We start from the raw sequence: 110,275 nt of genomic DNA on the forward strand, positions 1-110,275 counted from the left end.
GATGCACCGATAGCCCTTCACGGCGGCGGCCATCGCCAGCCCCACGCCGGTATTGCCGCTGGTCGGCTCAACGATGACGCCGCCGGGCTTCAGCAGGCCTGCCCGCTCGGCTCCCTCGATCATTGGCAGGGCGATGCGATCCTTGACCGATCCGCCGGGGTTCATGTGCTCGAGCTTCGCCACCAGCCTCGGCGCGAGTCCGGCCGCCAGCCGATCCAGAGCAACCAGGGGCGTGCCGCCGATGGCGGCGGTCACATCGGGCAGGATGCCCGGCCGCTCAGCCAGGCTGGACCTCCGGCGACGGCTCGCCCTTCTGCGCCTCGCGCTTCTGGGCCTCGGCCTGGGAAATCCAGGCGCCCGGGGACCCCCAGCCACGCACGTGGCGCAGGTACAGGAAGCCTCCCGCCAGGATCAGGCTTCCGAGCCCCAGCCAGGTGGCGGTTGGGAGGCCGGCGATCAGCCAGTTCTGCACGCGGAAGGTCTCGAGATAGGAGCGCACCGCTCCGTAGAACATGATGTAGATGAGCAGCATGTCGCCGTCGTACAGCCGAGCTGCGAAGCGACGGCTGATCCAGATCATGGCACCCAGCGTCAGGAGGCTGGCGATCGCCTCGTACGCGAAGAGCGGGTGGAAGCGGGTCGTCGCCTCCGGGTAGAGATTGAGGTTTGCCCAATCGGTCACCCGATGGGCGGCCGAGATCGGGATCCCCCACGGCAGGTCGGTGGGTGGGCCGTACAGCTCCTGGTTGACGAAGTTGCCGAGGCGCCCGATCGCCTGTCCGAGTGGCAGCGCCATGACGAAGATATCGAACCAGCGGCCGGTCGGCAGGCCACGCAGACGGGTGTAGGTCCAGACCGCGGCCACGCCCCCGGCAACCGCACCCGGGATCCCCAGGCCGCCGTTCCAGACCGCCGGGATGAGCGAGAGATTCGCGGAATAGAAGTCCCACTGGTGGATGACGTGATAGATGCGGGCGCCGATCACGCCACCGGCGATCGCCCACAGCAGCATCGACCAGCCGATCTCCGGATTCTCGCCACGGCGCCGCGCCTCGGCGGTCCCCAGCCACGCGGCGGCCAGGATGGCGGTGGCCATGATGATCCCGTACCAGTGGACGGAGAGAGGCCCCAGCTGCAGGGCGATCGGGTCAATCACGCGGCGGATGATACCCCGGGGGACTCGACATGACCGCTGGAGCCCGCGTCGGAACGTGTGGTCAACGCCGCGCCCACAGCGTATGGTGCAGCGACTCAACCGAGGGATCCGATGAGCCACGCCGCCCCCAGCCCCGGCCCCGCCTCAGAGCGACCGCTCCTGCCCTTCTCGCACCTGCTGAAGCTGTCGATCTACTGGTTCGGCATCCTCACCATTTGGGGCGGGCTGGGCAACATCATCCTGCCGTCTCGCATCGAGGAAATCGACAAGGCGAACGCCGGCTTCCTGCTGGCGGTCATCAGCGGCGTGGCGGTGCTGATGGCGATCGCGGTCCAGCCGACGATTGGGATAATCAGCGACTACACCGTCACGCGCTGGGGACGGCGGAAGCCATACATCGTGATCGGTGCGACGCTCGACGTCGTGTTCCTGATCGGGCTCGCGCTGTCGCAGACCTTCCTGATGATCCTCGTCTTCCTGGTGCTCCTGCAGTTCAGTTCGAACTTCGCGCAGGGCCCCTTCCAGGGCTACGTGCCGGACCTGGTTCCCGCCAAGCAGGTGGCGACGGCCAGTGGCCTGATGGGCGTGATGATCGTGATGGGCCAGATCGCAGGCGTCGGTGTGGCGACCCTCGGACTTGGCGGCAGCCTTGTCCTGGCGACGATCGGGCTGGGGCTGATCGAGCTTGCGACCGCCATCGTGCTCGTGGTGTCGGTACGGGAGGGTTCAGGCGCACCGCCAAGGCCCGGATCGTGGCTGAAGGTCGCCGGGTCGGCCTGGGGCACGGACATCCTGAAAGAGTCGAACGTGCTGTGGCTGCTGCTGGTGCGCCTCTTATTCCTCGGGGCCGTGAACGCCACCACCCTGGCTCTCTTTTACTTTCAGCGCACCCATGGCCTTCCTGAGACCGAAGCCGGATCCCTTGTCTTTCTCGGCACGCTGGTGGTTGGCATCACCACGGCTGCCGCCGCCTTTCCCGGCGCGCGACTCTCCGACCGGTTTGGGCGTCGGCCGATGATCTGGGCCGCCTGCGCCATCGGATCGGCTGGCATGCTGTTGGTCGCCCTCTCGCCGTCGCCGTGGCTGGCCATCGCCGCCTTCGTGCCCTTCGGCATCGGGGTGGGGATCTTCCTCTCGGTCGACTGGGCTCTCATGACCGATGTCATCCCCAAGGACACGACCGGGCGCTATATGGGGATCCTGAACGCCGGGACCGCCGCCGCCGGGCCGGTCTTCCTGGTGGTCGCGGGGACGGTGCTTGACCGCGTCGGTGAGCTGAACTTCGCGAACGGACCACGCGCGGCGATGGTCGTCGCCGCGCTCTTCCTGGTGGGATCAGGGATCGCATTGCTGCGCGTCGATCCGACACGACGCGAGGCCCTCACCTCCTATGCCGAACCGGAACCGATCCCCGCGGCTTGATGGATGCGGCCGAGCGAGCGCGGCGCACCGGTCCGCGGGAGCTGAGCGTCGAGGTCTCCACACGCTATCGGGTCATGCGCTGGCTCGACGTGCTGGTCGTCCGCCTCCTCTTCGACATCCGCGTGGAGGGGCTGGAACGCTGGCCGGCGGCTCCCTTCTGCCTGGTGCTCAACCACCACAACGGCTGGGACCCGATGCTGGCGCTGGCCGCCACCCCGGAGACTCCGCGCGTCACCTGGTTCGGTCCCAAGGAGGCCGATTTCTCGCATGGCTTCCGCAACCGGGTGATGGCGTTCGTCGGCGGCGTGATCCCGTATAACCCGGAGAAGACGACCCTCACCTCGGCGGTCCGGGCCGTGCGGCGCGTCTTTGTTGCGGGAGGCGTGCTCGGCATCTTTGCCGAGGGGACCATCGGCTTCCGCGAGACCGAGCTGCTCCCATTCGAGGAGGGGGCAGTGGCGTTTGCCGCGGCCAGCGGCGTCCCGATCGTCCCGTGCGCCATCGTCGGCAGCACGTTCCTGTGGTTTCGGAAGCGGGTCGTGTTCCGCTATGGCGAGCCGATCCCCACCGCGGAGACGCGAGGCCGAGAGGCGCGCGACGAGCTGGACCGCCAGGTGCGAGCGGCGATGCAGGCGCTTCTGCCCCGGACCGAGCCGCGCTTGCCGCGACGGAGATCGCTTCGATTCCTCGGCGACCTGCTGACGGGACCCGCGGACCTCGCACGGCGGAGGGCCGAGCTGGGGGAGTAGCCGCGGGGGCCACCATGGGCCACTCTAGCGTCGTGGTCGATCGTGCACTCGTGCTGCACGACTGCACGAGCGGCCCTGACACGGCCCTGACATCGCGACGCCCGCCCCTGAGCGCCCCGCTACCATCCCGTCGTGCTCCCCGTCATCTGGGCCGTCTTCACCGTCTGCATGGTGGGAGGCTTCATCACCATGGCGGCGTACTGGCTCGATGTGCAGGACCGCCCCGACCTCACCGTTCGGCAGCGGGTCGCCTGGTCGCTGGGGATCCTGCTCTTCCCGCTGGTGATCCCGGCCTACGCCCTCTTCGGCGGGCCGGGCTGGCCCCGCCCGCTGCTGATCGGCGCCTTCCTGCCGGCGGTAGCGCTCGCCATGGCCGGTGGCTTCGCCTCGGGGCTGTTCAGCTAGAACGCCCTATGATCCCTCGGCATGTCCAACCTCGAGACCGCCCTTGCATACCTGCGAGACCACGCTGACGAGCACCTCAAGGGTCTCGACGAGTTCCTGCGGATCCCATCCATCAGCGCCGACCCGCAGCGTCGCGGGGATGTCCGCCGCGCTGCGGACTGGATCGCTGATGAGCTGACCAGGATCGGCGCCGAGCACGCGACCCTCACCGACACCAGCAGCCACCCGGTCGTGACCGCCGACTGGCTGCATGCAGGCGCCGATGCTCCCACGGCGATCGTGTATTGCCACTACGACGTGCAGCCGACCGATCCGCTCGACGAGTGGGTGCGGCCGCCGTTCGAGCCGCGCTACGAGGACGACATCGTCTACGCCCGTGGCTCCGGCGACGACAAGGGTCAGCTCTTCATGCACCTCAAGGCCGCCGAGGCGTGGCTGAAGGGGGTTGGGACCCTGCCACTCAACCTGCGGTTCTTCTTCGAGGGCGACGAGGAGCACGAGGCCGAGCCCTCGGAGACCTTCGTCAAGGCGCATCCCGAGCTGCTCGCCGGGGACGTCTGCATCGTCTCGGACTCGGACATGCAGGACGACGAGGGGACACCCGCCATCACCTACGGCCTGCGGGGCCTCGCCTACTGGGAGGTGAAGGTCCTTGGCCCGTTCCAGGACCTCCATTCCGGCATCTTCGGCGGCGGGGTCGACAATCCGGCCACGGTCCTGCTCCGCATGCTGGCCTCGCTGACCGATGGCCACGGCCACGTCACCGTCCCCGGCTTCTACGACCGAGTGCGGGAGATGACCGGCGAGGAGCACGCGGCCTATGCGGCGGTGCCCTTCGACGAGGCCGATTGGGCCGAGCGGATCAAGGTCAGCGGACCGATGGACGGCGAGCAGGACTACACCCTCCTCGAGCGCCTCTCGGCTCGCCCGACGTTCGATGTCAACGGCCTGTGGGGCGGCTACTCCGGCGAGGGATCGAAGACGATCATCCCTGCCTATGCCGGGGCCAAGATCAGCACCCGCCTGGTGCCGGACCAGGATCACCGCGAGATCGAGCAGCTGATGGTCGACCACCTCAAGCGCATCGCGCCGCCCACGGTTCGCGTCGAGGTCAAGGTCATCCAGGGCGGTCAACCAGCCAGCACCCCGCTCGATCACCCGGCGGTCGTGATTGCGGCCCGCGCGCTGGAGCAGACATTCGGGAAGCCCCCGGTCTTCCATCGCATGGGCGGCTCGATCCCGGTCGTGGCGGCGATGGAGCGCGAGCTCGGCCTGCCCAGCGTGCTGATCGGCTTCGCCTCCCCGAACGGAAACTTTCATGCACCGAACGAGTGGATGCCGCTTGCCAACTATCGCGGTGGCATGGACGCGCTGGTGCGCCTCTGGCAGGAGATGGGAGCCGTCTCGCCAGCCGAGCTGCGCGGAGAATGACCGGGAAGACCAACCCGGACGATCCCTGGCTGGCGCTCGGGGCCGCCAGCCGCCTGGTCGGCGTCGCTCCTGACACGCTGCGGCGCTGGGCGGATTCGGGACGCGTCGAGAGCTTCGTGACGCCGGGCGGGCATCGCCGCTTCCTCCGATCGGCCCTCGAGGCGATGATGAATGCGCCGCGCAGGCACCGCTACGGCGTGGACCGGCTCACCGGCTCAGCCGGCACCATCTCGGGCGACGTGCACCGCCGCATGGCGCGGAGCGGAGGTGCGCCGCCCTGGCAGGCTCGGCTGAGCGCCGAGCAGCGCGCCGACTTCCGGCGCTGGGGGCAGCGAACCTTCAACCTCGTGCTCGAGTACGTGGCCGCCGGCAAGCGGGCGGAACGAACCCTGCTGCTGGGCGAGGCGGAGAAGATGGGCGCCCTGTACGGGGCCGAGGCATCGCGCGCGGGCCTCTCGCTGGCCGAGGCGGTCGAAGCGTTCCTCTTCTATCGGTCGCCGGTGCTGGAGGCGATCGCAGCGCACCTTCGCCGTCGGGCCGCCGAGCTGACGGACCTGACCACCGCGTATCGGGAGGCGACCGCGGCGATCGACGGCGTGCTCACCGCGCTCGTGGCCTCATACCGGGAAGGATCGGCTCCCTAGCTGACGATGATCAGCTCGGTGCTGTTGGTGTTGAGGCGCTCGCCCCCGGCATCGGTGCAGACCACGATGTCCTCGATCCGCGCACCCCATTGGTCGGCGATGTAGATCCCCGGCTCGATGCTGAACGCGTGGCCGGCCACCAGTCGCTCGTCATTGCTCTCGACGATGTATGGCTCTTCGTGCGTCTCCATGCCGATGCCGTGGCCGGTCCGATGCATGAAGGCGTCGCCGTAGCCCGCCTCCTCGATGATCCGTCGCGCGGCACGGTCGATATCAAGCGCCGCAACGCCGGGCGCGACCGCTGCACATGCCGCTGTCTGGGCCATCCGCAGCACCTCGTACATTGCCACGAAGTCTGGAGGCGGATCACCGACGAAGGCGGTGCGCGTCGTATCCGAGCAATAGGCCTCCCGCACGCCGCCGATGTCGAGCACGATGGCGTCGCCGGCCTCGATCACCCGCTCCCCGGGCTCATGGTGCGGGCTGGCCGAGTTGGGCCCCGATGCGACGATCGCGAATTCAGTGGTGTCGTGTCCCGCAGCCAGCAACAGCTCGTTGATGCGGCGGCTGACCTCGGCTTCGGTGCGCCCCGCCAGGCGCTCCGCCGTGATGGCCAGCATCGCCTCGTCGGCCGCGGAGGCCGCCGCACGAAGGCGATCGACCTCCTCCGGCTGCTTGATGCGACGGACGGCGCCGATCGCGGGACTGGCATCCACCAGCTCGGCGGGGTCGAGCAGGGCGCGCAACCGCAGCACGAAGCGAGACCACATCTGGTCCTGCAGGCCGACGCGGAGCGCCCCGCCCAGGCAGGCCTTGACCAGGCGGAAGGGATCGTCCGTCTCATCCCACGGCACGATCTCGATGCCATCCGCCAGGGGGCCGATGGCGTGGCGCGCCAGCGGCTCCTCGAGTCGGGGAAGAATGAGGGCCGGCACCCCCTCCACGGGGAGGATGAGGCAGGTCAGCCGCTCCAGCGCCGGGGGGCGATAGCCGAGCAGGTACTCGTAGTCGGCCGATGGCGTGACGAGCAGCGCCGCGATGCTGCGGGCTGCCGCCTCGGCGGTGGCACGCAGCAGCCGATCGGCATAGACCGGGTCGGCGAAGCGCGTGCCGGCGGTGGAGATGAGGGGCATCGGGCAGAAGGTTACCCGATCGTCAGCGGCACCTCGAATGCCTGCCCGCGGTAGATCCGCCACGCGCGAAGGGCGCGGGCGGGTGGCGCATCGGCCTCTGACAGGCTTGCCAGCAGGTAGAACGGGTCTGGGTACATCGCCGTGCGACGGTCGGTCGCCGATGGCACCGCCGCGGAGTGGGTGTGCGAGTGGAAGATGGCGACCAGCTCCTCACCGGCGTCCTCGATGGCGAAGGTGATGCGAACCAGGTCCTCGGGATGCACGTTGTAGCGGAGTGGCGAGGCCTCCACGTTCCGGGCAGGGTGGAACCGGGTGGCGAGCCCGGTGCCGAGCGATCCGGAGAGGATGCCACACGACTCGTTCGGCAGCTCGGCGCGAGCGTGGCGCATCAGCTCATCGGCGACCGATGGGGGCAGGCCAAGACCCTTCACCACAGCAGCGAGCGCTCCAGCTCCTCGTCCAGGTCGTCCAGGTCGCGGTCGTAGATGCCGGTCGACAGGTACTTCCAGCCTCCGTCGGCCAGCAGCACGACGATGTTCCCCTCTTCCATCTCGTCCGCGGCTCGCAGGGCCACGTTCAACGCCGCGCCGGACGAGAGGCCGGCGAAGATCCGCTCCTCGCGCATCAGGCGCCGCACGCCGATCACCGCGTCGCGGTTGCTGACCAGGTACCGGTCGTCCAGGACCGATGCGTCCAGCACCGGCGGCACGAATCCCTCGTCGAGATTTCGCAGGCCCTGCACCTGCTCCCCGGGGAGTGGCTCCGCGGCGATGACCCGCGTGCCGGGCCGCTCTTGCTTCAGGAAATGGCCGACACCGGTCAACGTCCCGCCGGTTCCCAGCCCCGCCACGAACAGGTCGACCTCCGGCACGGCCGCGAGGATCTCGGGGCCGGTCCCCTCCTCGTGCGCTCGCGGGTTGGCCGCATTGCCGTACTGGTACGGCATGAACAGCGACGAATCCGCGGCGCTCAGCTCCTGCGCCAGCCGGATGGCCCCGTTCGAGCCCTCTGCCCCGGGGGACGGGACGATCTCGGCGCCGTACAGGCGCAGCAGCTGCTCGCGCTCGACGGTGGTGTTGTCCGGCATCACGATCCGCACCGGGTGTCCCATCAGCCGACCGATCATGGCCAGGCTGATTCCCGTGTTCCCCGAGGATGGCTCCAGGATGGTCTGGCCCGGCCGCAGCGCCCCGGACGCCCGTGCCTCCGCGAGCATCGCCAGCGCGATTCGGTCCTTGACGGATCCGGTCGGATTGGCGCCCTCGAGCTTGGCGTAGAGGCGGATGCGCGGAGATGGCGCCAGGTGCGACAGCTCTACCGTCGGCGTGCTGCCGATGGTGGAGACCAGGTCGCGCATCGGGGCTAGCGGGCGCCTCCGGCCATGGCCGGCAGCAGGATGACCGTGTCGTCCGGCCCGACCGGCGTCTCGAGCCCGTCGCGGTACCGGACGTCCCGGTCGTTGACATACACGTTGACGAACGGCGACAGCTCACCATCCGCCGTGACGCGGTCGCGGAGGGCCGGATAGTTGGCGAAGAGATCCGCGAGGACTTCATCCACCGTTGCCCCGCTCGCGGCGAGGCTGCGACTGCCACCAACCGTTTCACGCAGGACCGGCGGGATGCGTACGGTGCTCACTGGATCGTCCCCTCCCCGCAGGCTGGGCAGGCCGGGTCGCGCCAGATCCTGACCTCGCTGAACTCGGTCGACATCGCGTCGAACATGAGCAGCCGCCCTGCCAGTGTCTCGCCCACGCCAAGGAGGAGCTTGAAGACCTCGTTGGCCTGCAGCAGGCCGGCGATCCCCGGCAGGACCCCCAGCACGCCGGCGATGTCGCAGGCCGGCGCCAGCTCGGGAGGCGGCTGGGTCGGGTACATGCAGCGGTAGCACGGCCCCTCGAACGGGACGAAGGTGGTGACCTGCCCATCCCAGCGGTAGATCGAGCCATGCACCACTGGCTTGCGCAGCCTGACCGCCGCGTCGTTGAGCAGATAGCGTGTGTCGAAGTTATCGGTCCCGTCGACGATCACGTCGTAATCGGAGATCAGCCGCTCGACGTTGCCGGCGTCGAGCCGCTCGCGGTGCTCGACCACGTTGGTCTCCGGATTGAGCGCGCCAAGGGTCATGCGGGCGCTCTCGGTCTTGGGCATCCCCACCCGGTCGGAGGTGTGCAGCACCTGGCGCTGGAGGTTGCTCTCGTCGACCACGTCGTCATCGACCAGGCCGATGGTGCCGATCCCCGATGCAGCCAGGTAGAGCGCCGCCGGCGAGCCCAGGCCACCGGCTCCGATCAGCAGCACCTTTGAATCCAGCAGCTTCCGCTGCCCCGCCTGCCCGATCTCGGGGATCAGCACCTGGCGGCTGTAGCGCCGCTGCTGGCCCGGAGTCAGCAGCTGCTCGGGGGCTTCCCACGCGCCGCCGAGCCGGCGCCAGTCGAGCAGGGCGGCACCACGCATGTTTGCCACGTTGCGGTAGCCGTTCTGGACAAGCCAGGCCGATGCCCGCAGCGAGCGGGCGCCGACCGCGCAGTGGACCAGCAGTGGCGCGTCGCGGTCAGGGGCGACCTCGCCGATCCGCGACGGCAGGTCGGCGAGCGGAAGGAGAGTGGCATTCGGGATGTGGCCCTCGTTCCACTCGACCTGCTCGCGGACGTCGAGGATCCGCCAGCCAGATGCGGCCAGCTCGAGCGCCTCGGCGGCGTCAACCTCGCGAAACGGAGTCGCGGTTGCCACGGTCAGCCGGCCGCCTCCGCCTCGGCGGGCCAGGCCACCTCGCCGCCGCGCACCGCGCCCTGCAGCACCTTGTATGCGAGCAGCGCGCACTTGAGGCGGGCGGGGCCGATCGGAACGCCCAGCTCGTCGAGCAGCGCCTTCGGATTCATGTCGCGCACCTCGTCCAGGCTCTGCCCGCGCAGGCCATCGGTCAGGATCGAGGCCGATGCCTGGCTGATGGCGCAGCCGCGTCCGTCGAATGCCACGTCCGCGATCGCCGTGCGGTCGGCGTCGAGGACCAGGCTCATGCTCATCTCGTCGCCGCAGGTCGGATTCGAATCGGCGAAGTGCAGGTCGTGCGGATCCAGGGTCCCCTTGTTATGGGGATTGCGGTAGTGCTCCAGGATGAAGTCGCGGTACAGGTTGTCCATCGGTCAGCCCGCGAAGAGGATCTGCGTGGCACGCACCGCTGCGACGAGGGCGTCGACGTCGTCCAGGTCGTTGTAGACGTAGAAGCTGGCGCGGGTTGTGGCCGGAATGTCGTAGCGCAGCATCACCGGCTGGGCGCAGTGGTGGCCGGCCCTGACCGCCACACCCTCGCTGTCGAAGACGGTCGCAACGTCATGCGGGTGGATCCCGTCCAGCACGAAGCTGATCACTCCGGCGTGGGTGGCGGCGTCATCGGGGCCGAAGCGGCGGACGCCCGGGATCTCACCGAGGGCGGGCCAGGCGCGCTCGAAGAGGTAGCGCTCGTGCTCGCGCACGGCATCCATGCCCAGGTTCGTCAGGTAGTCGATCGCTGCCCCCAGGCCGATCGCCTCGACGATCGCCGGCGTCCCCGCCTCGAACTTGTAGGGAACCTCGTTCCACTCGGCCCCTTCCATGGTGACCTTGATGATCATGCTGCCGCCGGTCATGAAGGGCGGCATCGCGTCGAGCAGCTCGCGCCGGCCCCACAGCGCCCCGATCCCGGATGGGCCGAGCATTTTGTGGCCGGAGAGGGCCAGGAAGTCGCAATCGAGAGCGGCCACGTCGATCGGCATGTGCGGAACCGCCTGGGCAGCGTCCACCAGCACCAGGGCGCCCGCCTCGTGGGCCATGCGGATGATCTCGGACAGCGGGTTGATGGTGCCCAGTGCGTTGCTGACCGCCGCGACCGCCAGCAGCTTGGGCCCCTTGGCCAGCTTCTCGCGCAGGTCGTCGAGGTCGAGAAGGCCGTCGTCGGTGATCGCCACGTAGTCGAGCGTTGCCCCCACCTCGGCCGTCAGCTGCTGCCAGGGCACGATGTTGGCGTGGTGTTCGAGCTGGGTGGTCACCACCCGGTCGCCGGAATGCACGTTGCTGCGACCCCAACTGTAGGCGACCAGGTTGATCGCTTCCGTCGCGTTCCGCACGAACACGATCTCGCGCTTGCTGGGTGCGCCGATGAAGGCCGCCACCTTGCCGCGTGCCGCCTCGAACAGACCCGTCGCGTCTTCGGAAAGCTCGTAAATGCCGCGGTGCACGTTGGCGTAGTGATGCGAATAGGCATCGGCCATCGTCTCCACCACGCTTCGTGGCTTGGGCGCGCTGGCGGCCGCGTCAAGGAAGACGAGTCGCTTGCCGCTGCGGGTCGGCCGGTCGAAGACCGCGAAATCTGAGCGCAGCACCGTCCCGGAGAACGCTCCGGGGGTGATCGCCTTCAGTGCCGGCTCGACAGCCATCGGCCTATCTTAGACGTGCTCCGCCACCGGCTCGGCGACCTCGTCACCGACCCCCGATGGCAGGCCGACCTGCTCGCGCACCCAGTCGTATCCGTTCGCCTCGAGCTTGTGGCTCAGCTCCTCGCCACCGGACATCACCACCCTGCCGTCGAGCAGGACGTGCACGAACTGCGGCTTCACGTAGTTCAGCATGCGCTGGTAGTGGGTGATCATCAGCACCCCCATCTCCGGTGAGAGGGTGGCGTTGATGCCATCCGCCACGGTCCGCAGCGCGTCGATGTCGAGTCCGGAGTCGGTCTCGTCCAGGATGGCGATGGTTGGGTTCATGATCGCCATCTGGAGCATCTCCAGGCGCTTCTTCTCGCCGCCGGAGAAGCCGTCGTTGACGTAGCGAGCCGCCACCGCCGGATCCATGTGGAGGAGCTCCATCTTCTCCTCCATCATCTTGCGGAACTTGGCCAGCGGGATGCCGGTGTACTTCGGCATGGCCCCATCCGAGGCGTCCGCGGCCGGCTGCTTGGGATGATGGACGGCGTTGTAGATGTTGCGCAGGAAGCTTGCCACCGTCACCCCTGGGATGGCGCTCGGGTACTGGAAGGCAAGGAAGATGCCCGCCTGGGCGCGCTTGTCGGGGGTCATCTTCTTGCTCAGCAGGTCCTCGCCGCGCCAGGTGACCGATCCGGAGTCGACGTGGTAATCGGGGTGGCCCATCAGCGTGTAGGCCAGGCTCGTCTTGCCCGAGCCATTGGGCCCCATCAGCGCGTGGACCTCACCGACCTTCACCGTCAGCGACAGGCCCTTGAGGATCTTCTTCTGCCCGATGCTGACCTCGAGGTCGCGGATCTCCAGTTCGTCGGTCATACGTGTCTGCTTCAGCTCCTGTTCAGCTCGGGGGCGGGGTCGCGGCCGATTGGGCGGCCGTGGACTTCGTGTGAGCGGCCGCCACGCGGCGCCGCACGGCGGGTGGATACGGCGGGCCGCCGGTTCCGGAGGCAACCTCGGCGAGGGTGGTGCCGCCCAGCATCCCGCTGAGCGAGTTGTTCAGTCGCTCGAAGACCTCGTGGACGCTGCAGTCCTGCGGCCGATCGCACGACTCCAGGTCGTCCGGCCCGGCGCACGGCATCTCCAGGATCGGTCCATCAAGGGCGCGCACCGCGTCGACCAGGCTGATCTGCTCCGCCGGGCGGGCAAGGCGGTAGCCACCGGAATGGCCGCGAGTGGCGGTCACCAGGCCAGCCCGGCGCAGCGCGCCGACCAGCTGCTCGATGTACGCGTGCGGCAGCTTGTCGGCCTTGGCGATGTCCGACAGCGAGGTGGGCCGATCACCGTCGGCGTGGGCCAGAACGACCAGCACCCGGATCCCGTACTCCGCTCGCGTCGAGAGTTTCATGACAGCTCCACCACGATCTCGTCACCCTCGAGGTGGACAGGGTAGGCCTTGACCGGGACGACCGGTGGCAGGGCCAGGACGCGCCCGCTGAAGAGGTCGAATCGGCCACCGTGGCGGGGGCACTCCACGGCGTTGCCATCGAGCTCGCCGTCACCGAGGTCGCCGCCGTCATGCGTGCACACGTCCTCGATGGCGCCCCAGCGCCCGTCGAGCGTGTGCCCCAGGCACACTGACCGGCCGCCGACCATCACCGTCACCACGGTGCCGGGCGCGACATCGCTGGCCCGCAGGCCGGCAGCGAACCCGGTCGTCATGCCGCGGCCTCATCGGTGGTTCCGATGCGTGCGGCGAGCGCGTCGAGGACGCGCGCCTTGATCGGCTCCGAATCGAACTGGGCCACGACCCGTTCGAAGAAGCCGCGCACGATCATGCGCTCGGCGGCCTCGGACGACATGCCGCGGCTCTGGGCGTAGAAGCGCTGGATCGGGTCGATGGCGCCGGCGGTGGCACCGTGCCCGCAGCGCAGGATGTCGTTGGTCTCGATCTCCAGCACGGGGATCGGCTCTGCTCCCGCCTTGGGTGACAGGAGCAGGTTGCGGCACTCCTGGTAGGAGCTCGTCTGCTTCGCCTCCGGGCGAACCCTGGTGACCCCGTAGAAGGACGCATGCGATGCGTCGTACAGCGCCGACAGGTAGAGCAGGTCCGAGGTGGTGTGGCTGCCTAGCAGGTCCTGGCAGCTGTTGAAATCGATGCTCTGCGCACCACCCGCCGCGAGCAGTCCCAGCAACCGGCTGGTGCCGCCCTTGCCGGTCATGCGCACGTCCATCCCGACCTTGCTGATGGCGGAGCCGATCTCCGCGTTGAGCGTCGTGACGTTGGCGTCCTGGCCCACCTCGACCCGCTGCGCCCCGATCCGCCACACCTCGTCGCCGAGGCGCTGCAGGTTGGCGTACCGCAGGCGCGCGCCATAGCCGACCTGCACGTCGGCGGTGCCGCCGAACCAGACCGCGCGGCCGTCGGGCGAAGAGATCTCCTCGAGCAGGGTGGCCGAGGCGTCTTCCTCCACGACCACGAGCGTGTGCGGCAGGTAGGTGTACGCGCCGGTCGGGAGCGTGGTGCGCGCGGTGAGCGGACCGTCGACCATCACGCCCTTCGGCACGTAGAGAAACGTGCCACCGGTCCAGGCGGCGAGGGAGCGGCCCCAGAAGGGCATCTGCGCCGACAGCGTGTCGTGGCGCCCAAGCCACGCCCTGACGAGGTCGCCGTGCTCGCGCACCGCGCTGGCCAGGTCGCTGAAGATCACGCCGCGCTTGGCCAGCTGCGGGTCGAGCTCGTAGGTCGCGATGGGCGGGTCGAGCAGCAGGCCGCCGTCACGCGGCAGGCCGTCGAGCGAGGTGCGGCGCCACTCCTCCTCGGCACCGGTCGGCCACGGATTGGCCTCGACGCGGCTCCACCACTCGCCACGGAGCGCTCGAAGCCATGCCGGCTCGGCACCCGAGATCTGCTCAATCGTCCCAGCGTCGAGCGCACCCACCGGGATCGTTTGAATGGTCATCGGACGGCGTCGGCAGTGTTTGTGCGGCACAGCCTCCGTGCAGCACAGCCGCTGTGCAGCACGAGGAGCCCTGACAGCGCGGTAGCCGCATGACCGCGGTCAGGCCGGGACAGCCTCTCCATCGGCCTAGCCGACCGCGCCTTCCATCTGGAGCTGGATCAGGCGGTTCATCTCGACCGCGTACTCCATCGGCAGCTCCTTGACGATCGGCTCGATGAAGCCGTTGACGATCATGGCGCTCGCCTCGGCCTCGTTCATGCCGCGGCTCATCAGGTAGAAGAGCTGCTCCGAGCCGACCTTGGAGACCGTCGCCTCGTGCCCGATCGTGACGTCGTCCTCGTCGATCTCCATGTAGGGGTACGTGTCGGATCGGGCATCGTCGGAGAGGATCAGCGCGTCGCAGCGCACCGTCGACTTCGACCCGTGGCAGCCGGGGTACACCTTGATCAGGCCCCGGTACGAGGTGCGGCCCGTCCCTTGCGAGATCGACTTCGAGGTGATCAGGCTGGTCGTGTTGGGAGCCGCGTGGATCACCTTTCCCCCGGCATCCTGGTGCTGGTCGCTGCCGGCGAAGGCGATGCTCAGCACCTCGCCGTGGGCGCGCTCGCCGAGCAGGTAGATGGAGGGGTACTTCATGGTCAGGTGCGAGCCCAGGTTGCCGTCGACCCACTCCATGACGGAATCCTCGTACGCCACCGCGCGCTTGGTGACGAGGTTGTAGACGTTGTGGCTCCAGTTCTGGATCGTCGTGTAGCGCACGCGGGCGCCCTTCTTGACGATGATCTCGACGACGGCGCTGTGCAGGCTGGCGGTGGTGTAGGCCGGGGCGGTGCAGCCCTCGACGTAATGAACGCTGCTCCCCTCGTCCGCGATGATCAGGGTCCGCTCGAACTGGCCCATGTTCTCGGTGTTGATCCGGAAGTAGGCCTGCAGCGGCAGCTCGACATGAACCCCCTTGGGCACGTAGATGAAGCTGCCACCGCTCCACACCGCCGTGTTCAGGGCGGCGAGCTTGTTGTCGTTCGCCGGGATGACGGTGCCGAAGTACTCCTTGAACATCTCGGGGTACTTGACCAGCGCCTCATCGGTCCCCAGGAAGATCACGCCGAGCTTCTCCAGGTCGGCGCGGATGTTGTGGTAGACGACCTCGGAGTCGTACTGCCCGCCGACCCCGGCGAGGTACTTCTTCTCCGCCTCCGGGATCCCCAGCCGGTCGTAGGTGCGCCGGATGTAGTCCGGCACGTCGTCCCAGGACTGGACCGCCTTATCGGTCGCGGTCACGTAATAGTAGATGTCCTGAAAGTCGATCTGGCTCATGTCGCCGCCCCAGGTCGGCATCGGCCGCGCCTCGAAGTGGCGGTACGCCTTCAGGCGCAGGTCGGTCATCCATTGCGGCTCGCCCTTGATCCGGCTGATCTCCTCCACGACCTCGCGAGAGAGCCCCTTCTTCATGACGTGCAGGGGCTTCATCTCCGGGTCGTGCCAGCCGTACTTGTAGCCGGTGGGGACCTTGTCGACAGCAGGATTGGGAACGGCCATGAATCTCCCGGTCTGAATCCCGACTCAGGCAGTCGGTGTTAGCCCGATGATGACCCTTTTCCCCCGCACGGTCAACAGCCGCTAGAGCTCCGATCGCAACGCGTGCGGGGTCTGTTGCTCGGCCAGGAGCCGTCCGAAGCCCTGGGTCTGGCCGTGCACCTCCAGCCACTCCGATGCGAGGCGCGGACCCTCGATGTCGGTGAACGGTTGCGTGCGCATGACAGGATCGTTCAATTGGGAGATCGTCTCTTCCAGCCGATCATCGCTGATCAGCGCCACTTCGGCGAGGTAGGAGCGCACGTCGCCCACCGGCTCGCCATCGCGATGAAGCGCCACGGCGGCGTTGGCCACGGCGGGACTCAACAGGCGGCGGGCGCGCTGCACGAGGAGCTGTGCCTCGACATCGAGGCCTTGATCCACCGAGCGTGCGAGCCTTCGCAGCTCCAATCCGAGCTCCTGGTCGCTCATCACGACCTCGCGGCCGATGCCCGCAATGCCCTCGCTGACGAGAGCCTGCGGAGAGAGCTTCGCGATCAGGGTGAGCTCGGCATGTCCGGCTGAGACCAGCAGCTCTTCCTTGACCGATGCCTCGGCATGGTGGCCCGGATAGCCGTCGTGAGCCGCAATCTCCACCAGCGTCGCGAAGGTCAACGGCCGATCGACGTTGACGCGAACGACGGAGCTTCCTCCGCCGAGATACCGCGCTTCGCGCGTCCAGGCGACCGAATGCGCCGCCTCGATGCGGAGCGATTCGCGCTCGGGCAACCAGAGCTGAGCGCGCGTGCGCGTGCGCAGGCGAGCTGTGAGCTCCGAGGCCATGGCGATGGCTCGCTCAGGCGGGATGCGGCTGCCGGCGTCGTGAGCGGCGAGCCGCTCTCGCAGCGAGGCGCTTCCGGGAAGCGCCGACTCCAGCATGCGGCGAGCCGTGTCGAAGGTCGCATCGGGCTCGAGCTGGACCTCGATGTCGTACAGATCCTCGACCAGGTCGACGTAGCCGATCTCCTCTCCGCCGGCCCAACGTGCCAGCGCCCCCATCGCACCGACCTGGGCGACCAGCCACATGGCCCGCCGACGGAGCGCGGCCGTATCCGCTGGGAGCTCCGCGGCCATGCCCGCGAGCTGCATTGATTCGTCGTGCAGCTCCGCGGCGGGAGTCAGGGGCTCGCCGTCAACCGCCTCCGAAAGCTCGGCGGGGCCATGGTACGAATCGACGAAGCCGGGCAGCTGCCGCCCCAGGCGCAGCCCCAGCAGCAGGTATCGGAGCGCGATCTCGTCCATGGTCGAGATGCTAGCTGTCGTTGACAGGGTGGGTCGGGATCGGTACCTTCGCGACCACACGCCACCAAGCACGCAGGCGAAAGGAGACGCCCGATGACCACCGCTGTTGTTGCGCGCCCTCGTCTGCACAGGACCGCCTCGCGGCCCTGATCACGCGCAGGGCGCGCTCCACCGCCCATCTGCGACCCGATCGAGTGGAGAACGACCCGTGCCTCTGACGTCCCTGCCCATCCCTGTCCGCCCTGCCCCGGGAGCACCGCTGCCCGGAATCGTGCTGCGCGCCCGGAGCGGCTTCTACACGGTCCGCCTCGATGACGGCGCCCTCGTGGAATGCCGCCTGCGTGGGCGCGTCAAGCAGGAGCAGGGAAACTCCGATCTGGTCGTCATCGGCGACCGGGTGGCCGTGGCGGCCCTCGCGGATGGCGACGCGATGATCGAGTCGGTCGAGCCACGCCGAACGCGCTTCTCGCGCCGCCAGCCAGGCCCTCGCGGCAGCTGGAAGGAGGACATGATTGTCGCGAATCTCGACCAGGTGCTGGTCGTCTTCGCCTGCGCCGATCCGATGCCCCACCTGCGCATGGTCGATCGCTTCCTGGTGGTGGCCGAGCACAACGAGGTCGAGGCCATGGTCGTGGCCAACAAGGTCGACCTGGTGGGGCTGGCCGCGGCTCGGGGCCTGTTCGCCGGCTATGAGGCAATCGGGTACCCCGTCCATTACGTCTCTGCGCGCGAGGGGATCGGGCTCGAGGAGCTCGCCGATCGACTGGTCGGTCGGGTCAGCGTCGTCACCGGGCCGTCCGGGGTCGGGAAGTCGACCCTGCTCAATGCTATTCAGCCCGGGCTTCGGATCGAGACCGGCGCCGTGAGCGAGGCGGTGCACAAGGGCCGCCACACCACGACCTCGGCGGAGCTGCACCCGCTGAGCGCGCCCGGCGGGGGGTACGTGGCCGACACGCCCGGGCTCCGCGAGCTCGGCCTGTGGCAGGTTCCGGCCGAGGAGCTGGCGTGGTGCTTCCCCGAGATGCGCGACTACCTGGGCCGGTGCGCCTTCAACGACTGCCGCCACATCAGCGAGCCGCGTTGCGCGGTCCTCGCGGCCGTCGGCGCCGGGCGGATCAGCGCGGCGCGGCACGACTCGTACCGCCGCCTTCTCCTGAACGAGGATTAGACAGGGGCGGTCCTATGATGGCCGCTCATGGAGATCGCTCCGGGCGTCCACGCCGTCAGGCTGCTGAACGTCTATGCCTTCCTCATCGACGAGCCGCAGTTGACCCTGATCGATGCCGGCCTGATCGGGTCGGCGGGCAGGGTGCAGCGGCATATCGAACGCATCGGACGCACGCTGGACGACCTGAGTCGCATCATCTGCACGCACGCGCATCCGGACCATATCGGCGGCGTCCGCGAGCTCGCCGGCGAGCGAGAGGTCGAGGTGCTCATGCATCCGGCCGACCTGGACGGGTTGACGGTCACGCTGCGCGACGCGGTCGCGAACCGCAACCGCGGACAGCTGATCGCCTACTTCACCCGACACCCCGGCGAGGCGACGCCGGTCGAGGACGGCGAGGTGCTGCCGATCCTCGGCGGGCTGCGGGTGGTCCACACCCCCGGCCACACGCCGGGCAGCATCTGCCTGTATGCGGAGCGCCTCAAGCTCCTGTTCGTGGGTGACACCCTGCAGGTGATCCGCGGGAAGGTCACCTTTGCCAGCCGCGTCTTCAGCGAGGACCTTCCGCTGGCCCGCGCCAGCGTCGCTCGCATGGCCGGACTGGACGTCGAGACGATCGCCTTCAGCCACTATCCGCCGTGGCGGGACGGGACCAATCGCGTCCTTCGCGGCCTCGCCTCGCGAGCCGGGGCCGGCGCCTGAGTCACGAAACCCTCTAGCCATCGACCGGCTGCAGTCGTACCGTAGCGGGCAGAGGAGAGGAACCTTGGCGACTGCCGCCCCGCCCGCACCCGCCGAGCCAGCCGCCGCGGAGCCTGGCCGGTCAAGCGCCGCTGCCTCCGGAGCCGGATCAACGCTGGTCGACCTGCTGCGCGAGGCCGCGGCCCGCTACGGAGATGCACCGGCGCTCCTCATCAAGCCCGGATTTCGCACCCGCATCTGGACGTATCGCGACCTGGCCGACCTGGCCCCACGGGTTGCTCGCGTCCTGGCCCAGCAGGGGCTGGAGCGCGGCGATCGGGTGCTGATCTGGGGCGTCAACCGGCCCGAGTGGCCGATCGGCTTCTTCGGTGCGCTGTTCGCAGGCCTGGTGCTGGTCCCGCTCGACGTTCGCAGCCAGCCTGAATTCGTGGCAAAGGTCGCGCAGCGCACGCGCGCCAAGCTCGTACTGGCCTCGACCCAGACCGCGCCGATGGCCGAGGGCCTGAACCTGCCTGTCGTGCTGCTCGAGTCGCTCCCCGACCGCGCCCGGCAGGCCGCGCCACTTCCCACGCCCAGCCTGGGCGCGAGCGACATTGCCGAGGTGGTCTTCACGTCGGGAACCACCGGCGAGCCGAAGGGCGCCATGCTGACGCACGGCAACCTGGTGGCCAACGCCACCGCCCTGCGTGACGTCTTCCCATTCCAGCCCGGCGAGCGACTCCTCTCGATCCTGCCCCTGTCGCACATGTTCGAGCAGACCTGCGGGCTGATCGCGCCGTTCCTGGTCGGCGCCTCGATCGTCTACCCCGTCAGCCGCCAGCCCGCCGTGCTGATACGGACCTTCCGCGACTTCCGGGTGACCATGCTGCTGATCGTGCCGGCCGGTCTGAAGCTGCTCGACTCGTCCATCTCGCGCAAGGTCGATGCCTCCGGCAAGCGTGCCGCCTTCGAGCGGCTGCACCGCATCGCGCAGCACCTGCCACGCTTCGCAAAACGGCTCCTCTTCCGCCCGGTCATCTCGCAGTTCGGGGGGCGCTTCCGAACTCTTGGGATCGGGGCGGCGGCGCTCGAGGAGGAGCTGGCCAAGCGCTGGACCAACATGGGCTTCGACGTGCTCCAGGGCTACGGCGCGACGGAGCTGTCGCCCGCGGTCAGCTTCACACGGCCGTCGCGCAATCGGATCGGGACGGTTGGCGAGGCGGTGCCCGGGGTCGAGCTCCGCATCGCCGAGGACGGCGAGATCCTGGTCGCAGGGCCGAGCGTCTTCGCCGGATACTGGGAGGATCCCGAGGCCACCCGAGCGGCCATCGACGGGGACCGCTTCTATCACACCGGGGACATCGGCGTGCTCGACGGCGACGGCTTCCTGACCCTGCGCGGCCGCAAGAAGGACATGCTGGCCATGCCCGACGGGACGAAGGTCTACCCCGAGGACATCGAGGCCGTCCTGGGACGTGACGAGCGGCTGCGTGACGCGACGGTGGTGGGCTGGCAGCCGCCGCGCGGCGAGCTGCGGGTCCAGGCGGTGCTCCTGATCGACGATCCGGGGATGGCGGACACCGTGGTCCGCGACGCCAATGCGCAGCTTGGCGCACACCAGCAGATCCGCGGAGTCACGATCTGGCCCGATGACGACCTTCCCAGGACCCACACCCTCAAGGTCAAGAAGCGGATCGTCCTCGATCGGCTGGCGGAGCTGGAGAGCGGCTCCGCCGCCGCGCAGGCCGCGACAGGGGCGGGGGCACCATCGCCGCTTGCTGCAGCGAGCCTTGAGGCGCTGGTGGCTTCGGTGGCCAACCTGCCGATCGCATCGGTCCAGCGCGACTCCCGCCTGTCGACCGATCTGAACATGGACTCCCTGGCGAGGATCGAGTTGCTGGGCGTCATCGAGGAGGAGATGGGCGCCTTCGTCGACGATGGTGACGTGGATCCCGATACCACCGTGGCACAGCTCTCTGCCCTGGTCGATGCCGCGAAGGAGCAGAAGCACGAGACCGGCATCTTCGGCTGGCCGTTGAGCCCGATTGCGCGGGCCGCCGGGATCCTGATCCAGACCCTGATCCTGCTGCCGGTCTTCTCCAGCATGTATCGGGTCCGGGTCACCGGACTCGAGCGGCTCCGCGGCCTAAAGGGGCCGGCCCTCTTCACGCCGAACCACTGCCTGCACAACGACGTGGGGATCATGCTGACGCGCATCCCGCTCGCCTGGCGCTGGCACCTGTCGGTCGCCGCGGCGGCCGACGACATCTTCGGCAACCCGGTGCGTGGCTTCGGATCGGCGCTCATCGGCAACGCATTTCCGCTGGCACGCGAGGGCGCCGTCCGACGGTCCCTCGAGCTGTTGGGCGCCCGGCTCGACCGCGGCTTCTCGATCCTGATCTTCCCCGAGGGGAAGCTGACCGTGGGCGGGCCGACCCAGCCCTTCAAGTCAGGGACCGGCCTGGTCGCCGTCGAGGGAGCCACGCCGGTGGTGCCGATGAAGCTGAAGGTCACCCGGATGTCGCGGATGGACGCCCGACGCGATCCGGCGTTCGCCGGTCAGCGGCTCCCATGGCGCGGGGAGGTGGAGCTGGTCTTCGGGGATCCCATCCACTTCGGGTGGGACACGGACCACCTGGTTGCCACCCAGCGGCTGGAGGCCGCCGTTGCCGCGCTCTGACGCGCGTGCTGCGCGCCTCTGAACCTCGATGCTTCCGGAGCTGGGCCGGCTGGGGCCGATCACGGTTGGCACGCACGACTTCTTCACGATCCTGGGCATGCTGGCCGGGTTCGCCATCTACTACCGCGCCCTGCGGCGCGACCGGATCCTGGGTCCGCAGATCACGCTGATCAGCGTCGCTGCGATCCTGGGCGGGGCGCTGGGGGCGCGCCTGCTGACCTCGTGGGAAGTGCTCGACGACGTCACGGCCGCCAATCTGCCGATCACCTACGTCCTGACCCACGGCCCGAAGAGCATCCTGGGCGGCCTGGCCGGTGGCTACCTGGCTATCGTCCTGACCAAGCGGGCGCTTGGCTATCGGCTCTCGACCGGCGATTACTACGCCGCGGCCATTCCACTGGCACTGGCGATCGGGCGGGTCGGCTGCTTCCTCTCCGAGCTGCCGCTCGGGACGCCGACCAGCCTCCCATGGGGGATGTCGGTCTCGACCGAGGTCGCGGCCGCCTTCCCCCGATGCCCCGGCTGTGGTGGACCGATGCACCCCAGCATGCTGTACGAGATCGGCTTCCACGCGGGGGCCTTCGCCCTGATCGCGACCCGCGGACCCCTCCTGCCGGTTCGCGGCGACACGCTCAAGGCCTACCTGCTGGCGTATGGAATCTTTCGCTTTGGGATCGAGTTCATCCGTGGCAACGAGGTGCAGTGGGCAGGGCTGACCGGCCCGCAGCTCGTCCTGATTCCGCTGGTCGGGCTCCTCATGCTTCACTTTGCGCGCCAGCTGCGGAGTGGCGTCTATCGCATGCCGAGGCCCGTGCCGGCCACCGCATGAGGAGGGACCAATGAACGAGCAGATTCGCGACTACATCCAGGAAAACCGTCAGAAGTACACGCGCGAGGCGATCCGTGACCAGCTCATCGCGGCCGGCCACGACGCGGCGCAGATCGACGGGGCGTGGGCGTTGGAGATGGCAAGTCCGGCTTCACAATCGGGCGACGGCCTCTCCATGCTTGCGCGTGCCCTCTTTGTGCTCGGGATGTTGGTGGGGGCCTTCGGCGCCCTGGCGCTGACGACGTCGTCGTACGTTGGGTCCGTGTCGGCACTGATCTTCCTGCCTGGCTACGCGGTCAGCTACGTCGCCGTCGGCTACGGCATCGTGCGCCTGCTGCGCTGGGCCGAGGCCGCCTTCCGGATTCCGGCGATACTCGGCGTCCTGATCGGTCTCGCCCTGCTCCCGATCTACGGGGGCGGTGATGTTCGGGACATGCGCCGGCGCCTACGCGCTTGGCCGTTTGGGCTGAGCGATGCCTGCCCTCCCACGTTCGCGATCAGGAGGGACCTGACCTGAATCCCGAGATCAAGCGCTACCTGGACGAGCACGGGGCAACCTACACGCCCGATGCCCTGCACAAGGGCCACGTCGGCGGCGTGGGAGCGGCGCTCGTCGGCGTGCTCCTCGTCCCGGTCTACGGGATCCTGATGTTCGGTGGCTGCCTCGCCGCGGTCGGCATCGCGAATCGGGGAGGCTGACGCATGCGCCCCGAGATCGAGGAATACCTCCGCGAACACGGTGCGACATACACCACCGCGACGCTGCGCAGGCAGCTACTGCGCGCCGGCTACCAGGCAGGCGAGATCGATGCCGCACTCGAGGAGACCGGGGCGGCACGCGCCCCCCAGCTCGCCGAGACCAAGGCGCTCCGGTCGCAATTCTGGGGTCTTGCGTTCCTCATCAACCTCGTCGTGCTGGTGGCTGTGACCGGCATGGTTTCGGGCACGAGTCCATACGCCGGGGCCGTATTCATCGTTCTCGGGATCGCGATGCTGATCGGGCTCGGCGTCAGCGGGAGTATCGGAGGTTCACTCCTGCCGGGGAGGGGATTGCTGGTCGCGCTGGCCGTTCCCGCCGTCGCGGCACTGATCCTGGGGGGAGCTTGCTACGCCATGATGCAGCCGAGCTCGGGCAGCGGAGAACAGTCCACACGAGGGCCTGGGACGATAGAGGTTCGGATCGACGCACCGCTGGCCTTCTCCGGAACCGGCGCGGCAACGTGCGAGCTGTTTCCCGACAACTTCGGGGTCAGCTCCAGCGCACTGGGGTCGATCGGCGACATGCCGGTGAGCGCCAGTGTCAGCTCCACCGGCAGCCCGTTGGTCCAGCCTTCTGACGGAGAGCGGAATGCGGTCGTCAGCATCAGCCTCCAGGACACAACCGCCGGGTTCGCGTACGCATTCGGCGTTGAGTCAATGGAGGAAGGCTTGCCGATGCAGCCCGCGGACGGGGCGTTCGGGACGATCAGTTTCCGCGGTCTCAAGCAGCTGCCGACCGGTGCCGGCTCGCTCGACGGCCAGGAATCGATCTCGGGGACCATTACGTGGACCTGTGATCTGAGCCAGACCGTCAGCTCCAGCGGTCCATAACGGGGAGAATCTGACCCATGCGACCCGAGATCGAGACATACCTCCGCGAACACGGTGCGACGTACACCACCGAGTCGCTTCGCAAGCAGCTGATCGGTGCCGGGCACGACCCGGACGAGGTCGATGCCGCGCTGCGCGAAAGCGAGGCTTGGCGCGCGCCACAGCTGGCTGAGGCTCGTGGCTCACGATCGAGGTTCTGGTGGTCGGTGTTCGGCCTGCACCTGGCCGTCCTGGTCGGCGTCAGCGTCTGGGTCTTCACCAGGAACTACACCTACGCGCCGTTCGCGGCGGTCATCCTGGGCCTGATGCTCCTCGCTGGGCTGGGCATCTCAGGACTGATCGGCCGGATGCTGCAGCCACGGACCGGGCTGATGGCCGCCTTGATCGTGCCGCTGATCTCGGCGCTCGGCCTGGGTGGGCTCTGTCTCGCGACGATCAGTGGCACGCAGATCCATGTCCCGCCGCGACCCGGGGTCATGGAGCTGACGATCGACCAGCCGCTGAGCTTCGAGGGGTCGGGGTCAGCGGAATGCGTCATCCCGCAGGGCGGGTTCAGCGTGTACGGCCCGGACCTCGGAACGCTCGATGGCAGGTTGGTGTCAGCCTCGCTCAGCTCGGCCGGTGATCCCGCCTCGCAGCCATCGGCGTCGGCTTCGTATCGGACCGTCTACCTGTACGTCAATCTCCTTCCTCGGGTGGGTGTCGGGGGGGAGACCGCCTACGGTGTTCCTGGAGACGGAACCGTCGAGCTTGATGCCGCCTCGGACGGGCTTTCCGGCACCCTCAGCTTCGAGGGGCTTGTGGCACAGGAGTTCGAGGGCCATGTCGCAGGTCCGCCGATATCCGGGACCCTCAGCTGGACCTGCGAGTGAAAGAGAGGCACCGATGAAACCCGAGATCGACGCGTACCTTCGCGAGCACGGAAGCAGATACACGAGCGAGGCGCTGCGTCAGCAGCTGATCGCGGCCGGGCACAACGCGGCCGAGGTGGACGCCGCGCTCCGTGAGGCGGGCGCGGCGCGCGCGGCGCGTGTGTCGGAGACGGGCAGCCTCCGTGGGCGATTCTGGCTCTGGGCGATCGGCGTGCACGTCGCTGCGCTGGCAGTGGCCACCGTCTGGATCCTAAACGGGGCAACCAGCCAAGTCTACGTCGGGATTGCCATCGTGGTGCTGGGCATCGCGTTGTTGATCGGGCTCGGAATCTCAGGGTTTATCGGTCGCGCCCTGCTTGGTCGGGGCATGGGCGTGGCCGTGCTGGCACCGCTCATCTCGGCGCTGCTGCTCGGCGGGACCTGCATGGCGATGGCCGGCCCGGTGACCCTATGACCGCCGCGCTGCCACTCCGCCCCTACACGCCGCTGCGGATGGTGCTGACCGTCTGCGGCCATTGCTTCAGCGACGACCCCGACCGCGAGGTCGACTACGGCACCGACATCCTGCAGGGCAACCTGGTGCTGCAGGACGGATCGGTCTACCTGCGTCGCCACTGCCAGCGCGGGCACGGCGAGGTGGTGAGCCTGTACGACGAAGACTACCCGCTGTGGGAGTACCTCCAGCAATGGCGCGTGCCGACGCGCGAGATCATCCCCGACACCCCCGACAACGTGCTGCCCATCCCGATGGGCTACGCCAACGGCCTGGGGCGGCTCCAGACGCAGCACTCCTGCATCCTGCTGCTCGACGTCACCGAGCACTGCAACCTGAACTGTCCGACCTGCTTCGCAGCCTCCGGCACGAACGTGGGCCGCTACGCCCGCCTGCCGCACATCCTGCGCACCCTGGACGCCTCGATCGAGCGCGAGGGCGGCAAGATCGACGTCCTGATGCTCTCCGGCGGCGAGCCGACCGTGCATCCCGAGATCGTCGAGATCATCCAGGCCGCGGTGGAGCGCAAGGTCACCCGGGTCCTGCTCAACACCAACGGCATCCGCATCACGAAGGACGATCGCTTCCTCGACGCGCTGCACAAGCTGCGGGATCGGGTCGAGGTCTATCTCCAGTTCGACGGCTTCAACCTCGAGACGCACCTCTTCCACCGTGGCGAGGACCTGCGTGCCATGAAGGCGGAGGCGATCAAGCGCCTGACCGATGCCCGGATCTTCACGACCCTCACCATGGTCGTGGCCCAGGGCGTCAACGATCACGAGATCGGGGCGGTCGCCGACTTCGCCTTTGACACTGATTACGTCGCCGGCGTCGCCTACCAGCCGGTCTTCGGCTCCGGCCGGGCCAACCCGATCGACCCGATGCAGCGCATGACCACCACCGGCGTCCTCAAGCGCCTCGGTCCGCAGACCGGTGGTCGGGCCGATGCCTCCGACTTCATCGCCCTGCCGTGCAGCCACCCGGACTGCTGCGCGATCACCTACTTCGTCAAGGAGGACAACGGGGTCCATCGGTCCATCCCGAAGCTGGTGGGGATCGAGCGCCTCAAGGACAACCTCTCGATCGTCGGCAACCGGATCGCAGCCGACGATCAGCTGTGGGATTCGCTGATCGGGATGATGAGTGAGACGACCACCATCAGCCGCCCCGAGCTGATCGATTACATCATCAACATCTGTGAGGCCTGCGATATCGGGATCGGCGGCTTCATGAAGGACATCGGTCGCTACCTGGTCAAGGGCGAGCGGGCCGCCGAGCTGGTCGCGCTGCGCACCAAGCGGCTCTCCGTGAAGTCGTTCATGGACGCCTGGACCATGAACATCGAGCGTCTGCAGCAGTGCTGCGTCCACGTCGGCTCGACTGACGGGGAGGAGGACCCGGTGCGCATCCCCTTCTGCGCCCGTCAGCTCTTCGGCAACCTCCGGCGGCGGACCTCCGCCGGCCAGGTGGCGGCCCGCCAGCTGGTCGAGCTGGACGGCCTTATGGCCCGATCATGAGCGCCGAATCGCCGACCCTCGATCCCATCAAGGCCTGGCTCGCCGCCCGCCCGCCGCTGACCCGCGCCCAGAAATACGACCGCCTGGCCTTCACCTTCTGCAAGATGGGGACGGTGGGGCTCATCGCCTGGCTGGTCAGCCCGGCGATCTTCGTCCTGGGGGTGGCGCTGGTGGCGATCTACCTGTACGGCAGGGCCGTCGCGCTGGGTATCACACGAAGCCAGTGCATCCTGCGGCGCCCGCTGCTGATTATGGGCTTCTGGGCCGCCGTAGCCGCGGCCGACGCTACCTGGTTGCTCTTCCTGCGCTGACCTCCGCACAAGAGGCCTTCCGCAATGAGGGCGCGAGGCCGTATGCTCCGACCCTAGCGACGGAGGACGCGCCGGTGGCCCGCGACGAGAAGCTCGACCTGCTGCACACCATCCCGCTCTTTGCCCGGCTCGACCGGAAGCACCTCGAACGACTCGGGATGCTGACCGAGGAGGTGGACGTCCCCGCCGGCAAGGTCCTGATCCGCCAGGGAGAGCGCGGCGACGACCTCATGGTCATCGTCTCTGGCAAAGTGGGCGTCGAGCGCGACGGCACGAGGGTCAACGAGCTCGGACCGGGTGACTTCTTCGGAGAGATCGCGCTGATCGACCACGGATCACGGACCGCGACCGTCACGACCGACTCACCGTGCCGAATCCTGGTGGTCAACCACCGCGATTTCCACGCGCTGATGGAAGAATTTCCCGCGGTGGCGGCCACGGTCCTGCTGTGTCTCGCCGACCGCCTGCGCAGCCTGGACCGCGCCGCCGTCAATTAGGCCGCTCATTCACCGACGGGCAGCTGCCCCGAGGCGAGGGCCATGGTGACCGCCAGCGCGGCCGTCGCGAACACGGCGACTATGTCGATGTCGACGTTCACCAGCGTGTCGCAGGCGAGGTGGTAGCAGGCGTCCATCGGTTGGTCAGCGGTCCCGCCAAAGGCCGCCGCCTGCGCCGCGCTCTTGATCTCAGTGGCCCCGCTGAAGATGCCGCCGGTGGGAATCTCCACCGCGTCGAATGGGGCATGGTCGCTGCCGCTCCCCACGTCCGTCTGCTCGGCCCCGATCCCTGCCTCCTCGAGTTCGGTGACGAGGAAGTCGGCGATCTCCCTTGAACCGGGGGCCGCAGTCGGGGAGTCGTAGACGAGTGGGACGTAGTTGGGCGAGCCGATCATGTCGAGGTTCAGGTAGGCGGTGATCTCAGCGCGCTCAGCCGGGCTGAGTGATTCGACGTAGGCCCGCGAGCCGAGACTTCCGAACTCCTCGCCTGCCCAGAAGGCGAAGCGGACCCGGCTCGACGGGTGCTGCTCGGCGAGGACACGCGCCACCTCCAGCAGCGCGGCCGTGCCGGAGCCGTTGTCATTGATCCCGGGGCCGTCATGGACCGAGTCGAGGTGGCCGCGCAGCATCACGACGCGCTCGGAATCGGCCCGCGACTCGGCGATCACGTTATGGACCATTGCACTGCCGATCTCGGTGTCTACGCTGATGGTCACGTGCGTGCCGCCATCGGCGGCCGCTCGCAGCGCGTCACCCACCTCGCCCGAAGCGGAGATCGCCGGGATCTCAATCCCGTCCGGAAAGAGGAGGGTCGGGCGCAGGACGTTTCCGGTCGACCGGTTGGGGTAGGTGACCACCATGGCTGACGCACCGGCTTCGCCCGCATTCACCACCGCGTCACGGCGCAGACAGCGACCAGGCGGGGCCAGGGCGATCGCGCCGTCTGGGAAGTCCGCGAAGTCGGAGGCGAGACAGCCACCGCTCCCATTGGCGAATCCGACGAGCGCGATGGGGGCGGTGATCTCGCCGTCGGCGGAATAGATCATGGCGTGGAAATCCGGGCCACCCTCGAAGACAGGCCCTCCGGCGCCGACCCGGATGCTGGCACCCGGCGCCTCGCTGAAGGTCGCCATCTCAAACCCGGGCCGTCTCGACGGCATAGCCGAGGTCGCGCAGCTCGCCGGCCGCGTAGGCAACCGATGCCTCGTATCCGGCGGTGCCCGCGGTCCGCACGCCGCCGTTCGCCGCGGCGACAGCGGCCAGCGCCTCCAGGTGGGCTCGGACGTCCTCCGGCTCGATCCCGTTCAGCGGCCCGATGGGCGCGGCGTCTGATGCCTCCGAGCCGCGCGATGGCGTGGGCGTGGGCGACCCGCAGGCTGCAAGCACGAGCACGCAAGCCAGGATCAGCAGCGCTGCACGGCTGTGATGGCGATGCGAGATCCGCGTTTGATCGCGCCGGTTCAGCCGCAACACGGTCGCGGCCATAGTCCTGGTGTCCACAACTTCGCGCACGATAAAGGAGAGTCCGATGGACGACGTGAAGCGAGCCGGCCGCGAGATCGAGACCGACACCAAGAAGGGGATGCGTGAGCTCGACGGCCACGATCTCGGCGACGACATCGCCAACGCCGGCGACGAGGTCAAGAAGGACCTTGGCAACCTTGGCGACGGTCTGCGGCGCGAGGGTCGCGACGGTGGCGAGGACCTCCACGAGGAGCTCCACGACACCGAGACAAAGACCCGCTGACGGCGTAATACAAGGGCCTCCGAGTCGTCGACTCGGGGGCCCTTCGCGTTATCGGGCGTCGCCCGTTCGGATGCAAGGCGGTTGATAGCCCGGGCTCGCCCGCCGCAGGCATTTCGAGAGAGTCCGATTCGTAGGGTTTGGCCAGATTGGGGCACCGGCATCGGGCCGAAGCTCAAAACGAAGAGGTACCAACCATGCTCTGGACGATTTTTGTCATCGTGCTCGTGCTCTGGCTTCTCGGAATCATCGGGTCGATCGGCGGAGCCTTCATCCACCTGCTCCTGCTGGTGGCTGGCGCGGTTCTCGTCTTCGAACTCCTATCCGGCCGCCGGGCGGTCTGACAGCAGCCGGCCACGCCAGGGGGGCCGGCCGGCTTCCAAATCGCGCAACGAACCTATCCCAGAGAGGAGTTCACGCGAATGTGCCTGACCTGCGGCTGCGGCGACGCCCACCGGCGGATGGGTCGCAACATGACGACCCATGCAAGACCGTTCAAGTTCAACCCCGTTAGAGCGTCCATTCGCATGCCTCGCTACGTGGCCGTTCTGGCTGTCTTAGTCCTGCTCCTCGTCGCATGCGACACCAGCGACGCCGATCCATCCGACACCACGCCCGAGTCCGCAAGCGATCCACAGGCGACCGCAAGCCAGGCGGCCGCTGATGGCCCCCAGATGACGGACGAGTCGCTTGGAGTGGAGGTCGCGGTTGGTGGCCTTACGGAGCCGACTGGAATGGCCTTCATTGGAGAGGACGATTTCCTCCTGACGGAGAAGCGCACCGGCGAGGTCCACCGTGTCACCGGAGGCGAGCTTGGGGAGCCGGTGCTGGATCTGGCTGTGAACTTCTTCGACGAGCGCGGACTGCTCGGCATCGCCGTCCATCCAGACTTCAGCGCGAGCGGGTACGTGTACCTCTACTGGACGTCCAGCGGAAAGGGCGAAGGCGACGGGGGCCTGCTTGGTCCCGACACCGACGAGGAGTTCGCGTTGCCCGAGCTCGGGAACCGCGTCGACCGGTTCGTGTGGGACGGTGAGGCCCTGACGTGGGACCGAAACATCGTTGAGATGCGGAGCAACACCCTCGAGACCGATACCTCAGACCGCATTCGCGGCAATCACGACGCCGGACCGCTGGTGTTCGGGCCTGACGGCACGCTCTTCATCGTGAACGGCGATCAGAACCTGCGAGGCGAGCTGCAGAACATCGAGGGTCAAGGCGGCCTGGATCCCGCGAACTGGACTGGCGTCGTCCTGAGGGTCAACGATGACGGTTCCATCCCGCAGGACAACCCCTTCGCGGATGCCGCTGCCGATCTCGACGGTCCCGCGGCGGAGAATCTCGCCAGGATTTGGGCGTACGGCATTCGCAACAGCTTCGGACTTGCCGTGCATCCCACGACAGGCGAGCTTTGGCAGACCGAGAACGGCGACGACAGCTGGGACGAGGTGAACATCCTGCCCGCTGGCGCGAACTCGGGCTGGTGGCAAATCATGGGGCCGACCGCCCGCTTCGACGAGTACCGCGAGATGGAGGTCGCGTCCGAGGACGGCACCGACGTGGCGGAGTACCCGCCCGACCAGCTCGCCGAGTCGGCGGACGCCGCGCTTGAGCGACTCGTCGAGTACCCGGGCAGCACGTTCGTCGAGCCGGTCTTCGCATGGCGACATCCGCCGGCAGTCACCTCCATCGGCTTCGTGACCGACGGTGCGCTCGGGGAGACCTCCCAGAACACAGCGTGGCTCGGCACCGTTCTCACCGACTCGCTCCTCCGCTATCCACTAAACGACGACGGCTCGGGCTTCGCCTTCGGCGACGACGACGGATTGGCAGACGGCGTCGATGACAACGCCACCAAGGGGGACCTGGGGGAGAGCGCCGACTACGTTGCCGGCACTGGATTTGGGATCGTCACGCACATCGTCACGGGGCCCGACGGCCTGCTGTACGTGGTGAACCTCGGGGGCGGCGAGGTGTACCGGATCGGACCCGCGGGAGACGTCGGCGGGGCGGGCGCCTCCGCTGCCGCTTCGGCGAGCCCTGCGACCGGCGACGACGTGGTCGAGATCACGGTCGGGACCGATACGGGCACGGCGAACGAGTTCGACCCGGTCGAGGTCAGCGTGCCGGCCGGCGCAAACGTCCGGCTCGTCTTCGAGAACCGATCGGACGCCGTTCCTCACAACCTCACGTTCGCAGGCCCGATCGAAGCGGCGACCGCGACGACCGTACCGCCCGGGGAGAGTGAGACGGTCGAGTTCACGGCGCCGAGGGACCCCGGCGAGTATACGTTCGTGTGCACGCTCCATCCCGGCATGGAGGGCGTACTCATCGTCGAGGGCTGAGACTGGGCTGATCCCCCTGGCCGTGCCATGCTCCCGCTGCGTGCTGTCAGGGTGCCGTGTGGGCAAGCGGCCCACGCTCACAAGACCGCGTCGCAGACGCCGATACGTTGGCTTGGTATGTCGCGTAATTGAGCATGACGGCCAATGTCGTAACCATGATCGGCCTCCCGAATCAACGAAGATTCACCCCACGCGCATGAGCGGGCGGACCTGACGGTGACCGAGCTGAACACGTGAGAACACGATCCCATGCGCGTGCGGGGGTGTCGTGTAGGCGTAGCGCGGGCCCGAGGGGCCGGCGGCCCACGCTCGCGACACGACGAACTGGATGATCCATTGAGTTGGTACGCGGAGGGTGCCGCTCCTTGGACCGGCATAGTCAGCCCGTAAATAACGAACCGGCCAGCTCGCCGCTGTGGCCCCCTTCCTGCTCCAGCCTAGAGGCGTGCAACCGTCCAAGGAGGCCGACGTCCCTGTAGCGCCCCAAGCGCTCGACTATTCTGCCGGAACGTGCTGATGCCTCTTCGGAAGATCGCGGATGCCATCCGCCAGAGCCTGTGGTTCGTCCCGGGGACCTGGGTAATTGCTTGTGGGGCGGCGGCGTTCGCGATGGTGGCCCTGGACCGCGCCGCGGGTGACGTCGCCCCAAGTGTGCCGCTCGTCTTCAGTGGTGGGCCGGAGGGTGCGCGCGGGATGCTCTCGGCCATCGCGTCGTCCATGATCACCGTGGTCGGCGTGGTCTTCTCGATCACCATCGTCGGCCTGCAGCTGGCGTCCTCGCAGTACTCCCCACGCGTGCTCCGCAACTTCATGCGCGACCGCCCCAGCCAGATCACGCTCGGCAGCTTCATCGGCGTCTTCGTGTACTCGCTCCTCGTCCTGCGCACGGTTCGCGCCGAATCCGACGAACGCGAAGAGTTCGTGCCGGTCCTCGCTGTTACCGGCGCGATAGTCCTCACGGTCGTCGCAGTCGCGATGCTCGTGTACTTCATCCACCACATCGCGACGCGGATGCAGGTCTCCAGTATCGCCGCGGCGGTGGCGCGGGAGACGCTCGACGAGGTCGCCCGACAGGCTGCGGCGAGCAGAGAACGCGACGTTCCCCGCCGCGGAGGAGACATTCCGGACGGACCGGGAGCGAACGTGCCGGCCAGCAAGAGCGGGTACCTCCAATACGTGGAGCACGACGATCTGTTGGAGCTCGCTGAGCGAGAGGACGTGGTCGTCCGCGTCGCGGCCGCGCCCGGCGAGTGGGTCCAGCGACACGCGCCGCTGTTCGAGGTGTGGGGAGGCAACCGGCAGGACGGGCTTGACGACGAGCTCCGAGGGCTCGTAAGCCTCGGGGACCAGCGTGTCGTGTTCCAGGACATCGAGTTCGGGGTGCAGCAGCTCGTCGATATCGCGGTGAAGGCGTTGTCGCCTGGAGTCAATGATCCGACGACAGCCCGCAATGCGCTCCATCGCATCGGGGAGGTTGTGGTCGCGGCGGGGCGCGCCAACCTGACCCCGGTGGATCACCATGACGGGAGCGGTCGCCTGCGGCTCCGCGCACCGCGAGCGGAATTCGAGCAGCTGATGCGTACCGCATTCGAAGAGATTCACCACTTCGGCGGTGACATCCCCACCATCGCGCGCAGCCTTAGCGAGGCCCTCGACACGATCGAGTCCGTGGTCGACCCACAGCACCTTCCGGCCGTCTCGGCGTGGCGCCACCGCCCTCGCCCGAGATCCTCGCCCACCACCGAATCAGCGTCGTGAGCAGCCCTCCCCGGGCGGTGATCACCCGATATCGATTCGTTGCGCGAATCGAGCAGATGCTCGAGGGCCCGGGCACTTTCCTGGCGGTTGTCTTCGCGGTAGCCTTGGCGGCCGAGCTCGTGCTGAACGCGCAGGGAGCCACGGTGCCGGCCGCGCTCGGGTGGCTCCTTCTGGCGATCTGGGGCTTCTTCATCGTCCAGTTCGTCTTGGGGATCGTCGTCAGCCCCGACCGACTCCGATATCTCCGCCGCAACTGGCTCACGGCGCTGTCACTGCTCGTACCATTCCTCCGCGCCTTTCGCGTCCTTCGGGTCGTCGGCGCGCTGCGCGCGACGAATGCGGTGCGTGCCATCGGAGGCTTCAACCGCGCCGCGCGCACCCTGGACTCGGCACTCGCGTGGACGAGGGCCGGATATGCAGCGGCCCTGACCGCAACGGCGGTGCTCCTCGGCTCGGCGGCGCTGCTCATGTTCGAGGTCGATGCCCCGGGGTCCCAGATCACCGACTATGGCGAGGCGCTGTGGTGGGCCGGAGCAACGATCACCACTGTGGGGGCGGCCAGCGAACCCGTCACGCTCGGAGGACGGCTCGTCGCCCTGGCGCTCATGCTCGCCGGGCTCGTGCTCCTCGGCTACGTTGCCGGCGTGCTGGCCGCCGTCCTCTTCGGACGACGCGATAACCAGGCGAGACGAGGGGTGCGGCGCTAGGCGGCGGGTCAATCGGTCTCATTCCTGCACTGCCTCGGGGTATGCCAGATTGGATCTTCGCCGGTTGGGAGCCCGCCGTCCGCACGGTTGTGGTCGGAGTCGCCAGTTATGCGGCGCTGATCACGGTCGTTCGCCTTTCCGGCAAGCGAACGCTCTCGAAGCTCAATGCCTTTGACCTCGTCGTGACCGTGGCGCTCGGGTCGACAGTCGCGACCATTCTCCTCTCAAAAGAAGTTGCGCTCCTCGAAGGGCTGGTTGCCCTAGGTCTGCTGGTCGGGCTCCAGTTCGGTATGGCGTACCTGAGCGTCCGTCTGCCGTTCGTGTCGCAACGGGTCAAGTCTGAGCCGACGCTCATCGTCCGGAACGGCGAGATGCTTCGTGGCGCCATGCGTCGCGAGCGGGTGGGATATGCCGAGGTCGAGCAGGCTGCGCGGATCAATGGAAGGACCAGCATGGACGAGATTGGAGCGATGATTCTCGAAACCGATGGCTCGTTCAGTGTCGTGCCGGCGGTGCCGGAGGGACACCGGTCATCGACGACTCCGACCGGTCAAATAAATGATTCCGCCCTCATCGGCGGCTCTAGTGAGTTCCCTCGCCAGGGTGCGGACGATGTCGCCCCGACGAAAAGCTCGGGGCGGAGGAGGACGGCGCTGCCGACGGACTGACGGAGATTGCGATACGCCGGCTCGGATGGCTGTCGTCGGACTAGGTGGAGCGCGGTGGCCGCAAGCGAGGGCGACGCCTAGGACGATGACCGTCACGCCTAGAAGGTCGATGCGAACCCAATTGTGTCGATGGGGTCGGCGTCCACGTCGACGCACCCGCGGTCATCATGCCGAGCGCTGCGAACCGGCGTCAGCTCTGGCTGGTCGCGGCTGGGTCGGCCCCGGGGACCGCATGGTTATCAAACTCACCGGCGCGGCCGGGGTCACCGTGGTTCAAGACGGCGACGAGGTGAGCGGCAAGGAGAGGGATCGCCGACGCACCACGGGTCGTGTGTAGAGGCGTCGGGTGAGCCGCTCTCCGTACGCTCGCCATATCCAGATACGAGCAAGTGTTGGCCTATTCCGATGACAGCAGCTCGGGAATCAGAAGCCAGCGCTCGCCCTGAGCGCCGTCTCGCGCGTTAACTGCGCGTGACGCGGCGGGAAGGGCATGAGCAAGTTGTGGATCCCGTCACATCTCGCGACGGGGCCCGCGGCGTCGACACGTCCCATCGTTGGACTTTGCTTCCAGCTTGCCGTAGCCGCGAACGATGCGGCGTGGAACGGGTAGCATGTTTGCGGTGGTGAGCAGGGCATCGACAACACGCCCAGAGCCACGCCCCGTGGACCGCATCTTCGCGCCCCTACGTAACTTTCTACACACCGAGGCGTCCGGCGGCATCCTACTGCTCGTTGCCGCGATCGTGGCGCTCGTGTGGGCCAACTCACCCGTGAGCGCAAGCTACGTCGCGCTGTGGCACACGTCGGTAGCGATAGAGGTCGGGGAGTTCCGGCTGGTTGAGGACCTCCACTTCTGGATCAACGATGGTCTCATGGCGATTTTCTTCTTCGTCGTGGGCCTCGAGATCAAGCGCGAGCTGCTCATCGGAGAATTGACTTCGTTACGCCGTGCGCTCGTTCCCGTCGCCGGCGCGGTCGGCGGCGCGGTGCTGCCCGCAGCGATCTTCGTGGCCATCACACTGGGTGGTGAGGGTAGCAACGGCTGGGGCGTGCCGATGGCAACGGACATCGCCTTCGCCCTCGGCGTCCTCGCGCTGCTCGGCTCGCGGGTCCCGGTCGGCCTCAAGATCTTCGTCACGGCACTGGCCATCGCGGACGATCTGCTCGCGATTGTCGTCATCGCCATCTTCTACTCCGGCGACCTCTCACTGCTTGGTTTTGGAGTGGGAGTGGCGTTGCTGGCAGTTCTCATCGCGGGGAACCGGCTCCACGTCCGTAGCCACCTGTTCTACGGACTACTCGGGATCGCGTTGTGGATGGCTGTTCTCGCGAGTGGCGTCCACGCCACCATCGCCGGCGTTGTGCTAGCCCTGACCGTCCCAGCTCGCACACGGATCGATGGCGATAGCTTCGTCGTGCGCGCGCGAAATCTGATCAACGCCTTTGAGGATGCCGACCATCCCGAGGACGTGCGCCGAAGCGAAGAGCGCCAGTCGGCGCTGAGCGATCTCGAAGATGCCACCGAAGCGATCCAGACGCCCCTTCAGCGGCTGGAGCACGGCCTGCACCCATTGGTGGCCTACCTCATCGTGCCGTTGTTCGCACTCTCGAATGCGGGTGTCGCGCTCGGCACCGGCGTAACGGCGGCGCTCGGAAGCTCGGTCGCCTACGGGATCGTGGCCGGCTTGTTCATTGGCAAGCAGGCCGGCATCTTGGCTGCTGCCTGGCTCGTCGTTCGCGCAGGGTGGGCCGACTTGCCAGCCGGTGTGACGTGGCGTCACATCTGGGGCGCGGGGTGCGTCGCGGGCATAGGGTTCACGATGTCCCTCTTCATCGGTGAGTTGGCGTTCGCCGATTCGCCGCTACTTCTTGACGTGGCCAAAGTGGCAATCCTCGCCGGGTCCGTGGTGGCCGCACTTGTCGGATGGCTGGTCTTCCGGCGCGCACCGGGAAAAGCATGACGGTTTCCTGACGCCGCGCCGCCACCCTCTCGACATCGCGGGCGCCACGCCGAGTTGGACCTACGAGAACCTGCGGGACATCGTCGTCGAGAACGAGCGGACCGTCGACGAGACACTCAGCATCCTGGCGACGACGGCCTCGGCGGATCGCCAAGATCACCAGCAGGAATACGACACGCCCTGGGATACCGGCAGGCCGTAACCCTGGTGGGTCTCGACCCGGGTCCTGTCGGCTGCTAATCTCCAGCTCGCCGGATCCCGCGATCCGGGTCAGTAAGCGGGAGTAACTCAGTTGGCAGAGTGTCTGCTTCCCAAGCAGAATGTCGCGGGTTCGAATCCCGTCTCCCGCTCCACCGCCTGGCCGCAGGCCGGTCAGCGCGTCGAGGTTGGAGCGCGCCGCCTAGGCCGCGTAGATGCTCCCGAACGGATCGGCTGAGAGCAGCTCCAGGTCGATCGGGTCCATATTGACCAACGGATACGGCGGCGCCAGCAGGAACCCCTGCCCGGCGGCGAACCCCAGCGAGCGAACCACCTCCAGCTGCTCGCGCGTCTCGATCCCTTCGGCGACGAGCACCATGTGGCCGCGATCAGTCAAGTCGCGAAGGGCCTGAAGCACGGCATGGGTCGACTCGCGCAGGACGCCGCCCTGCACGAGCGAGAGGTCCACCTTGATGATGTCGAACCGCACCTCGCTCAAGAGCCGGAGTCCCGCATATCCGGCGCCAACGTCATCGGCGGCGATTCGCATCCCGGCCGAGCGGCACGCCTCGAGGTTGATCCGAAGGCGTTCGAGGTCGTCGATCCCCTCACGCTCGGTCAGCTCCAGGACGACGCGCCGGGGGTCGATTCCGTGCGGGGCCAGCCGGCTGAGAAGATCCGAGACTCGGAACTGCTCGGTCTCAAGGGTGCGCGGCGAAATGTTCAGGCTCAGGTACTCGGTCGTTCCGTCGCGCGGCGCGCTGGCCGCCACCACGTCGACGCACGCCATGTCGAGCTCGACGGTCCTGTCGGTCGTCTCGGCAGCCACAAAGAGGCTCTCCGTGTCGTGGAAGCCGGCGCTCTCCGCTGGCCGAACAAGCCCCTCGAAGCCAACCGGCCTCCCGGTCTGGAGGTCGTAGATCGGCTGAAAGACAGCTGCCAGCAGGTGTTCGCGGGCCACGTGTGCAACGGCCGCGGCGAGCTCGGGAGTCGAGCGCGTGTCGTCCTCGCCATGCCGCTCGGTGTCGAATACCTGCACGTCCGTTCGCCCATGTCGTTTCGCCCAGTAGAGGGCGGCATCCGCCTGCCGACGGAGTCGGCCACTGTCGGTGCTCAGCTCCGGGAAGGTGGAGATGCCCGCCGAGAACGAGAAGGCAGACATGCCCGGTCGGACGGCCTCTCCCCCGAGGGCGCTGGCGAGCATCCGGCGAACGATGACGTGCGCTGCCTCGGCATCGGTGTGCGGCATGAGGATGGCGAACTCGTCGCCGCCGACGCGGAAGCCACGATCTGCGACCCGGACGCTGGTCGCGATCAGCCGCCCCATCGATGCCAGCAGGCCGTCGCCCCCGGCATGGCCGTGCTCGTCGTTGACACGCTTCAGGTCGTCAAGGTCGATCAGCGCAAGGGCCAACGGATAGCTGTGTCGCCGGGCTCCCTCGATCTGACGCGCAAGCTCCTCCTGGAAGGCTCGGTGGTTTCCGAGGGTCGTCAGGGGGTCGCGCAACGCGTCGATGCGAGCCATGTTGTAGAGCCCGTGCAGCTGGTCGCCGATCTGGGCCAGCTGCTCAGCCGGCTCGAGCATGAAGCGAGCCAGCCTGGCGAGAACCAGTGGCAGGACGGTCGCGGCGACGAGCAGCGGTAGTAGTGCGACCAGCTCCGCCCCCGCCGAGACGCCGCTCACGACCTCGCCCAGCGCCACCAGCCCGGTGGTCAGCACCAGGATCCCGCTGAGCGACCACAGGATGCGGGAACGGGCTCGCTGCAGGCGGCGGTCGCCCTCGGGGTCGGAGGTCATGTGATCAACGCTGACGTTCACGCGTGCCTCAAGTGAATGAGCTGGGTCGGGTGTACCGCGTGCGGCTCCGCACGACCAGTCACCGAAAGTACCGGTCTCGTCCGGCAGGGTGCCGACTCGCGTCGCCCCGTACCCGTCGGACCCGGGCGTACTTCTGGTGCATGTACCGCGGACCGAGTGCAACGTACGGTGCTGCCGGACTGATCCGAAATGCCCAGGAGGGCACGCTTCATCGTTCGACGTCTGGCGCTTTCACTGGCGATCACTGCGACCCTGCTGGCCGCTTCGGCAACCAGGGGCGCGAGCGGCGCGTGCTCCGGACCGGCGCACGACCCGGTCCTCAGCGCCGGAACTGCCTCCCCCGCAACCGGGACAACCGCCACCGTCTTCACCTTCTCGGTGACATATGCGGACACCAAGGGGTGCGCCCCGGCCTGGGTCCGCGTTGCGATCACGGGCGTCGGCACGTTTTCCCTGAACGGTGCCGGCGTCAGCTATGACACCGGCGTCACCTTCACGCGAGGGATGACCTTGCCGGCCGGCACGCATGCCTATTCATTCACGGCGAGCAGCGGCATCGGGAGTGGTCAAAAAGCGACGACACTCACGGCCGTGAGCCCGCCCTCGGTCACAATCATTGCACCAACCCCGCAGCCGACCCCGAAGCCGACACCCAAGCCGACACCGAAGCCGACGGCGGTGCCGACGCCGGTGCCAACGCCGGTCCCGACGCCGGTGCCGACGCCGATGCCCACGAGCGAGCCAACAGTGGTGGCGACGCCCTCGGGCAGCGGGTCGGTCGGATCGCCGACAGGCAGCCCCAGCGAGGCGTCTGGCACGCCATCCGGCAGCGTCGCAAGCCAGGAGCAAGGTCAGGTGCCTGGGGGGTCGGGCGATCCCTCGGCGAATCCCGGAAGCCTCGGCGGGCCGGATGGGACCGGTTCGCTCTCACTTCTCCTCGGCGCGTGGGCGACGGCAACGGTGGGTGGCCTAGCACTCTTCCTCTACCTGGCGCCGCGCCGCCGAGACCCACGCCAGCCGGCGTTTGCCGAGGCTGGATCGGGCGAGCTGCGAACCGCGTCGCTGCCACAGCCTCGCCCACCAGCGGCGCGAGATATCGTCTCTGACCTGCCGCCGGAAGAGGCAAAGCTGCCCCGATGGCTTCGCCCTTCCGTCCAGGCGGCACGCCATGATGAGCGCGGGTCGAGATCCGGGACGCGAGGGCTCGGGGACTCCTAGGGCTTACCTCACCGCGAACGCGGCCCGCATGCGCGCGCAGTCCGCGAGCGTGCCTCCGCCGGGCTCCTCGGTTAGTTCACCGTGAAGGCGGCCCGCATCCCCTCTGCGTAGTGGGCTTCCTTCTCGCCCTCATCGTAGATGTTGCAGAGAAGGACGTAGCTGCCGGCTGCGAGGTCAAGCGTGAGCGATCCCGAGCCATCGACGGCAATGTCCTCGATCTCGCCCTCCACCTCCATGCCACCCCCTGCCTCGTGGACCATGCCGGTCGAATCGACGGGAAGGGCTCCCGCGTCGAGGTCGGTCCTGATGACCACGAACTCATGGATGTCATCTGGACCGGTATTGCTCACCTCGAATGTGACCGATCCGGCGGGAATCTCCGTCTTGTCCGGCGCAACTGACCATTCCGAGAGTGTCACGTTGACTGTGCCACCTGCGGCGGAACAGCCGGCCATAAAGATCAGGCCCGTCGCCGCGATGATCGGCGGCTGGATGCGGTGCCGGCTCCCCGGCAGGACGGTTCGACCCATGGTGCCCATGAGGCGCAGCCTCCTCTTCGGATGTTCCTGGCGCTGCCGTCGCACGGCGGTCGGTAACAATCGAAGCGTAGACCCGATACCCGGAAAGGGAAGGAGCCCATGCCGCGTCGGCATCGGCTACCGTTCGGGTGTGATCGCACGCTCAGGGCTGACGGTCGTCGTGCTCGCGCTGCTGCAGGTCGCGTGCGGCCCGCAGCCTTCGCCGGCCACAAGCGATTCGGCCGGGCCTAGTTCGAGCACCTCCCCTGATTCGGGGAGCAATGCGGCGGCGTCGCCACCCATCACGCTGACCGGGTGGAGTGAGCAGATCGCCAGCGGCCCGGCGCCGGCGCCGCGGGAGGACCACACCTGGACCATCACCCCAGATGACGCAACGGCTTACCTGTTTGGCGGGCGCGACCTGGCGACCGTGTACGACGACTTCTGGGCGTACTCCCTCGCGACCGGCGCCTGGAGCCGCGTTACGCCCGCCGGCGAGGGGCCACCTGGACGCTTCGGGCACAACGCGGCCTGGGCGGATGGTATCGGGCTGGTCATCTTCGGCGGCCAGGCCGGTGCCGACTTCTTCAACGACCTGTGGGCGTACGATCCCGCCACCGACGGGTGGCGGCTCTTGCCCGCGAGCGGCGCTGTCCCCGTCGCCCGATACGGGAGTTGCGCCGCCATCGGGCCCGACGGCCGGCTCTGGATCAGCCACGGCTTCACCAACGAGGGGCAGCGCTTCGCCGACACGCGGGCATACGACTTCGAAATCCGCACCTGGACCGATGAGACCCCATTAGCGGACGTTCCTACCCGCCGCTGCCTGCATGCCTGCTGGTGGACCGATGACGGGGGCCTGATCCTGTACGGCGGTCAGACGACGGGCACCACGGCGCTCGGTGACCTGTGGCGCCTGACTCCCGGCGAGCGACCCGGCACGAATGCCTGGTCCCAGCTTCAGCCGGAGGACGGGCTGCCGCCCGACCGAAACCTTAATGCCGCGGCCCGCTGGGGCCCCGGCACGGTCGTGTTCGGTGGCCAGGGTCTTGAGACCGATTACCTCGCAGATAGCTGGTGGCTGGCCGACGACGCGGTGGTGATGTCGCTCGAGGTTGGCGCCCGATCGCCCTCCGCTCGGGCTGGAGCGGAGCTGATCGCGGATGCGGCAAGCGGTCGACTCCTGCTCTTCGGCGGGCGCGACGGCGACGAGGCATTCGGCGATCTGTGGCAGCTGATCCTGCCGGCGCCGCCCTAGGGTCGGCGACGGTCCACAGTTGGTACCATGGCGCTGAACACCCCTGTCGAGCGCCACGCACCCTGCGCTCGCTCTGCCCCGCACGAGGAGACCGCCGCACCTGATGAGCACGCTCGCTGAGCGCCCGATCGCCAATGCGCCGATGGGGCCACACGGACACCGCCTCCCGCCCGCGCGAACGCTGCGATACAACCCTTCCGCGATGGAGCTCCAGGCGCTCACGAGCCGCATGCCGCAGGCGCGCCGCACCAGCTTCGGCAACTACAACGTCCAGACCAGGGTCGTCAGCCGATCCAAGGAGTCGACCTACCTCGTCACCGATGACCCGGCCGAGACGACCGGCAAGGCCATCTCGCGGGCAGAGGCGGCTCGCATCGGCGCCTTGCAGGATGCCTACGTCGCCGGCACCGAGATGCTCGTCATCGACGGCTACCTGGGAAACGATGCGGAGCAGCGCTCCCGGGTGCGCCTCTATATCGAGGAGGCGAATGCCAACATCGCCGGCATGCAGCAGCAGCTCTATTTCCCGCCCGATGCCCCCGCCGACGAGTGGCAGCCCGAGCTGTCGTTGATCTACACGCCGAAATTGGCGATGCCGGGCTATCCCGACGATCGCCTGATCTCGGTCGACCTCGGGGCCGGCGTGACCCGCGTCATGAACTCCGACTACTTCGGAGAGTCGAAGAAGGGCGGGCTGCGCATGTGGAACGCCCTGGTCTACGGGCGAGGCGGGCTGGCCATGCATGCCGGATGCAAGGTCGTCCCGACCGATGCCGGCGAGCGCACGATGCTGATCATCGGCCTGTCGGGGACCGGCAAGACGACCACCACCTTCACCCGCCAGAACAACAGCCAGCCGGTGCAGGACGACTTCATCGGCCTGTTTGCCGGCGGCACCGTGGTGGGCACCGAGAACGGCTGCTTCGCGAAGACCTTCGGCCTCGATCCTGCTCACGAGCCGGCGATCCATGGCGCAGTCGTCAAGCCCGATGCCTACCTGGAGAACGTCTCGCAGAACGAGCCCGATGGGCCGGTCGACTTCTTCGACACCTCCTACACCAAGAACGGGCGAGCCACCTTCCCGATGGCCTCGTTGGGCATCTGGCGCGATCCGCGTGAGATCGGCCCGGTCAACCACCTGCTCATCCTGAATCGGAACGACAACGTCATCCCGGCCGTGGCGCGGCTCTCGCGGGAGCAGGCGGCGGCCTACTTCATGCTCGGCGAGACGCAGGGCACTTCCGCCGGCGGCGCTGCCGAGGAGGGTCGGGCCCTGCGCGTGCCGGGCACCAACCCGTTCTACCCGTACCGTGATGAGCAGCAGGCGAATCGGTTCCTGGAACTGATGGCGAGCAGTGACTTCGATGTCTTCCTGCTGAACACAGGCAGCGTAGGGGGCGTCGAAGGCAATCCGTCTTCCAGGAAAGTGGCGATCGAGCACTCCGGGGCAATCGTCAAGGCGATCGCCGAGGGGACGATCGAATGGGAGCGCGACCCCGACTTCGGCTACCTGGTCGCCTCGGTCCTGCCCGGCGTCGATGACCTCGAGCTGCTCCAGCCACGCCTCCTGTACGAGCGCACCGGTCGCGCCGACGAGTACCGCACGTGGGTCGCACGACTGAAGCGGGAGCGCATTGAATTCTTGGAGAGCTATACCGGGCTGGCGCCGGAGATCGTCGCCGCGGTCCGCTAGGGAGCGGTCTCGCGCAGGCCTCCTTCTCATCCGCTATTCACTACGTAGCTGGTATGTCGGGAGGTCGCGCTCGGAAGCTGGCTCCTCCCACCCGCCATTCGTCGGCTGACTGACCCGTCGGAGGATCGGTCCAGCCGCGGTCTCCTCCGATGTACCAGGCTCCTGCTGAATGGCCGCTCCGTCGACCAAACCCGCCAGCCGATAAGCGCCTCGTAACCGGAAGATACACACCGCGCCACCACACTCTGGCGATGGGCAGCCGCGATGATCCGGCGGCGCGCGGACGGCGGCGTGCTGCGCGCACGCGGATCGACGTCGGGGCCGGCATCCGGCAGGCTCGTCGCGCGGCCGGGCTGAGTCAATCGTCGTCGCGCGGCGGGCGCGACTCTCCCAAGCGACGGTCAGCAGAATCGAGCGAGGGGTGGCGACTGCATCGGTCGATGATCTGGCTGGGCTTGCCGGCGTGGTCGGCCTGGATCTCGTTATGCAGCTCTATCCGGGTGGGTCGCCGATCCGCGACGCAGCGCATGTGCGGGTGATGGGACGCCTGAAGGCAATACTGCCGACGGCATTTCGGCTCGCAGCTGAGGTTCCTATCCCGATTCCCGGGGATCAACGCGCCGTCGATGCAGTCCTCGTCGATCCGCAGCTGAGGGTCGGATTCGAACTGGAGAGCCGTCTCCTCGACGTGCAAGCCCTGATCCGCCGCGTGGCGCTGAAACAACGAGACGCGGGGCTTGCCCGCATGGTGCTGGTATTTCCTGATACACCGGCCAACCGCGCGGCCGCATCCACCGCGCGAGCGACTCTCAGTGCGGCATTCCCTGCGGGCCACCGCTCGGTGCTCGCGGCCCTGCGAGTCGGCCAGCTACCGCCGGCCAATGGCATGCTCTGGGTCTAACTCACATCCCGCGCATTCCGCGGTCAGTTAGGCAGCGCCTCGCGCACGCTCTCGACCGCGAAGGCCTTCTGCGAATGGCTGAAGCCCTTCATCACCAGGTCCTCCACCGGATTGGCCACGACGGCATCGTCGATCACCGCATGCACGCGCTGGCTGATCAGGATCTGCCCGGCCATTGCCGCGTCTGACAGCCGCGAGGCGAGGATCACCGAGTTGCCGATCGCGGCGTAGTCGTATCTGCCTTCGAAGCCGATGCGGCCGAGCGTCGCAAACCCCGACGCGATCCCGATGCCGAGGCCCAGCTCATAGCCGCGCTTGCGCCAGGCGCTCGACAGGACGCCGAAGCGCTCCCGCATGTCGCAGGCGGTGCGGACCGCGGCTGATGATCGACCACCGGGGTAGGGTCGTTGAAGAAGACCATCAGCCCGTCGCCCGCAAAGTGCTCCACCGTTCCGCCATTCGCGACGGCCAGCTCGCCGACCGCCTCGTGGTACTGGCGCAGGACGCCGAGCACCTCCTCCGGCTCCGCCTGCTCGGCAAAGGCCGTGAAACCGCGGAGGTCGGCGAAGAGCGCGGTGATCTCGCGCCGGTGACCGGCCAGCAGCTGCTCACCCTCGACACTGGACAGCAGCTCGGCAGCCTGGGGCGCGTACCGTGCCAACTCGACGCGTTGTCGGTCGATCGTCTCGAACAGCCGGACATTCTCGATGGCCAGGACGGCCTGGTCGGCAAACGTGGTCAGTAGGCTGATCTCGGACGGGGAGAACGCCTCCACGTGCCGGCGCCAGACGGACAGCACGCCGATCGGGTCTCCATCGCGGAACATGGGGACGCCCAGGATGGTCCGAAAGCCGGCGAGGCGCTGGGCTTCGGCCAGCTCATAGTCGGGGTCGGCCAGGACGTCGACGATCTGGACGGGTGCGCGCTCGAGCATGGCGCGGCCCATGGCCGAGCCGCGGCCCGGCACCGGGACGAACCCGGTCATCAGCTCCCGGAACTCCGCTGGCACGTCCGCGCTGAATACGCGCGCGCGAAACTCCCCGCCCATCTCTCGGGTGATGTTGCCCTGGTCGGCATGGGACAGACGGACCGCGTTGTCGAGCACGGCCTGGAGGACGGCGTCCAGCTCGAAGGTGGAGCGGCTGATGGTCTGGAGAACCTGGCCCACCGCGGTCTCGCGCTCGAGCGCCTCGTGCGTGTCCCCAAGCAGGCGGGCGATACGGATCGCAACTGCGGCCTGATCGGCGAACAGGCTGACGACCTCGATCTGCTCGTCGCTGAAAGGCTCCACCCTGGTTCGGCCCAGGCCAAATGCGCCGATCACACCCTCGTCGGTTCGAATCGGCACGCCCAACATGGTTCGCACACCCCCGACTTGATACCCACCCGCCTCGTATTCCGGATCAGCTGCGAGGTCTGCAACGTGCACGGGCTCGCCGCTGAGTGCCACTCGACCAACCACCGACTTCCGGTCGATTGGATCAGGGTGGTCGCGTTCGTAGGCCCAGTGCTCGGGCGTGCTGCCGGTCGCCGCGGCAAATCGAAACATATCGCCATCGCGCAGAAAGACGAATCCCATCTCTGCTCGGCACAGCGCCGCGGCCTCCGCGGAGATGCGATCGAGGATCGGCTGGAGCTCGAACCCCGCGCCAGTGACTGCGCTCAGGACGCGGCCAACGGCCGTCAGAGCGTCTCGCTCGGAGACCGGAGCTCCCGGTTCAGCCATCCGTATCGAGTGTCGCGTCAACCGAGAGCGCCACGTTCCCGGCCAGCGCCCGCGAGATCGGGCAGCCATCCTTCGAGCCTTCCGCAATGCGGTCGAACTCTTCTGGCGTGATCCCATGCACGTGACCGAGGACGGTGAGCGCGGACGACGTGACGGTCCAGCCGCCGTCGAGCTTATCGAAGGTCACTTCGGCCTCGACGTGCAACTCCTCCGGCGTGTATCCGGCGCGGCCCAGGTCGCCCGAGAAGGCCATGGCATAGCAGGCGGCATGCGCGGCTGCGAGCAGCTCCTCCGGCGAGGTGCGGCCATCGGGCTGCTCGGTACGGGACCCCCACGAGACGGGCAGGTCCGTGAACAAGCCGGACGAGCCGGCGGTGACGGTGCCGTCGCCGGTGGCGAGCGGGCCTTGCCAGGTGACGGTGGCGGTGCGGACGGCGGCCATCGGATCGGTCCTCCTTGTATCCTGCGGGGACTTCAGCCTACCGCACGCAGGACCGATGTCGAGCCCCGAGCCAAACCTCCCCCGACCCGTCCCAAGCCTCCGCGGCGAGAAGGTCTACCTGCGCCCCGCGGAGCGGGATGACATCGAGCTGTTCGTGCGCTGGTTTGCTGATGCCGAGACCACTCGCTACCTCGCCGTGCGTGCCCCGTTCAGCAAGGCGATGGAGGAGCGTTGGTTCGACTCGATGCTCGAGCAGCAGGGCAAGAAGAGCTACCACTTCGTGATCTGCCTGCTGGCCGATGATCGAGCGATCGGTACTGCCGGCTTCAACCACGTGAACCAAGAGGATGGCAACGCCACGTTCGGGATCAGCATCGGCGAGAAGGCCGAGTGGTCCAAGGGGTACGGAACCGATGCGCTGCACGCCATCTGTGACTTCGGCTTCGGCCAGCTGCGCCTGGAGCGGATCGAGCTGGATGTCTACGTGCCGAACAGGCGTGCCCAGCGCTCGTACGAGAAGGCCGGCTTCGTGACCGAGGGGACGCTGCGCCACTCGCACTTCTCTGATGGGCGCTACCACGATGTGCTGCGCATGTCCCTCCTCCGCGAGGAGTGGGCATCGCAGGCACGCCCGCGGCCGTGGGACGAGCCGACCACCGACGACGGCGCGTAGGTGTTCGAGCTGCGCCGTGACCCGGTCACGGGCTGGTGGTCGGCGATCGTGACGGATCGGACCTTCGAACACGCCTCCTTCGTGGTGCAGGCGACACCGATCGAGGGGACCCACTGCCGCCACTGTGACGATGACCCCACCCCAGCCGCGGATGCCGCCGAGGAGACCGTCATTCGTCGCGTGACGCTCCGCCAGGATGCCTTCCATCGCATCGACAGCGGGCAGGAGCGAACGGGCCAGCTCTCCGTTGAGGAGGCAATGGCCGCGAGCGGCTCGTGGGAGATCCTGGTCGCGCCACGCGACCATCACGAGCGCCTGGCCGATGCCCCACCGCGGCTGGCGATGAACCTGCTGCGCACCCTGCGCGACACGATGCGCGAGATGGCCGCCGAGCCCAGGCCGGACGATGAGCCTCGCTACGTCCAGGCTGTGCAGAGCTATGGCATGCAGGCCGGCTCGCGCAGCAGCCACCTGAACATGGAGCTGTACTCGATCCCGCAGGTCCCCCACTGGGTGGCGGAGGAGATCGGTGGTGGTGCCCGGTACGTCATCAAGACTCGATCCTGCGTGTGGTGCAGCCTCGCCCGAAGCGAGGAGGAGGCCGGCGAGCGGCTCGTCCTGGCCGAAGAGCGCTTCGTGGTCTTTGCGCCGGCTGCCAGCCGCTCGGCGTTCGAGCTGATGATCGTCCCGCGTGCGCATGCCGCCGACTTCACCACCCTGGACGACGATGACATCGCCGCAGCCACCGCCACGCTGCAGCGCACGCTCGGTGCGCTCGACGCCCTGGGCGATCCCCCGTACAACCTCTTCCTGCACACCGCCCCCGTCGGGGAGCGACTGGACGAGACCTTCCATTGGCACTGGGAGGTCCATCCGCGCCTGCGGGTGATCGCCGGGCTCGAGCGCGCGACCGCCCTGGCGGTCAACCCGGCGGCGCCGGAGTATGCGGCCGGGGTGCTGCGCGAGCACCTCACCAGGGAGATCGTGTAACAGGTGCCCGCCATCCGGCGTCCACAACACCGATGGCGTTGGCACGACGGCTCGTATTGCGACCCGCGACGATGACCCTTCCGCGGGATGGCTCCGACGCGCGCAAGGCCGAGTTCGACCGGATCTTCACCGAGTACTCGGCGCCCATCTACAACTACGCGCTGCGCATGGTCGGTGACCCCGATCGCGCCGCCGACATCGCGCAGGACACCTTCATCAAGGCGTACCGCAAGCTCGACACGCTGACCGATGCCTCCTCCACCCGCTCCTGGCTGTATCGGATCGCGACCAACACGGCGATCGACGAGATGCGGCGCCGACGGAACGTCGTGCCGATGGGCGTCGACGAGGATCATCCAGTGGAGCAGGCGGACAGCGGCCCAGGCCCGGAGACCCAGGTGCTGAGCGGCCTCATGGACGAGCGCATCGGTCGGGCACTCCTGCGCCTCAGGCCAAACCACCGCCAGTGCCTGATCCTGTCTGACGTTGAGGATATGAGCACGGTGCAGATCGGCGAGGTGATGGGCATGTCGAGTGGCGCGGTGCGGGTGCTGCTCTGCCGCGCGCGGGGCGAGATGCGCCGCCTGCTGGCGGCGGAGGGCCTGGTCCGATGAAGCTCCGTGGCAACCATGTCGACGAGCTGATCAGCGCGTCGCTGTCCGGCGACCTGACCGATGCGGAGCGGGTCGAGCTGGAGTCGCACCTCGCTCGTTGCGAAACGTGCCGCAACACCCTCGCCGCCTTCACCGCGGAGCGCCGCATCCTGTCGGGGCTGCCGGTGGTGGACCCGCCGCGCGACCTCTCGGCGCGGGTTCGCACCGGGATAGAATCGGGCCGCTTGGGCCCCTGGTGGCGCCGGCCGGGCGGCCTGGTTGCCATCGGCGCCTCGCTGGCAACGGTGGCTGCGGCGATCCTGGCGGTCGTCGTCTTCAACAACCTCGATCTCGGGCCGGTCGGGCAGGCGAGCGGATCGCCGCGCCCATCTGTGTCGGCCGCCCCCTCCAGCAGTGCCGTCGCGTCCGTCGCCCCCAGCGTCGAGCCCCTCGCTCCTCCAACGTTCCTGGGACCGGGCGAGCTCGGGTACCTGTCCCTCACCGGCGCCCCCTTGGAAGCATTGCGCCTGTCGTTCATCAACGACGCGACGGGCGCCTCGGTGGACGCCGGCTCCGTGTCCGGCCCGCCGATCGCCGCTTCCCTCTCGCCAAACGGAGATTGGCTCGCGTACATCACCCAGAAGGGCGAGACCGGGGCCAACGAGGTCTGGGCCCTCCACCTCACCGCCGGCGCGGTCAAGCACCTGGGCTGCTCGTCGGCGGCGCCTTTCACCAATCGGCTCACCTGGTCACCCGACAGCCGGTACCTGGCCTACACCTTGGTCGGTGTTGATCTCGGTCCGGATGCTGGCTGCCAGGCCCCGAGCGACGGCGCCGACGCATGGCTATTCGATTCCGTCAATGGCCGCATCGAGCGCGTCACGGCGACCGGCGACGCGTACGTCTCGGACTTTGCACCGGCAGCGGTCAACGAGGGCGAATTCTCACTGTGGCTGAGCCATGCCGCGTCCCAACCCTGGAGTGAAGCCAGATCAGCGATGGACGACGGCTTGTTGCCTGGCGAAGAGCGTATCAACGGCGTGCTTCTACCCGATCTGGCGCCCGACGGCAGCCGGGCGATCTTCTGGAACGGGACGATGACATTCAACGGCGGATCATGGCACTTCTCGGTGGGCGGAATGCCGCAGCTCTCCGGGGATTTCCGGTCCGCAGGCCCCGCCTCTCAGTGGGTCGGCACGGCGCTCTTCTCCGACCTCGCTCCAGTTGGCGGCGAGGCGTTCGTGTCGGGCGACTTCGCGTGGGCCCCGGACAGTGACCTGTTCGCCTTCTGGGACGGTGCCTGGACGGGCGCACCGCAGGGCCCAGACGGGACCTATCCGAACCAGCAGGACGTATACGTCAGTCGGGTGAGCGGCGGCCTGCTGAGCAGTGCCTCGGCGCTCGCCCTCGTCCGACCATCCGATGCGTACCTTGTCGCCATCGCGTTTTCCCCTGATGGAAGCTCCGTGGCGGTGACCCTCGGCCTCCCGTCCGCGGGCATCGGGGATCCGCCATCCGCCTTCCTGCAGATCGTGCCGCTGGACGGGGGGTCGCCGCAGGCTATCGGCGGAGGCACGGAGGCGCCACCCTGGAACGGTCCGGCGGTCTACGGCCACTGACCACGGAGGTCAGGTTCGCGGCATAACCATCGGGCTACACTCGGCCGCATGAGCGAACGCCGCATCCTCGACGCAGACGAGCTGCGGCGCGCCCTCACCCGGATCGCTCACGAGATCGTCGAGCGCAACGGCGGGACCGATGGACTGGTCCTGGTCGGCGTGCGCAGCCGCGGCGTCCCCCTGGCGCGGCGGCTGGCCGGGCTGATCGAGCAGCACGAGGGGGTCAGCCTGCCGGTCGGGGCGCTGGATATCACCTTCTATCGCGACGACCTGACCAAGATCGCGCACGCGCCGATAGTCAAGAAGACGCAGGCCATGCCGGAGATCGACGATCGCACGGTCGTGCTGGTGGACGACGTCCTCTTCACCGGGCGCACGGTTCGCGCGGCCCTGGACGCCCTGACCGATCACGGCCGGCCCCAGGCGGTGCGGCTGGCCGTGGTGATCGACCGCGGGCATCGCGAGCTCCCGATTCGGGCGGATCACGTCGGCAAGAACCTCCCGACCAGCCGGGAAGAGATCGTGCACGTGCGGGTGGTGGAGGACGACGGAGCCGATGAAGTGGTCATCGAGCGACCGGGTGCCGTCGAGACGTCAACCGGTTGAGCCCCTGCTCGTGGCTATACTGTCGCGAACCCTTTAAGGACGGTCCTGTGAGGCCGCCAAGGAGACCTGAGATTGCGCGACTCTACCGGAACACCGCCACGCCATCGGCCTGAAGCCGGTGGCGTTGTTGTGTCATGGCCGGGCGCCGATGCCCAGGCGGCTGGCGTCTGGCCGCACCGCCACCTCCTCGACGTGGATCAGCTCACCCTCGCAGAGCTCGAGCAATGCCTTGACGTGGCGGTCGAGATGCGCGAACGGCGGACGCGCCGTGAAGCGCTGGACCTTCTCCGTGGCGAGGTCGTTGGGTTGGCCTTCCATGAGCCGTCGACGCGAACCCGCGTCAGCTTCGAGCTGGCGGCCAAGGCGCTCGGCGCGGAGGTGGTCGACCTCCGGATTGAGGCCAGCAGCGTCAGCAAGGGCGAGTCGCTGGTGGACACCCTGCGCACACTCGAGCAGACCGGCGTGTCCACGATCGTCCTGCGCCATCCGATGAGCGGAGCCCCGTATCTTGCCGCCCGCAGCTGCGGGGCGCGGATCGTGAATGCCGGCGACGGGACGCACGCCCATCCGACCCAGGCGCTGGTCGATGCCCTGACCCTGCGCGAGGCGCTCGGCCCGCTGGAGGGGAAGAAGATCGCGATCGTCGGAGACATCGGGCATTCGCGGGTGGCGCGCTCGAACATGCACTCGCTCACGGCGCTCGGCGCATCGGTCTGGCTGGCCGGACCTCGAGCGTGGGTAGCCGGCTTCGCGGGGTGGCCTGGCGTCACTGTCGCGGATCGGCTGGAAGACGCGTTGGTCGATGCCGACGCGGTGATGGCGCTCCGCATCCAGCTCGAACGCGAGGCTGGGGACGGGGCGGTCGCCTCGCTGCGGGAGTACACCGCCGAGTGGGGACTCGATGAGGCGCGCATGAGCCGCGCCCGTCCCGGTGCTCCCCTCCTCCATCCAGGCCCCACCAACGAGGGCGTGGAGATCACCGCCGAGCTGGCCGCGAGCAAGCGGAGCCTGATCGGGACGCAGGTGGCGAACGGCGTGCCGATCCGCATGGCGGTCCTGTCGCTCCTCGCCCGATGAGCATATTCGGGTCGATCAGCGACCCAGCCGCGACGTTCCTGCTGACGGGGGCGCGGGTCGTCGATCCGTCCGCCGGCGAGGATCGTGTGCGCGACCTCGCCGTGGTCGACGGTCTGCTGGCCGATCCGGCGGCGCTTCCCGCCGACGCGCCGCGCATCGATGCGAGTGGCTTCGTGGCGACGCCCGGACTGTGCGACCTGCACACCCACCTTCGCGAGCCGGGCCTCGAGCGCGCGGAGACGATCGCGAGCGGCACGCGGGCCGCGGCCCGGGGGGGCTTCACGACCGTCTGCGCCATGCCGAACACCGATCCTCCGCCGGACGATAGCGAGAGCGTCCGGTGGATCCTCGACCGTGCTGGCGGCGCAGCATCTCGCGTGCGCGTCGTCGCCGCGGCCACGCAAGGGCGCGGTGGCGAGCAGCCGACAAACGTGGTGGAGCTGGCCGCGAGCGGGATCGTCGGCGTGAGCGACGATGGGGCCGCCATTGGTTCCGGGGCCGTGGCCCGGGAACTACTCGCCGGACTCGCATCGCTTGGCCTGCCGCTCATCGAGCATGCGGAGGACGCCCGCACGGCCCAGGGGTCAGTCATGCGCGCCGGTCCCACAGCCACCCGCCTCGGCCTCGCCGGCTGGCCCGAGAGTGCTGAGCTGTCGATGGTTGAGCGCGACATCGCCCTTGCAGAGGAGACCGGCGCCTGGGTCCATTTCACTCATCTGTCCACAGCGGGTGCCCTGGAGGCAATCCGCCGAGCCAAGCGACGGGGAATTCGGGTGACCTGCGACGTCACCCCGCATCACCTCGCGCTCACCGATGACTGGGTTGCTGGTTGGCGTGGCTTTGCATGGGAGGAGCCCGGTGGCGTGGCCGCCGATCCCTTCGGGGCGCCCCTGGATGCGGCGCTCGCCTACGACCCTGCCTGCCGGGTCAATCCCCCACTCGCGTCACGCGGCGACGCGATGGCGCTGCTGGCCGGGGTGGCCGACGGCACGATCGACGCCATCGCCACCGATCACGCGCCGCATCCGCGCGAGCGGAAGGGGGTCGAGTTCGGCGCCGCAGCGCCGGGGATGATCGGCCTCGAGACAGCCCTCTCGCTGGGGCTGGCGGCTGTGGAATCGGGCAGCCTGGAGCTGGTACGCCTGATCGAGGCGCTGAGCACGAAGCCCGCTTCGCTCATCGGCGAGACTCGCTCGCTGGCCGCAGGATCGGTCGCCGATCTGGTGGTCTTCGATGCGGGCGCCCGTTGGCGGCTCGGGGCGTCCGGCCTGGCGTCGACCTCATCGAATACGCCGCTGTTGGGAATGGAGCTGCCCGGCGTTGTGCGGATGACCGTGGCGGGCGGGCGAATCACCTATCGCGACGGACTCGACGCCCGTCGGCTGAGCCCCGGATGTGGGACCATGCGCACCGCCCACCCCGCAGCGAGCGATGGATGTCGATCCGCACGAACGAGGAACTCGATCCGAATGAGGGACCAGGCTTCGGGTGCTTCGTCTGGCAGGCGATCCTGTTCGCCGGCATCCTCTTCCTCATCCCTGTCGGCCTGTTCAGCCTCAACTGGCCGATCTGGGTGCTGGTGGTGCTTCTCTTCATCGACATGGTCCTGCTCTTCTTCGTCAGCATGACCAGCGTCTTCCTGCTGCGCGTCTTCTTTGCCGACCGTCGCCGCGGTCGTGGCCGGACCGTCGGTGCCACGAGTCCGCCGCGCGTCATCAACACCGAGTCGCCGCCTCCGTCCAAGCCGGACGAGCCGACCAACGAAGGCGAGGCGGAGTAGATGCCCCTGATGGTCACCTTCTTCAACGTCCGCAAGGGACGCGACGCGATCTTCAAGCGAGGGATGCGCCACTTCTTCCCGAAGACGGTGAAGCGCTACGAGGCCCAGTACGGCATCCGCTTCATCGGCTGGTTCAACGTTACCGAGGGATCGGAATGGAACAACGTCCTGATCCTCGACCTGCCGACCTATGCCGTGCTTGACAGCCTGTACGCCGATCCCGCCGCACGCGGCCTGGGCCACCGCGTGGCCGAGTCGATCTTCGACAAGAAGCACATCATCTTCCTGCGCGAGCGGATGGGCCCCGACCTGGTCTACAAGCCGTGAGCGCGCCGCGCATCTCCGCGCTCCGCGAGCTGGCCGGCGAGGCGGAGCTCGAAAAGCGTGACTTCGTGTACGAGGCCACCGAGCAGCTGCGTCGCTTTCTCGAGGCGAACCGCGAGCGCCTGCGCGAGATCGGTCCGATCAAGCTAGTCGACGACGAGCAGGACTACCTTCTCTTCGACCCCGTTGACGAGGTGTGGACCACGCGGCTGACCTACCAGGACCCCGCCGACAGCGAGTGGTACGACGAGGAGCAGACGGTCGATGCGGTGAGCGAGGTGGTGGAGCTCTACAACCTGGCCGACATCCTCTCCTGGTTCGTCGACGCCGCCCGCGATCCGACGAACCACCTGGTGCCCGCAGACAAGCTCGCGGCGCACGAAGCAGTCGCCGAGGAGCCGCACGACGAGGACTGGCAGGCGGGGCTGCCCTCCACCCAGCAGGAGACGATCGCGGCCCAGCGACTGTGGCAGCTGGCCGACGCGTATCGGACCCAGATCGGCGACCAGCAGAAGCAGGTCCTGCGCGAATTCTCTGCCAACGCCGAGGAGGTGCTGGCGCGGACCGGCGACCTGGTCCTCCTCGACGAGGAGAGCGACACCCTGGTCCTGCGCTCGGACGGCCGCTTCGAGACCAGCCTCGACCTGTCCGACATGCCGAACGGGACCGCGCTCACCGAGGAGCCGCACCGCGTGGGCCTGACCGTCACCGACGCCCGCACGGTCGCCGACGTGTACGACCCGACCGATGTCCTGCAATGGGTCACCGATGCCCTCGCCGAACGCTACCCGGCGGTCGACTTCACCGCCGTCTACGAATAGCCCGATGGAGCCACCGCCGGTCGCCACCCGCTCGCCAGGGCTTCCGCAGGGCGAAGCGCTGACCAGTGCCGGCGTCGAGGTGCTGTTCGATGCAGCCGGTGCCCTGCGCCATGGGCACTTTCTGCTCAAGAGCGGGCGTCACTCCGACCGCTACCTCGAGAAGTTCGCCGTGCTGCAGTACCCCGCACTGGCGGTCGAGATCGGTCGGCGGCTGGCCGCCTCCCTGATCGATCGCGAACCGACCCTCGTGGTCGGACCCACCACCGGCGGCGCGCTGCTGGCCGCCGAAACGGCTCGTCAGCTGGAGGCCGCGCTGGGCCGGACCGTCCGGGGTGTGTTCGCGGAGCCGATGGAGCGGGGCGCCCGCGCGCTGCGCCGGGGCTGGCCCGTCACCGAAGCCGATCGCGTCGTCCTCGTCGACGACATCCTGACCACCGGCGCATCGCTGGCCGAGACGGTCCGCGCGGTCCGCACCGCCGGCGCGACGCCCCTGGTGGCAAGCGTGATCGTCGACCGCTCCACCGGTCCGGTCGAGATCGGCTGCCCGATCCTGTCGCTGGGCAGGATCGAGATCTCATCCTGGACGGCCGATGAATGCCCGGCCTGCGAGCGCGGCGAGCCGATCGTCAAGCCGGGCAGCAGCGCCGTCAGCTGACGGCGGGCTCCTGCCAGTTGACCTGCGTCATTCGCGCCGGCGGAAATTCGCCGTCCGGCGGGACGATTCCCTCCTCTGCCTCCACAGGGATGCCGATCGGCGCCACGAAGTAGCGTCCGGCCAGGCGCCGCGCCTCCGGGTCCAGCGCGAACCCGGCCTTCGCGCGGTGAAAGGTGACCGTCAGGTCGGCGACCACAACCGGATCCGAGCGGGTGCCATCGGTCAGGTCGATGCGGGTCGGCGTGTCGATGGCGACCACGCGACACGGCCGGCCGGCGGCCCGGGCGTGGGTCACGATCGCGTTGAGCAGGTCCACCGCGCTGGAGATGGGCTCCCGCAAGGGGCCGGCCGCGCCGCTGCCGAGCAGCGCGTCGATCAGCAGGCTCGCCGGTGAGAGGCGCGCCCGCAGCTGCAGCAACAGCTCCGGCGTGGGCGCGACGTAGAGTGCCAGCGAGCCGCTCGACGCCATCGCCTGCAGCACGGTCCAGTTGTGTGCGGCAGCGACGCCGCTGATGCGTGCCGGGTCGCCCACCAGCACCGCGGTCACCGCGCGCCCCGCCGAGGCCAGGCGTCGTGCGGCCACGAAGCCGTCGCCGCCGTTGTTGCCGGGGCCGCACATCACGACGGTGACCGGCGCCGGTGCAAGCGGCCCGCCCGGGCCGGTCACCGCATCGGTCATGGTGGCCAGCTCCGCCAGGGCCAGCTCGGTGACCGCCGAGCCGGCGCTCTCCATCAGGGCATCGGGTGACAGGCCAAGGCCCTGCGCCGCCTCATCGATGCGCGCCATCTCGTCGCCGCCGATGAGAACCGTCACCTCGCGCACCGGCCGTACGGCCGGATCGGTCATGGCAGGGTCTTCAGATACTCGACGACGGCGGCGATCTCCTCGGGGCTGAGCGTGTCACCGAAGACCGGCATGCCGCCGCGGTCGATCCCGGTCACGGCAGGATCGGTGCCGGCGATCCAGAGGTCGGCCCAGGCATCCGGATGGTCGGTGCCCAGCTGCTGGAGGTTCTCGCTCACCGGACCGTCCTTCACGCCGTGCAGGCTGGGAAAGGTCCCCTGTCCGGCCAGGTCCGGGCCGTGACAGTTCTGGCAGCCCGCCGTCTGCATGATGGCCTGCGCGTTGAGACCCCCGGCCGATGGCTGCGGGCCGCCAATGATCGGCGGGTTCGAGCCGCTGAGATTCGTGGCGAAGAAGACCGCGCCGGCCAGGAACATGACCCCGGTCAGGCCCAAGGCCCAGCCCGGGATGCCTCGCGTCCGTGACTCGATCGGGGTGTGGACGGTCATCGGCTCACTGCGCCGCCGGCGCGGCAGCCGCGTCGCCGACAACGACCGCGTATTCGGCGCGACGGGCGCTGGTGTACATCAGGAACACGTTCAGGGCCAGCACCGCGGCTGCCAGGGCGCTCAGGCTGATCCCCGCCCCGAGCACGAGCCGGAACCAGAGGACCAACCCGTCGATCTCCTCGGCTGGCGCAGCCTGCGCCAGCAGCGAGCCATGCGCCACACCGCCAAAGATCAGCGCCAGGCCGGCCAGTCCGGCCCCGGCGAAGGCGGCCCATAGCGTCGCCTCGGCGAGCAGCGTCCCTCCCCAGTCGCGACGCAGCAGGCGAGGGAAGGCGTGATCGGCCAGGGCCAGGAACGCGAGGGTGGCCGTCCCGAGCAGCGCGAAGAGCCGGACGCCGACCCCCCATTCGGTGCTGCCGACCAGCTTGTGCACCGAGCCGAGCGAGCCGATCGCCTCGAGCAGCGCCGTGGCGGTCAGGAAGGTGAGAGCCACCAGCGCGAACGGGACCGTGCCCGGCGACAGGACGAGCGTCCAGCGTCCGCTGAGGCTGAGCAGCAGGTTGGCGACCACCAGGAAGGCAGGAATCACCAGCATGAATGTCGCCACGTTGCCGATCTGGGTGATGGCGAACGGGACCGAGACGTCAACCAGACTGGCCAGGGGCGCCAGGGTGCTCAGCCCGAGCCAGAGGAGCCAGCCGAGCATGGCCAGGCCCCAGGAGTAGAGCGGGTTGGCGGCGGCGCGTGGAATAACGTAGTACAGCGTGCCGATGGCGAGGCCGCCCAAGCACAGGGTCTCCAGGGCGCGCACATAGAAAGCGTTGGCCAACGCTTCGCCGGCTGCGGAGAGGCTGAGCACCTGCATGACGCTGAGCAGCTCCGCGAGGCCGATCAGGCCGTACAGGCCCAGCAGCGCGAGCAGCGCCACGCCGAAGTACCAGATGCTGACGTACGGGAGTTGCTGCGCGGATGCCATGACCGTGCGCCAGAACGCTCCGTTGGCAAGCAACAGGGCCAGCAGCAGCACCCCGGCCACCGGCAGCGGGAACTCCGTGAGCACGCCGGAGCCGGAGAGCTGGGGCACGTAGAGCGCCGCCAGGCCGGCCACGAGGCCCACGTTCCAGAGTGCGGCGGCGCCGGACGCCATCGTCTCGCTCACCAATCGCGTTCCCAGCAGACGAGGCGTGATGAAGAAGATGGCTCCCAGGCCGGCATTCGCGAGCCAGCCGTAGACGAGCGAATTCCAGAAGCCGGAGGCCGTGGTGGCGGGGCTCAGCTCGAAGCTGAGCACGCCGCTGAGGGTGGGCATCTCCAGGCGCAGGGTGAGCTGGTCCGGGAGGAGCTGGTAGGCGACCCACAGCAACCCGATCCCGGTGGCGGTCAGGAACCAGAGCAGCGCGGCCACCAGGAACGCGGTCGCGGCGTTGTCCGGCTCCCTGGGAAAGATCGGGCGACGGACCTTCGGCGGCTGGTCGTACGGTCGCAGCTTCTTGGGGTTCACGGCCATCGGCGTGCGCAGCCTCGCATCGATCGGGACGGGTCGCGACGGCGAACCCGGCGGCATTGTAGCCGACGCTAAGGGTTTGACCGATCGTAGCGCGGTGCGTAGCATGGCCATGCGGGGTGGAGCAGTGGTAGCTCGTCGGGCTCATAACCCGAAGGTCGTCGGTTCGAATCCGTCCCCCGCAACCACAGACCTCCAGAATCGAACGCCGCCTCCCGCCAGGCGGCGTTCGCCTTTGCCGGCGCTTAGCGCTTTGCCGCCTTCTCGCGTGCCCTGGCGTTGGCCTTTGCGATCGACCGGACAGTCCACAGGAAGACGATCGCGACCAGCATCGCGAGCGTGGCGATGCGTGTCACATCGATCGCCGGCTCCCACTCGACCTCGCCATTGCGGATGATCCAGGCGCCGGCCGGCTTGGCGCTGACGCCGAACCCGCCGCCGGCGTTGTTCTCGTTGTCGCCGCCGCCACCACCACCGGTCCCTTGGCGGCGGGGATCACCAGCACGCCGTCCCGCTCGATCGGGTCGCCGTAGACGCGCTTGACCGTCATGGTGTCGCGTGCGCCGGAGAGCATCTCGTCAACGTTCATCGGTCTGCCTCCTACTGCTGGGGGAGTCAGTCTAGGCCGCTGGCCTCAGGTTGGCCGATGCGCTCCGGGCTCCATCTCGAGCATCGCATGATGGATCCCGTACCGGTCGAGGAGCGCGAGGTACGGATCCGGGTCGAAGGCCTCCGGCGCGTGGACTCCGCTCCCCGACCAGGCTCCGCTGGCGAGCAGCTCCATCGCGATCACCGGGTTGAAGCCGGTCTGCCAGCCGACCACCTGCGACCCGGTGGTGCGCAGCGTCTCGGCGGCATCGGCCATCTGGTACAGGAAGACCTCGCGTGACCTGCCATCCTTCTGACCGATGACCCAGGTGCCGACCACCGCCCGCCCGACCATCTTGTCGCCCATGGTGATCGGGTCCGGCACCACCGCCGCGACCACATCGCGGGGCGAGACGTCAACTCCGCGCACGCGGACCGGCTCCACCCTGTCCAGGCCGATGTCATGCAGGAACTGGAGCTTGGCGATGAAGTCGCTCCCCAGCGCGTACTTGAAGGTAACCCGCCGCACGCCCTTCAGGTAGCGCGGCACCAGCAGCACCTCCTCGTGCTCGACGTTGACGCACTCGACCAGGCCGATCCCCGCCGGGAACGGAAACGCCTCTGGCGCGCTGAACGGCTGGGTCGTGATCCAGTCGCCACGCTCGCCGTCCCACTCGACCGGCGGGTTGAGGCACTCCTCGATCGTGGTCCAGATGCTGAAGACCGGGGCGAAGGCGTAGCCGGGGATGTGCAGGTCGCCACCGTCGCGGATGTGGACCTCGTGGACCTCGTCGAACAGGTGCTTGGCGGCATGAGCCGCAAAGACGTCGGTCAGGCCGGGATCCATGCCCATCCCCAGCAGGGCGAGCCGCCCTGCCCGCTCCCATTCCGCCGAGCGCGCGAACTGCTCGTCGCCGAGCTTGACCCCGGGCAGCTGGAATGGATTCTCCGGGTGTGGGCGCGAGAGGCTGGTGGCCATGTCGATGTAATTGGCGCCGGCGGCCAGCGCCCCGTCGAAGATGGGCATCACGAAGCGCGGATCGACCGCGTTCATCACCAGGTCGACGCGGTGGCGCCGGGCAAGATCGGCGACCGCACCGGCATCCCGCGCATCCATTCGCTCGGCCGGGAAGCGTTTCTTATCCCCCAGGGTGGCCTGCAAGGCCGTGACGCGGTCGAGGTCGTAATCGGCCAGCACCATCAGCTCGCACCATTCGCGCTGCGCGCACATGCGTGCGATCGCCTCGCCGACGGTGCCAACCCCGACCAGCAGCACGCGCATGACTGACTCCTCAGCCGAAGATCTGGCGCAGGGCGAACCACACGTTGGCCGGTCGTTCGGCCAGCCGCCGTATGTACCACGCGTACCAGGCCTCACCGTACGCGATCAGGGCGAGGACGCGGTATCCCTCCGACGCGAGGCGGAGCTGCTCCTTCTGGCGGATGCCGTACAGCATCTCGACCTCGAAGGCGTCCTTCGCGAAGCCGACGGCCTCGGCGTGTGCCGCGACCCGCTCGATGAGCTTCGTGTCATGCGTGCCCATCCCCAGCCGCAGCTCGCCCTTCACGGCATACGGGAGCATCAGCACGCAGAGCGACTGGAAGGCGGCGCTCACCTCGTCCCTGCGGCGGAAGGCGATGCTGGCCGGCTCGTCGTAGGCGCCCTTGACAAGTCGGATCGCCGGTTTCAGTGAAAGCAGGGCGTGGACGTCGGCCGGGGTTCGGCGCAGGTAGGCCTGCAGGCAGATGCCGATGTTCGGGTGCTTCTCCTTCAGCGACCGATACAGATCGAGGGTCGGATCCGTGTAGGCGCTCCCCTCCATGTCGAGCCACACCAGCCTGTTGCGTTGCGCTGCGTGGTCAGCCAGGCCGGAGAGGAGGCGCTCGGCGGCGTCGCGGTCGAGATCCAGGCCCAGCTGCGTCGGCTTGACGCTGATCTCGGCATCCATGCCGCGCGCCGCGATCATGTCGAGGAGGGCGTGATAGTGGTCGGCGACCGCCTCCGCCTCGGCGAGCTCGGTCAGGTTCTCGCCGAGCTGCGTGAACAGGATCCCAATGCCGTGCGGCCGAAAGAACTCCGCCGCGTCGAGCGCCTCCTCGACCGTCTCCCCCGGCATGAAGCGGCGGACCGCACGACGAACGAACCAGATACGCGGGAGCCATCGCTTCAGGAGGCGATTGCGGGCCATCCAGAGGAGGAGCTGGCGCATGGCCCCGATGATCGCACGCGATCGGCGCAACCGATGGCTATCCTCAGCGGCGGGGCCGTTAGCATGGACTTGGCACCCTGGCCGGATCGGTCAGCAACGCTAGAGCAGCGGCGAGGTGATCCATGCGTGCGATCTCTGTCGCGGACGGACAAGCATCCATCCGGTACCTCGAGGTCCCCGGCGCCGATCCCCCACTGGTGTGGCTCCATGGCCTCATCTGCTCGTCCACCGGCGAGCTCATGCCCGTGGCGGTCCAGCCACCGCTCCGAGGACGTCGCTCGCTGCTGGTCGACCTCCTGGGCCACGGCTACAGCGACAAGCCCGATGCATTCAGCTACACGCTCGAGCATCACGCCGAGACCGTCATCACGCTGCTCGAGGCCCTCGACGTGGACCGCTGCGCGCTGATCGGCCACAGCATGGGCGGCACCGTCGCGACCCTGGTTGCCGCAGCTCGTCCTGCTGCAGTGGCGGCCCTGGTGCTGGCCGAGCCGGGGATCGAACCCGCGGGGGTTCTGGCGCCCGGCATCGCCGAGCAGACCGAGGACGATTTCGCCGAGCGGGGCTTCACCGAGTTCCTCGCAAGCATGCGCACGGCGGCGGCGGAGAACCCGAAGGCCCCGCCGGCCGCGCACATCGGAATCACGCAGCTCATCAATCCGCGCGCTCTGCATCGGGCCTCGGTCTCGCTCATGCGGGGGACTAAGCCGACGATCCGCTCATTGCTGCGCGAGCTGGACCTGCCGCGCTTCTACCTCGGTGGCGAGAACAGTGACCAGGCGCTTCCCCCGCAGGACGATCTCACGGTGACCGGCATGGTGTGGATGACGGTGCCGAATAGCGGACACGCCATGGGGCTGATGAACCCACACGGGTTCGCCCAAACGGTGGCGGCGGCATTGGGTAGTGCATCAGTTTGACGAGCCTCCGGCTTGACGATTTTGGCCCCGATCTGATCTACCTCGGGCCATGCCAAATCGCTCTATCCGCCGGACCCCAGCGTTGGCGGCGGGAGTCGCAGATCACATCTGGTCCTGCGAGGAGATAGCGGCGCGGCTCGACTAGCCGCAAGTGCTGTCACCCACCCGCGGCCGTCTTGAATAGCGATCCCAGGGAGAAGTACACGACCGGTTCGTCGCCGACGACCCACGCGTCGTGTCCCGGCTGGATCACAGCGATGTCACCGGGTCCGAACTCAACCTGTGTCCCGTCCTCGTAGGCGACCGCGAACCGACCGGCGACGAACAGCTTGACGTGAAATCGTTCACAGCGTTCGGTGCCATCCACGGGAGCCGAGTGCTCGGTCCAATTCCAGCCTGGCTGACCCGTTATCCTTCCGATGTCCTGGCCCATCAACTCGATCCAGTCGCCGTGGGACTTCTCGTAAGGGTCTGCCGCCTCGTCCGGCGCATCGAAATTCTTGCGCTCTACTAGTTCCACGGTTACCTCGCTCGCGTCCGGAGCATGGTCTCGCCGCTCCCTTCTGCGACTACAGGACCCTAGGCCAAGAAGCCTACTCCCGAGGATCAAACCGATGCACTACCCGGCGTTGGCTGGCCTGGACCTGGACCGAGATCAGGCGTAGCCGCCAGTGTCGTTTCCGCCGAACCAGCCGCGAGATTCGGCGGCTGGCGCACGACGCCATGGGTCACGCCTCGTGCGCCAGGGGTCGGTCTATCCTGAGCATGAATCGACGGGCCGTTAGCTCAGCGGTAGAGCAGGGGACTTTTAAGTCAACCCACCCTAACCGCTGTGCTCTAAGCGTGAGAGTCCGTGCGTAAATGGCCGAATCCCCTGCTGTAACAGGGCCCCTCGCCAAGAGCAGGAGATTCGGCCTTCAGCAGACGCACTCGCCGCGGCGCATGCCGGTCGAGGCCAGCAGGCGGATGATGGCCGTGTCACCTCGGTCGTCGAACCGCGTCCCAGCGCAGGCGGCCAGCAGGCGCTCGAGCTCCTCGGCGCGCAGGACCGGCGGCGGCTCGTCCGGGACCGCCGGTGGGCGCATGCGCCGCATCGGCAACTCGCGGATCTCGTCCTCGGCGTCAAGCGTCACCCAAGAGCTCGATCGCGAGCGCGCTCAGCCTGTCGCCGCTGATCGGGACGAGGTCCTGCGGACACGCCGACAGGATCACGATCAGCTCCATCTCGGCGCGCAGCTCCACGTGGTCACCCGCGCGGCTGCGGGCCGGTTCCCAGCCGATGGTGCCGTCCGGGTGGACGGGGATGTTCATGAACAGGTTGATTGGCTGGGGGACCTCGACGTCGGTGAACCCGAGCCCCGCCATGGCCCGCTCGAGGTTCTCCTGACACGACGCGTGCCAGCCGTGCACGCCGAGGCCGGCATACCTGGTCGGATCGCAGGCGGCGCACAGCATGTCGTGGTACCCGGGGCTCCGGTCGACGAGCATGGTCAGCAGCGGCCGACGGCGGTTGGAGAGGAAGCTCTCCCCGACGCGAGGGAAGAGGCGCGAGATGTGGACTCGCGTGTGCTCGGCGCTCACGAACTCGCTCACGTCCGCGGCCACGAACGCGAAGAGATCGCCGACCTGGCTCCCCTCCAGGTCAACCACGCGAAAGTGCTGTCCCGCAGCCACGCGGACCGCTCGACCCTCGCGGGCAGGGACGACGATCCGCTCTACAGGCCAATCAGTCGTGGCCATGGGCGACCTCCTCCGGCTCCTCATACCAGCGGACGCGATCTCCGACGCGCGCTCGCACCTTCCACCCGAGCGACTTGGACGCGGCGGCGATCATCGAGCGCAGGGACTCGATCTGCGCAATGAGATCGTGGCGCGGCGGGTCGTCAGTGACGAGCTCGTCCGGCACCAGCTCCTCCCGCGCGAAGGTGGCCAGCCGATCGAGGTTGCCGGTGACCGTCCGCCACCAGCCCCAATCGGTCGCGGTGAGACCGGTGATACGGCGCGCGTTGATCACACCGTCGTCGCTGTCGCCCAGGTCGTACGAGCGAAGCAGGACCAACGAGTCCAGCATGTCCTTGCGGTTGATCTTCACCACCTGAAGCTTCGAGAGCAGCAGCTCTGCCAGCGGCAGGGTGGGACGCGTGACCAGCAGCCGATCGGCGAACTCGAACCGGTGGCACATGTCGAGCCGATCCACCAGCACGTCGACCGGCCGCCCGCGACGCCCATCCACGAAGTACAGCTGCTTGTGCCCATAGAGCGCGTTGTACTGGCGGTCGGGCTCGTAGCCGGCGGCGGCGAGCAGCTCGGCGACTGCGCGACGGTCGCGGCTGCGCGTCGCAAGGTCGATGTCGCGGCGGGCACGCTCGATGGGCGCGCGCCAGGTGGGGACCACGGCATGGAAAGCAAGGCCGCCCATGAGCCGGAGCTGGAGGCCCCTGCTCTCCGCCAACTCAATGAGTCGGAGCGCCTCCGCGAGCGGATTCTTGAGCGGCTCACTCGCGCCAGCCTGGGGATGCCGCGTGCCCATGGTCGCCAGAGTACACACCGCGCGATGGTGCGCCCCGGATTCATCTCATCCGGGCGGGAAGGCGGAATAGCCGTCGGCCACCGGAGGCCACGGGCGCGCCGCCTCCCACGCGACCGCGAACGCCAGCAGCAGGTCCTCCCCGAATCGCGGGCCGATCGCCTGGAGGCCAAACGGAACACCATTCGGGTGACGCCCCGCCGGTAGAGAGATGGCCGGATGGCCGGTGAGGTTGGCCGGTTCGGTATTAAAGACCTCGCTGGGGAGGCCCGAAAGGCTGGCGCCGGGCAGGCGTCCATCGACCGACCAGCCCTCGACGGTCAGCGTGGGCGACAGCAGCACGGTCGATTCGTCGAGCAGATCGTCAAGCTCACGGGTGTGGCGAAGGCGAGCCTGGCGCGCGGCCAGGTACTCCTCGATCCCGATCTCGAGCGCCCGCCGCATGTACCCGGCAAAGACCGGGTCGAACTCGGCTGCTCGCTGCTCGATCACGCCGCGTCCCAGCGCCCACGCCTGCTCCACCCCGACAAGTCGAAACCAGTCACCCGGATCGTAACCGGAGGGGAAGATCGCCGTGGATCCCAGCAGCTCGACCGGGAGCCCGAGGTCGCTTTCGACGACCCGCAAGGCGGCGGCGAAGCTGCGCTCGACCGTCGCCGGCAGTGGCGGCCCCGGAGCCAACCGGGCGACAGCGATGACCCGCCGGGGGAGTCCACCGCCGGTCGGTCGCCACGGCGGCAGCGCCCCCGGATCGCCCGCGACTGGACCGGTCAGGATGCTGAGCAGGGCCGCCGCGTCTGCAACGGTCCACGTCAAGGGCCCGTGGTTGTTGAGCTCGAGCGACACGAGAATCCGATCCCGCCCGATGAGGCCTGCCGTCGGCTTGAGCCCGACCAGGCCGCAGGCGGCCGCCGGGATGCGGACTGACCCGCCCACGTCGGTTGCGGTGACGATCGGCACCAGGCCCGCCGCCAGTGCAGCTGCGGAGCCGCCGCTCGAGCCGCCCGGCGACCAGGCCGGGGCCCACGGGTTGCGGGTCGGTCCGAAGAGGCGGTTGTCGGTATATCCCTCGAAGGCGAACTCGGGTACGTTCGTCTTGCCGAGCAGGATCGCGCCGGCGGCGCGGAGCCTGGCGGCAACCGCCCCATCGATCTTCGCCGGCGGTGCATCGGCGTGCAGGAGCGATCCGAAGGTCGTGGGGAGACCCGCAGCGTCCTCGATGTCTTTGACCAGCAGCGGCAGGCCGACCAGCGGCCCCTCCGCACGACCGGCGCCCAGGGCGTCGTCACAGGCGCGAGCCTCGGCCATCGCCTCTTCCGCCCGGAGCGCCACGACCGCATTCAGCTCTGCGGCGCTTTCGATGCGTCGCAGGCTCTCCTCCACCAGCTCGGCCGCGGAGATACGGCGCTCGCGCACCGCTCGGGAGCACCGCTCCAGATATCCTTCCACTGGCTGGCGAGTGTACGTCAGCACTCGCTCCAGGTCCGATCGTCGAAGAGGAGCCGCTCGTGCCCCGTTACGTTCCCGAGGACTCCCTGGTGTCGCCGCGGTTCACCGGCCCGTCAACCTTCGCCCGGCTGCCTCACGTTCGCAGCCTCGAGGATGTCGACGTCGCGATCGTCGGCGTTCCGTTCGATACCGGGGTGACCTACCGGGTCGGGGGTCGCTTCGGCCCAAACGCGGTCCGCGACGCTTCGGTCATGCTCCGACCGTACAACGCCAACCTCGACGTGAAGCCGTTCGAGGTGCTCAGCTGCGTCGACTACGGCGACGTGGCGATCGTCCCCGGGTACATCGAGCGCAGCTATGCCGCAATCGAGCAGGCCGTCGCGCCGATCGTCGAGGCCGGGGTGATCCCGCTCCTCGTCGGCGGCGACCACGCCTGCACGCTCCCTCACTTGCGCGCCACACGGTCACGCGGGCCAGTTGCGGTGATCGACTTCGACTCGCACACCGACGCGTGGGACAGCTACTTCGGCGAGAAGTACAACCATGGCACCTGGATGCGACGCGCCATCGAGGAGGGGCTCGTTGACGTCGCGCACTCGATCGAGATCGGCCTGCGCGGCTCGCTCTACGGCGCCGAGGACTGGACCGGGCTGCGCGACGAGCTGGGTCTCGAGTATCTGACCACCGAGGCGGTCCTCGAGCGCGGGGCCGATGCGGTGGCGGCCGCCATCCGCGAGCGCGTCGGCGATCGGCCCGCCTTCATCATCTTCGACATCGACGTCGTCGACCCGGCCTTCGCTCCCGGCACCGGCACGCCCGAGCCGGGCGGCATCTCGGCGCACGATGCCCTCAGCATCGTCCGTCGCCTGACCGGGATCGACTTCATCGGATTCGACGTGGTCGAGGTGATCCCGGCCTACGACCCGGCCGGTCAGACGGCCTTCCTCGCCGCCAACCTTGCCTACGAGATGCTCTCGCTCGTCGCGCTGCGGCGGTCCTCCCGTTAGCCCGACGACCCGCCTCCGACGTCTCGGTCCTCCGCTGCGGCCTCGGAAGCGACGAACTCCCGCGGGAGCTTCCAGTCGTAGTTGATCTTCTCCGTGCGCAGCACGTGGAAGGTCTCGGTGCTGACGATCCCGTCGAGCCTGCCCAGCCGTTCGGAGAGGAACGCGAAGAGATCCTCGTCCGTCCGGCTCAGGACCTCGATGATGAGGTCATACCGCCCGGCGGTGTAGCCGACATAGACGGTCTCGTCCATCTCGGCGAGCGCGCTCCCCATCTCCAGCGCCGACCCGGGGCGCACCCTGACCCCGATCACCACGTCGACCCGGTACGGGGTCCGGACCGGGTTGATCACCGCCACGACCTTGAGAAACCGATCGCGAATCAGCCGCTCGATCCGCTTGCGCACCGTCGGCTCGCTCACCCCCAGCGCACGGGCGATCCGCGCGTTCGGAACCCGGCCGTTTGCCTGCAACGCCTGGAGCAGGCTCAGGTCAAGATCGTCGAGATCGTCGAGCGTGAGGTGATCGCGATCCATATTCGTTCTTCAGTGTGGACAATCGTGACGGAATCCGTCAACATGCGCCCTATTCACGTCCGACGGTGATATTCGGGGCTGCGGGTGGAGGCGGCGGTGACCGAGGCTGCTCTCGATCGGCCTGGAGCCGATCTCATCACCGGGGAGCGGGCGACCGTGCTGCAGGCCGGCCGCCTCCCCTCGTTCCTCGGGGCGCCCTGGCTGGCGTGCCAGACCGAGGCGATCCGCTCACACGGCGCGAGCGCGGTCGTGCTGGGCGTGCCATTCGACCAGGCCACCGTCTACCGATCGGGGTCGAGCCATGGTCCGCGAGGGCTGCGCCTGGCGTCGGAACAGTATCTTCCCTATCTCGGCGAGTACGACATCGACCTGTTCGAGACCTTCCGGCTGGCGGATTGCGGCGACGTCCCAATCGTGCCCGCCGACGCGGCACGGAGCCGGCAGCTGATCGCGGAGTACGTCGGTCGGATCCTCGACGCGGGAGCCTTTCCGATCCTGGTCGGTGGTGATCACTCGATACCCATTCCCGCCATGGATGCGGTGTCGGCTCGCGTCAACGGCAAGGTGGGCTACCTCCATTTCGACGCGCATCTCGACTGCCAGCCCGATGTCGCGGGGGAACGCTTCACCAACTGGTCCGGGGTTTCTCGAGCGGTGGAGCGCGAGAACGTTGACGCGCGCAACGTGGCGCTGGTCGGAATCCGCGGCGCGCTCAACCCGCCGGAGCAGTATCGGTTCGTGCGCGAGCACGGGATCACCACGTTCACCATGCGCGAGATCACGCGGCGCGGGATCGAGGCGGTCGTGACCGATGCGCTCGACCGCGTCACCGACGGGACCGAAGCCTTCTACATCACCTGGGACACCGACGTCATCGACGCCTCGGCGATGCCCGGGACCGACGGTCCCGAACCGGGTGGCCTCACCAGCGCCGAGGCGCTGCGGGCCATCGAGATGGTCGGCGGCCGGAAGCCGATCGCAATGGATGTCGTCGAGCTCACCCCGGCATACGACCCGGCAGGCATCAGTACCCGGCTGGCCTGCTACCTGATCTTCAACGTCCTCGGCGGATGGGCGACCGGAGGCGAGCCGAGGCGAGCCTGATCGAGGGCGGAACACGAGCCGGGGGGATCAGAGGAGGAGAGATGTGACCGACACCGGCGCCACGAAGGTCTTCACGCGCCAGGCAACCGGGCTGACAAAGGACCTGAGTGCTCTCGACACCTTCGTCTACAACGTCAACAACCAGAACATCGGGATCGGCGTCGCCTTCATGCTCCTGTTCGTGCCCGGCTTCTATGTCGGCGCCGACATGTTCCAGGCGATGATCATCGCCCTCGCACTGGCCCTCCCGATGGCGTTCGTGTACGCGCTCTTCGCGGCAGCCATTCCCCGGTCCGGCGGGGACTACGTGTACATCAGCCGCACCCTGCACCCCCTCCTCGGCTTCGTCGCATCGTGGAACTGGGTCGCGTGGATGACGGTCTACATCGGGGTGCCGGCGGCCTACCTGGCGCAGTACGGCCTGTCTGGGTTCTTTCGGATCCTGGGCGTCGCCACGGGAAACACCGGACTGATCGACGTCGGGAACTCGTTCGTCAATCCTGACGTGACGCTCATCGCCGGCACCGTCCTCATTGCCTTCTTTGCGGTGATCTTCGCCGCTGGCACGAAGATCTACTTCAGGCTCCAGAACGTCGTCTTCGCCATCGGCATGATCGGCGTCGCGGTCGCCATCGGCCTCGCATTCCTCGGTAGCTCCGCCGACTTCGCAGCCAGCTTCGACCGGTACGTGGCAGCCGCTGGCGGCGTAGCGAACGCGAGCAGCCTGGCCGTCGAGCCGGCGGCGTATTCCGCCGAACAGACGATCTTCGCCTCCACCCTGCCCCAGTTCATCGTGCTCTTCGCCATCACCTCGAGCTTCCTCGGCGGCGAGGTACGACGGGCCCGCCGCAGCCAGCTGCTCGGCATGCCGGGCGGCGTCGTCTTCGTCACCGTCTTCATGTTCCTGCTGACTGCCGCAGTCGTCCGCCTCGCCGGGCTGCCGCTCCTCGGCGGGATCAGCGCCAACTACTTCAGCCCCGACGCGCTGGGCCTGTCGTTCGTGCCCGCCTACAACGAGCTGGTCGCCCTAGCCTTCATCGACAACCTCCTGCTCGCCCTTCTTCTGGGCTTCACGTTTGTCTTCTGGACCTACGTCTGGCTGCCGATCAACTTCCTGGCATCTACCCGGGCGCTGCTCGCCTGGTCGCTCGACGGCCTGCTTCCTGCCCGTGTCAGCCAGGTCAACGAAAGCCGACACACTCCTACCATGGCGATCATCATCGTCGCCATCCTCGGCTGGCTTTCGCTCTTCCTCTACACGCGTGGGGTGATCAGCACGCTCTACGGGATCTTCGGCTGGATCCTCTCGTTCCTCCTGTGCTCGATCGCGGCGATCTTCTTCCCGTACCGGCAGCGAGCGGTCTTCGAATCGTCGCCGGTGAACTGGCGGCTGGGCGGCGTGCCGGTGATGTCGATCGTCGGCGTCATCGCCACCGCCGCGCTCCTCTACGTCGAGTGGATCTGGTGGGTCGATCCGGTCAATGGGCTGCAGGCTACCCCGGACGTCGTCGGCGATCACCGGATGTGGATCGCAACCGCCGGCGTGCTGATCTCGGGCGCCGTCTGGTACCTCGTCGCGCGAGCGCTCCAGGCTCGCCGCGGGATCCACGTCGAGCGGGCCTTCGCCGAGATCCCGCCGGAGTGATCTTCCGGACGGAGCGGACCGCGCCGGTCGCGCTCGTGACCGGCGCCAGCTCCGGCATCGGCGCCGCCGCCGCCGAGCGCCTGGCACAGAGCGGCTATCTCGTGGCCGTCCACTACCGCTCCGGGCGCGATCGCGCCGAGCGCCTCGCCGGATCCATCGGCGGCGGCGCCTACCAGGCGGAGGTTGCCGAGCCCGAGGCGGTGGCGGTGATGGTCGCACGCATCGAGGCCGAGCTCGGACCGATCGAGGTGGCCGTCTGCAACGCCGGCTTCTACGAGGAGCTGCCGCTGGCCGACGTGACCGATGCGGCCTGGCAGCGCACCCTCCGCGTCCTGCTCGGTGGCTGCTTCCACGTCTCCCGCGCGGTGGTGCCCGGCATGCGCCGCCGCGGCTCGGGCTCAATCGTCACGGTGGCCTCCGAACTGGCATTGGTCGGCGGCGTCGGGATCGCTCCCTACGTGGCGGCCAAGGCGGCGGTGATCGGCTTCAGCCGTGCCCTCGCTCGCGAGTTGGCACCCGAGATCCGGGTCAACGTGGTGGCTCCCGGACCGGTCGATACGCCACTCCTGCCAGACCCCGATCGGCAGCCGGACTACGCCGCGACCATCCCGCTACGCCGGATCGGACGACCCGAGGAGATCGCCGAGGCAATCGTCCACCTGGTCCGCGCGACGTTCACCACCGGCCAGGTCTACTCCCCCAACGGCGGCACGGTCATACAGTGAGCCGCGTCGTGCTGGTCACCGGGTCGGCGGGCGGGATCGGGCGGTCGCTCGTCACGCGCTTCAGCGCTGATGGGTGCCAGGTCGCGGCGTCGACCCACCACGGCGGAGAGCTTGCCGCCGACCTGGCCGACCCCGGCGAGGCGGCGCGCCTGATCGATCGCGTGATCGAGCGGTTCGGCCGTCTCGACGCCCTGATCGTCAACCATGCCACCATGGCGATGGCCGCCATGGACGAGCATGACCCGAGCGACTGGTGGCGCATCGTTGACACAAACCTCTCCGGCGCCTTCTACCTGGCACGCGACGCCGCTCCCCACCTCCTAGCGACGGGGGGATCGATCGTCTTTATCTCGAGCGAATGGGGCGTCAGCGGCTGGCCGCGGGCAACTGCGTACGCGGCCAGCAAGGCGGGGCTGATCGGCCTCACGCGGGCTCTGGCCCGCGAGCTGGCGCCAACGGTGCGCGTCAACGCGGTGGCGCCCGGCGCGATCGACACGGCGCAGCTGGAGATCGACGCTCGCGACGCAAACCTCACGCTCGCCGAGATCCGGGCGCAGTATGCTCGGACCGCACCCTTGCAACGCATCGGCACACCGGCGGAGGTGGCGGCGAGCGTTGCCTTCCTCGTCTCGGCCGACGCCGCCAACTACACCGGACAGGTGCTCCATCCGAACGCCGGTACGACCACGCCCTGAAACCCGATCCCGATGACCAAACGACGACTCACTATCTTCTACGCGTCCGACATCCACGGCTCGGAGCGGGTCTTTCGCAAGTTTCTCAACGCCGCGCCCTTTTACAAGGCCGACGCCGTCATCTTCGGTGGCGATATCACCGGCAAAGCCCTGATCCCGGTGGTCCAGACCTCGCCGGGTCGGTTCCGTGTCGAGCTGTTCGGGCAGGTCCATAAAGTTGAGGCCGGCACTGCTCTCGACGAGATCGAGGAGCGCATCCGGACCAACGGCTTCTACCCGTACCGCACCACCCCCGACGAGCTGGCACGCATGCACCAGGACCCCGACCACCTGAAGGCAGCCTTCAGCCGGGTCATGGCCGAGACCGCCGAGCGCTGGGTCACGCTCGCCGACGAACGCCTCCGTGCCGCCGGGATCCCAGCCCTCATGATGCCCGGCAACGACGACGATCCGGCGCTCAAGCGCATCCTGGGCCAGGGAGACTGGATCACCGACGCGGAGGGACGCTGCGTCGAGCTCGAGGGTTACCAGGTGATCAGCTTCGGCTATTCGACCACCACCCCCTGGCACAGCCCGCGTGAGATCACCGAGGAGGTGATGGCCACCACCATCGACGAGCTCGTTGCGCAGCTCGACCCGGCGCGGCCGGCGATCTTCAACTTCCATGACCCACCGCACGGATCGGGCCTTGACATGGCGCCCAAACTTACACCGGACCTCCGTGTCGAGAGCGGCGGTGGTCAGCCGCTGCTGGAGCCGGTCGGCAGCCGGTCGGTGCGCGCCGCGATCGAGCGCGTGCAGCCGGTGCTCTCGCTTCACGGACACATCCATGAGTCGCGCGCCGTGGCCCGCATCGGCCGCACCCTGACGATCAACCCGGGGAGCGTCTATGGCGAGGGGACGCTGCAGGGGGCGCTCATCACCCTGGAGAATGGTCGAGTGGTGAGTCATCAACTCGTATCGGGCTGAAGCAGCCAAGGATTGAGGAGGCGACCATGGCGACCACCGCAACCGGGGCAACCGGGAGTCACTTCCAGCGACAGGCGACGGGACTCGTGCGAGAGGCGGGTACCTGGAGCACGTTCATCTACAACGTGAACTTCATCAGCATCGGCCTGATGATGATGTTCGTCCTCCAGCTGGAGCCGGCGTTTTATCCCGGCGGTAACATGATGGGGAGCTACGTGCTGGCTCTACTCATCGTGCTGCCGACCAGCCTCGTCTTTTCCATGCTGGCGGCGGCCCTTCCCCGCTCTGGCGGCGACTATATCTATGTCAGCCGCATCCTGGGACCGCGACTGGGGATGATGTCGTCGTGGATCAACACCATCTGGTGGTTCATCTACGGCGGCGTTCCGTCTGCGTTCTTCGCGCGCTTCGGCCTGGGGCCGCTCTTCCGCAGCGTCGGGGTGATCAGCGGCAACCAGGGCCTCGTCGATATCGGGAACTGGTTCATCACGCCCGTCGGCACGATCATCACCGGGGCCCTGTTGGTCGTCCTCCTGGTGACCGTCTTCAGCCTCGGGCTCAACGTCTATTTCCGGATCCAGAATGTCCTGTTCGGCATCGCCCTGGTCGCGTTGGGCCTGATCGCGTTCGTGCTGATGACCACTCCGGCCAGCACGTTCGCGACGAACTTCAACGGGTTCTGGGGACCCATCACCGGCAACGCCGACGCGCGCCAGGCCGTCATCGACGCGGCGGTCGCAGGCGGCTTCGTCGAGGCGCCCACTGATTTCTACTGGAGCCTCATCCCGATCACGTGGATCTACCTCGAACTGGTGTTCAACCAGTCATCGGCCTACATCGGCGGTGAGGTGAAGCGCGCGTCGCGCATCCAGCTGTGGTCGATGCCGATCGCGGCGGTCGTCTCGGTCAGCGTGGCGATAGGGCTCACCGCGCTCTTCCAGGCCACCATCGGCACCACCTTCATCGGCGCCCTGGGGTGGGACCCGTACCTCGCCGACGGAGCCGCCCTTGGCCTCCCGTACGCGATGCCGTTCAGCGAGCTGGCCGCCTACTATGCGGGCGACATCGTCGTCGCGCTGCTGGTGGGAATCGGCTTCGTCTTCTGGAGCTATACCTGGCTTCCCGGCCAGATCCTCAACGCGTCGCGCAACCTCCTCGCCTATGGCATCGACGGCGTTCTCCCGGGGAGGTTCGGCAGCGTCAGCGACCGGTACCACACCCCGATCTTCTCGCTCGTGGTGGTCGGGGTGCTGAGCGTCGGCGCCCTGATCGTCTACGCCACCAACCCCGACTTCACGACGCTGGTGGGGATCATCGCGTTCATCGTCAGCTTCATGATTGTGTCGGTGGCGGCGATCGCGTTCCCCTATCGTCGGCGGGCGATCTGGGAGGCGTCGCCGGTCGCCTGGCGGCTCGCGGGCGTGCCGGTGATCACCATTGTCGGAGTGCTCAGCCTCGGCACGCTGCTCGTCGCCGAGTGGGCGTACCTCAACGACCCGCTCTCAGGAGTGAACATCCTGAACGGCCTGACGCCCGTCCTGACAGCGGAGGACGGTTCGCTCACCAAGGACACCGTCCGCTTCCTGATCGCGGCCGGGACGGTTATCTCGGGCCTGGTCGTGTACGAGATCTCGCGGATCGTGCGGGCACGGCGAGGCGTTCGGCTCGAGGCCAGCTTCGCGGAGATCCCGGTGGAGTGAACGAGACCGATCCCGGCCCGGCCGACCCGGGGGCATCCATCGATGCCTTCGCGTGGCCGGCCGGCTACCGGGCGGCGGCGGCCTTCACATTCGACGTCGACGCCGAGAGTGCAGTGCTCGCCGATCGACCGGAGGCCGCCGAGCGGTTGAGCGTCATGTCGCACCAGGCCTACGGGCCCCGCGTTGGGGTGCCGCGGCTGCTGCGGGTCCTGGACCGCCATGACGTCCGGGCCACCTTCTTCGTCCCGGGTTTCACGGCCGAGCTTCATCCCGAGGCGGTCATCGCCATTCGTGACGCTGGCCATGAGATCGGCCACCACGGCTACCTGCACGAGCCGCCATACCGGGCCACGGCGGACGAGGAGGAGGGATACCTCGTGCGAGGGCTCGAGGCGCTCGATCGGATCGCCGGCGTCCGTCCGACCGGATACCGTGCGCCGTGGTGGGAGGCGACGTACCGCACTCCGGGACTGCTGGCGCGTCACGGATTTCGCTACGACTCCAGCCTGATGGATGCCGATCGGCCATACCGCCTTGGGACGGGGCCTGACCCGGGAGCGCCGACCCTCGTGGAGATTCCGATCCAGTGGGCGCTGGATGACTGGGAGCAGTACGCGTTCCTGCCGGGCCTGACGGGCTCAGGAGTCATCGAGACCCCGGTTAAGGCCCTCGAGCTGTGGACCGCCGAGCTCGACGCTCTCGTCGCCGAAGGCGGTTGCTTCGTGCTCACCATGCACCCGTTTCTCTCCGGCCGCGCGTCGCGCGCCGACGCGCTGGACCGGCTCATCGCCCACGCACGGGACATCGACGGGCTGTGGATCGCGAGCCTCGAAGAGATCGCGCGGCATGTGGAGACACTGCCCCTCGATCCGGTGGTCCACCACCCGCCACGCCTGCCAGGCCCCTGAGCCGCCCATTGGGCTCCCGGCGAAGTGGCGACGTGAGGCACCGCGACCGACCGGGATATGCTTCCTGACGGGCCGTTAGCTCAGTGGTAGAGCAGGGGACTTTTAATCCTCGTGTCGTGGGTTCGATCCCCACACGGCCCTCTCGGTTGCACCATTCCTCCAGAGGCGCTTCAATGGAGCGCTGGAGGTGACTCTCGTGAAACGAAGATTCCTCCGCATCGGGCTCATCGGCCTGTTCACGCTGGCGATTCCAACGCTGGCTGTGCTTGCCAATGGCCCGGTCGGGAACCACGGTGCCGACGTCTCGACGATTGCGAAGGACAAGAGCACCACCGGCCGGGCGCACGGAGAAGCGGTCTCTGAGGCCGCCCGCGCCAACCATGGAGCCGATGTCTCAGCCGTGGCCACGGACGACAGCACCACCGGTCGCGCACACGGCGAGGCTGTCTCCGTAGCCGCTGGAGCACACGGCGAGGCTGTCTCCGTAGCCGCTCGTGGAGACCACGGAAAGCCTTAGGGCCGCCGACATCGAGAACGCCCACATGGCACGACCATGCGGGCGTTTGGTTTACTGGGTCATCCCCGGCGGACGTTCAGCCTTCGGGATCCCCTGTGGTGACCTGAATCTCCTCGTCGCACGCGGAACAGCGGAAGAGCCGCTGGCCCCGGAGGAGCTGACGCTCGGGATCGTGCTCGTCGGGAGAGTGAGCATCAACCGGGTTCATCTCGACCCAGTCGTTCCCATGCCGGTGCATGATCCGGTTCGTCTCAAAGTTCAACACGCGCCCGATCCTCCACTCGCCTCGATGTACGTTCGGTAGTGTCCCCGATCCGCTCGCCAGATGCTAGGCCCGCGTCAACGTTCGAGGCTCGATCAAGAAAGAGGACCGCCCTCCCAGGGCGGTCCTCTTTCTAGGTCAGCTCTGGAATCAGCCTCCCGGGATGCGCAGGAGGACGAGCTGCCCGCCCTCCCGCTTGTTGATCCAGTCGGGGTAGGTGTCCTGTCCATAAGACCAGACGCCACCAGACCGGATGAGGTCGTCACCACCGTCCTGGCTCTGCACCCACAGGCTGTGGGACTGGATCGTCACCAGGAAGGAACCTGGACCGAAGACCGACGACACGTCGATGATGCCGCTGGCCTCCCAGAACCCGTGCGTGGCGGCCGCGGACACCGGATCGACATCAGTTGTACCCTCGTCCGCCGACTGATCGACCACGGCGGCCACGACAAGTTCTCCGAAATTGTCCTCGTTGAGCCTGTACTGCCAGATGCGCGCGTTGGTCGCATCCGGGTTGAAGGTTCCCGAACCGGGGAAGATCGAGCCGAACGCGAATTGCTGCTGGCTGCCGGGATCCTCGGTGATGTACAGGCCGTTCGGCGTCGACTCGATGTTGTCTGGCTGGTGGATCCGGCCGGGGTGTCTGACCGGCTGGTCGTCGCCCTCGATCAGGATCCTGAGCGAATCGACCTGGGTGGGGTCACTCGGGTCGAGCACCATCTCCCAGATTCGACCATTGGTTGAGACGCCGGCGCCCGGCGTCGCGTTTGTTCCGCGGCCGGAGTCGACGAGGTAGACCACGTTCGACATGCCCGGTCGCTTGTCATAGGCGACGTCCTCAAGCCGCACAAAGTCGAACACGTCGTGGAGCTGGGACCACTTCTCGAGCACCCACTGCGGGCCGTCGATCCCCACCCCGTTGAATCGCTGCCATGCCGAAGAGTTAGGAGGCGGTGGATAGGGACCGCCGAGGGATGCAGGGACGTCGGCCGCCATCAGCTCGCTGCCATCAACCGGATCGCGACCTGTCGCTATCAGCTTCGGCACCTGAATGAAGTGGCCGGTGATCGAGTCTGTTTCCCCCGGCACGAAGTCTTCATAGGTGGTGATCGCCGAATCGTCTGATACGAATGCCCACAGCTCGCCAGCGTCGTTCCATACCCCGTTCGCGTTGTCAGCGATGTACGAGTAGAGCTGCGATTGAGACGGGGTCGTGGTGAATGTGTCATCGGTTGTGAGGACGACCGGCTGCCCGTAGCCAGGGATCGCGACGCTGTTTTCGTGATTCAGTCGGCCCATGCCCCAGATCGGCTGATAAGTGCCCGCATTCACGTCGTACGCGACGACCGTGCCGATCTGGCGCGCGCCGGCGTCACCCGGAAATGCGGGGAAAGCCGGAGCCGTCTTGCTGACCCAGTCGATCCCCTCCTCGTTGGTCAAGAGCAGGGGACGGTCGAAGCCGTGCTCCGACGTGGCCAGGAAGTTGGAGCAGAAGCGCTGGAAGAGGGCCGAGCTCGGGATGACGTATGACGCCCCGGGCAGCACGCCCATGCTCTTCTGATCGAGCCGCAACCTGCTCACCTGTGAGTTGTCGAAGTCGTTCTGGCTGCCGTTGGTGTTGTTCGTCGGCACGTAGTCGACGCCATTGTTTGCAAGTGGGAAGGGAACGGTGGAGGTCTCATGGTTCACATACAAGTCGACGCTCAGCTTGCCGTTCTTCACGAATGAGATGCCGTCAGGAATGGATTCGAACCGATAGCTGCCAATCATGTCGCCGACGGTGATGATCGGCACAACCTTGCCGCCGGGGGAGGTCGCCGTCAGCATCGATGCCTGGCTCGTCAGGAAGCCGACTTGCGCCGGCTTGCCGAGGACGGGCGTTGCGCCGGCCGCAACGATCAGCGCCGCTGTTGCAAGGACGCCCATGCGCATCCGCGGTTTCCTTGAACTGGGTGCTGCAGCCATGAAGAGACTCCTCCTTTGCTGCTGGCGGACCATCCGGCTGTCCGCAAGAGGCGGGCGGTGGCCGCTCTGGGATAGGGTGACAGTCTGCGCCCATCTCGACGGTCGGGGCAAGCGACGGGGGGCCTTGACGGTGCAGCCGCGCACCACGCCAGCGTGCCGAGGCGCACCACGCAATCAGCCCCGGAACCAGTACGCTGCGCGCGGACCGTGACACGTCCGATACGACGGTCAAGCCACGTGGAGACCGAATGCGTTTCTCACTCATCCCGCGCGAGACGAAGTTCTTCGACATGTTCGAGGAGGACGCCCGCAACGTGCTCGGGGCGGCCCGGCTCCTCGAGCAGTTCTTCCGCGACTACGACGATCGGGAGCGGCTGGCGAGCCAGTTGCTCGATGTGGAGCATGCCGGTGACCAGATGAGCCACGAGATCGGGCGCAGGCTGGAATCGACGTTCGTCACGCCCTTCGACCGGGAGGACATCCACGCCCTGATCAGCCGGCTCGACGACATCCTCGACCTGATCGAGGAGGTCGCTGACACCTGCATCCTCTACAACATCGACGCCCCCACACCGGCCGCCATCCAACAGGCGGAGATCATCGTGCGCCAGTGCGAGCAGCTCGCCGACGGGCTCGCCAAGCTCCGTCATTTCAAGGGGGTGGAGCCGTTCTGGATCGAGATCCATCGGCTCGAGAACGAGGGCGATCGGATCGCTCGGCAAGCGGTCGCCGAGCTCTTCAAGCAAGGCCATGAGCCGATGGACGTCATCAAGTGGAAGGACGTCTACGCGCTGCTCGAGGAGGCGATCGACTCCGCCGAAGATGCTGCCAACGTGATCGAGCGGATCGTCGTCAAGCATGCCTGAGGGCTTCACCGCTCCTGATCGCGGTGCTTGGCCTGGCAGTCTTGTTCGACTACATCAACGGCTTCCACGACACCGCCAACGCGATCGCTACCTCGGTCAGCACCCGCGCCCTGAGCCCGCGGCTGGCCATCGGTATGAGCGCCAGCGCCAACTTCGTCGGGGCGCTGACGGGGACCGCGGTGGCCAAGACGATCGGGGCCGGCCTGATTGCGCCACAGGCCGAGGGAGGGCTGGTGGTTGCGGCGGCCCTGGTGGGCGCTATCGTCTGGAACCTGCTGACGTGGCGATTGGGCATCCCGTCGTCCAGCAGCCATGCGCTGATCGGGGGCCTGCTGGGTGCCAGCGCCGCGGCAGTCGGGTTCGGCGCCTGGCAGATCGGGGGCATCTTGGGCAAGGTGATCCTGCCGCTCGTCGGGTCACCGATCGTCGGCTTCGCCATCGGCTTCGGCCTGATGGTTGTCATCTTCAACCTGTTCAGACGCGCGCACCCCAAGTCCATGAACGACCGGTTTCGACGAATGCAGGTTGTGTCGGCCGCCTTCATGGCGTTCAGCCATGGCAGCAACGATGCCCAGAAGACGATGGGGGTTATGACCCTGGCACTGGTGTCGGCGGGGGTCCTGACCGAGTTCAAGGTGCCCCTCTGGGTGATCATCCTGGCGGCAGGCGCCATCTCGCTGGGGACTGCGGCGGGAGGCTGGCGGATCATTCGCACCATGGGCACGAAGGTCGTGAAGCTCGACCCGGTGCACGGCTTCGCGGCGGAGACGACGGCAGCCACCATCATCCTCGGCGCTTCGACGCTCGGTATGCCGGTGAGCACCACGCACGTGATTTCGAGCGCCATCCTGGGGGTAGGGTCGTCAGACCGATTCCGCACCGTGCACTGGGGCGTGGCGCGTCGGATCGGGATCGCCTGGGTGCTCACCCTGCCGGCGTCCGGGCTGGTCGCCGCCCTCGCCTACTGGGTGCTGCACCCGATCCTTGGCTGATCGAGCCGCGTCAGCTGAAGAAGATGAAGCGGATCCCCACGATCACCAGCAGTACCCCGAAGCCGCGCTGCACGACCTCCACCGGCAGCGAGATGCCGAGCCGCGCTCCGAGATAGGCACCCAGCAGCAGACCGACCGCCAGGACTGCTGCGAGGCCAAGGTCGACGAATCCGCCGCGCCAATACTCCAGCGCGCCGAGCGCACCGACCGGGAGGAGCAGTGCGGCCAGCGAGGTTCCGGCCGCCTGAGTGGTGGTCAGCCCGACGACCAGGACCAGCAGCGGCACGATGACGATTCCACCGCCGATTCCGAAGAGACCAGACAGGACACCAGCGAACAGGCCGATGCCGCCGACGACCAGCAGTTGAGCCAATCCAACCTCCACATTTTCGTTTTCAGGCGCGCCCGGCGAGATTTTGAGTCTAGGCCTTGACCCACGCTTGATCTTCAGCGAGTAGGGTCACCGCCATGGAGAAGCGACGGGTCATCTTCATGTGCACGCACAACAGCGCTCGGTCACAGATGGCGGAGGCGATGCTGCGCGAGTTCGGCGGCGACACCTTCGAGGCGTTCAGCGCAGGCACCGAGGCCGCGGGCATCCGGCCGGAGACGATCCAGGTCATGAATGAGATCGGCATCGACATCAGCGGGCAGCGCTCGAAGACGATCGACGAGTTTCGCGGCCAGGGCTTCGAGTGGTTCATCACCGTCTGCGACGACGCACAGAAGAACTGCCCCGTCCTCCCGGGCGTCCAGGAGGTCGCGCATTGGTCCATCGAGGATCCCTCGCTGGCCGAAGGGACGCCGGACGACCGGCTGGCAGCATTCCGGCGCGCACGCGATCTGATCAGGAATCGACTGCGCCTGTTCATCCTCGCGGGCGGGCGCCCCGAGCTCCCGGTGCCGCACCCGACGGTGCTGCCCTAGATTTCACATGGCCTTGATGTATCGATAAGGATCGGTTAAAGCCGACCCCGGATCCTCCAATCGAACCCATGTCCATTGATTTGGAGGAATCCCGTTGACCCATCCCACACTAGTCCGGCCCGCCTTGGCTGGAATCCTGGCCGGAGCCGTCATCCTGGCGGCCTGCTCGAACACCGAATCGCCCGACGCCTCTGCCTCCACCCTGACCGGCTCTCTCTTCGTGTCTGGATCGTCAACGGTCGAGCCGATCTCGCTTGCGAACGCTGAGAAGTTCGCCGCCACGCAGCCGAACGTTGACATCTCGGTCGAGGGGCCCGGCACGAGCGACGGCTTCGCGCTCTTCTGCGCAGGCGAAAGCGACGTGCAGGACGCGTCGCGCGCCATCAAGGAGGCGGAGATCGCAACCTGCACGGAGAACGGCATCGAGTTCATCGAGCTGTACATCGCCATCGACGGCCTCTCCGTCATCACGTCGGCACTCAACGACCAGGTGGAATGCCTGAGCTTCACCGATCTGTGGGCGCTCCTTGGGCCCGAGAACGAGGGCGAGAACGGCTCGCCTTGGTCTGACTACAACGACCTGGCGCAGGCGACGGCGGATGCCACCGATGGCACCTTCGGGGATATCCACACTCCCTATCTCGATGCACCGCTCTTCGTGACGGCGCCGGGAGAGGAGTCGGGCACGTTCGACTCCTTCGTCGAGCTGGTGGTTGGTCCCGTGGGAGCAGCCCTCGGCATGGAGGACATCACTACCCGCATCGGCTACCAGTCCTCGGGTGATGACAACGCCATCATCCAGGGCGTGGCGGGCACGGCGGATTCGCCGACGACCCTGGGCTGGGTCGGCTTCGCCTACGTGGAGGAGAACCTCGATTCCGTGAAACCGCTTGCGATCGACGCGGGTGATGGCTGCATCGAGCCGACAATCGAGACGATCGCCTCCGGTGATTACCCAATCGCGCGCCCTCTCTTCATCTACGTGAATGCCGCGGTCGCTGAGGAAAACGACGCACTCGCCGCGTTTGTCGACTTCTACCTGTCCGACGAGGGCCGGGCCTCGGTCAGCGAGGTCAGGTACGTCGACATCCCCGATGAGGATTGGCAGGCGACCGTTGACACGTGGGAGGCGCGGACGACGGGCGCCCATTACGGCAGCTGAACAGGCGGCCGTCTCGTGATGCCGGACGGGGTTCGCTCGTCCGGCTCACAAGCTCGAGGAACGGCATCCGCTCCCACGTTGACCGATAGACTCTGAATTCGATGGCGTCACCCACCGCACCCCCCCACCTGAGCATCGCGGATCTGCAGGGCTCACAGCGGCACCGACGAACCGAGGGTGCGATCCGACTGGTCTTCCTGGGGATGGCGGCGCTCTCCGTCGTTGTCACCGCCCTGATCTTCCTGGCGCTCATCGGAGAGGCATGGAACTTCATCAGCAAGGTGGAGCTGCCGGCCCTCTGGTCCGGCGGCTGGTTCCCACGGCGCGGGATGTACGACATCGGCACCATCCTTGCCGGGACGCTCGTGATCGCCGGCATCGGGATGGTGGTTGCCATTCCCCTTGGACTCGGTGCCGCCATCTACCTGGCCGAATACGCCGGCCATCGCGCCCGCGCCTACCTCAAGCCGGTCCTGGAGATGCTGGCCGCGGTCCCGAGCATCGTGCTCGGCTATTTCGCCCTCCAGTGGATCAGCCCGAACATCGTCCAGACGCTTTGCGTCAGCGGTGCCTCCGTCTTCAACATGGCGGCCGCTGGCCTTGCGGTGGGGATCCTGGTCACGCCACTCATCGCATCCATCGCCGAGGACGCGATGTATGCCGTGCCGCGGTCGCTCCGTGAGGCGTCGTACGGGCTCGGCGCCAGAAAGCGCACGACGAGCCTTCGGATCGTCCTGCCGGCTGCGGTCTCCGGAATCGTGGCGGCGATAATCGTCGGCTTCAGCCGGGCCGTCGGGGAGACCATGATCGTCTCGATCGCCGCAGGCGGCACCGGTGGCTCGCTCTTCGGCCTCAATCCCTGCGGCCAGGGACAGACCATGACCGCCGCAATGACCGCGCTTGCAACCGGCTCCGATCAGGTCCGCGGCGCCGATCTTGCCTATCCGAGCCTCTTCTTCGTCGGCCTGCTCCTGTTCGGGATCACGCTGACGCTCAACGTGTTCAGTGAGCGCTTCGTGCGTCGTACGAGGTTGAGGTACTGATGTCGAACATCGCGACGGGCGCCCGAGTGAGCGCCGAGCTTGTCCGGCAACGCATCAGCGGCCGACGCTCGGATGTCGGCGGGCGCCTGTTCGAGGGCCTGCTGCTGCTGGCGCTCCTCGCCTCGCTCGCCGTGCTCCTGACGCTGCTCGTGGACGTCACGACCCGGGGCATCGGCGTCTACCTGGAGCGCGGCCTCGACTTCATCGGTTCACCGCTGTCACGAGATCCTGCGCAGGCGGGAGTCGGCCAAGGTCTGTTTGGATCACTCCTGCTCATGCTCCTGGTGGCGGTGACGGCCTTTCCGATCGGCATTGGTGCGGCGATCTATCTCGAGGAGTACGCGCGCGACACGACCTTCACGAGGTTCGTCACCGCGAATATTCGGAACCTGGCCGGCGTCCCGTCGATCGTCTACGGGCTGCTGGGCCTCGCCGTCTTCGTGGTGGCGCTCCGCGGATTCGTGGGCCCCGATTCTCAGGGGCGCAGTGTGCTGGCAGGCGGTCTGACACTGGCCATCGTAGTCCTCCCGATCGTGATCATCACCACCTCCGAGGCGCTGCGAGCGGTCCCCTCCGGTATCCGCGAGGCGGCCTACGGCGTCGGCGCTACCCGTTGGCAGACGGTGCGCAGTCACGTGATCCCCTACGCGGCGCCGGGAATCCTGACCGGGACGATCCTCTCCATGGCGCGGGCATTCGGGGAGACAGCACCATTGATCATGGTCGGTGGAGCGGTGAGCTTCCTGAGCACCGGCGACCAAGGGGTCATCGAGACGCTGCAGGGCAAGTACACGACCGTACCAACCACGATCTACCAGTGGGTCCAGCGGCCGGAGCGCGAGTTCATCGAGCTGAGCGCGGCTGGAATCCTGGCGTTGCTAGTCACCATCCTGCTCGTCAACGGCTTGGCGATCATCCTGCGAAACCGATATGCCCGAAAGTGGTGACGATGTGACAGTGGAGGCCAAAGTGACCGCTGTTCCGCCTCTTGACCAAGACGAGCGCGCAGGGCCGACAATACGTGTGATGCCAGGTCCTGAGGCAAAAGAGATCGAGCGGCTCTCAGCCGCCAGTTCCGGTACGGCTGCGACGCTCGAATTCGCGGCACAGGACGTCGTCTTCGACCTTCAGTCGCTCTCGTGTTTCTATGGCTCCTTCCGAGCGGTGCGCGAGATCTCGCTGCAGGTGCCGAGGAACCAGATCACGGCCATCATCGGTCCGTCGGGTTGCGGCAAGAGCACCCTCTTGCGCAGTTTCAACCGCATGAACGACCTCGTCGACGGAGCCCGCGTCGAAGGCAGGGTTCTGTATCACGGCGTGGACCTGTACAGCGACGGGGTCGATCCGGTAGAGGTTCGGCGTCGGATCGGCATGGTCTTCCAGAAGCCGAACCCATTCCCAAAGTCGATCTACGATAACGTCGCCTTCGGTCCGCGCGTGGCCGGCTTCCGCGGCGATATGGCCGAGCTCGTCGAGCAGTCCCTGCGGCGGGCCGTTCTCTGGGACGAGGTCAAGGACAAGCTCCGCTCGCCGGGAACCGACCTCTCCGGTGGGCAGCAGCAGCGCCTGTGCATCGCCCGCGCGATCGCGGTAGAGCCCGATGTCATCCTGATGGACGAGCCGTGCTCCGCCCTCGACCCGGTGGCGACCCTGCGCATCGAGGAGCTCATGCATGAGCTCAAGCAGAATTACACGATTGTGATCGTGACCCATAACATGCAGCAGGCAGCCCGCGCCAGTGACGTCACCGCGTTCCTGACCATGGGGGACGATCGTGCGGGCTACCTGGTCGAGATGGACACCACCGACAAGATATTCACTCGACCTGAGCATCGGCTCACGGAGGACTACATCACCGGCCGGTTCGGCTAGGAGGCGCGTCATGGAGCGAGGCAGCGGGCAGGCTGGGGTCAGCATCGGCCATGGACACGAGCACCTGCGGCCGACCTTCGAGCAGGCCCTCGCCGACCTGAAGGACAACGTGCTGCGGCTCGGCGCGCTGGTCGAGCGAGCCGTGGAGCGCGCCGCGCGTGCCCTCGTCGAGCGGGATGTGGATCTCGCGGACCAGGTGCGCTGGGAGGATGCCACCGTCAACGAACTGCAGCGCTCCATCAACCACGAGATCACGTCGCTGATCGCTCGGCAGGGCCCGGTGGCCCGCGACGTCCGAGAGCTGCTCGCGCTCTATCACGCGGCCGCAGAGCTGGAGCGGATGGGAGACTACGCGACCAGCATCGCCAAGCTCGCTCAGCAGCTGGCCTCGGAGCCGGAGGAGCCGATCTTCCGCCAGATCCCCGAGATGGAGCGCCTCTGCCGCTCCCAGCTGCGCGCCGCCATGCGCGCATTGGTTGACGTCAGCGAGGAGCAGGCGCGCGCGGTCTGCGCCGGCGACGACGAGCTCGATGCCCTGTACAAGAGCGTCTACGAGTCCTCCATCGCCCTCATGGAGAGATCTCCGGATCGCGCCCGGCAGGCGACCCACATGCTCTTCGCCGCCCATCACCTCGAGCGCCTTGGCGACCGAGTCACGAATATCGGCGAGGACGTCGTCTTCCTTGTGACCGGACAGATCGAGGACCTCAATCCCTGAGCGACTGGTTCCGTTGTCCGGCGTGAAGCGGCGCATCCTGGTAGTCGAGGACGATCGCACCCTGCGCCAGGCGCTCGTCTTCAACCTCGAGCGCGAGGGGTACGAGGTCCACGGTGCGGTGGATGGCGAGCAGGCGCTTGCCGCGGCGCGCGACGGCGGCGTCGACCTGATGTTGCTCGACCTGATGCTCCCCGGCATGAGCGGCCTGGAGGTGCTGCGCACGATGCGCGCCGAGGGGAACGACACGCCGGTCGTGATCCTGTCCGCCAAGGGAGGCGAGATCGACCGGGTGGTTGGCCTGAAGGTCGGAGCCGATGACTACATCCCCAAGCCGTTCAGCCGCCCGGAGCTGCTCGCCCGGGTCGAGTCCGTGCTGCGCCGTCAGCGTCGGTCCGAGGCTGCGGCGGACGAGCGGCTGGCCGAGGTGCGCAGCGGGGCCTTGGTGATCGACCGGGGCCGGCACCTGGCGACATTCAACGGCGAGCCGCTTCGGCTGACGACCAAGGAGTTCGAGCTTCTTGCCCACCTGGCCGGGCATCCGGGTCGCATCTTCACCCGCGAGCAGCTTCTGACTCGCATCTGGCCCTTCGACTTCGGGGGCGACAGCCGGACCGTGGACGTGCACGTCAGCTGGCTGCGCTCGAAGCTGCGCGCGCTCGACGGGCACAACTACTTCCGGACCGTCCGCGGGGTCGGTTACGCCTTCGCACCCCGCCCAGATGTCCACTGATCCGCTGGCCGCGGCGGCCTTCGCGGCGCTCCTGGAGCGCACGGCAGGCGACATTCTGCTGATCGTCGATGACCAGCTGCGCATCACCCGGGTCGGGGCGGGTGCCGCGGCGCTTGCCGAGCGCGCGGTGAGGGAGCTGGTCGGGATGAGCCTGATCGCCGCGTTCGGGTCAGCGCCGCTTGATGCGCTGGCGCGGCGTGCCGCAAGCGAGCGCTCCCCTTCGCTCGGCGAGGCAGACCTCGGGCCGCGCGGCGGGCGTGCATTCGCCGTCGACGCCGTCCCGCTCGCCGACGGAAACCTCGTCCTGGCGCTGCACGAGATCACGGCGCTCCGCCGTGCGGAACGCGTACGGCGCGACTTCGTCACCAACATCAGCCACGAGCTGCGCACGCCGCTGGCCTCCGTCAAGCTGCTGGCCGAGACGCTCTCTGCCGGCGCGGTCAAGGACGCGGCCACCGCCGGCAAGTTCGCCGTTCAGATCGAGCGGGAGGTGGATCACCTGGCGCAGCTCGTGTCGGAGCTGCTGGACCTGTCCATGATCGAGTCGGGGGAGAGCACCCTGCGGCTGGAGCCGGTCGACCCGAGCGCCGTGATCGCTGACGTGGCCGAGCGAATCGGGCCGGTGGCCGCTCGTCGTGGCATCGCCGTTCGTCTGCGAGGCGAGACAGAGGGCGCGGAAGTCAAGGTCAACGCCGATGTGGGCCGCCTCGGCCAGGCGCTCCTGAACCTGGCACATAACGCGGTCAAGTACAACCGCCCGGGGGGCGAGCTGCGGCTGGGCTGGGAGCGGTCGGAGGGCGGCGTGCGGTTCACGGTCGCCGACGACGGGATCGGGATCTCCGAGGCCCACCAGCAGCGGATCTTCGAGCGCTTCTACAAGGTCGACCGCTCCCGGGCCCAGGAGTCCGATGACGCGACAGGCGGCGGCAGTGCCGGACTGGGGCTGGCCATCGTGCGGCACATCGCCGAGGCGCACGGCGGCTCGGCCGGCGTGCGGAGCGTCGAGGGCGATGGCTCGACCTTCTGGGTCGAGCTGCCCCGGGCCGAACCTGCCTGATATAGTTGTCGGGTCAACCATGAACACACAGAACACGATCCCCGGGCCACGCGACCCGCGCCTGGAGACCTGGCGCTCCTTCCTGGTCGCGCATGCCCAGATCCGACGCCAGCTGGAGCGAGAGCTGCAGGCCGAGCAGTCGCTTGGCCTTGGCGAGTACGAGGTGCTGCTCATCCTGGCGCGCGCCGCCAACCGGCAGCTGCGCATGAGCGAGCTGGCGGACCACCTGGTACTGTCGCGCAGCGGCGTGACACGCCTGGTCGATCGGCTCGAGGCGGATGCACTGGTCGAGCGCACCTCGTGCGCCACCGACCGACGTGGTTCGTGGGCGACCCTGACGGCTGCCGGCCACGCCCGCCTGCGACGGGCTGCGCCCACCCACCTGCGTGGCGTCGGCGAGCACTTCCTGGATCGCATCCCTCCCGCCGAGCTCGACGCCCTCCAGCGCACCCTCGACCGCGTCCTGGACGAGGCCTAGCCTCCCGGCGCTCCGCTAGCTCCTGGCAGCTCCCCAGCCGCCTCTGCCCGAAGGCTGTTGACCATCGGTGCCCGACCGTCGTTCGGCGCCAGAGCAAGAAACCGATCGAACTCGCGCACCGCCGTCGGCGTGTCTCCGCGCCGGAACGCGATCACCCCGCGGTAGAAGGGGATATCCGGCTCATCGGGACCGGCGACAGTGGCGTACGTATCGGTCGTCGCCTGGGCATCGTCGTAGTGCGCCGTCGCCAGGTAGGCGTTGATGAGACGTCGATAGGCCGAGTGATTCTCCGGTTCCAGCGCGAGCAGGATCTGCAGCGCGACCGCCGCTCGCTGCAGGTCGTCCGGCGAGTCGCCCGCCAGGTAGGCATCCGCGAGGTCGGAAACGACCCGCGCATCGCGCGGGTTCGCCTCGAACAGGGCCAGCAGGCGCTGGATCTCGGCCTGGCGATCAGCCTCCCGCTCCATCGCATCGGCGAGCGGCTGGTTCACGACGGTGCGTTCGGCCAGGCCGAAGGATCCAGGAAGCGCGAAGCCGACCAGCAGGGCCAGCGCAACCACAGCCGCGAGCGCAGCGATCATGCCCCGCCCCTGCCGAGGCGGCGCCGCTCCTGGCGAGGCCTCGACCGCGGCCGGCGCAAGGGTCTCCGCCGCTCGCGACTCGGCCTCGGCGCGCTCACGCTCGTACGAAGCGTCGTCGAGCGAGCCGGCTCGACGATCCGCCTCAACGTCGAGCAGGGCGTCTAGCGCGACGCTGTGGCGCAGCGCCCTTGCCTCGGCCTCGGCCTGCGCGTCGAAGGTGACCGTCCCGGAGCCTGGACGAAGCAGCGGCCACGCGATGGCAGCCGCCACCGCCAGTCCGATTGCCGCGAACAGGACCCACTGAAGGAGGTCAGGCATCGAGCTGCTCGACCTCGTCGCGGATCTGTTCACGCAGCCCTGGACTCGGGGCCGGCATGACCGGCGCGACCGCTGCTCGGTCGCGTCGCAACCACCAGGCGAAGACGCCGATGCCTACGACGACCGCCCCAGCCGGGATCCACCACGCGAAGGGCGACGGAGGCGCCAGCAGAATCCAGTCGCCAAAGCGGGCCACGAAATACCCGCGAATCTGCTCCGGCGTCTGACCGGCCGCCAGCTGTTCGGCGATCTGGCGCCTGATGGCGGCCGCCGCTGCCGTCTGCGACTCGGCCACCGACAGCGCCTGGCAATCAGGGCAACGCAGCTCCGCCGCAATCTGCCGCGCCTGCTCGGCCTGGGTGGGCGGCGCGTCTGGGCGCACCAGCTCCAGCACGACCAGCCCGCCCAAAGCCAGGAGCGCGGCGACGGCCACCGGGAGCACCAGCCGCCTCATGGTGTGAGCCCGAGCGCGGCGAGTTGGGTGGCGACTACCTCGGTCGTCAGCGGTCCCCAGTGGCGGGCGACCACGATCCCGTGCGCGTCGACGAAGAAGGTCTCCGGCGGACCCGTTACGCCATAGGCGATGGTGATGCGGCCGTCGGAATTCAGCACATTCGGCCAGCTGACCTCTCCGTAGCGAGCCAGGAAGCCGCGGGCGTCATCGGGCGTGTCGTTGACGAGCACCCCGACCATCTGCAGCTCTCCGCGGTAGCGCGCCGCAAGGTCCAGCAGGACCGGGTGCTCGTCGACGCACGCGGGGATGCAGGAGCTGGCCCAGAAGTTGACGACCGCCGGCTTGCCCGCCAGATCGGCGGAGGAGAAGTGGTCGCCTTCGAGGGTGCTCCCCGCGAAGGCTGGCATGGGCTTGCCGACCAGCGGCGAGGGGATCAGCCGCGGGTCGCGCCCGAGCCCCGTGAAGAGGAGCCATGCGAGGGGCAGCACCACCAGTGGCACGAACAGCAAGCGAAGCCAGGGGAGGCGCATCGGTCAGGTTCCGGCCGCCAGCGCGGCCTCGACGGCGACCCGTCGCCGGTCGGGCCAGATGGCGAAGAGGGCCCCCAGCGCCACAATCGCGCCGCCGGTCCAGATCCACATCACCAGCGGATTGACGAAGACCCTGAAGGTGGCCGCCCGGGTCGTGGGGTTGTAGCCGAGGAGCGTCACGTACAGGTCCTCGTCGAGGGCGGTGCGGACGACCGGCGTGGCGATGGCGGTCGACGAGTTCGGGTAGTCACGCAGGGAGGTGGCGATCGGTCCGGCCTGCGGGCCAGACACCGTCAGCTCGGCGCGCGTCTCGATCACCCGCGGATCCGAGGCGAGCGGCTCGGTGACGAATTTGTCGTAGGTGAGGGTGTAGGAGCCGATCGAGAGGCTCTCCCCCAGCCCCAGGGTGGCGGTCCGGTCAGAACTGAGCGTGGCCGAGACCGCGATCGCCACCGCCATGACGCAGATCCCGACGTGAGCCAGGTACCCCCCATATCGGCGCCGATTGCGCGTCGCCAGGCGGAGCACGGCAAGGGGCGTCGGCTCGCCTCGGGATCGGGCGCGCGAACGGGCGCCGCGAACGACCTCGTCGCCCATCACCACCAGCACGAAGGTCGCCAGCCCCAGCATCCCGAGCGGCGCCGGGTCACGCACCCCCATGGCCCAGGCAGCGACCACCACCCCGACGCCCGACAGGATCGGGACGGCGAAGCGCTCCCGCACGGTCGCCCAGGACGCCCCGCCCCACGGCAGTGCCGGCCCGACCCCGGCCAGGAAGAGGAGCGCCACGAAGATCGGCGCGTTGACCCGGTTGAACCACGGCGCTCCCACACTCGCCTTCGCCCCGGTGGTCGCCTCGACCAGGACCGGATACAGCGTGCCGAACAGGACGGCGAAGGTGATCCCCAGGAAGAGCACGTTGTTGAACAGGAAGGCCGACTCACGGCTCACCACTCCTCCGGCAGGACGCCGGTCCCGCAGGTCGGGGAGGCGCCAGATGAGGAGACCCACCGCGACGCTCAGCGTGACCAGGATCGCGGAGGCGAACCACGCCCCGATCCCCGAGGTGGTGAAGGCGTGCACGCTGTTCACGATCCCGGAACGCGTCAGGAAGGTTCCGACCAGGGTCAGCACGAAGGTCGCGATCACGAGTGCGTGGGTCCAGGTACGGAGCGTGCCGCGCCGCTCGGCGACCATGCTGGAATGGATGAAGGCCGTCGCCGTCAGCCACGGCAGCAGGGCGGCGTTCTCGACGGGGTCCCAGGCCCAGTAGCCGCCCCAGCCCAGGACGGCGTAGCTCCACCAGGCACCGGCCACGATCCCGGCGGTGAGGAAGATCCATGGCACCAGGGTCCATCGGCGCACGACCGCCAGCCATTCCTCATCGGTGCGGCGCGTGATGAGGGCCGCCATGCCGAAGGCGAACGGGATCGCCATTCCGGTGTAGCCCAGGTACAGGAGCGGCGGGTGGAGCCCCATGAACGGGTGGTTCTGGAGGAGTGCGTTCGGTCCGTTTCCCTCGAGGCCGATGGGTGTCACCCGCACGAATGGGTCCCCCGCCCAGGCCATCACCGCGAAGAAGAAGGCCGTGCCAAGCGCCAGTGTCGCCCCGACCCACGGCATCAGGGCCGGCAGGCGGGCGCGATACCGATACAGGACCAGGCTCGCCCAGCCGCTGGCCAGCAGGGTCCAGAACAGGATCGATCCCTCGAGCGCCGCCCAGAGCGAGATGACTGAGTAGAAGGGCGGCGTGGTGGTCGCGTTGTTGCGCGCCACGTACAGGACGCTGAAGTCGTGGGTCAGCAGCGAGAGAACCATGGCCACGCAAGCGAACGCGACCAGTCCGAATGCGGCGTACATGGCGCGACGTGCGCTGGCCAGCGCCGCTGCATCGCCGCTGCGGCCGCCCAGGATGAAGACTCCGGCGGCATACAGGGTCGCCGCCAGCCCGATGATGACGACGAGGTGGCCGAGGGTCGGGATCACGAGCCGGGGTCGAAGGCCTGCGTCGGCAGCCCGCCCGCGGACGGGGCGACGTAGTTCTCGTCGTGCTTGACGATCACCTGGGTTGCCTCGAACACACCATCGGCCCGCAGCTCGCCCTCGACCACGGCGCCGATCCCCTCGCGGAACGATCGGGTCGGAGCAGCGGCCGCGTGGACCGAGATCTCCGTGATCCCATCAGTCAGGATGAAGCTCAGGTCCGGCGCCTCACCGGAGATGCTCCCCACCTTGACCAGGCCGCCGAGCCGCTCAGTCTTGCCTACCTCCGCCGGGCCGCGGGCCAGCAGCTCGGTCGGGGTCAGGTAATAGACCAGGGCGTTGCCGACGCTGCTGAAGGCCAGGTAGCCGATCACGCCGACCACCACGGCCACGCCGGCCAACAGGCCCCATCGGCGGCCACGCGGCGGCAGGGGCGGCAGGACCGGGCGAGCCAGGGTCATCTGGGAGCGTCGACGTCGTCGGTGCGCCGCATTGCGTCGCGGGCGATGCGCAGCCGGCGGGCAAGGAGGGCGGCGTACAGGGCGATCCCACCCAGGATCACGCCGTAGGCGGCGATCACGAAGCCGGCGTCGGTCATCTCGCGGGCTCCTCGACGGCTATCGTGCCAGGGGCCGTCTGGCGTGCAGCGAGGACCAGGCCGCGGCGGACATCCTCCTCGATCTGCCAATCGAGCCGCGCGAGCTGGTAGCGGCGGATGAGGAGATAGGCCCAGACCAGCGTGAACGCAGCGAGCATGGCCAGCAGAGCCGTCACGAACAGGAGCGGGGCGCTGGGATTCAGGATCTTTGACGGGTCGCCGATGGTCGGGCCCTGGTGCAGGCCGCGCCACCAGATGACGCTGAAGTGGACGATCGGGATGTCCACCGCCGCAATGAGTCCCACCACCGCGGCGCGCGCCGCACGGCGAGCAGGGTCATCGGTCAGGCGGCGCAGGAGGAGGTAGCCCACGTAGAGCGCCAGCAGGAGCGCGGTCGTCGTCAGCCGCGGATCCTCCCACTGCCAGAAGACGCCCCACACCGGCCGGCCCCACATCATCCCGCCCCAGATGGCGAATGCCGTGAACATGACCCCCACCTCGGCACCGGCCAGCGCCAGGGCGTCGAGTCGCATGTCGCGCCAGATGAGGTAGCCAAGGCCGGCCAGCGCGGTGACGCCGAACGAGGCGTACGCCAGCCAGGCCGATGCGACGTGCACGTACATGATCCGCTGGGCATCCCCCTGGTTGAGATCGGCGGGCACGATGAAGAGGCCGTTGATGGCTGCCCCGATGACGGCGGCCAGCGCCACGAACCCCACGATGCGAGTCTTCATCAGTCCTCCAGCAGGAAGCCGTAGGTGCCGGCTCCGACCACCAGCATGATGACGTCGAACGCAACGAGCAGCTGGAGCCAGGATCCCAGCTCCCCCAACGGGTCGCCGCCCAGCGAGGCCGCCGTCGCCTTGACGGCGGCCAGGAGGAGCGGTGCCACGACCGGCAGCATCAGGAGGGGCAGCATCACCTCCCGGGCGCGCATGCGAACCGTCAGTCCGGCGTAGGCGGTGCCGATCGCCGCGAAGCCGATGGCGCCCAGCACCACGGCAACGAGGAGCGGGAGCCAGGCCGCACCGATCGGGATGGCATACAGGATCGCCACCACCGGCAGCAGGAGGCCTCCGAGCACGAGCATGGCCGCCGCCCCGGCCAGGGCCTTGCCGGCGTAGATCGCACGGCGGTCGACCGGGTACAGGGCGAGCTGCTCGAAGGCGCCGTCATCGGCCTCGAGCTGGTGCAGGCGCGCCATGGTGAGCAGCCCGCCGAAGACGATCGCCAGCCACAGGAGGCCGGGCGCCGCATCGGCCAGGCGCTTCGAGTCCGGCCCCAGCGCAAAGCCGAACAGCAGCAGGACGAGCGCTGCAAAGAAGAGGGTCGAGCCGGCCGCCTGGCGGCCGCGCAGCTCGGAGATCGCATCCTTGCGGGCGATCGCCACCGCCACCGCCAGGCCCCGCCGCAGGTCGTTCATCGGTCCATCCCGACGACGGCCATCCGCGGCCGAGGCGAGCCACCCACCGGTCCTGCAGTGACGCCTGCGCCGCTCACCTCAGCCAGCAGCCCGCCCTCGAGTCGCACCGTCGCGTCGGCCAGGCTGGCCACGCGATCTGCCTGGTGCGAGGCGACCATCACCGTCACCCCGGCCTCCTTCCACAGGCCGACGAGCTGATCGACGAGCGCCATCCCTGCACCGTCCAGGGCGGCGTGCGGCTCATCCAGCAGGAGCAGCGAGGGCCGCGCGACAAGGATCCTCGCCAGAGCGAGGCGCTTGCGCATGCCGGCCGAGAAGGTCCGCACGCGTTGCGCGGCAACCGCCTCCAGGCCGACCGTTGCCAGGGCCTCGCCGGCGACTCCGTGACCCTCCCGCTCCCCCCAGCCGAACATGGTGGCCGCGAAGCGGAGATTCTCCTCGGCGGTCAGGTCGTCGTAATGAGCGGTGGCGTGCGACAGGTACACGACGCGGGCACGCACCTGCTCGGCGTCACGCAGGGCATCGATACCGTCGATGGCGAGCGTTCCGTACGAGGGGTGGATGGCCGTGGCCAGGATCCGCAGCAGGGTGGTCTTGCCCGCCCCGTTCGGTCCGAGCACGGCGACGGTTCGGCCCATCTCGACCGTCAGCGAAACGCCGGCGAGCGCGGCGCTGCGACCAAAGAGGCGCGCAAGCTCGACGGTTGCGACCGCCGGGGGAATGGTCCCGAGCGTCCCGGCGAGCCGGGGCGCGACGTAGATGGTGGTCTGCGGCATGCTCGACGGCGCGGGGCGGATGATGGACGGAGGCTGAGTGTGCGGCCCGGCCCTGATGCCGTCAACTCAGGCGACAGACCGAAATCGGCGATCATGAGGCATGCTTCGCCAATCAACCGCCAACGACGTCGACCAAGGGTCGCTGAAGCCAACCCGCGGTCGCGGGTGGGCAGCTCTCGCCGCCATCGGTCTCGCGCTGGTGGCCTGCTCAGGCCCGGCAGCGAGCGTCGCGCCATTCGCGGCGGGGCAATACCCGGGCTGGCCGGGCAGCGGCACGATCGTCGGCAACAGCGACTTCATCCCGGTCGTCGTTTCGGAAGAGGTGGGGACTGGCCACAGTCGGGTGTTGATCACGCTGCTGGATAAGGCAGGCCGCACCCTCGCGGCCCCGTCGGTTACGGTCGACCAGCGCTTCTATGACCTGGCTGCCAGCACGGAAGCGCCCGTCAGCGAGACGACGGGCATCTTCCGCTGGCTGATCCCCGATGCGAAGGCGATCTACTCGTCCTACGCCGATTTTGCCCGCGCCGGGGATTGGGGCATGGAGGTGACCGCACACGAATCGGGGAGGCCGGATCGCACGGCTCGCGTGATCTTCTCGGTGCGGGAGTCAACGGCGACGCCTGCCGTGGGGGCAGACGCGCCGCCCTCCGACACGCTGACCGCGACGGATCCGGCGGCGCTCATCGCCATCTCCACCGACGAGGATCCAGACCCACGCCTCTACACGCTGTCGGTCGAGGATGCGATCGCCGCCGGCACGCCATTCGTGCTCACCTTTGCCACGCCGCTCTTCTGCACGAGCGGCACCTGCGGTCCGGCGCTCGACCTCGTCAAGCAGGTGATGCCCGATTACATCGGGCGGGTGAATTTCCTCCACGTCGAGCCGTATCTGCTGGAGCTGATCGATGGGCGACCGCAGCCGGCGCTCGACGTGACCGGTCAACTACAAGCGGTCCGGGCGGCGGTGGAGTGGGGCCTTCCCACCGAGCCGTACGTGTTCGTGGTGGATTCCGAAGGCAAGGTCGCCGCCAAGTTCGAGGGGATGGCATACCCCGATGAGCTGAGCGCCGCCCTGGACGCGATCCTCCACTGACGCGCCGACTCGAGTAGCACGTTGCTACTGCAAAAGGTTGCAGTAAGCCTCTGACGCCGCCTAGAATCGGCGCGGAGGAACCGATGGTCGACAGCGCGCTGCGTCTCCTGCGGACGGCCGGCCCGGTCCGGAACCGAATCGTCCGGATGTACGCGTTCCTCATCGCCTTCAATGTCGCTGCCTGGGCCGTGGCCCTGTACGCCTCAATCTCCTACCCGATCCTGCTCCCCACGGCGTTCCTCGCCTACACCTTCGGCCTGCGCCACGCGGTCGACGCGGACCACATCGCGGCCATCGACAACACCACCCGCAAGCTGATGCAGGACGGTCAGCGGCCGGTGGCGGTGGGCTTCTTCTTCTCGCTCGGGCACTCGACCGTGGTGGTGGCGCTGGTGGTGGTGATCGCCCTCTTCGCGTCGGTGATCATCGACATCCCCGCCCTGCAGGAGATCGGCAGCCTGATCGGCACGAGCGTGTCGGCGGCGTTCCTCCTGCTCATCGGCATCATCAACCTGGTCGTCCTGATCGACATCTACCGCATGTTCCGGCGCGTGGCGCGCGGTGGCGCCTACAACGAGGCCACCCTCGAGGAGTTCCTCAACGAGCGCGGCCTGCTGGCGCGGCTCTTCCGACCGATGCTGCGCGTGATTCGCAAGAGCTGGCACATGTACCCGCTGGGGGTGCTCTTCGGCCTCGGCTTCGACACCGCGTCCGAGGTGGCGCTGCTGGGCCTGGCGGCAACCTCCGGCGCCAGCCATGTGCCGATCGGCTTCATCCTGGTCCTGCCCGCCCTCTTCGCGGCCGGCATGTCGCTGGTCGACGCAACCGACGGGGTCATGATGCTGGGGGCCTACGGCTGGGCCTACGTGAAGCCGATCCGCAAGCTCTACTACAACCTGAACATCACCCTGGTGTCGGTGCTGATCGCCTTCGCCATCGGCGGGATCCAGGTCATGTCGATCGTGGCGGAGCGATTCGAGCTGCACGGTGGCCTCTGGGATTTCGCGCGCGACCTTGATTTCGGGATCATCGGCTTCGGGATCGTCGCCATCTTCGTGGTCAGCTGGACCGCCTCCAGCCTGATCTACCGCTGGAAGCGATACGACTCCCTGCCGATCACGACCACACCGGGGAGCGACGCCTAGCCTCGAAGGTGGGTCCTACCCCTATCGGAAGCTGGTGCCGCGCCACTATGCTCCGGACGTGCCCATCACCAGCCGCCCGCTGGCGTCGATCGTTGGAACTGCCGCCCTGGCGACTGCCGTGTTGTTCGGCAGCCTGGCGACAAGCCCGCCCTGGACTGCAGCGGCCGGCGCGACCCTCCCGGCCTGCGCCTACAAGGATGTGCTGACGCCGCTGCGCTCCTACACCGTATGGCGGACCACGCTCCTGGACACGACCTACATGCTCCCCTCCACGTACTACCCCGGCGACCTGGTGAGCACCAGTGGCGCGGGACTCAACAGCGGCTACGGCGTCCGCAGCCTGGTGATCACGGACCTCAAGGCGATGGCCACCGCGGCCAAAGGCGCTGGAGCCCCCCTCGCGGTGCAGAGCGCATTCCGCTCATACGCCACCCAGGCCTCCACGTTTTCCTACTGGGTGAGCGTCGCAGGCTACTCGCAAGCCCTCCTCACCAGCGCCAGGGCCGGGCATTCGGAGCACCAGCTCGGGACCTCGATCGACTTCCGATCCTCAGGCGGCTCCGCGCCGTGGAACTACACCGACTGGGCTACCACCGCCACCGGCAAGTGGCTGGCCGCCAACGGCTGGCGATACGGATTCGTCATGAGCTACCCCAAGGGGAAGCAGGCGCTTTCTTGTTACGCGTACGAGCCGTGGCACTACCGGTACGTCGGTCGCGTTCAGGCCAAGCAGATCCACGACTCAGGGCTGACCAGTCGCGAGTGGCTGTGGAGGTCCGGTACCGCGGCGGCATTGGTGGTAACGAACACCTACTCGCCGGCCCACAAGGTGCTCTTCGCGGCCGGCACCTACACTGGTGTGAAGTTCGACGGGCTCGGTGCGGTGGTCGCCTCGCAGAAGGTCGCGCTCGCCACCGGTTCGTCGGCATATGCCAGCAAGCGCGTGACCGTCTACGGCACTCCATACCTGTTCATGAGCACCGGCGCCTGGGCCGGCTACTACATCCGGCAGTCAACGGGCGTCACCCTGACCTAGCCTCGATTGACCCTCCACGGGGGCGGTGCTATCGTCCGCCGCCTGATGATGGACCCCGCCCCGCACGCTTCGCTGCACGCGTCGTCGCCCCGGGCGCCCCATCGCTCGCGCGCCGAGCGCCGCGCAGCTGCCCTGCGCAGCGAAGGCGCCGCGACCGCCGCCCTCAACGTCCTCGGCCAGAAATGGGTAATGCGCATCGTGCGGGTCCTCGGGGAGCGAACGCAGCGCTTCTGCGAGCTGCAGGACGCACTCGGCGGTGCCAACTCTGCGACCCTTTCACAGCGCCTCAAGCTGCTCGAGGACGAGGGCCTGGTGGACCGCACCATGGTCTCCGAGGTGCCGCCGTGGGTCGAGTACTCCCTCACCACCAAGGGATCGGACCTGCGTCGCGCGATCGTGGGGATCGACCGCTGGGCCGATCGCTGGGCAGCGAGCCAATGAGCCATCCGGTCGCCGAGGAGCGACCCGCCGAGCACGGTGACGCCCTCAACCTGATCCGCAGCGCGATCGCCGAGGCCCCGGGCACCGAGGCCGCCGCACAGCGGGCGGTGGAGCTGCTCCACGACCGCTTCGCGCATTACGACTGGGTCGGCATCTATTGGCTCGACCCCAACGGCACCGAACTGGTGCTGGGGCCGTGGATCGGTCCTGAGGCGACCGAGCACACCCGCATCCCGATCGGTGTCGGGATCTGCGGAGCCGCCGCGGCATCGGGCCAGACGGTGATCGTCGACGACGTGGATGCCGATCCGCGCTATCTCGCCTGCTTCAGCACCACGCGAAGCGAGATCGTGGTCCCCATCTTTGCCGACGGGCAGGTGGTCGGTGAGATCGACATCGACGGCGATGACCTGGGCGCCTACGACCAGACCGATGCCATCTTCCTGGAGGAGATCGCCGCGCTCCTGGCTCCCCTTCGACCGAGGGACGCCTAGCCGCGTAACCCGCGGCGTATCGGAGATGAATGGCCACCCCTGACCAGAAGCCCGATCCTCGCACCCGCTTCGAGGCGATCTACGACGAGAACGTCACCCCCATCCACCGGTTCATCTACGCGCGGGTGGGCAACCGTCCGGATGCCGAGGACCTGACCGGGCAGGTGTTCATGCGCGCCGTCGAGCAGCTCGACGTCGACCGGCCGACGCCCCAGATCTCCGCCTGGCTGTATCGCGTCGCGCAGAACGCCGTGGCCGACTACTGGCGCGCGTTCTACCGCCTCCCGCAGATCGGTGTCGAGCAGGTTGCCGGCGCCTGGGAACCGGTCACGCCCCAGCCGAACCCGCATGCCGACGCCGATGCCGACCGCGCGGAGACGGCGGTGCGACGCCTCTTGAATCGGCTCCCCGACCAGTACGCGCGGGTCCTCGAGCTGCGCTTCCTGCATCGCCTGTCGGTGGCCGAGACCGCCGGCCGGATGGGGATCAGCCACGGCAACGCCAAGGTCCTGCAGTACCGCGCCCTGCGCAAGGCGGCGCTCCTGGTGGAGACCGATGGCTGAGGAAAGCAACGAGGCGCCCGCGGCGCTCGATCGCTTCATCGACACCCTGCTCGAGGGTGGGCGCCCCGCACCTGATGGCGCCGTCGGCGACGAGGCGCCGATGGCCCGCCTGGCCGCCGAGCTGGCCGCCGCGGGCGACCCCACCCGTGGCGTGCCCGATCCCGCGTTCGTCGAGCAGCTGCGGCTGCGAATGCGCGACGCGGACGCCGGGATCACCTCGGTCCAGGGCTGGGCGCTGCCCGCTGGCGCTGCGCTTCATCGGATCCAGCTGACGCGGCGCGACGTGCTGCGAGTTGGGCTCGGAGCGGCCGCCGGCCTGGCGGCTGGCGCTGGCGTCATCACAGTCCTGCGACCCTCCGGCCCCGCGCCGCTGACGGGCAACGGCCGTCCGCTGGTGCGCGACGGGCAGTGGGTCGCTGTGGCCACACTGGCCGACCTGCCGGAGGGTGCCGCGGTCCGATTCAGCACCGCCGCCTTCGACGGGTATATCGTCAATGACGCAGGAACCATCCGCGCGCTCAGCTCGGTCTGCACCCACATGGGGTGCACCCTCGCCTATCGGCCGGAGTGGCAGGACCTGCGCTGCCCCTGCCACGGCGCCAGCTTCAACCTGGCCGGACAACTCGCCAACGGCGCCGACGGCTGGTCGTCCGGCCGCGGCTACCGGGGTGACGCGCAGGCCTACCCGATCGACCTGCCGCCGCTGGTGCGCCCGAAGGTCAAGGTCTCCGGCGAGACCGTCCTCGTCTGGACGGTAAAGGCCTAGCCGGTCACCAGCTGGAGCAGGTAGCCGATGATGTACGGCACCGCCAGCGCCACCACCACCGTGGTCAGCGCCAGCCCCACGTAGAGCAGGTACCGGAGGTTCGGCGGGGCAGGGCGCGCAGGTGGGGGCGTCATGCGATGCGCCAGGTGCGTCGGCCGCCGCGGCCGCTGGTGCTCGTATGCGTGCGGATGGGTCTCGCTCATGTCGCGTTTCAGCCTAGCCGTTCCACACCTGCCACGATCTCACGAAGTCGCGCATGGCGCGCTTCACGATCCGCTGCGTATCGCTCGATCGCCGCGAGGATATGACCCGGCCCCAGGTGCGCCTCGTCCATCACCTCGTCCACCGTGCCGCCGGTGCGCCAGCGGTTGTCCCAGTCCGACGAGAGGGAGTAGTCCTTGGCGATCGGCCCTTCGACGAAATCGGTCATCAGCTTGAAGGCGCGGTTGGTGATGGCCATCCCGCTCCACTTGTCTGAGTCCGAGCGGATGCTCGCCTGGTAGGCCGCCTCCTGACGACGGAAGAGCTGTGGAGAGATGCAAGCGACGATGCGCACGTTGATGCCCCGCTTGTCGAGCTCGGGCAGCGTCTTCACCACGTTGGCTGTGGTGACCGTGCCCTGTACGTAGACGGTGCCGGCAGACGGCGTGCCAGCAGCCACGTCGCGGAGCAGGTACGCCCCGCGCGCCGCTTCGAAGTGCGACGCCATGCCAAGCGCCGCGCGGTCCGGAATGTCCACCGTCGGACGCGTCAGGTGCAGAGCGACGATCGGCACATCGGTCGCCAGCGCAGCGGCCAGGACGACCGGCACCTCGTTGTATTCCCAGGGGTGCAGATCGATGACGTGCCCCTCCGGGAAGAGCTGCGTGACCCCGGTCTCGTAGATGCCGAAGTGCGTCCGCGAGTCCTCGGCAGTCTCCGGTCCGGAGTGCCCGGCCACCCAGATCACCCTGCCGACCTTCAGCTCGCAGTCCTGGGCGAGCTGGGAGAAGAGTCGCATCGGCCCGTACTTGAGGTAAGAGAAGGAGCCGTAGGTCGAGCAGGCGGCCCAGAATCCGTTGAAGGAGGACATCGGGTCATCCGCCAGGTTGACGGTGGCGATCCCGACCGTCACGCCGGAGTTCGTGAACTCGGTGATCTGCTGTGGCAGCAGCGCGCCGCGCGGATTGGTGTCGCGCTGGTACCAGCCCCAGCCGGGCATCTCGCCGAAGTCCTTGGCGAAGCCGGCGATGTTGGTCGACTCGGCCAGGTCCGCCGAACAGACGATGAAAAGCGGCCGGCCATATTTCGCCCTGGCGTAGGCGTTGACCCACGAGCCCCAGGTGGCCAGTGCGGACCGGTTCGCGGCCTTCTCGCCCGGTGGCTTCCACATCTCCGCTGGGTATGCCTGCGCGTCCGTCAGGCGCGGGTCGGCGAAGATCTCGGCGCCGCGGCCGCCCAGGTTGAAGCCGTCGACGTGATCGGGAACCAGCCCGGCGACCTCGACCAGCCGGTCGCTGATCGCGTCAACCAGCGCTGTGTTTGAGCGCAGGACGCCCATCGCCACCCCGAAGTTGTGACGGGCCTGAGCCTGCTGCTCTTTCGCGTCGGTGGGGGCAGGCTCGTCCACTCCTGCGTACTCGACTCCGTGACGGGCCATGAACTCCTTGCGCACGGCCCAGAACTCGGGCGAGTTCATGAGGTGCGGCGTGCCGTGGCTCTTGTTGTCGTACTTGCCGTAGCCGCGCCCCTTGCGGGTCTTGAACCAGGCGACCGATGGGACCCGATCCGGGTTTTCGCCCCGCGCCGCCTCCAGCACCGCGCGCGTCACAGGTCCCCACTCCGAGCCTTCCGTGGTCCCGGTCACGCGCCAGGAGTAGGCGTTGAACCAGGTCTCGGGGGTGCCGGGGACCACGCTCGAGATGGCCGGGTCGTCGATCCCGTAGTCGTTCCAGTCGAGCAGGAAGACGAGATTGTTGAGCCCCAGCCCCCAGGCCGAGTTTCGCGTCTCGTGGCTGGCGCCGGGAGTCAGGCCACCCTCGCCTTCGACTGTGAAGACCTTGACCTCCTCCGCGCCCGCCAGCTTCAGGGCGATGGCCTCTCCGGCGGACGGCGGCTGGCCGTGACCGGAGGGCCCGGTGTTGAACTTGATGAAGAGGGTCTTGCCCTCCATCTCGGCGTGGCCGGGGAGCCCGCCCCGGCGGCGCAGCTTGAGCAGGTCCTCCCAGGTGAGCGCCCAGCGGCCGTCATCGGGGAAGGCGAAGGATGGGTCCGGATCGCGTTCGGCCCGGGCGCGCAGCACCTCGTTGAGCACGGCCAGCGTCGCGTACACCAGCGGCACGGTGTGGCCGGCCGACAGGACGAACCGATCCGCGAACGGGAGCCAGGGCCTGCGGATGTCCCAACGCATCGCGCCCGAAAGGAGCAGCGACAGGAACATGTGGACCTTCGATCGCGAGCCGCCGGGATGCCCACTCTGGCGGTAGTTGAGCGCCAGGTCGATCGCCTCGTCGATGATCTCCCTGACCGCGTCCCACTGCTCGAACGAGGGGACCGCCTCGTCGTAGAGGCGATCTGCCGTCCGCTGCTGGATGGTGGTCATTGGTCTGGCTAGGCCGATGCGCCGACGAGCTCGCCGGTCCGCTCCAGCTTGACCAGCGACTCGCCGACCCGCTCCAGCGCGGCCGTGATCTTCTCGCGCGAATTGGCGTAGCTGAAGCGCAGGTAGCCCTCGCCGAATTTGCCGAAGGAGGTCCCGGAGAGGCCGCACACCCCCGCGTCGTAGAGCAGGTGGTCTGCGATCTCGTTGCTGCTGCGACCGAACGAGCTCAAGTTCGGGAAGGCGTAGAAGGCACCGTGGGGCATGACGCAGCTGACGCCGGGGATGGCGTTGAAGCCGTCGATGATCAGCGAGCGCCGGGCGTTGAACTCGGCGCGCATCGCATCGGCCTCATCCTGCGGCCCCGTGAGTGCGGCGACTGCGCCGGCCTGCGCAAAGGCGTTGGTGCAGCTGACGCTGTTGATCACGAGGCGGCTGAACGATGGCAGGAGCCAGTCGGGCACGATCCCGTAGCCGAGCCGCCAGCCGGTCATGGCGAAGGTCTTGGAGAAGCCATCCAGCGTGATCGTTCGCTCCGCCATGCCGGGGAGCGTCGCAATCGAAAGCGGCTCGCCCTCGTACTGGAGTCGGCCGTAGATCTCATCGGCCAGGACGACCAGGTCGTGCTCGACCGCGATTCGCGCGATCTCGCGCACGTCCTCCTGGGTGAGGATCGAGCCGGTCGGGTTGTGGGGCGAGTTGGTGACGATCATCCGGGTTCGATCGGTCACCAGGGATGCCACCTCGGCGACGTCCATCCGGAAGTCGTTCGACTCGCGCAGCGGCGCCGGCACGGCCACCCCGCCCACGTACCTGGCCATGCTCTCGTAGATCGGGAAGCCGGGGTTGGGGTAGATGACCTCGTCGCCCTCGTTGATAAGGGCGAGCATGGCGTAGAACATGATCGGCTTGGCGCCGGGGGTGACCACCACCTGGTCGGCCGTCGCTTCGATCCCCTTCCAGCGCTTGACGTCGGCGGCGATCGCCGCTCGCAGCGGCGCGATCCCGGTCGCCGCGGTGTAGTGGGTCATCTTCTCGTCGAGGAGGGCGTGGCTCGCGGCCTCGCTGACGTGGCGCGGGGTGTCGAAGTCCGGCTCGCCGATCTCCAGGTGGATCACGTCCCGTCCGGTCGCCTCCAGCGCCCGGGCGCGCGCAGCAGCCTCGAAGGCGGTCTCGGTCCCGATCCGCTCCATGCGGCTGGCAAGCTTCACGCGTCATGCCTCGTTGCGAGGTGGGAGATGAGTGTACTTATGCGGTCGCGGGCGCGAGGGTTGCGCCTGTCAACCGGGGTTGACAGATCGTGGTGCTGTCAACGAAGGTTGACGCGTGAACGACGTGCTGAAGATTCCCTCAGCCGACGACCCCGCCGAGGCACTCGCGGCCGTGGTCTCCCTCCGCCGCCTCGCCGAGCAGCTGGAGCGCGCCGCCGTGGCGCGCGCCGTGGAGCAGTGGTGGACCTGGGCGCAGATCGCCGAGGCCCTCGGGGTCACACGACAAGCAGCGCACAAGCGCCACGCTCGCCCACGCCGCGGGCCGGGCTGAAAGGAGACAACATGCCGGTTGGCAGACTCATGAACGAGTTTCAGACCATTCGACAGCTGCTCGAGGGAGCCGAGCGCCTGGCCAACGAGTCAGGCGAAGCACTGCCCGGGCCGGAGCATCTCCTGCTCTCCGCTCTGGCCCTGCCCGATGGCACCGCTCGTCAAGCGTTTGAGCGCCTGGGTGCTGACCCCGATGGACTGGAGGCAGCGATTGCAGGCCAGCATGCCGACGCGCTGCGTGCCGTCGGGATCCAGGTGGACGGGGACGGGCCCGTAGTGCCCGCGCCCGAGCCGCGGGGCGTCTTCCATTCGATGCCATCCGCACAGGCGGCGTTCCGCCGAGCCGTCGAACTGAGCAAGGCCTCGAAGCCAAGGCGCCTCCTGGGAGCACACGTCGTGCTCGCCATCACGGAGACCGGGCGCGGGACGATGGTCAGAGCGTTGGATCGGATGGGAGTGAATCGCGAGGAGCTCGCGGCGGCAGCACGTGAGGAACTGGCACCGGCAGTGGGGTGACGCGACCCTCCCCCGATCGGGCCATTGCGGTCATGACAGGCACCGCTGCTATACTTTCGAAGCGAACTTTCCGAGCGACGCGGCGCACACCGCGCCAGAGGAGAAGACCGATCCCATGACAATGACCGAATCGACGCCGCAGACAGCACCATCGGCTCCGCCGGCCGCCCCCGCACAAGCCGTTGAGCTGCTGGTCAGCATGACCGACGCCGCCGCCGTCAAGGTGCAGGAGCTGCGATCACGCGAAGGCAAGGCCGATGCGGCTCTGCGCCTCTTCGTGAAGAGCGGCGGATGCTCGGGCTTCAGCTACGGCCTGGCCTTCGACGACAAGATCGCCGAGGACGATCGGGTCGAGGACCACGCCGGCGTGCCGATCGTGATCGACGCCTTCAGCGCCCAGCACGTGGCCGGCGCGGAGATCGACTATGTCGACTCGCTGATGGGCTCCGGATTCGCGATCAACAACCCAAACGCGGTGAGCAGCTGCTCGTGCGGGCAGTCCTTCAACACCGATGGCTCCCCCGCCAAGGCAGGCGGCTGCCACTAGTCCTCTCTCCTCTCTCGCGCCCAAAAGCCCCGGCCCAAAAGCCGGGGCTTCTTCGTGCCGTGGATGGTTACTACTCATAAGTGGTAATGGACGCTGGGGCTTTTTCGTTGCCCGCGTTTCATACCAACTCCATTGGTACATCGGCGCGTCAATCCGGATGCCGCGCCTCTGAACCGGCTCTGAGCCTGCCGGATGCACGCGCGCACCAGTCACATTGGTAACGCGACGCATGGACCCCTGCAAAAGCGCGGATGTACCGGTGTCATTGGTAAGTGGCGCCAGGTAGCCCTCGTTAGCTTGAGGCGAGCGCCCAGACCTGGCGCGCGCCGGTGACGCCCTTCAGCTCGTGAGTCCCGCGATCGTCGAACCGCAGGTCTGAGTCCGCCACCAGCTCGTGCGTGGTGCCCGAAACCAGCACCTCGCCCGGGGCGGCGAGCGCCATGACCCGGGTTACGATGTGAACGGCCACCCCGCGAACGTTGTCGGGGATGAGCTCCACCTCGCCGGTGTGCACCCCGCAGCGCAACCGCAACCCCAACTGAGCGGCCAGCTCGCTGGTCGCCGCCCCGCAGCGGACCGCGCGCTCGGCACCGTCGAAGAGGGCGATCAGCCCGTCGCCGGTATTGGCAACCACCTTGCCGCGGAACTTGTCGATCTGGCGTCGGCTATCGGCGTTCAGCTCGGCCAGCGTCGTGCGCCAGGCAGCCGGACCGACGCGCTCGGCGGTCGCCGTGGAGTCGACGATGTCGGTGGCGACCAGCGTGCCCAGGATCCGCTCGCTGCGTCCCGCCGCAGGCAGGGCAAACGTGCGCATCCCGGCGAAGTCGTATTGAATCACCGGCTCGTCACCCACAACCCAGGCGTCGTGGCCGGGCAGGATCTCGAACAGCATCCCCGGGCTGACCTCCATCTCCAACCCTTCGGGGGTGATGTAGTGCAGCGTCCCCTCGATGATCAGGCCGAGGTGGTGGTATTCGCACCACTCGGTCTGGGCAATCGGCCTGACGTCCTTCGACCATCGCCAGCCGGGCTCAAAGGTGATGCGCCCGACCACGAAGTCGCCCAGGTTCCAGATATCCGTTCGACCGTTGGGAATCGTCCGCGTTTCGTCGGGCATGTCCAGGGACTTGCGCTGCATGCTGCCCATCGGCCTACTCCCCGGAACCGTCGTCTTCGAAGACCGATGCCCCGGCGACCACGGCCCGCTCCTGGCCACCGCCCAGCGCCGACGGCAGGGGGCGCGGCAGATCGGGGATCGGGACGAAGCGGTCGACCAGTGAGCGGGTGCCGGCAATCCCGAGCTTGTCGAAGAGGAGCCCGAACTTGGCGCGAAGATTCGCGCCGATCTGCTCCTGCGCATCGGCCGGCAGCGACCACAGCGCCCGCTTGAACGGCCCGATCGCCTTCTTGCGCGTCTTGTACAGGAACTGCTCATCGGTCTCGCCGGGCTTGCGCTCGTCGTCACAGTTGGCGAGGCACCAGGCCATCATCTCGGCGCGGAGTGCATGGGGCAGTCCGTCGCCGTCGTACAGGATGTTCTGGAAGCCGGTCGCCAGGTGGATCTCGGCCGTGCCGTTGGCCGGGAAGTGGTGAAACGCGTCCTCGGGCAGGGTGCTCGCCCCGTGCTGGACGGCGCCGGCCAGACCGTACTCGTCGCGAGCTACGGTGGAGAGGCGCTTCATGGTGTCGAAGTCGATCTTGACCTGTGCCACGCTGCCGTCGGGCAGAACCACGCCGCCGTGGCTGGTCCCGGTCTGGATGCTCACCTTGCTGATCCCGGCCAGACCCGAGCCGTGCAGCATCCCGAAATAGCCGTCCAGGTATGCGCGCAGCTCCTCTTCAGTCGAGTTGGCCTTCCCGACCTCACCGATCTCGCCGCCGATGCTGATGGTCATGCCCTCTGGCTCGATTGCGCGAACCAGCGCGGTCAGCTCGACCGTGTTGGCCACGTTCACGAGCTGCTCAGCGGAAGCGGTCGGCTGGGAGAGGTCGACAAGCGTGCTGCTGTCGATGTCGATGTTGCAGAAGCCGGCCGCCACCGCCTCGCTGGTGACCTGCTTGAGGCCGGACATCTCCGTTCCCGGGTCGGCCGCCCACTTGGTGGCGTTGAACTGGAAGTGGTCGCCCTGGAGGAACACGGGGCCGATCCAGCCCGACCGGATGGCGGCGGCGAGGATGACCGCGGTGTACTCGGCGGGGCGCTGGTCGGTATAGGCCATCTCGGACTTGGCGATTTCGAAGATGACCGCACCCGCGTCACGCTCCAGCGCGACCGCGAAGGCCTGACGTGCGGTCAGGTACGCGGCGGCTCGAACGTTGATTGCCGGCACTGTGAACTTGGTGGCGGGGAACTCGCCGCGCCCGCGGGCCATGTACAGCTCGTGGATGCTGGCCGACCCGCAGCCGAGCGACTGCGACGCGCTCCAGATGAGCCAGCGCGCAGAGTCGCGGACCGCCTCATCCGGGTTGAAGACGGCATCCTCGACGAGCCCGTCGATCGACTCGCCCCGGAAGCGCGTGTCGTCGTCAACGAGGAGGCGGGTTCCCTGGACACGGGCGATGCCGTCCAGGCCGCCAAGCAGGTCGTGCGCGCTGGCCACGCTCATGCGGCCATGCTAGCGGAGCGCCGAGACGATGGTGAAGGCGAGGAGGGGCGCGATTGGCAAGCCCACCGCGACGGCCAGCAGGTACCAGTCTCGAGCGGCGGTCGCGTCGGCCACGCCGCGTCGCGCGAGGCCCGTCACCCAGGCCAGGACCGCCGTCAGGCCACCGACGTACAGGGCGGCGCCGAGCCCCAGCACGCCAAGCGTGAAAGGCCGGAGCGTGACGCAGTCGCCCAGCGCAAGCGGTCCTCCGGGTGGGCAGGGCGATGCCAGCTCAATGCCGATGAGCGCACCCGCGCCGACCGCGATGACCAGCGACCAGGCGAGATGGGCGAGCAGCAGCCTCGGGATGGCGGTGGGCGGACTAGCCGCCGGATCTCCAGGCGGCTGCGGCTGCCGCTGCAGCCTGGGCCTCACGTCGCGTGATGCGGCGGTACTCGAAATAGAGGTAGGCCAGCCCCATCGCCCCTCCGCCGGCGGCGATGGCACCCAGCGCCAGCGCCTGGAGGTTGAACGCTAGAGGGATCAGGCTGCCGCCGGCGAGGTTGAAGAGCATGAACGGAATGATCAGGAGCACCAGCGCCACGTACTGCAGGAAGTCCAGGAAGCGGATCAGCGACCAGGCGAAGCCGCGACGGCCGCGAGCGGCCTGGGTCCACAGGGCGAGGATGAGGAGCAGGGTGAAGGTCGGCCCGCCGATCAGCACCACCGCCACCAGGAAGCCGACGTCCGGGTCGAAGCCCAGGTACAGGGTGGTGATGGTGTTGGCGTAGTTGGGGATGTAGCCGAGCACGAAGTAGATGAACAGGAAGAGCGGCACGCCCTTGAGCAGCGCCACCAGCCAGGTCTCGCTGCCGTAGAGCATCCAGCTCATGAAGTCATCGATGTCGCGCGCAACGCGGGAAATCAGGTCGCGCCGCGGCGGGACGCTGTACGCGCTGCTCACGAACGGCTCACTGCTTCTGGCTCAGCAGGAAGGTGATCAGCGCCTGCATGGCCGATGCGCTGATTCTCCCCTCCGGATGCACCGGCATGCCGGTGGCGATGCCGTCGTTGTAGTTCACCGCGGAGTCACGAATCCAGCGCTCCAGGAAGTTCGTGGGATCGGCGAGATAGTCCGCCTCCAGCTGGTCGAGGTGGCTGATCGGCGTTGGCAGGTCGGTGACCGGCTCGTTGCCGATGTTGAGCAGGCTCGGCCCGACCCCGCCCGACAGGTCCGCAGCGTGGCAGCTTCCGCAGCCGGCGTCGACGTAGACCTTCTGGCCCGCTTCGACCGTGTTCGGGATCTCTTCGTCCGGCTGAGACCCGGCCTCCAGCGCCCACGTCTCGACCAGCGCGGTGAGCGCGTCGATCTGGTTGACGGTCAGCGCCCCGCCGACCTCCGTGCTCCAGGCAGGCATCGGCGAGTTGACGTCACCGGACACGACCACCCCGCCGAAGCGGATCACCAGGTTGACGTAGTCGGGCGGGTCGCCGGGCTTGCGAATCTCGGTGAATGATCCGCCGGCCTGGGCCTTGAGCTTCTCGTAGATGCTCTTCGAATGGAGGTTGGGGGCAAGCCGCCCGGTCGTTCCGACCTCACCGCCCGTCCCGTCCGGCCCGTGGCAGGCGGCGCAGTCGGCCGTATGGTCGTTCTCCGGCGTGACGGGCCCGAACATCTCCTCCCCGTACGCGACGAGCTCCTCGTTCTGGGTCTGGTACTCGTCTTCGCGACGGGCGGTATCGGTCAGCCAGTAGAAGGCGGTGAACAGCGACAGGGCGCTGATCAGGACGATCCCCAGGGTCTTGATGCGCATCGATCAGGCCGCGCAGTGCGGGATATTGTCGGTGTTGCGGTTGTCGAAGGTAGCGGTGCCGATCGGCGGTCCGGCCACGATCGCGCTGGTGTCGACCTCGTAGACGCCCGCGGTCAAGGTCACTTCGAAGCGATCCATCCCGCGCGGCGCCGGTCCCGCGCGCTTCTCGCCAATGATGTTGTACTTGCTGCCGTGGCACAGGCACTCGAACCAGAGGCTCTGATCGCACAGCGGCGGAATGTTGCAGCCCAGGTGCGGGCACTTCCGGTACAG

General features: G+C 68.1%; 125 protein-coding genes, 3 tRNA genes and 1 pseudogene (2 of these 129 cut by a window edge). 73 read left to right on the forward strand and 56 right to left on the reverse strand.

The genetic code is table 11. The features are described 5' to 3' along the window. Positions 1-267 (reverse strand): annotated as a pseudogene (locus WEB29_08845) (pyridoxal-phosphate dependent enzyme) (it extends 678 nt beyond the left edge of the window). Between the two features lie 10 nt (positions 268-277). Further along, positions 278-1,156, reverse strand: coding sequence for a prolipoprotein diacylglyceryl transferase (gene lgt, locus WEB29_08850; GenBank protein ID MEX2137036.1), 879 nt, complete (start codon positions 1,154-1,156; stop codon positions 278-280). A gap of 111 nt (positions 1,157-1,267) precedes the next feature. On the opposite strand from lgt, the gene WEB29_08855 reads away from it, so the two are divergent. The 5 genes from WEB29_08855 to WEB29_08875 all read left to right on the forward strand — a co-directional run bounded on the left by WEB29_08855 (position 1,268) and on the right by WEB29_08875 (position 5,807). Next, positions 1,268-2,578, forward strand: coding sequence for an MFS transporter (locus WEB29_08855; protein ID MEX2137037.1), 1,311 nt, complete (start codon positions 1,268-1,270; stop codon positions 2,576-2,578). Then, positions 2,578-3,327 carry a lysophospholipid acyltransferase family protein gene (locus WEB29_08860; GenBank protein MEX2137038.1) on the forward strand — a complete coding sequence of 250 codons (750 nt, stop codon included), beginning with the start codon at positions 2,578-2,580 and terminating at the stop codon, positions 3,325-3,327. Before WEB29_08855 ends, WEB29_08860 begins: the two co-directional genes overlap by 1 nt. Before the next feature lie 132 nt (positions 3,328-3,459). After that, positions 3,460-3,732 carry a hypothetical protein gene (locus tag WEB29_08865; protein MEX2137039.1) on the forward strand — a complete coding sequence of 91 codons (273 nt, stop codon included), beginning with the start codon at positions 3,460-3,462 and terminating at the stop codon, positions 3,730-3,732. A 21-nt stretch (positions 3,733-3,753) separates the two neighbouring features. Beyond that, positions 3,754-5,163 carry a dipeptidase gene (locus WEB29_08870; GenBank protein ID MEX2137040.1) on the forward strand — a complete coding sequence of 470 codons (1,410 nt, stop codon included), beginning with the start codon at positions 3,754-3,756 and terminating at the stop codon, positions 5,161-5,163. Then, a complete protein-coding gene (locus WEB29_08875; protein MEX2137041.1) occupies positions 5,160-5,807 on the forward strand; it encodes a helix-turn-helix domain-containing protein in 648 nt (215 codons plus the stop codon). Before WEB29_08870 ends, WEB29_08875 begins: the two co-directional genes overlap by 4 nt. Here the strand turns inward: WEB29_08875 and WEB29_08880 are convergent. The 13 genes from WEB29_08880 to WEB29_08940 all read right to left on the reverse strand — a co-directional run bounded on the left by WEB29_08880 (position 5,804) and on the right by WEB29_08940 (position 17,116). Beyond that, the gene (locus WEB29_08880) at positions 5,804-6,940 is read right to left on the reverse strand and encodes a Xaa-Pro peptidase family protein (protein ID MEX2137042.1); all 1,137 of its coding nucleotides are present in this window, start codon (positions 6,938-6,940) and stop codon (positions 5,804-5,806) included. The genes WEB29_08875 and WEB29_08880 overlap by 4 nt on opposite strands. A gap of 11 nt (positions 6,941-6,951) precedes the next feature. Then, positions 6,952-7,371, reverse strand: a complete 420-nt coding sequence (locus tag WEB29_08885) for a M67 family metallopeptidase (GenBank protein ID MEX2137043.1) — start codon at positions 7,369-7,371, stop codon at positions 6,952-6,954. Beyond that, entirely contained in the window at positions 7,368-8,297 is a 930-nt protein-coding gene (locus WEB29_08890; protein ID MEX2137044.1) for a cysteine synthase family protein, read from the reverse strand. The genes WEB29_08885 and WEB29_08890 overlap by 4 nt, the downstream gene beginning before the upstream one ends. Positions 8,298-8,302: 5 nt before the next feature. Next, on the reverse strand, positions 8,303-8,578 hold the full coding sequence (locus tag WEB29_08895; GenBank protein ID MEX2137045.1) for a ubiquitin-like small modifier protein 1: 276 nt from the start codon (positions 8,576-8,578) through the stop codon (positions 8,303-8,305). Further along, positions 8,575-9,672 carry a molybdopterin-synthase adenylyltransferase MoeB gene (gene moeB, locus WEB29_08900; protein MEX2137046.1) on the reverse strand — a complete coding sequence of 366 codons (1,098 nt, stop codon included), beginning with the start codon at positions 9,670-9,672 and terminating at the stop codon, positions 8,575-8,577. The genes WEB29_08895 and moeB overlap by 4 nt, the downstream gene beginning before the upstream one ends. A 2-nt stretch (positions 9,673-9,674) precedes the next feature. Further along, positions 9,675-10,082 (reverse strand): SUF system NifU family Fe-S cluster assembly protein, encoded by a 408-nt coding sequence (locus WEB29_08905; protein ID MEX2137047.1) that lies wholly within the window; start codon positions 10,080-10,082, stop codon positions 9,675-9,677. Positions 10,083-10,085: 3 nt separating this feature from the next. Next, entirely contained in the window at positions 10,086-11,354 is a 1,269-nt protein-coding gene (locus tag WEB29_08910; GenBank protein ID MEX2137048.1) for a SufS family cysteine desulfurase, read from the reverse strand. Between the two features lie 9 nt (positions 11,355-11,363). Then, positions 11,364-12,215 (reverse strand): Fe-S cluster assembly ATPase SufC, encoded by an 852-nt coding sequence (gene sufC / locus WEB29_08915; protein ID MEX2137049.1) that lies wholly within the window; start codon positions 12,213-12,215, stop codon positions 11,364-11,366. A gap of 22 nt (positions 12,216-12,237) precedes the next feature. Further along, complete coding sequence (locus tag WEB29_08920) at positions 12,238-12,744, reverse strand: Rrf2 family transcriptional regulator (GenBank protein MEX2137050.1); 507 nt, start codon at positions 12,742-12,744, stop codon at positions 12,238-12,240. After that, positions 12,741-13,058 (reverse strand): Rieske 2Fe-2S domain-containing protein, encoded by a 318-nt coding sequence (locus WEB29_08925; GenBank protein ID MEX2137051.1) that lies wholly within the window; start codon positions 13,056-13,058, stop codon positions 12,741-12,743. Before WEB29_08925 ends, WEB29_08920 begins: the two co-directional genes overlap by 4 nt. Beyond that, entirely contained in the window at positions 13,055-14,299 is a 1,245-nt protein-coding gene (locus tag WEB29_08930) for a SufD family Fe-S cluster assembly protein (protein MEX2137052.1), read from the reverse strand. Before WEB29_08930 ends, WEB29_08925 begins: the two co-directional genes overlap by 4 nt. Positions 14,300-14,425: 126 nt before the next feature. Then, a complete protein-coding gene (gene sufB, locus WEB29_08935) occupies positions 14,426-15,838 on the reverse strand; it encodes a Fe-S cluster assembly protein SufB (GenBank protein MEX2137053.1) in 1,413 nt (470 codons plus the stop codon). An 81-nt stretch (positions 15,839-15,919) separates the two neighbouring features. After that, positions 15,920-17,116 (reverse strand): hypothetical protein, encoded by a 1,197-nt coding sequence (locus WEB29_08940; protein MEX2137054.1) that lies wholly within the window; start codon positions 17,114-17,116, stop codon positions 15,920-15,922. A gap of 208 nt (positions 17,117-17,324) precedes the next feature. On the opposite strand from WEB29_08940, the gene rsgA reads away from it, so the two are divergent. The 12 genes from rsgA to WEB29_09000 all read left to right on the forward strand — a co-directional run bounded on the left by rsgA (position 17,325) and on the right by WEB29_09000 (position 27,754). After that, complete coding sequence (gene rsgA, locus WEB29_08945; protein MEX2137055.1) at positions 17,325-18,284, forward strand: ribosome small subunit-dependent GTPase A; 960 nt, start codon at positions 17,325-17,327, stop codon at positions 18,282-18,284. Positions 18,285-18,311: 27 nt separating this feature from the next. Then, complete coding sequence (locus WEB29_08950; GenBank protein MEX2137056.1) at positions 18,312-18,986, forward strand: MBL fold metallo-hydrolase; 675 nt, start codon at positions 18,312-18,314, stop codon at positions 18,984-18,986. A gap of 64 nt (positions 18,987-19,050) precedes the next feature. Continuing rightward, a complete protein-coding gene (locus WEB29_08955) occupies positions 19,051-21,645 on the forward strand; it encodes an AMP-binding protein (GenBank protein ID MEX2137057.1) in 2,595 nt (864 codons plus the stop codon). Positions 21,646-21,673: 28 nt separating this feature from the next. Beyond that, the gene (locus tag WEB29_08960) at positions 21,674-22,474 is read left to right on the forward strand and encodes a prolipoprotein diacylglyceryl transferase family protein (protein ID MEX2137058.1); all 801 of its coding nucleotides are present in this window, start codon (positions 21,674-21,676) and stop codon (positions 22,472-22,474) included. Between the two features lie 10 nt (positions 22,475-22,484). Further along, positions 22,485-22,991, forward strand: coding sequence for a hypothetical protein (locus WEB29_08965; GenBank protein ID MEX2137059.1), 507 nt, complete (start codon positions 22,485-22,487; stop codon positions 22,989-22,991). Continuing rightward, positions 22,928-23,173: a hypothetical protein gene (locus tag WEB29_08970; protein MEX2137060.1), complete on the forward strand. Its 246-nt coding sequence runs from the start codon at positions 22,928-22,930 to the stop codon at positions 23,171-23,173. Before WEB29_08965 ends, WEB29_08970 begins: the two co-directional genes overlap by 64 nt. Positions 23,174-23,176: 3 nt before the next feature. Next, positions 23,177-24,064 (forward strand): hypothetical protein, encoded by an 888-nt coding sequence (locus tag WEB29_08975; GenBank protein MEX2137061.1) that lies wholly within the window; start codon positions 23,177-23,179, stop codon positions 24,062-24,064. 17 nt (positions 24,065-24,081) lie between these two features. Next, positions 24,082-24,936 carry a hypothetical protein gene (locus WEB29_08980; protein ID MEX2137062.1) on the forward strand — a complete coding sequence of 285 codons (855 nt, stop codon included), beginning with the start codon at positions 24,082-24,084 and terminating at the stop codon, positions 24,934-24,936. Between the two features lie 13 nt (positions 24,937-24,949). Next, the gene (locus WEB29_08985) at positions 24,950-25,390 is read left to right on the forward strand and encodes a hypothetical protein (protein MEX2137063.1); all 441 of its coding nucleotides are present in this window, start codon (positions 24,950-24,952) and stop codon (positions 25,388-25,390) included. Then, positions 25,387-26,946: a radical SAM protein gene (locus WEB29_08990; protein ID MEX2137064.1), complete on the forward strand. Its 1,560-nt coding sequence runs from the start codon at positions 25,387-25,389 to the stop codon at positions 26,944-26,946. The genes WEB29_08985 and WEB29_08990 overlap by 4 nt, the downstream gene beginning before the upstream one ends. Then, the gene (locus WEB29_08995; GenBank protein MEX2137065.1) at positions 26,943-27,257 is read left to right on the forward strand and encodes a hypothetical protein; all 315 of its coding nucleotides are present in this window, start codon (positions 26,943-26,945) and stop codon (positions 27,255-27,257) included. Before WEB29_08990 ends, WEB29_08995 begins: the two co-directional genes overlap by 4 nt. A 74-nt stretch (positions 27,258-27,331) precedes the next feature. Further along, on the forward strand, positions 27,332-27,754 hold the full coding sequence (locus WEB29_09000; protein ID MEX2137066.1) for a cyclic nucleotide-binding domain-containing protein: 423 nt from the start codon (positions 27,332-27,334) through the stop codon (positions 27,752-27,754). Between the two features lie 5 nt (positions 27,755-27,759). Here WEB29_09000 and WEB29_09005 read toward each other — a convergent pair whose 3' ends face one another. Both WEB29_09005 and WEB29_09010 read right to left on the reverse strand, forming a co-directional pair. Beyond that, entirely contained in the window at positions 27,760-28,887 is a 1,128-nt protein-coding gene (locus WEB29_09005; protein ID MEX2137067.1) for a M20/M25/M40 family metallo-hydrolase, read from the reverse strand. A 1-nt stretch (position 28,888) separates the two neighbouring features. Beyond that, entirely contained in the window at positions 28,889-29,254 is a 366-nt protein-coding gene (locus tag WEB29_09010; protein ID MEX2137068.1) for a hypothetical protein, read from the reverse strand. A 28-nt stretch (positions 29,255-29,282) separates the two neighbouring features. Here WEB29_09010 and WEB29_09015 point away from each other — a divergent pair, with 28 nt between their 5' ends. From WEB29_09015 to WEB29_09055, 9 genes are all read left to right on the forward strand, one after another. Then, positions 29,283-29,501: a hypothetical protein gene (locus WEB29_09015; GenBank protein MEX2137069.1), complete on the forward strand. Its 219-nt coding sequence runs from the start codon at positions 29,283-29,285 to the stop codon at positions 29,499-29,501. Positions 29,502-29,695: 194 nt separating this feature from the next. Next, a complete protein-coding gene (locus tag WEB29_09020) occupies positions 29,696-29,842 on the forward strand; it encodes a lmo0937 family membrane protein (GenBank protein ID MEX2137070.1) in 147 nt (48 codons plus the stop codon). Positions 29,843-30,025: 183 nt separating this feature from the next. Continuing rightward, entirely contained in the window at positions 30,026-31,843 is a 1,818-nt protein-coding gene (locus WEB29_09025) for a PQQ-dependent sugar dehydrogenase (GenBank protein ID MEX2137071.1), read from the forward strand. Between the two features lie 516 nt (positions 31,844-32,359). Next, positions 32,360-33,601, forward strand: a complete 1,242-nt coding sequence (locus WEB29_09030) for a DUF2254 domain-containing protein (protein MEX2137072.1) — start codon at positions 32,360-32,362, stop codon at positions 33,599-33,601. Further along, entirely contained in the window at positions 33,598-34,308 is a 711-nt protein-coding gene (locus WEB29_09035; protein MEX2137073.1) for a potassium channel family protein, read from the forward strand. The genes WEB29_09030 and WEB29_09035 overlap by 4 nt, the downstream gene beginning before the upstream one ends. A 41-nt stretch (positions 34,309-34,349) precedes the next feature. Continuing rightward, positions 34,350-34,976: a YetF domain-containing protein gene (locus tag WEB29_09040; protein MEX2137074.1), complete on the forward strand. Its 627-nt coding sequence runs from the start codon at positions 34,350-34,352 to the stop codon at positions 34,974-34,976. A 662-nt stretch (positions 34,977-35,638) separates the two neighbouring features. Then, positions 35,639-36,937, forward strand: a complete 1,299-nt coding sequence (nhaA, locus tag WEB29_09045; protein ID MEX2137075.1) for a Na+/H+ antiporter NhaA — start codon at positions 35,639-35,641, stop codon at positions 36,935-36,937. Beyond that, on the forward strand, positions 36,894-37,139 hold the full coding sequence (locus WEB29_09050; protein ID MEX2137076.1) for a hypothetical protein: 246 nt from the start codon (positions 36,894-36,896) through the stop codon (positions 37,137-37,139). Before nhaA ends, WEB29_09050 begins: the two co-directional genes overlap by 44 nt. A gap of 75 nt (positions 37,140-37,214) precedes the next feature. Then, positions 37,215-37,290: transfer RNA gene (locus tag WEB29_09055), tRNA-Gly, on the forward strand. A 47-nt stretch (positions 37,291-37,337) separates the two neighbouring features. On the opposite strand, the gene WEB29_09060 is transcribed toward WEB29_09055, so the two are convergent. The 3 genes from WEB29_09060 to WEB29_09070 form a co-directional block, all read right to left on the reverse strand. Then, positions 37,338-38,933 carry an EAL domain-containing protein gene (locus WEB29_09060; protein ID MEX2137077.1) on the reverse strand — a complete coding sequence of 532 codons (1,596 nt, stop codon included), beginning with the start codon at positions 38,931-38,933 and terminating at the stop codon, positions 37,338-37,340. Between the two features lie 587 nt (positions 38,934-39,520). Beyond that, the gene (locus WEB29_09065) at positions 39,521-39,772 is read right to left on the reverse strand and encodes a hypothetical protein (protein ID MEX2137078.1); all 252 of its coding nucleotides are present in this window, start codon (positions 39,770-39,772) and stop codon (positions 39,521-39,523) included. Positions 39,773-40,243: 471 nt separating this feature from the next. Next, on the reverse strand, positions 40,244-40,711 hold the full coding sequence (locus WEB29_09070) for a hypothetical protein (protein ID MEX2137079.1): 468 nt from the start codon (positions 40,709-40,711) through the stop codon (positions 40,244-40,246). Positions 40,712-40,841: 130 nt separating this feature from the next. On the opposite strand from WEB29_09070, the gene WEB29_09075 reads away from it, so the two are divergent. The 3 genes from WEB29_09075 to WEB29_09085 all read left to right on the forward strand — a co-directional run bounded on the left by WEB29_09075 (position 40,842) and on the right by WEB29_09085 (position 44,542). After that, positions 40,842-41,948 (forward strand): kelch repeat-containing protein, encoded by a 1,107-nt coding sequence (locus WEB29_09075; protein ID MEX2137080.1) that lies wholly within the window; start codon positions 40,842-40,844, stop codon positions 41,946-41,948. A 103-nt stretch (positions 41,949-42,051) separates the two neighbouring features. Further along, a complete protein-coding gene (locus tag WEB29_09080; GenBank protein ID MEX2137081.1) occupies positions 42,052-43,641 on the forward strand; it encodes a phosphoenolpyruvate carboxykinase in 1,590 nt (529 codons plus the stop codon). Positions 43,642-44,002: 361 nt separating this feature from the next. Next, the gene (locus tag WEB29_09085; GenBank protein ID MEX2137082.1) at positions 44,003-44,542 is read left to right on the forward strand and encodes a helix-turn-helix transcriptional regulator; all 540 of its coding nucleotides are present in this window, start codon (positions 44,003-44,005) and stop codon (positions 44,540-44,542) included. Positions 44,543-44,565: 23 nt separating this feature from the next. Here WEB29_09085 and WEB29_09090 read toward each other — a convergent pair whose 3' ends face one another. Genes WEB29_09090 through WEB29_09100 form a run of 3 tightly spaced genes read right to left on the reverse strand, consistent with a single transcriptional unit; the run spans position 44,566 to position 46,710 of the window. Further along, positions 44,566-44,844, reverse strand: a complete 279-nt coding sequence (locus tag WEB29_09090) for an adenylate/guanylate cyclase domain-containing protein (protein ID MEX2137083.1) — start codon at positions 44,842-44,844, stop codon at positions 44,566-44,568. Then, a complete protein-coding gene (locus WEB29_09095) occupies positions 44,748-46,268 on the reverse strand; it encodes a GAF domain-containing protein (GenBank protein ID MEX2137084.1) in 1,521 nt (506 codons plus the stop codon). Before WEB29_09095 ends, WEB29_09090 begins: the two co-directional genes overlap by 97 nt. After that, the gene (locus WEB29_09100) at positions 46,261-46,710 is read right to left on the reverse strand and encodes an OsmC family peroxiredoxin (GenBank protein ID MEX2137085.1); all 450 of its coding nucleotides are present in this window, start codon (positions 46,708-46,710) and stop codon (positions 46,261-46,263) included. The genes WEB29_09095 and WEB29_09100 overlap by 8 nt, the downstream gene beginning before the upstream one ends. A gap of 55 nt (positions 46,711-46,765) precedes the next feature. Between WEB29_09100 and WEB29_09105 the strand changes: the two genes are divergently transcribed. From WEB29_09105 to pyrE, 11 genes are all read left to right on the forward strand, one after another. Beyond that, entirely contained in the window at positions 46,766-47,383 is a 618-nt protein-coding gene (locus tag WEB29_09105) for a GNAT family protein (GenBank protein MEX2137086.1), read from the forward strand. After that, positions 47,384-48,373: a hypothetical protein gene (locus WEB29_09110; GenBank protein MEX2137087.1), complete on the forward strand. Its 990-nt coding sequence runs from the start codon at positions 47,384-47,386 to the stop codon at positions 48,371-48,373. It begins immediately after the preceding gene. 71 nt (positions 48,374-48,444) lie between these two features. Next, on the forward strand, positions 48,445-48,987 hold the full coding sequence (locus tag WEB29_09115; GenBank protein MEX2137088.1) for an RNA polymerase sigma factor: 543 nt from the start codon (positions 48,445-48,447) through the stop codon (positions 48,985-48,987). Beyond that, on the forward strand, positions 48,984-50,585 hold the full coding sequence (locus WEB29_09120; protein ID MEX2137089.1) for a zf-HC2 domain-containing protein: 1,602 nt from the start codon (positions 48,984-48,986) through the stop codon (positions 50,583-50,585). The genes WEB29_09115 and WEB29_09120 overlap by 4 nt, the downstream gene beginning before the upstream one ends. Before the next feature lie 48 nt (positions 50,586-50,633). Continuing rightward, complete coding sequence (gene pyrR / locus WEB29_09125; protein ID MEX2137090.1) at positions 50,634-51,191, forward strand: bifunctional pyr operon transcriptional regulator/uracil phosphoribosyltransferase PyrR; 558 nt, start codon at positions 50,634-50,636, stop codon at positions 51,189-51,191. A gap of 129 nt (positions 51,192-51,320) precedes the next feature. Then, positions 51,321-52,268 (forward strand): aspartate carbamoyltransferase catalytic subunit, encoded by a 948-nt coding sequence (locus WEB29_09130; protein ID MEX2137091.1) that lies wholly within the window; start codon positions 51,321-51,323, stop codon positions 52,266-52,268. Next, complete coding sequence (locus WEB29_09135; protein MEX2137092.1) at positions 52,265-53,896, forward strand: dihydroorotase; 1,632 nt, start codon at positions 52,265-52,267, stop codon at positions 53,894-53,896. Before WEB29_09130 ends, WEB29_09135 begins: the two co-directional genes overlap by 4 nt. Then, a complete protein-coding gene (locus tag WEB29_09140; protein MEX2137093.1) occupies positions 53,851-54,048 on the forward strand; it encodes a hypothetical protein in 198 nt (65 codons plus the stop codon). The genes WEB29_09135 and WEB29_09140 overlap by 46 nt, the downstream gene beginning before the upstream one ends. Beyond that, entirely contained in the window at positions 54,049-54,375 is a 327-nt protein-coding gene (locus WEB29_09145) for a hypothetical protein (protein ID MEX2137094.1), read from the forward strand. It abuts the gene before it with no gap. After that, positions 54,372-55,193, forward strand: a complete 822-nt coding sequence (locus WEB29_09150) for a hypothetical protein (protein MEX2137095.1) — start codon at positions 54,372-54,374, stop codon at positions 55,191-55,193. The genes WEB29_09145 and WEB29_09150 overlap by 4 nt, the downstream gene beginning before the upstream one ends. 4 nt (positions 55,194-55,197) lie before the next feature. Continuing rightward, positions 55,198-55,848 carry an orotate phosphoribosyltransferase gene (gene pyrE, locus WEB29_09155; GenBank protein MEX2137096.1) on the forward strand — a complete coding sequence of 217 codons (651 nt, stop codon included), beginning with the start codon at positions 55,198-55,200 and terminating at the stop codon, positions 55,846-55,848. On the opposite strand, the gene WEB29_09160 is transcribed toward pyrE, so the two are convergent. From WEB29_09160 to WEB29_09170, 3 genes are read right to left on the reverse strand one after another with little or no spacing between them, the layout of a single operon-like run. Then, a complete protein-coding gene (locus tag WEB29_09160) occupies positions 55,841-56,695 on the reverse strand; it encodes an NAD(P)H-hydrate epimerase (protein MEX2137097.1) in 855 nt (284 codons plus the stop codon). The genes pyrE and WEB29_09160 overlap by 8 nt on opposite strands. Beyond that, on the reverse strand, positions 56,692-57,141 hold the full coding sequence (locus WEB29_09165; protein ID MEX2137098.1) for a cytochrome c: 450 nt from the start codon (positions 57,139-57,141) through the stop codon (positions 56,692-56,694). The genes WEB29_09160 and WEB29_09165 overlap by 4 nt, the downstream gene beginning before the upstream one ends. Before the next feature lie 4 nt (positions 57,142-57,145). Continuing rightward, a complete protein-coding gene (locus WEB29_09170) occupies positions 57,146-58,648 on the reverse strand; it encodes a cbb3-type cytochrome c oxidase subunit I (GenBank protein MEX2137099.1) in 1,503 nt (500 codons plus the stop codon). Positions 58,649-58,758: 110 nt separating this feature from the next. Between WEB29_09170 and WEB29_09175 the strand changes: the two genes are divergently transcribed. Beyond that, positions 58,759-58,833: transfer RNA gene (locus tag WEB29_09175), tRNA-Met, on the forward strand. Positions 58,834-58,997: 164 nt separating this feature from the next. Here the strand turns inward: WEB29_09175 and WEB29_09180 are convergent. Genes WEB29_09180 through WEB29_09190 form a run of 3 tightly spaced genes read right to left on the reverse strand, consistent with a single transcriptional unit; the run spans position 58,998 to position 61,443 of the window. Beyond that, positions 58,998-59,234, reverse strand: coding sequence for a hypothetical protein (locus WEB29_09180; GenBank protein ID MEX2137100.1), 237 nt, complete (start codon positions 59,232-59,234; stop codon positions 58,998-59,000). 45 nt (positions 59,235-59,279) lie between these two features. Further along, positions 59,280-60,515 carry a saccharopine dehydrogenase C-terminal domain-containing protein gene (locus WEB29_09185; GenBank protein ID MEX2137101.1) on the reverse strand — a complete coding sequence of 412 codons (1,236 nt, stop codon included), beginning with the start codon at positions 60,513-60,515 and terminating at the stop codon, positions 59,280-59,282. Positions 60,516-60,525: 10 nt separating this feature from the next. Beyond that, positions 60,526-61,443 carry a proline dehydrogenase family protein gene (locus tag WEB29_09190; GenBank protein MEX2137102.1) on the reverse strand — a complete coding sequence of 306 codons (918 nt, stop codon included), beginning with the start codon at positions 61,441-61,443 and terminating at the stop codon, positions 60,526-60,528. Between the two features lie 122 nt (positions 61,444-61,565). Here WEB29_09190 and WEB29_09195 point away from each other — a divergent pair, with 122 nt between their 5' ends. After that, positions 61,566-62,363, forward strand: a complete 798-nt coding sequence (locus tag WEB29_09195) for an alpha/beta hydrolase (protein MEX2137103.1) — start codon at positions 61,566-61,568, stop codon at positions 62,361-62,363. Between the two features lie 157 nt (positions 62,364-62,520). Here the strand turns inward: WEB29_09195 and WEB29_09200 are convergent, their stop codons facing one another. The 5 genes from WEB29_09200 to WEB29_09220 form a co-directional block, all read right to left on the reverse strand. Next, complete coding sequence (locus WEB29_09200) at positions 62,521-62,883, reverse strand: cupin (protein ID MEX2137104.1); 363 nt, start codon at positions 62,881-62,883, stop codon at positions 62,521-62,523. A gap of 397 nt (positions 62,884-63,280) precedes the next feature. Then, positions 63,281-63,496 carry a hypothetical protein gene (locus WEB29_09205; GenBank protein MEX2137105.1) on the reverse strand — a complete coding sequence of 72 codons (216 nt, stop codon included), beginning with the start codon at positions 63,494-63,496 and terminating at the stop codon, positions 63,281-63,283. Next, a complete protein-coding gene (locus WEB29_09210; protein MEX2137106.1) occupies positions 63,486-64,103 on the reverse strand; it encodes an urea carboxylase-associated family protein in 618 nt (205 codons plus the stop codon). Before WEB29_09210 ends, WEB29_09205 begins: the two co-directional genes overlap by 11 nt. Beyond that, positions 64,090-64,893 (reverse strand): hypothetical protein, encoded by an 804-nt coding sequence (locus WEB29_09215; protein ID MEX2137107.1) that lies wholly within the window; start codon positions 64,891-64,893, stop codon positions 64,090-64,092. Before WEB29_09215 ends, WEB29_09210 begins: the two co-directional genes overlap by 14 nt. A gap of 45 nt (positions 64,894-64,938) precedes the next feature. Further along, positions 64,939-66,339 carry an amidase gene (locus WEB29_09220; protein ID MEX2137108.1) on the reverse strand — a complete coding sequence of 467 codons (1,401 nt, stop codon included), beginning with the start codon at positions 66,337-66,339 and terminating at the stop codon, positions 64,939-64,941. 59 nt (positions 66,340-66,398) lie between these two features. Here WEB29_09220 and speB point away from each other — a divergent pair, with 59 nt between their 5' ends. Then, the gene (gene speB / locus WEB29_09225) at positions 66,399-67,346 is read left to right on the forward strand and encodes an agmatinase (protein MEX2137109.1); all 948 of its coding nucleotides are present in this window, start codon (positions 66,399-66,401) and stop codon (positions 67,344-67,346) included. Here speB and WEB29_09230 read toward each other — a convergent pair. After that, a complete protein-coding gene (locus WEB29_09230) occupies positions 67,343-67,879 on the reverse strand; it encodes an Lrp/AsnC family transcriptional regulator (GenBank protein ID MEX2137110.1) in 537 nt (178 codons plus the stop codon). The two genes, speB and WEB29_09230, sit on opposite strands and share 4 nt — an antisense overlap. A 96-nt stretch (positions 67,880-67,975) precedes the next feature. On the opposite strand from WEB29_09230, the gene WEB29_09235 reads away from it, so the two are divergent. The 9 genes from WEB29_09235 to WEB29_09275 all read left to right on the forward strand — a co-directional run bounded on the left by WEB29_09235 (position 67,976) and on the right by WEB29_09275 (position 76,142). After that, positions 67,976-68,983, forward strand: a complete 1,008-nt coding sequence (locus WEB29_09235) for an agmatinase family protein (GenBank protein MEX2137111.1) — start codon at positions 67,976-67,978, stop codon at positions 68,981-68,983. 43 nt (positions 68,984-69,026) lie between these two features. Next, positions 69,027-70,628, forward strand: coding sequence for an APC family permease (locus WEB29_09240; protein ID MEX2137112.1), 1,602 nt, complete (start codon positions 69,027-69,029; stop codon positions 70,626-70,628). Further along, complete coding sequence (locus tag WEB29_09245; protein MEX2137113.1) at positions 70,625-71,353, forward strand: SDR family oxidoreductase; 729 nt, start codon at positions 70,625-70,627, stop codon at positions 71,351-71,353. The genes WEB29_09240 and WEB29_09245 overlap by 4 nt, the downstream gene beginning before the upstream one ends. Before the next feature lie 8 nt (positions 71,354-71,361). Next, positions 71,362-72,048, forward strand: coding sequence for an SDR family NAD(P)-dependent oxidoreductase (locus WEB29_09250; GenBank protein ID MEX2137114.1), 687 nt, complete (start codon positions 71,362-71,364; stop codon positions 72,046-72,048). Positions 72,049-72,060: 12 nt separating this feature from the next. Continuing rightward, complete coding sequence (locus tag WEB29_09255) at positions 72,061-73,017, forward strand: metallophosphoesterase (protein ID MEX2137115.1); 957 nt, start codon at positions 72,061-72,063, stop codon at positions 73,015-73,017. A gap of 26 nt (positions 73,018-73,043) precedes the next feature. Continuing rightward, positions 73,044-74,717, forward strand: a complete 1,674-nt coding sequence (locus tag WEB29_09260; protein MEX2137116.1) for an APC family permease — start codon at positions 73,044-73,046, stop codon at positions 74,715-74,717. Continuing rightward, the gene (locus tag WEB29_09265; GenBank protein MEX2137117.1) at positions 74,714-75,625 is read left to right on the forward strand and encodes a polysaccharide deacetylase; all 912 of its coding nucleotides are present in this window, start codon (positions 74,714-74,716) and stop codon (positions 75,623-75,625) included. Before WEB29_09260 ends, WEB29_09265 begins: the two co-directional genes overlap by 4 nt. Positions 75,626-75,694: 69 nt before the next feature. Continuing rightward, positions 75,695-75,766, forward strand: a tRNA-Lys gene (locus WEB29_09270). A 55-nt stretch (positions 75,767-75,821) separates the two neighbouring features. Further along, complete coding sequence (locus tag WEB29_09275) at positions 75,822-76,142, forward strand: hypothetical protein (GenBank protein MEX2137118.1); 321 nt, start codon at positions 75,822-75,824, stop codon at positions 76,140-76,142. Between the two features lie 76 nt (positions 76,143-76,218). Here WEB29_09275 and WEB29_09280 read toward each other — a convergent pair whose 3' ends face one another. Both WEB29_09280 and WEB29_09285 read right to left on the reverse strand, forming a co-directional pair. Beyond that, entirely contained in the window at positions 76,219-76,407 is a 189-nt protein-coding gene (locus tag WEB29_09280) for a hypothetical protein (protein MEX2137119.1), read from the reverse strand. A gap of 147 nt (positions 76,408-76,554) precedes the next feature. Then, positions 76,555-78,372 (reverse strand): hypothetical protein, encoded by a 1,818-nt coding sequence (locus tag WEB29_09285; protein MEX2137120.1) that lies wholly within the window; start codon positions 78,370-78,372, stop codon positions 76,555-76,557. Positions 78,373-78,620: 248 nt separating this feature from the next. On the opposite strand from WEB29_09285, the gene WEB29_09290 reads away from it, so the two are divergent. Together WEB29_09290 and WEB29_09295 are read left to right on the forward strand one after the other, a co-directional pair. Beyond that, on the forward strand, positions 78,621-79,238 hold the full coding sequence (locus WEB29_09290) for a DUF47 family protein (protein ID MEX2137121.1): 618 nt from the start codon (positions 78,621-78,623) through the stop codon (positions 79,236-79,238). After that, a complete protein-coding gene (locus WEB29_09295) occupies positions 79,235-80,230 on the forward strand; it encodes an inorganic phosphate transporter (protein MEX2137122.1) in 996 nt (331 codons plus the stop codon). Before WEB29_09290 ends, WEB29_09295 begins: the two co-directional genes overlap by 4 nt. Positions 80,231-80,240: 10 nt before the next feature. Here WEB29_09295 and WEB29_09300 read toward each other — a convergent pair whose 3' ends face one another. Further along, positions 80,241-80,603, reverse strand: coding sequence for a sulfite exporter TauE/SafE family protein (locus tag WEB29_09300; protein MEX2137123.1), 363 nt, complete (start codon positions 80,601-80,603; stop codon positions 80,241-80,243). Between the two features lie 95 nt (positions 80,604-80,698). Between WEB29_09300 and WEB29_09305 the strand changes: the two genes are divergently transcribed. The 9 genes from WEB29_09305 to WEB29_09345 all read left to right on the forward strand — a co-directional run bounded on the left by WEB29_09305 (position 80,699) and on the right by WEB29_09345 (position 88,217). Further along, positions 80,699-81,157, forward strand: coding sequence for an arsenate reductase ArsC (locus WEB29_09305; protein MEX2137124.1), 459 nt, complete (start codon positions 80,699-80,701; stop codon positions 81,155-81,157). A gap of 124 nt (positions 81,158-81,281) precedes the next feature. Then, a complete protein-coding gene (locus WEB29_09310; GenBank protein ID MEX2137125.1) occupies positions 81,282-82,319 on the forward strand; it encodes a substrate-binding domain-containing protein in 1,038 nt (345 codons plus the stop codon). A 101-nt stretch (positions 82,320-82,420) separates the two neighbouring features. After that, positions 82,421-83,362, forward strand: coding sequence for a phosphate ABC transporter permease subunit PstC (pstC, locus tag WEB29_09315; protein MEX2137126.1), 942 nt, complete (start codon positions 82,421-82,423; stop codon positions 83,360-83,362). Next, a complete protein-coding gene (gene pstA / locus WEB29_09320; GenBank protein ID MEX2137127.1) occupies positions 83,362-84,309 on the forward strand; it encodes a phosphate ABC transporter permease PstA in 948 nt (315 codons plus the stop codon). The genes pstC and pstA overlap by 1 nt, the downstream gene beginning before the upstream one ends. Positions 84,310-84,388: 79 nt before the next feature. Continuing rightward, positions 84,389-85,234, forward strand: a complete 846-nt coding sequence (gene pstB, locus WEB29_09325) for a phosphate ABC transporter ATP-binding protein PstB (GenBank protein ID MEX2137128.1) — start codon at positions 84,389-84,391, stop codon at positions 85,232-85,234. 10 nt (positions 85,235-85,244) lie between these two features. Then, positions 85,245-85,952, forward strand: a complete 708-nt coding sequence (gene phoU / locus WEB29_09330; protein ID MEX2137129.1) for a phosphate signaling complex protein PhoU — start codon at positions 85,245-85,247, stop codon at positions 85,950-85,952. A 22-nt stretch (positions 85,953-85,974) separates the two neighbouring features. Next, positions 85,975-86,682, forward strand: a complete 708-nt coding sequence (locus tag WEB29_09335; protein MEX2137130.1) for a response regulator transcription factor — start codon at positions 85,975-85,977, stop codon at positions 86,680-86,682. Continuing rightward, entirely contained in the window at positions 86,672-87,739 is a 1,068-nt protein-coding gene (locus tag WEB29_09340; GenBank protein MEX2137131.1) for an ATP-binding protein, read from the forward strand. The genes WEB29_09335 and WEB29_09340 overlap by 11 nt, the downstream gene beginning before the upstream one ends. 19 nt (positions 87,740-87,758) lie before the next feature. Next, complete coding sequence (locus tag WEB29_09345) at positions 87,759-88,217, forward strand: MarR family transcriptional regulator (protein MEX2137132.1); 459 nt, start codon at positions 87,759-87,761, stop codon at positions 88,215-88,217. On the opposite strand, the gene ccmI is transcribed toward WEB29_09345, so the two are convergent. The 9 genes from ccmI to ccmA are packed head-to-tail and all read right to left on the reverse strand — an operon-like array spanning position 88,214 to position 94,880. Next, positions 88,214-89,116: a c-type cytochrome biogenesis protein CcmI gene (ccmI, locus tag WEB29_09350; GenBank protein MEX2137133.1), complete on the reverse strand. Its 903-nt coding sequence runs from the start codon at positions 89,114-89,116 to the stop codon at positions 88,214-88,216. The two genes, WEB29_09345 and ccmI, sit on opposite strands and share 4 nt — an antisense overlap. Beyond that, on the reverse strand, positions 89,109-89,558 hold the full coding sequence (locus tag WEB29_09355; GenBank protein MEX2137134.1) for a cytochrome c-type biogenesis protein CcmH: 450 nt from the start codon (positions 89,556-89,558) through the stop codon (positions 89,109-89,111). The genes ccmI and WEB29_09355 overlap by 8 nt, the downstream gene beginning before the upstream one ends. 8 nt (positions 89,559-89,566) lie before the next feature. After that, positions 89,567-90,100, reverse strand: a complete 534-nt coding sequence (locus tag WEB29_09360) for a redoxin family protein (GenBank protein MEX2137135.1) — start codon at positions 90,098-90,100, stop codon at positions 89,567-89,569. A gap of 3 nt (positions 90,101-90,103) precedes the next feature. Next, positions 90,104-92,086 carry a heme lyase CcmF/NrfE family subunit gene (locus tag WEB29_09365; protein MEX2137136.1) on the reverse strand — a complete coding sequence of 661 codons (1,983 nt, stop codon included), beginning with the start codon at positions 92,084-92,086 and terminating at the stop codon, positions 90,104-90,106. Next, the gene (locus tag WEB29_09370) at positions 92,083-92,544 is read right to left on the reverse strand and encodes a cytochrome c maturation protein CcmE (GenBank protein MEX2137137.1); all 462 of its coding nucleotides are present in this window, start codon (positions 92,542-92,544) and stop codon (positions 92,083-92,085) included. Before WEB29_09370 ends, WEB29_09365 begins: the two co-directional genes overlap by 4 nt. After that, entirely contained in the window at positions 92,541-92,681 is a 141-nt protein-coding gene (locus tag WEB29_09375; protein ID MEX2137138.1) for a hypothetical protein, read from the reverse strand. Before WEB29_09375 ends, WEB29_09370 begins: the two co-directional genes overlap by 4 nt. Next, entirely contained in the window at positions 92,678-93,415 is a 738-nt protein-coding gene (gene ccsA, locus WEB29_09380; GenBank protein MEX2137139.1) for a cytochrome c biogenesis protein CcsA, read from the reverse strand. Before ccsA ends, WEB29_09375 begins: the two co-directional genes overlap by 4 nt. Then, positions 93,415-94,104, reverse strand: coding sequence for a heme exporter protein CcmB (locus WEB29_09385; protein MEX2137140.1), 690 nt, complete (start codon positions 94,102-94,104; stop codon positions 93,415-93,417). The genes ccsA and WEB29_09385 overlap by 1 nt, the downstream gene beginning before the upstream one ends. Continuing rightward, positions 94,101-94,880 carry a heme ABC exporter ATP-binding protein CcmA gene (gene ccmA, locus WEB29_09390; protein MEX2137141.1) on the reverse strand — a complete coding sequence of 260 codons (780 nt, stop codon included), beginning with the start codon at positions 94,878-94,880 and terminating at the stop codon, positions 94,101-94,103. The genes WEB29_09385 and ccmA overlap by 4 nt, the downstream gene beginning before the upstream one ends. A 100-nt stretch (positions 94,881-94,980) precedes the next feature. Here ccmA and WEB29_09395 point away from each other — a divergent pair, with 100 nt between their 5' ends. From WEB29_09395 to WEB29_09425, 7 genes are all read left to right on the forward strand, one after another. Then, positions 94,981-95,976, forward strand: coding sequence for a hypothetical protein (locus WEB29_09395; protein ID MEX2137142.1), 996 nt, complete (start codon positions 94,981-94,983; stop codon positions 95,974-95,976). A gap of 83 nt (positions 95,977-96,059) precedes the next feature. After that, positions 96,060-97,121 carry a HoxN/HupN/NixA family nickel/cobalt transporter gene (locus WEB29_09400; GenBank protein ID MEX2137143.1) on the forward strand — a complete coding sequence of 354 codons (1,062 nt, stop codon included), beginning with the start codon at positions 96,060-96,062 and terminating at the stop codon, positions 97,119-97,121. Positions 97,122-97,179: 58 nt separating this feature from the next. After that, positions 97,180-98,157, forward strand: a complete 978-nt coding sequence (locus WEB29_09405; GenBank protein ID MEX2137144.1) for a M15 family metallopeptidase — start codon at positions 97,180-97,182, stop codon at positions 98,155-98,157. Positions 98,158-98,202: 45 nt separating this feature from the next. Next, positions 98,203-98,598: a helix-turn-helix domain-containing protein gene (locus WEB29_09410; GenBank protein ID MEX2137145.1), complete on the forward strand. Its 396-nt coding sequence runs from the start codon at positions 98,203-98,205 to the stop codon at positions 98,596-98,598. After that, complete coding sequence (locus tag WEB29_09415; protein ID MEX2137146.1) at positions 98,595-99,092, forward strand: GAF domain-containing protein; 498 nt, start codon at positions 98,595-98,597, stop codon at positions 99,090-99,092. The genes WEB29_09410 and WEB29_09415 overlap by 4 nt, the downstream gene beginning before the upstream one ends. Before the next feature lie 29 nt (positions 99,093-99,121). Next, positions 99,122-99,655, forward strand: coding sequence for a sigma-70 family RNA polymerase sigma factor (locus tag WEB29_09420; GenBank protein MEX2137147.1), 534 nt, complete (start codon positions 99,122-99,124; stop codon positions 99,653-99,655). Further along, positions 99,648-100,421 carry a Rieske (2Fe-2S) protein gene (locus WEB29_09425; protein MEX2137148.1) on the forward strand — a complete coding sequence of 258 codons (774 nt, stop codon included), beginning with the start codon at positions 99,648-99,650 and terminating at the stop codon, positions 100,419-100,421. Before WEB29_09420 ends, WEB29_09425 begins: the two co-directional genes overlap by 8 nt. Here the strand turns inward: WEB29_09425 and WEB29_09430 are convergent. Genes WEB29_09430 through WEB29_09440 form a run of 3 tightly spaced genes read right to left on the reverse strand, consistent with a single transcriptional unit; the run spans position 100,418 to position 104,210 of the window. Continuing rightward, the gene (locus WEB29_09430; protein ID MEX2137149.1) at positions 100,418-100,624 is read right to left on the reverse strand and encodes a hypothetical protein; all 207 of its coding nucleotides are present in this window, start codon (positions 100,622-100,624) and stop codon (positions 100,418-100,420) included. The genes WEB29_09425 and WEB29_09430 overlap by 4 nt on opposite strands. A gap of 8 nt (positions 100,625-100,632) precedes the next feature. Beyond that, complete coding sequence (locus tag WEB29_09435; GenBank protein ID MEX2137150.1) at positions 100,633-103,002, reverse strand: transketolase; 2,370 nt, start codon at positions 103,000-103,002, stop codon at positions 100,633-100,635. Positions 103,003-103,010: 8 nt separating this feature from the next. Continuing rightward, positions 103,011-104,210, reverse strand: a complete 1,200-nt coding sequence (locus WEB29_09440; protein ID MEX2137151.1) for a pyridoxal phosphate-dependent aminotransferase — start codon at positions 104,208-104,210, stop codon at positions 103,011-103,013. A 115-nt stretch (positions 104,211-104,325) separates the two neighbouring features. Between WEB29_09440 and WEB29_09445 the strand changes: the two genes are divergently transcribed. From WEB29_09445 to erpA, 3 genes are all read left to right on the forward strand, one after another. Next, positions 104,326-104,541, forward strand: a complete 216-nt coding sequence (locus tag WEB29_09445) for a leucine zipper domain-containing protein (protein ID MEX2137152.1) — start codon at positions 104,326-104,328, stop codon at positions 104,539-104,541. A gap of 11 nt (positions 104,542-104,552) precedes the next feature. After that, entirely contained in the window at positions 104,553-105,056 is a 504-nt protein-coding gene (locus WEB29_09450) for a Clp protease N-terminal domain-containing protein (GenBank protein MEX2137153.1), read from the forward strand. Between the two features lie 115 nt (positions 105,057-105,171). Further along, complete coding sequence (erpA, locus tag WEB29_09455; protein MEX2137154.1) at positions 105,172-105,603, forward strand: iron-sulfur cluster insertion protein ErpA; 432 nt, start codon at positions 105,172-105,174, stop codon at positions 105,601-105,603. Between the two features lie 292 nt (positions 105,604-105,895). On the opposite strand, the gene WEB29_09460 is transcribed toward erpA, so the two are convergent. The 6 genes in view from WEB29_09460 to WEB29_09485 are tightly spaced (at most 13 nt apart) and all read right to left on the reverse strand, a layout consistent with a single transcriptional unit that may run on beyond the window. Further along, a complete protein-coding gene (locus tag WEB29_09460) occupies positions 105,896-106,741 on the reverse strand; it encodes an adenylate/guanylate cyclase domain-containing protein (protein ID MEX2137155.1) in 846 nt (281 codons plus the stop codon). A gap of 13 nt (positions 106,742-106,754) precedes the next feature. Further along, the gene (locus tag WEB29_09465) at positions 106,755-108,209 is read right to left on the reverse strand and encodes a class II fructose-bisphosphate aldolase (GenBank protein MEX2137156.1); all 1,455 of its coding nucleotides are present in this window, start codon (positions 108,207-108,209) and stop codon (positions 106,755-106,757) included. A gap of 9 nt (positions 108,210-108,218) precedes the next feature. Continuing rightward, the gene (locus tag WEB29_09470; protein MEX2137157.1) at positions 108,219-108,623 is read right to left on the reverse strand and encodes a hypothetical protein; all 405 of its coding nucleotides are present in this window, start codon (positions 108,621-108,623) and stop codon (positions 108,219-108,221) included. After that, positions 108,571-109,152, reverse strand: coding sequence for a hypothetical protein (locus tag WEB29_09475; protein MEX2137158.1), 582 nt, complete (start codon positions 109,150-109,152; stop codon positions 108,571-108,573). The genes WEB29_09470 and WEB29_09475 overlap by 53 nt, the downstream gene beginning before the upstream one ends. 7 nt (positions 109,153-109,159) lie before the next feature. Continuing rightward, a complete protein-coding gene (locus WEB29_09480; GenBank protein ID MEX2137159.1) occupies positions 109,160-110,002 on the reverse strand; it encodes a cytochrome c in 843 nt (280 codons plus the stop codon). Between the two features lie 3 nt (positions 110,003-110,005). Then, on the reverse strand, positions 110,006-110,275 hold the final stretch of the coding sequence (locus WEB29_09485) for a Rieske 2Fe-2S domain-containing protein (GenBank protein ID MEX2137160.1). The gene runs 345 nt beyond the window's last position; 270 of the gene's 615 nt are visible here — the last part of the coding sequence; the start codon falls outside the window, past its right edge — the gene reads right to left on this strand; the stop codon is at positions 110,006-110,008.

The sequence above is a fragment of the Chloroflexota bacterium genome (genome assembly GCA_040902225.1).
GTDB lineage: Bacteria > Chloroflexota > Limnocylindria > QHBO01 > QHBO01 > CF-167.

Bases quoted from the DNA above. Each gene is read 5' to 3' on its own strand.
- WEB29_09025 (MEX2137071.1), top strand. From the start codon at position 30,026: ATGCCTCGCTACGTGGCCGTTCTGGCTGTCTTAGTCCTGCTCCTCGTC.
- WEB29_08940 (MEX2137054.1), bottom strand. From the start codon at position 17,116: ATGGACGAGATCGCGCTCCGATACCTGCTGCTGGGGCTGCGCCTGGGG.
- WEB29_09120 (MEX2137089.1), top strand. From the start codon at position 48,984: ATGAAGCTCCGTGGCAACCATGTCGACGAGCTGATCAGCGCGTCGCTG.
- WEB29_09430 (MEX2137149.1), bottom strand. From the start codon at position 100,624: ATGAGCGAGACCCATCCGCACGCATACGAGCACCAGCGGCCGCGGCGG.
- WEB29_09395 (MEX2137142.1), top strand. From the start codon at position 94,981: ATGCTTCGCCAATCAACCGCCAACGACGTCGACCAAGGGTCGCTGAAG.
- WEB29_08870 (MEX2137040.1), top strand. From the start codon at position 3,754: ATGTCCAACCTCGAGACCGCCCTTGCATACCTGCGAGACCACGCTGAC.
- WEB29_09400 (MEX2137143.1), top strand. From the start codon at position 96,060: ATGGTCGACAGCGCGCTGCGTCTCCTGCGGACGGCCGGCCCGGTCCGG.
- WEB29_09190 (MEX2137102.1), bottom strand. From the start codon at position 61,443: ATGCGCCAGCTCCTCCTCTGGATGGCCCGCAATCGCCTCCTGAAGCGA.
- WEB29_08875 (MEX2137041.1), top strand. From the start codon at position 5,160: ATGACCGGGAAGACCAACCCGGACGATCCCTGGCTGGCGCTCGGGGCC.
- WEB29_09375 (MEX2137138.1), bottom strand. From the start codon at position 92,681: ATGACCGACGCCGGCTTCGTGATCGCCGCCTACGGCGTGATCCTGGGT.
- WEB29_09195 (MEX2137103.1), top strand. From the start codon at position 61,566: ATGCGTGCGATCTCTGTCGCGGACGGACAAGCATCCATCCGGTACCTC.
- WEB29_08975 (MEX2137061.1), top strand. From the start codon at position 23,177: ATGCGCCCCGAGATCGAGGAATACCTCCGCGAACACGGTGCGACATAC.
- pstC (MEX2137126.1), top strand. From the start codon at position 82,421: ATGGCGTCACCCACCGCACCCCCCCACCTGAGCATCGCGGATCTGCAG.
- WEB29_08980 (MEX2137062.1), top strand. From the start codon at position 24,082: ATGCGACCCGAGATCGAGACATACCTCCGCGAACACGGTGCGACGTAC.
- WEB29_09070 (MEX2137079.1), bottom strand. From the start codon at position 40,711: ATGGGCACCATGGGTCGAACCGTCCTGCCGGGGAGCCGGCACCGCATC.
- WEB29_09340 (MEX2137131.1), top strand. From the start codon at position 86,672: ATGTCCACTGATCCGCTGGCCGCGGCGGCCTTCGCGGCGCTCCTGGAG.
- WEB29_09020 (MEX2137070.1), top strand. From the start codon at position 29,696: ATGCTCTGGACGATTTTTGTCATCGTGCTCGTGCTCTGGCTTCTCGGA.
- phoU (MEX2137129.1), top strand. From the start codon at position 85,245: ATGGAGCGAGGCAGCGGGCAGGCTGGGGTCAGCATCGGCCATGGACAC.
- WEB29_09285 (MEX2137120.1), bottom strand. From the start codon at position 78,372: ATGGCTGCAGCACCCAGTTCAAGGAAACCGCGGATGCGCATGGGCGTC.
- WEB29_09215 (MEX2137107.1), bottom strand. From the start codon at position 64,893: ATGGGCACGCGGCATCCCCAGGCTGGCGCGAGTGAGCCGCTCAAGAAT.
- WEB29_09415 (MEX2137146.1), top strand. From the start codon at position 98,595: ATGAGCCATCCGGTCGCCGAGGAGCGACCCGCCGAGCACGGTGACGCC.
- WEB29_09165 (MEX2137098.1), bottom strand. From the start codon at position 57,141: ATGACCGTCCACACCCCGATCGAGTCACGGACGCGAGGCATCCCGGGC.
- pyrR (MEX2137090.1), top strand. From the start codon at position 50,634: ATGAGCGAACGCCGCATCCTCGACGCAGACGAGCTGCGGCGCGCCCTC.
- WEB29_08990 (MEX2137064.1), top strand. From the start codon at position 25,387: ATGACCGCCGCGCTGCCACTCCGCCCCTACACGCCGCTGCGGATGGTG.
- WEB29_08860 (MEX2137038.1), top strand. From the start codon at position 2,578: ATGGATGCGGCCGAGCGAGCGCGGCGCACCGGTCCGCGGGAGCTGAGC.
- WEB29_08925 (MEX2137051.1), bottom strand. From the start codon at position 13,058: ATGACGACCGGGTTCGCTGCCGGCCTGCGGGCCAGCGATGTCGCGCCC.
- WEB29_09345 (MEX2137132.1), top strand. From the start codon at position 87,759: ATGAACACACAGAACACGATCCCCGGGCCACGCGACCCGCGCCTGGAG.
- WEB29_09080 (MEX2137081.1), top strand. From the start codon at position 42,052: ATGAGCACGCTCGCTGAGCGCCCGATCGCCAATGCGCCGATGGGGCCA.
- WEB29_08905 (MEX2137047.1), bottom strand. From the start codon at position 10,082: ATGGACAACCTGTACCGCGACTTCATCCTGGAGCACTACCGCAATCCC.
- WEB29_09030 (MEX2137072.1), top strand. From the start codon at position 32,360: ATGCCTCTTCGGAAGATCGCGGATGCCATCCGCCAGAGCCTGTGGTTC.
- WEB29_09115 (MEX2137088.1), top strand. From the start codon at position 48,445: ATGACCCTTCCGCGGGATGGCTCCGACGCGCGCAAGGCCGAGTTCGAC.
- WEB29_09135 (MEX2137092.1), top strand. From the start codon at position 52,265: ATGAGCATATTCGGGTCGATCAGCGACCCAGCCGCGACGTTCCTGCTG.
- WEB29_09210 (MEX2137106.1), bottom strand. From the start codon at position 64,103: ATGGCCACGACTGATTGGCCTGTAGAGCGGATCGTCGTCCCTGCCCGC.
- WEB29_08890 (MEX2137044.1), bottom strand. From the start codon at position 8,297: ATGCGCGACCTGGTCTCCACCATCGGCAGCACGCCGACGGTAGAGCTG.
- WEB29_08930 (MEX2137052.1), bottom strand. From the start codon at position 14,299: ATGACCATTCAAACGATCCCGGTGGGTGCGCTCGACGCTGGGACGATT.
- WEB29_09040 (MEX2137074.1), top strand. From the start codon at position 34,350: ATGCCAGATTGGATCTTCGCCGGTTGGGAGCCCGCCGTCCGCACGGTT.
- WEB29_09360 (MEX2137135.1), bottom strand. From the start codon at position 90,100: ATGCGCCTCCCCTGGCTTCGCTTGCTGTTCGTGCCACTGGTGGTGCTG.
- WEB29_08965 (MEX2137059.1), top strand. From the start codon at position 22,485: ATGAACGAGCAGATTCGCGACTACATCCAGGAAAACCGTCAGAAGTAC.
- WEB29_09290 (MEX2137121.1), top strand. From the start codon at position 78,621: ATGCGTTTCTCACTCATCCCGCGCGAGACGAAGTTCTTCGACATGTTC.
- sufC (MEX2137049.1), bottom strand. From the start codon at position 12,215: ATGACCGACGAACTGGAGATCCGCGACCTCGAGGTCAGCATCGGGCAG.
- WEB29_09230 (MEX2137110.1), bottom strand. From the start codon at position 67,879: ATGGATCGCGATCACCTCACGCTCGACGATCTCGACGATCTTGACCTG.
- erpA (MEX2137154.1), top strand. From the start codon at position 105,172: ATGACAATGACCGAATCGACGCCGCAGACAGCACCATCGGCTCCGCCG.
- WEB29_09420 (MEX2137147.1), top strand. From the start codon at position 99,122: ATGGCCACCCCTGACCAGAAGCCCGATCCTCGCACCCGCTTCGAGGCG.
- WEB29_08985 (MEX2137063.1), top strand. From the start codon at position 24,950: ATGAAACCCGAGATCGACGCGTACCTTCGCGAGCACGGAAGCAGATAC.
- WEB29_09385 (MEX2137140.1), bottom strand. From the start codon at position 94,104: ATGAACGACCTGCGGCGGGGCCTGGCGGTGGCGGTGGCGATCGCCCGC.
- WEB29_08950 (MEX2137056.1), top strand. From the start codon at position 18,312: ATGGAGATCGCTCCGGGCGTCCACGCCGTCAGGCTGCTGAACGTCTAT.
- pyrE (MEX2137096.1), top strand. From the start codon at position 55,198: ATGGAGCCACCGCCGGTCGCCACCCGCTCGCCAGGGCTTCCGCAGGGC.
- pstA (MEX2137127.1), top strand. From the start codon at position 83,362: ATGTCGAACATCGCGACGGGCGCCCGAGTGAGCGCCGAGCTTGTCCGG.
- WEB29_09170 (MEX2137099.1), bottom strand. From the start codon at position 58,648: ATGGCCGTGAACCCCAAGAAGCTGCGACCGTACGACCAGCCGCCGAAG.
- ccmI (MEX2137133.1), bottom strand. From the start codon at position 89,116: ATGCCTGACCTCCTTCAGTGGGTCCTGTTCGCGGCAATCGGACTGGCG.
- WEB29_09425 (MEX2137148.1), top strand. From the start codon at position 99,648: ATGGCTGAGGAAAGCAACGAGGCGCCCGCGGCGCTCGATCGCTTCATC.
- ccsA (MEX2137139.1), bottom strand. From the start codon at position 93,415: ATGAAGACTCGCATCGTGGGGTTCGTGGCGCTGGCCGCCGTCATCGGG.
- ccmA (MEX2137141.1), bottom strand. From the start codon at position 94,880: ATGCCGCAGACCACCATCTACGTCGCGCCCCGGCTCGCCGGGACGCTC.
- WEB29_09255 (MEX2137115.1), top strand. From the start codon at position 72,061: ATGACCAAACGACGACTCACTATCTTCTACGCGTCCGACATCCACGGC.
- WEB29_09450 (MEX2137153.1), top strand. From the start codon at position 104,553: ATGCCGGTTGGCAGACTCATGAACGAGTTTCAGACCATTCGACAGCTG.
- WEB29_09480 (MEX2137159.1), bottom strand. From the start codon at position 110,002: ATGCGCATCAAGACCCTGGGGATCGTCCTGATCAGCGCCCTGTCGCTG.
- WEB29_09460 (MEX2137155.1), bottom strand. From the start codon at position 106,741: ATGCAGCGCAAGTCCCTGGACATGCCCGACGAAACGCGGACGATTCCC.
- WEB29_09105 (MEX2137086.1), top strand. From the start codon at position 46,766: ATGTCGAGCCCCGAGCCAAACCTCCCCCGACCCGTCCCAAGCCTCCGC.
- WEB29_09015 (MEX2137069.1), top strand. From the start codon at position 29,283: ATGGACGACGTGAAGCGAGCCGGCCGCGAGATCGAGACCGACACCAAG.
- WEB29_08920 (MEX2137050.1), bottom strand. From the start codon at position 12,744: ATGAAACTCTCGACGCGAGCGGAGTACGGGATCCGGGTGCTGGTCGTT.
- WEB29_08910 (MEX2137048.1), bottom strand. From the start codon at position 11,354: ATGGCTGTCGAGCCGGCACTGAAGGCGATCACCCCCGGAGCGTTCTCC.
- WEB29_09185 (MEX2137101.1), bottom strand. From the start codon at position 60,515: ATGCGCGTGCTGCTGGTCGGGGTTGGCACCGTCGGCGAGGCGATCGCA.
- WEB29_09410 (MEX2137145.1), top strand. From the start codon at position 98,203: ATGATGGACCCCGCCCCGCACGCTTCGCTGCACGCGTCGTCGCCCCGG.
- WEB29_09180 (MEX2137100.1), bottom strand. From the start codon at position 59,234: ATGAACGTTGACGAGATGCTCTCCGGCGCACGCGACACCATGACGGTC.
- WEB29_09060 (MEX2137077.1), bottom strand. From the start codon at position 38,933: ATGACCTCCGACCCCGAGGGCGACCGCCGCCTGCAGCGAGCCCGTTCC.
- WEB29_09260 (MEX2137116.1), top strand. From the start codon at position 73,044: ATGGCGACCACCGCAACCGGGGCAACCGGGAGTCACTTCCAGCGACAG.
- WEB29_09145 (MEX2137094.1), top strand. From the start codon at position 54,049: ATGCCCCTGATGGTCACCTTCTTCAACGTCCGCAAGGGACGCGACGCG.
- WEB29_08855 (MEX2137037.1), top strand. From the start codon at position 1,268: ATGAGCCACGCCGCCCCCAGCCCCGGCCCCGCCTCAGAGCGACCGCTC.
- sufB (MEX2137053.1), bottom strand. From the start codon at position 15,838: ATGGCCGTTCCCAATCCTGCTGTCGACAAGGTCCCCACCGGCTACAAG.
- WEB29_09160 (MEX2137097.1), bottom strand. From the start codon at position 56,695: ATGACCGATCCGGCCGTACGGCCGGTGCGCGAGGTGACGGTTCTCATC.
- WEB29_08995 (MEX2137065.1), top strand. From the start codon at position 26,943: ATGAGCGCCGAATCGCCGACCCTCGATCCCATCAAGGCCTGGCTCGCC.
- WEB29_09005 (MEX2137067.1), bottom strand. From the start codon at position 28,887: ATGGCGACCTTCAGCGAGGCGCCGGGTGCCAGCATCCGGGTCGGCGCC.
- WEB29_09465 (MEX2137156.1), bottom strand. From the start codon at position 108,209: ATGAGCGTGGCCAGCGCGCACGACCTGCTTGGCGGCCTGGACGGCATC.
- WEB29_09305 (MEX2137124.1), top strand. From the start codon at position 80,699: ATGGAGAAGCGACGGGTCATCTTCATGTGCACGCACAACAGCGCTCGG.
- WEB29_09100 (MEX2137085.1), bottom strand. From the start codon at position 46,710: ATGGCCGCCGTCCGCACCGCCACCGTCACCTGGCAAGGCCCGCTCGCC.
- pstB (MEX2137128.1), top strand. From the start codon at position 84,389: ATGCCAGGTCCTGAGGCAAAAGAGATCGAGCGGCTCTCAGCCGCCAGT.
- WEB29_09435 (MEX2137150.1), bottom strand. From the start codon at position 103,002: ATGACCACCATCCAGCAGCGGACGGCAGATCGCCTCTACGACGAGGCG.
- WEB29_09095 (MEX2137084.1), bottom strand. From the start codon at position 46,268: ATGGCTGAACCGGGAGCTCCGGTCTCCGAGCGAGACGCTCTGACGGCC.
- WEB29_09370 (MEX2137137.1), bottom strand. From the start codon at position 92,544: ATGACCCTGGCTCGCCCGGTCCTGCCGCCCCTGCCGCCGCGTGGCCGC.
- WEB29_08960 (MEX2137058.1), top strand. From the start codon at position 21,674: ATGCTTCCGGAGCTGGGCCGGCTGGGGCCGATCACGGTTGGCACGCAC.
- WEB29_08880 (MEX2137042.1), bottom strand. From the start codon at position 6,940: ATGCCCCTCATCTCCACCGCCGGCACGCGCTTCGCCGACCCGGTCTAT.